Annotated in this window: 79 protein-coding genes, 2 tRNA genes and 1 pseudogene (1 of these 82 only partly in view); 51 read left to right on the top strand and 31 right to left on the bottom strand. The window is 75.8% G+C overall.

Annotated elements, in window-relative coordinates; translation table 11 throughout:
- Positions 1-327: pseudogene (locus GCU67_RS16860) on the bottom strand (hypothetical protein); the annotation flags it as partial.
- Positions 328-418: 91 nt separating this feature from the next.
- Between GCU67_RS16860 and GCU67_RS16855 the strand changes: the two are divergent.
- Entirely contained in the window at positions 419-970 is a 552-nt protein-coding gene (locus GCU67_RS16855; RefSeq protein ID WP_163612398.1) for a hypothetical protein, read from the top strand.
- Between the two features lie 26 nt (positions 971-996).
- Here the strand turns inward: GCU67_RS16855 and GCU67_RS16850 are convergent, their stop codons facing one another.
- On the bottom strand, positions 997-1242 hold the full coding sequence (locus tag GCU67_RS16850; protein ID WP_163612396.1) for a helix-turn-helix domain-containing protein: 246 nt from the start codon (positions 1240-1242) through the stop codon (positions 997-999).
- A gap of 173 nt (positions 1243-1415) precedes the next feature.
- On the opposite strand from GCU67_RS16850, the gene GCU67_RS16845 reads away from it, so the two are divergent.
- From GCU67_RS16845 to GCU67_RS16835, 3 genes are all read left to right on the top strand, one after another.
- Complete coding sequence (locus GCU67_RS16845) at positions 1416-2162, top strand: SAF domain-containing protein (protein ID WP_163612394.1); 747 nt, start codon at positions 1416-1418, stop codon at positions 2160-2162.
- Entirely contained in the window at positions 2162-3442 is a 1281-nt protein-coding gene (locus GCU67_RS16840) for a CpaE/TadZ family protein (RefSeq protein ID WP_163612393.1), read from the top strand. The genes GCU67_RS16845 and GCU67_RS16840 overlap by 1 nt, the downstream gene beginning before the upstream one ends.
- A 65-nt stretch (positions 3443-3507) precedes the next feature.
- Positions 3508-4950: a wax ester/triacylglycerol synthase family O-acyltransferase gene (locus GCU67_RS16835; RefSeq protein ID WP_163612391.1), complete on the top strand. Its 1443-nt coding sequence runs from the start codon at positions 3508-3510 to the stop codon at positions 4948-4950.
- Here the strand turns inward: GCU67_RS16835 and glsA are convergent.
- The gene (gene glsA / locus GCU67_RS16830; protein WP_211661511.1) at positions 4919-5851 is read right to left on the bottom strand and encodes a glutaminase A; all 933 of its coding nucleotides are present in this window, start codon (positions 5849-5851) and stop codon (positions 4919-4921) included. The genes GCU67_RS16835 and glsA overlap by 32 nt on opposite strands.
- Positions 5852-5986: 135 nt before the next feature.
- On the opposite strand from glsA, the gene GCU67_RS16825 reads away from it, so the two are divergent.
- Positions 5987-6490: a DUF6912 family protein gene (locus GCU67_RS16825; RefSeq protein WP_163612389.1), complete on the top strand. Its 504-nt coding sequence runs from the start codon at positions 5987-5989 to the stop codon at positions 6488-6490.
- Between the two features lie 84 nt (positions 6491-6574).
- Here GCU67_RS16825 and GCU67_RS16820 read toward each other — a convergent pair whose 3' ends face one another.
- Complete coding sequence (locus GCU67_RS16820; RefSeq protein ID WP_163612387.1) at positions 6575-10687, bottom strand: FtsK/SpoIIIE domain-containing protein; 4113 nt, start codon at positions 10685-10687, stop codon at positions 6575-6577.
- Between the two features lie 149 nt (positions 10688-10836).
- Here GCU67_RS16820 and GCU67_RS16815 point away from each other — a divergent pair, with 149 nt between their 5' ends.
- A complete protein-coding gene (locus GCU67_RS16815; RefSeq protein WP_163612385.1) occupies positions 10837-11130 on the top strand; it encodes a WXG100 family type VII secretion target in 294 nt (97 codons plus the stop codon).
- 25 nt (positions 11131-11155) lie between these two features.
- Here GCU67_RS16815 and GCU67_RS16810 read toward each other — a convergent pair whose 3' ends face one another.
- The 3 genes from GCU67_RS16810 to GCU67_RS16800 form a co-directional block, all read right to left on the bottom strand.
- Positions 11156-12031, bottom strand: a complete 876-nt coding sequence (locus tag GCU67_RS16810; RefSeq protein ID WP_246215210.1) for an MFS transporter permease — start codon at positions 12029-12031, stop codon at positions 11156-11158.
- A gap of 8 nt (positions 12032-12039) precedes the next feature.
- Positions 12040-12528, bottom strand: a complete 489-nt coding sequence (locus GCU67_RS16805; protein ID WP_163612382.1) for a hypothetical protein — start codon at positions 12526-12528, stop codon at positions 12040-12042.
- 331 nt (positions 12529-12859) lie between these two features.
- Positions 12860-13288, bottom strand: coding sequence for an NUDIX hydrolase (locus tag GCU67_RS16800; RefSeq protein ID WP_338105100.1), 429 nt, complete (start codon positions 13286-13288; stop codon positions 12860-12862).
- 102 nt (positions 13289-13390) lie between these two features.
- Here GCU67_RS16800 and GCU67_RS16795 point away from each other — a divergent pair, with 102 nt between their 5' ends.
- The 5 genes from GCU67_RS16795 to GCU67_RS16780 all read left to right on the top strand — a co-directional run bounded on the left by GCU67_RS16795 (position 13391) and on the right by GCU67_RS16780 (position 16838).
- The gene (locus GCU67_RS16795; protein ID WP_163612379.1) at positions 13391-14014 is read left to right on the top strand and encodes a DUF6758 family protein; all 624 of its coding nucleotides are present in this window, start codon (positions 13391-13393) and stop codon (positions 14012-14014) included.
- Between the two features lie 171 nt (positions 14015-14185).
- Entirely contained in the window at positions 14186-14341 is a 156-nt protein-coding gene (locus GCU67_RS21200) for a hypothetical protein (RefSeq protein ID WP_170311073.1), read from the top strand.
- 7 nt (positions 14342-14348) lie between these two features.
- Positions 14349-15041, top strand: coding sequence for a PH domain-containing protein (locus GCU67_RS16790; RefSeq protein ID WP_163612377.1), 693 nt, complete (start codon positions 14349-14351; stop codon positions 15039-15041).
- A 41-nt stretch (positions 15042-15082) separates the two neighbouring features.
- Positions 15083-15940, top strand: a complete 858-nt coding sequence (locus GCU67_RS16785; protein ID WP_163612376.1) for a PHP domain-containing protein — start codon at positions 15083-15085, stop codon at positions 15938-15940.
- Between the two features lie 31 nt (positions 15941-15971).
- Positions 15972-16838 (top strand): RecB family exonuclease, encoded by an 867-nt coding sequence (locus tag GCU67_RS16780; protein ID WP_246215209.1) that lies wholly within the window; start codon positions 15972-15974, stop codon positions 16836-16838.
- Positions 16839-16996: 158 nt separating this feature from the next.
- Here GCU67_RS16780 and GCU67_RS16775 read toward each other — a convergent pair whose 3' ends face one another.
- Complete coding sequence (locus GCU67_RS16775) at positions 16997-17626, bottom strand: LysE/ArgO family amino acid transporter (protein WP_163612374.1); 630 nt, start codon at positions 17624-17626, stop codon at positions 16997-16999.
- Positions 17627-17703: 77 nt separating this feature from the next.
- On the opposite strand from GCU67_RS16775, the gene GCU67_RS16770 reads away from it, so the two are divergent.
- Positions 17704-18579 (top strand): ArgP/LysG family DNA-binding transcriptional regulator, encoded by an 876-nt coding sequence (locus GCU67_RS16770; protein WP_163612373.1) that lies wholly within the window; start codon positions 17704-17706, stop codon positions 18577-18579.
- 114 nt (positions 18580-18693) lie between these two features.
- On the opposite strand, the gene GCU67_RS16765 is transcribed toward GCU67_RS16770, so the two are convergent.
- From GCU67_RS16765 to GCU67_RS16750, 4 genes are all read right to left on the bottom strand, one after another.
- Positions 18694-19566 (bottom strand): oxygenase MpaB family protein, encoded by an 873-nt coding sequence (locus tag GCU67_RS16765; protein ID WP_163612371.1) that lies wholly within the window; start codon positions 19564-19566, stop codon positions 18694-18696.
- Positions 19563-20516, bottom strand: coding sequence for an alpha/beta fold hydrolase (locus tag GCU67_RS16760; RefSeq protein ID WP_163612369.1), 954 nt, complete (start codon positions 20514-20516; stop codon positions 19563-19565). Before GCU67_RS16760 ends, GCU67_RS16765 begins: the two co-directional genes overlap by 4 nt.
- A 72-nt stretch (positions 20517-20588) precedes the next feature.
- On the bottom strand, positions 20589-21734 hold the full coding sequence (locus tag GCU67_RS16755) for an outer membrane protein assembly factor BamB family protein (RefSeq protein ID WP_163612367.1): 1146 nt from the start codon (positions 21732-21734) through the stop codon (positions 20589-20591).
- A complete protein-coding gene (locus tag GCU67_RS16750) occupies positions 21734-23296 on the bottom strand; it encodes a DEAD/DEAH box helicase (RefSeq protein ID WP_338105099.1) in 1563 nt (520 codons plus the stop codon). Before GCU67_RS16750 ends, GCU67_RS16755 begins: the two co-directional genes overlap by 1 nt.
- A 524-nt stretch (positions 23297-23820) precedes the next feature.
- On the opposite strand from GCU67_RS16750, the gene GCU67_RS16745 reads away from it, so the two are divergent.
- Positions 23821-24483, top strand: coding sequence for a ferritin-like fold-containing protein (locus GCU67_RS16745; RefSeq protein ID WP_163612365.1), 663 nt, complete (start codon positions 23821-23823; stop codon positions 24481-24483).
- Between the two features lie 120 nt (positions 24484-24603).
- On the opposite strand, the gene GCU67_RS16740 is transcribed toward GCU67_RS16745, so the two are convergent.
- Both GCU67_RS16740 and GCU67_RS16735 read right to left on the bottom strand, forming a co-directional pair.
- Positions 24604-24834 (bottom strand): DUF3107 family protein, encoded by a 231-nt coding sequence (locus GCU67_RS16740; protein ID WP_163612363.1) that lies wholly within the window; start codon positions 24832-24834, stop codon positions 24604-24606.
- Positions 24835-24937: 103 nt separating this feature from the next.
- Positions 24938-25582 carry a TetR/AcrR family transcriptional regulator gene (locus GCU67_RS16735; protein ID WP_163612361.1) on the bottom strand — a complete coding sequence of 215 codons (645 nt, stop codon included), beginning with the start codon at positions 25580-25582 and terminating at the stop codon, positions 24938-24940.
- Positions 25583-25654: 72 nt separating this feature from the next.
- Between GCU67_RS16735 and GCU67_RS16730 the strand changes: the two genes are divergently transcribed.
- The 9 genes from GCU67_RS16730 to GCU67_RS16690 all read left to right on the top strand — a co-directional run bounded on the left by GCU67_RS16730 (position 25655) and on the right by GCU67_RS16690 (position 37797).
- A complete protein-coding gene (locus GCU67_RS16730; protein ID WP_163612360.1) occupies positions 25655-26701 on the top strand; it encodes an alpha/beta fold hydrolase in 1047 nt (348 codons plus the stop codon).
- A 195-nt stretch (positions 26702-26896) separates the two neighbouring features.
- Entirely contained in the window at positions 26897-27781 is an 885-nt protein-coding gene (locus GCU67_RS22885) for a DUF3152 domain-containing protein (protein WP_338105098.1), read from the top strand.
- A 157-nt stretch (positions 27782-27938) separates the two neighbouring features.
- Positions 27939-29099 carry an adenylyltransferase/sulfurtransferase MoeZ gene (gene moeZ / locus GCU67_RS16720; RefSeq protein WP_163612356.1) on the top strand — a complete coding sequence of 387 codons (1161 nt, stop codon included), beginning with the start codon at positions 27939-27941 and terminating at the stop codon, positions 29097-29099.
- A gap of 137 nt (positions 29100-29236) precedes the next feature.
- On the top strand, positions 29237-29824 hold the full coding sequence (locus tag GCU67_RS16715; RefSeq protein WP_163612354.1) for a TIGR03086 family metal-binding protein: 588 nt from the start codon (positions 29237-29239) through the stop codon (positions 29822-29824).
- 76 nt (positions 29825-29900) lie between these two features.
- Entirely contained in the window at positions 29901-30212 is a 312-nt protein-coding gene (locus GCU67_RS16710) for an MGMT family protein (protein WP_163612352.1), read from the top strand.
- Between the two features lie 35 nt (positions 30213-30247).
- Positions 30248-33493 (top strand): UvrD-helicase domain-containing protein, encoded by a 3246-nt coding sequence (locus GCU67_RS16705; RefSeq protein ID WP_163612350.1) that lies wholly within the window; start codon positions 30248-30250, stop codon positions 33491-33493.
- Between the two features lie 101 nt (positions 33494-33594).
- Complete coding sequence (locus tag GCU67_RS16700) at positions 33595-36873, top strand: ATP-dependent helicase (RefSeq protein WP_163612348.1); 3279 nt, start codon at positions 33595-33597, stop codon at positions 36871-36873.
- A 76-nt stretch (positions 36874-36949) separates the two neighbouring features.
- A complete protein-coding gene (locus GCU67_RS16695) occupies positions 36950-37399 on the top strand; it encodes a GNAT family N-acetyltransferase (RefSeq protein WP_163612346.1) in 450 nt (149 codons plus the stop codon).
- A complete protein-coding gene (locus GCU67_RS16690; RefSeq protein WP_163612344.1) occupies positions 37396-37797 on the top strand; it encodes a DUF6188 family protein in 402 nt (133 codons plus the stop codon). The genes GCU67_RS16695 and GCU67_RS16690 overlap by 4 nt, the downstream gene beginning before the upstream one ends.
- 349 nt (positions 37798-38146) lie before the next feature.
- Here the strand turns inward: GCU67_RS16690 and GCU67_RS16685 are convergent, their stop codons facing one another.
- Positions 38147-38989, bottom strand: a complete 843-nt coding sequence (locus GCU67_RS16685; RefSeq protein WP_163612342.1) for an alpha/beta fold hydrolase — start codon at positions 38987-38989, stop codon at positions 38147-38149.
- A gap of 80 nt (positions 38990-39069) precedes the next feature.
- On the opposite strand from GCU67_RS16685, the gene GCU67_RS16680 reads away from it, so the two are divergent.
- From GCU67_RS16680 to nudC, 5 genes are all read left to right on the top strand, one after another.
- Positions 39070-40488, top strand: coding sequence for a dipeptidase (locus GCU67_RS16680; protein WP_163612341.1), 1419 nt, complete (start codon positions 39070-39072; stop codon positions 40486-40488).
- Positions 40489-40509: 21 nt separating this feature from the next.
- Positions 40510-41433, top strand: coding sequence for a DUF2510 domain-containing protein (locus tag GCU67_RS16675; RefSeq protein ID WP_163612339.1), 924 nt, complete (start codon positions 40510-40512; stop codon positions 41431-41433).
- 73 nt (positions 41434-41506) lie between these two features.
- Positions 41507-42817 (top strand): insulinase family protein, encoded by a 1311-nt coding sequence (locus GCU67_RS16670; protein WP_163612337.1) that lies wholly within the window; start codon positions 41507-41509, stop codon positions 42815-42817.
- 73 nt (positions 42818-42890) lie between these two features.
- The gene (locus GCU67_RS16665) at positions 42891-44261 is read left to right on the top strand and encodes an insulinase family protein (protein ID WP_163612335.1); all 1371 of its coding nucleotides are present in this window, start codon (positions 42891-42893) and stop codon (positions 44259-44261) included.
- Entirely contained in the window at positions 44258-45220 is a 963-nt protein-coding gene (gene nudC, locus GCU67_RS16660) for an NAD(+) diphosphatase (RefSeq protein ID WP_163612333.1), read from the top strand. Before GCU67_RS16665 ends, nudC begins: the two co-directional genes overlap by 4 nt.
- 60 nt (positions 45221-45280) lie before the next feature.
- Here nudC and GCU67_RS16655 read toward each other — a convergent pair whose 3' ends face one another.
- From GCU67_RS16655 to GCU67_RS16645, 3 genes are all read right to left on the bottom strand, one after another.
- Positions 45281-45883 carry a nucleoside/nucleotide kinase family protein gene (locus GCU67_RS16655; protein WP_338105097.1) on the bottom strand — a complete coding sequence of 201 codons (603 nt, stop codon included), beginning with the start codon at positions 45881-45883 and terminating at the stop codon, positions 45281-45283.
- Between the two features lie 62 nt (positions 45884-45945).
- Entirely contained in the window at positions 45946-46554 is a 609-nt protein-coding gene (locus GCU67_RS16650) for an ANTAR domain-containing protein (protein WP_338105096.1), read from the bottom strand.
- An 80-nt stretch (positions 46555-46634) separates the two neighbouring features.
- Positions 46635-46898: a mycoredoxin gene (locus tag GCU67_RS16645; RefSeq protein WP_163612331.1), complete on the bottom strand. Its 264-nt coding sequence runs from the start codon at positions 46896-46898 to the stop codon at positions 46635-46637.
- Positions 46899-47037: 139 nt separating this feature from the next.
- Between GCU67_RS16645 and GCU67_RS16640 the strand changes: the two genes are divergently transcribed.
- The 4 genes from GCU67_RS16640 (at position 47038) to GCU67_RS21195 (ending at position 50352) form a co-directional block, all read left to right on the top strand.
- The gene (locus GCU67_RS16640) at positions 47038-49062 is read left to right on the top strand and encodes an ATP-dependent helicase (protein ID WP_338105095.1); all 2025 of its coding nucleotides are present in this window, start codon (positions 47038-47040) and stop codon (positions 49060-49062) included.
- A 188-nt stretch (positions 49063-49250) separates the two neighbouring features.
- Entirely contained in the window at positions 49251-49583 is a 333-nt protein-coding gene (locus GCU67_RS16635) for a hypothetical protein (protein WP_163612329.1), read from the top strand.
- A 144-nt stretch (positions 49584-49727) separates the two neighbouring features.
- Complete coding sequence (locus GCU67_RS16630) at positions 49728-50063, top strand: WhiB family transcriptional regulator (protein WP_163612327.1); 336 nt, start codon at positions 49728-49730, stop codon at positions 50061-50063.
- 124 nt (positions 50064-50187) lie between these two features.
- Positions 50188-50352 carry a hypothetical protein gene (locus tag GCU67_RS21195; RefSeq protein ID WP_170311072.1) on the top strand — a complete coding sequence of 55 codons (165 nt, stop codon included), beginning with the start codon at positions 50188-50190 and terminating at the stop codon, positions 50350-50352.
- Positions 50353-50436: 84 nt separating this feature from the next.
- On the opposite strand, the gene GCU67_RS16625 is transcribed toward GCU67_RS21195, so the two are convergent.
- Positions 50437-51723, bottom strand: a complete 1287-nt coding sequence (locus GCU67_RS16625; RefSeq protein WP_338105094.1) for an ABC1 kinase family protein — start codon at positions 51721-51723, stop codon at positions 50437-50439.
- A 102-nt stretch (positions 51724-51825) separates the two neighbouring features.
- A complete protein-coding gene (locus tag GCU67_RS16620) occupies positions 51826-52896 on the bottom strand; it encodes a ThiF family adenylyltransferase (RefSeq protein ID WP_163612323.1) in 1071 nt (356 codons plus the stop codon).
- A 397-nt stretch (positions 52897-53293) separates the two neighbouring features.
- Here GCU67_RS16620 and GCU67_RS16615 point away from each other — a divergent pair, with 397 nt between their 5' ends.
- Positions 53294-53920, top strand: a complete 627-nt coding sequence (locus tag GCU67_RS16615; RefSeq protein ID WP_338105093.1) for a M48 metallopeptidase family protein — start codon at positions 53294-53296, stop codon at positions 53918-53920.
- Positions 53921-53989: 69 nt separating this feature from the next.
- Here the strand turns inward: GCU67_RS16615 and GCU67_RS16610 are convergent, their stop codons facing one another.
- Complete coding sequence (locus GCU67_RS16610) at positions 53990-55432, bottom strand: zinc-dependent metalloprotease (RefSeq protein WP_276508580.1); 1443 nt, start codon at positions 55430-55432, stop codon at positions 53990-53992.
- 208 nt (positions 55433-55640) lie between these two features.
- On the opposite strand from GCU67_RS16610, the gene GCU67_RS16605 reads away from it, so the two are divergent.
- From GCU67_RS16605 to GCU67_RS16565, 9 genes are all read left to right on the top strand, one after another.
- The gene (locus GCU67_RS16605) at positions 55641-56663 is read left to right on the top strand and encodes a YlbL family protein (RefSeq protein ID WP_338105092.1); all 1023 of its coding nucleotides are present in this window, start codon (positions 55641-55643) and stop codon (positions 56661-56663) included.
- Positions 56664-56853: 190 nt separating this feature from the next.
- On the top strand, positions 56854-59829 hold the full coding sequence (locus tag GCU67_RS16600) for a UPF0182 family membrane protein (RefSeq protein ID WP_211661553.1): 2976 nt from the start codon (positions 56854-56856) through the stop codon (positions 59827-59829).
- An 88-nt stretch (positions 59830-59917) separates the two neighbouring features.
- A tRNA-Met gene (locus GCU67_RS16595) sits at positions 59918-59994 on the top strand.
- Between the two features lie 64 nt (positions 59995-60058).
- The gene (locus GCU67_RS16590) at positions 60059-60640 is read left to right on the top strand and encodes a GNAT family N-acetyltransferase (RefSeq protein WP_338105091.1); all 582 of its coding nucleotides are present in this window, start codon (positions 60059-60061) and stop codon (positions 60638-60640) included.
- A 56-nt stretch (positions 60641-60696) separates the two neighbouring features.
- A tRNA-Met gene (locus tag GCU67_RS16585) sits at positions 60697-60773 on the top strand.
- Between the two features lie 114 nt (positions 60774-60887).
- Positions 60888-62045: a galactose-1-phosphate uridylyltransferase gene (galT, locus tag GCU67_RS16580; RefSeq protein ID WP_163612319.1), complete on the top strand. Its 1158-nt coding sequence runs from the start codon at positions 60888-60890 to the stop codon at positions 62043-62045.
- Positions 62042-63217: a galactokinase gene (gene galK, locus GCU67_RS16575; RefSeq protein WP_163612317.1), complete on the top strand. Its 1176-nt coding sequence runs from the start codon at positions 62042-62044 to the stop codon at positions 63215-63217. Before galT ends, galK begins: the two co-directional genes overlap by 4 nt.
- A 104-nt stretch (positions 63218-63321) precedes the next feature.
- Complete coding sequence (locus tag GCU67_RS16570; RefSeq protein ID WP_163612315.1) at positions 63322-63603, top strand: GNAT family N-acetyltransferase; 282 nt, start codon at positions 63322-63324, stop codon at positions 63601-63603.
- A gap of 37 nt (positions 63604-63640) precedes the next feature.
- Entirely contained in the window at positions 63641-64510 is an 870-nt protein-coding gene (locus tag GCU67_RS16565; RefSeq protein ID WP_163612314.1) for a polysaccharide pyruvyl transferase family protein, read from the top strand.
- Here GCU67_RS16565 and GCU67_RS16560 read toward each other — a convergent pair.
- Positions 64488-65390, bottom strand: a complete 903-nt coding sequence (locus tag GCU67_RS16560; protein WP_338105090.1) for a glycosyltransferase family 2 protein — start codon at positions 65388-65390, stop codon at positions 64488-64490. The genes GCU67_RS16565 and GCU67_RS16560 overlap by 23 nt on opposite strands.
- 83 nt (positions 65391-65473) lie before the next feature.
- Entirely contained in the window at positions 65474-65737 is a 264-nt protein-coding gene (locus GCU67_RS16555; RefSeq protein WP_163612312.1) for a helix-turn-helix domain-containing protein, read from the bottom strand.
- Positions 65738-65789: 52 nt separating this feature from the next.
- Between GCU67_RS16555 and map the strand changes: the two genes are divergently transcribed.
- Positions 65790-66560 carry a type I methionyl aminopeptidase gene (map, locus tag GCU67_RS16550; protein ID WP_163612310.1) on the top strand — a complete coding sequence of 257 codons (771 nt, stop codon included), beginning with the start codon at positions 65790-65792 and terminating at the stop codon, positions 66558-66560.
- A 102-nt stretch (positions 66561-66662) separates the two neighbouring features.
- Here the strand turns inward: map and GCU67_RS16545 are convergent, their stop codons facing one another.
- Positions 66663-67802 carry a cystathionine gamma-synthase gene (locus GCU67_RS16545; RefSeq protein WP_163612308.1) on the bottom strand — a complete coding sequence of 380 codons (1140 nt, stop codon included), beginning with the start codon at positions 67800-67802 and terminating at the stop codon, positions 66663-66665.
- Complete coding sequence (locus tag GCU67_RS16540; protein ID WP_163612306.1) at positions 67799-69193, bottom strand: cystathionine beta-synthase; 1395 nt, start codon at positions 69191-69193, stop codon at positions 67799-67801. The genes GCU67_RS16545 and GCU67_RS16540 overlap by 4 nt, the downstream gene beginning before the upstream one ends.
- 249 nt (positions 69194-69442) lie before the next feature.
- Here GCU67_RS16540 and GCU67_RS16535 point away from each other — a divergent pair, with 249 nt between their 5' ends.
- From GCU67_RS16535 to GCU67_RS16525, 3 genes are all read left to right on the top strand, one after another.
- Positions 69443-70144, top strand: a complete 702-nt coding sequence (locus GCU67_RS16535; protein WP_163612305.1) for a GAF and ANTAR domain-containing protein — start codon at positions 69443-69445, stop codon at positions 70142-70144.
- Between the two features lie 69 nt (positions 70145-70213).
- The gene (locus GCU67_RS22880; RefSeq protein ID WP_338105089.1) at positions 70214-71608 is read left to right on the top strand and encodes an FGGY family carbohydrate kinase; all 1395 of its coding nucleotides are present in this window, start codon (positions 70214-70216) and stop codon (positions 71606-71608) included.
- 94 nt (positions 71609-71702) lie between these two features.
- Complete coding sequence (locus GCU67_RS16525) at positions 71703-71885, top strand: hypothetical protein (RefSeq protein ID WP_163612303.1); 183 nt, start codon at positions 71703-71705, stop codon at positions 71883-71885.
- Between the two features lie 10 nt (positions 71886-71895).
- On the opposite strand, the gene hisN is transcribed toward GCU67_RS16525, so the two are convergent.
- Positions 71896-72714, bottom strand: a complete 819-nt coding sequence (hisN, locus tag GCU67_RS16520; protein ID WP_163612301.1) for a histidinol-phosphatase — start codon at positions 72712-72714, stop codon at positions 71896-71898.
- 119 nt (positions 72715-72833) lie between these two features.
- Positions 72834-73016, bottom strand: coding sequence for a DUF2795 domain-containing protein (locus GCU67_RS16515; protein WP_163612299.1), 183 nt, complete (start codon positions 73014-73016; stop codon positions 72834-72836).
- Between the two features lie 62 nt (positions 73017-73078).
- Between GCU67_RS16515 and GCU67_RS16510 the strand changes: the two genes are divergently transcribed.
- Together GCU67_RS16510 and GCU67_RS16505 are read left to right on the top strand one after the other, a co-directional pair.
- The gene (locus GCU67_RS16510; RefSeq protein ID WP_163612297.1) at positions 73079-73615 is read left to right on the top strand and encodes a DUF2087 domain-containing protein; all 537 of its coding nucleotides are present in this window, start codon (positions 73079-73081) and stop codon (positions 73613-73615) included.
- The gene (locus GCU67_RS16505; protein ID WP_163612295.1) at positions 73615-74346 is read left to right on the top strand and encodes a Type 1 glutamine amidotransferase-like domain-containing protein; all 732 of its coding nucleotides are present in this window, start codon (positions 73615-73617) and stop codon (positions 74344-74346) included. Before GCU67_RS16510 ends, GCU67_RS16505 begins: the two co-directional genes overlap by 1 nt.
- A gap of 85 nt (positions 74347-74431) precedes the next feature.
- Here GCU67_RS16505 and rsgA read toward each other — a convergent pair whose 3' ends face one another.
- The 3 genes from rsgA to GCU67_RS16490 are packed head-to-tail and all read right to left on the bottom strand — an operon-like array spanning position 74432 to position 77177.
- Complete coding sequence (gene rsgA, locus GCU67_RS16500) at positions 74432-75451, bottom strand: ribosome small subunit-dependent GTPase A (RefSeq protein ID WP_338105088.1); 1020 nt, start codon at positions 75449-75451, stop codon at positions 74432-74434.
- Positions 75448-76725, bottom strand: coding sequence for a 3-phosphoshikimate 1-carboxyvinyltransferase (gene aroA, locus GCU67_RS16495; RefSeq protein WP_246215208.1), 1278 nt, complete (start codon positions 76723-76725; stop codon positions 75448-75450). Before aroA ends, rsgA begins: the two co-directional genes overlap by 4 nt.
- The gene (locus GCU67_RS16490; protein WP_163612293.1) at positions 76722-77177 is read right to left on the bottom strand and encodes a YdeI/OmpD-associated family protein; all 456 of its coding nucleotides are present in this window, start codon (positions 77175-77177) and stop codon (positions 76722-76724) included. Before GCU67_RS16490 ends, aroA begins: the two co-directional genes overlap by 4 nt.
- Positions 77178-77297: 120 nt before the next feature.
- Here GCU67_RS16490 and GCU67_RS16485 point away from each other — a divergent pair, with 120 nt between their 5' ends.
- Positions 77298-78044 (top strand): SOS response-associated peptidase, encoded by a 747-nt coding sequence (locus GCU67_RS16485; protein ID WP_163612291.1) that lies wholly within the window; start codon positions 77298-77300, stop codon positions 78042-78044.
- Between the two features lie 2 nt (positions 78045-78046).
- Positions 78047-79576, top strand: a complete 1530-nt coding sequence (locus GCU67_RS16480; RefSeq protein WP_338105087.1) for a fused MFS/spermidine synthase — start codon at positions 78047-78049, stop codon at positions 79574-79576.
- A 58-nt stretch (positions 79577-79634) separates the two neighbouring features.
- On the opposite strand, the gene ybaK is transcribed toward GCU67_RS16480, so the two are convergent.
- Positions 79635-80060, bottom strand: a complete 426-nt coding sequence (ybaK, locus tag GCU67_RS16475; protein ID WP_338105086.1) for a Cys-tRNA(Pro) deacylase — start codon at positions 80058-80060, stop codon at positions 79635-79637.
- A 290-nt stretch (positions 80061-80350) separates the two neighbouring features.
- Between ybaK and GCU67_RS16470 the strand changes: the two genes are divergently transcribed.
- The gene (locus GCU67_RS16470; protein ID WP_163612288.1) at positions 80351-81052 is read left to right on the top strand and encodes a sigma-70 family RNA polymerase sigma factor; all 702 of its coding nucleotides are present in this window, start codon (positions 80351-80353) and stop codon (positions 81050-81052) included.
- Positions 81052-81350: the 5' portion of a mycothiol system anti-sigma-R factor gene (rsrA, locus tag GCU67_RS16465; protein ID WP_163612286.1), read on the top strand. It continues 52 nt past the right edge of the window; the window shows 299 of its 351 coding nt (coding positions 1-299); its start codon is at positions 81052-81054; the stop codon falls past the right edge of the window. The genes GCU67_RS16470 and rsrA overlap by 1 nt, the downstream gene beginning before the upstream one ends.

The raw sequence follows: 81350 nt of genomic DNA, 5'->3' as shown, positions 1-81350 counted from the left end.
CAGGCCCACGCCGACGGCCACCGCGGCCGCCCGACGGGCGCCGGCGGGCAGCACGCCCGCGAGCAGGACGGCGGAGAGCCGGCCGGCCCACCCGGGAGCGGTGGAGGCGGCGGTCAGCAGCAGCCCCAGTGCACCCCAGGCCCAGCACAGCCAGGCGAGCGCACCCACCGCGACGACGACGAGCGCGTCGGCCCCGGTGCTGTCCACCAGGCCCTGCGGGTCGCCGAGGGCGCGTCCGAGCTCGGCTCGATCGGGCCCCAGCTGCGCCAGCGCCCAGGCCACCAGGCCCATGACCGCGCTCGTCGCGGCCCACCGTCGTGTCGACACGGCACCTCCTCGGTCAGGGGATGACCAAACACCATCAACGCAAGCAAATGCAACCAAATGCAAGGACCTGTGGACGAGCTAGCCTGCGGACATGCGCTGGGAGCAGCTGTTCACCGACCTGGAGGCACAGTTCGCCGCGGAGGAGGCGGCCGGCGAGCGCCTGGGGGAGCCGTCCCGGGCGCGCGCCGAACAGGGCAGGGTCCGGCTGGCCGACCGGCTGCGGGGCGCGGTGGGCAGCCCGGTGTCGCTGCGCTGCCCCGGGGTCGGCGAGCTCGCCGGGCGGCTGGTCGACGTGGGCGTCGACTGGGTCCTGCTGGCCGAGACCGGCGACCGGGAGCTGCTGGTGGCGACCCGGGCCGTGGCGGCCGTCGCCGGGCTCACCGCAGCGACGGCGGCGGGGGAGGAGTCGGCGGTCGACCGGCACCTGGACCTGCGCCGGGCGCTGCGCGGTCTGGCCCGGGACCGGGCGGCGGTGCAGTGCCTGCTGGGCGACGGTGGGGTGCTCACCGGCACGATCGACCGGGTGGGTGCCGACTTCGTCGAGCTGGCCGAGCACCCGCTGGACTCACCGCGCCGCCGCAGCGCCGTGACCGGGGTGCGGGCGGTCGCGCTCCCGGCGGTCGTCGCCGTCCGGACCGGCTGACCCGGAGCCGCCCGGGCGGGGGTGGATCAGCGCGCGGAGTCGGCGTCCACGCCGTCGGCGACCTGCTCCTCGGCGGCGAGCGTGCCCCCGGCCTCGGCGTACTTCTGCTGGATGAAGCGCTCCAGCTCGTCCTTCTCCACCCGCCACTGACCGCGGCCACCGACCTGGATGGCCCGCAGTTCGCGGCGTCGCACCATCGCGTAGGCCTGCGACCACGACACGTTGAGGATCTCCGCGACGTCGTCGAGGGTGAGGAACCGCTGGGTGGCCATGGGGTCGTCTTCTCCCGTCGAAGGTGCCCCGTCAGTGTGGCAGCCGGGTGACTTCACCCCCCGGCGTGCACCCGTTGGTGTGGACAGCCGCTGCACCGGGCCCCCGGACTCGGTCATGATCGCCCTCCGCGAGCGACCGCGGGTCCGTGCGACAGGCGAGGGATGACCGATCGATGAGCGTGCCCACCGCGGCGGCAGCCGCCGTCCGCACCGATGCCGTCCCGGCCGGGCCGGCGCCGCGGCGCGTCCGCCCGCCCCGGTGGCTGGACCTGCGGCTGGTGCTCGGCGTCCTGCTCGTGCTGGGCTCGGTGCTGATCGGCGCCCGGGTGGTCAGCGCCGCGGACGCGACCGTGCCGGTCTGGTCCGCCGCCGGCGACCTGGCGGCGGGCACCGTGCTGGCCGAGGACGACCTCGTCGCGGTCTCCGTCCGGCTGGACGACGCCGCGGGCTCCTACCTGGCCACCAGCACCCGGCCCGGTGGGCGGGTCCTCGCCCGCACCGTGCGCGCCGGCGAGCTGCTGCCCCGGTCGGTGCTCGAGGAGGCGACCGGCGGAGTCCAGCTGGCCCTGCCCGTGCAGGCCGGGTACGTGCCACCCTCGCTGGCCCACGGCCAGCTGATCGACGTCTACGCCGTCGCGGACCCGGCCGTGGGCGCCGATGCCGCCACCGGCGGGGACGTCGACCTGGTCCTGTCCGCGGTACCGGTGCAGGCGGTGACCGGCCGCGGGGAGGGCGTGCTGTCGACGTCGTCCACGACGCTGCAGGTGGTGGTGGCCGTCCAGGCCGAGGAGGTCCCGCGGGTGCTGGCCGCCATCGGCGGCCGGGGCCTGGTGGTCGTCGTCCGCGGCTCCGTGGACAGCGCGACCACCGCACCGGAGGCTGCGGCCCAGGGTGCGGCGACGGCCGGGCCGACCGGCTGATGGCGCTGCAGGTCTTCACCGCCGTCACCGGGGCGGCCTGGGAGTCCGAGCTGGTCGGTGCCCTCGACCGCGACGACCACGGGGTGACCGTGGTCCGGCGCTGCGTCGACGTCGGCGACCTGCTGGCCGCTGCGACCACCGGCACCGGGCAGGCGGTGCTGCTCTCGGCCGACCTGCGCCGGCTCGACGGCGCCGCGGTCGCCCGGCTCACCGCCGCCGGGGTCGCGGTCGTCGGGCTGGTCGAGCCCGGCGACACCCGGGCCACCGAGCGGTTGCGGCAGTGGGGCGTCGGCCGGGTGCTGTCGGCCGACGCGGACGCCGAGACGATCGCCCGGGCGCTGCGCGAGGCGGTCACCGGCGAGCGCTCCGCCGGGCACCAGATCGGCGACCCGCGCGCCGCGCTGCCGGTGCTCGGTCTCCCGCCCGAGGAGTCCGACCGTCCGGTGGGCCGCGGCCGGGTGGTCGCGGTGTGGGGCCCGACCGGGGCGCCGGGCCGGACGACGGTCGCCGTCGGGATCGCCGACGAGGCCGCCCGGCTGGGGGTCTCCACGCTGCTGGTCGACGCCGACGTCTACGGCGGCGTGGTCGCCCAGGTGCTCGGCCTGCTCGACGAGTCCCCGGGTGTCGTCGCCGCCGTGCGCCAGGCCTCGGCCGGCACCCTCGACCTCGCCGCGCTGGCCCGGCTGGCCTGGGCGGTGGGCCCGCAGCTGCGGGTGCTCACCGGGCTCGCCCGCGCCGACCGGTGGCCGGAGCTGCGGCCGCAGGGCGTGGAGGTCGTGCTCGAGCAGGCCCGCCGGCTCGCCGCGCTGACCGTCGTCGACTGCGGCTTCGCCCTCGAGGAGGACGAGGAGCTGTCCTTCGACACCGCGGCCCCCCGCCGCAACGGCGCCACCCTCACCGTCCTGGCCGCCGCCGACGAGGTCCTGTGCGTCAGCGGCGCCGACCCGGTGGCCCTGCAGCGCACCGTGCGGGCACTGGGCGAGCTCCGCGACGTGCTGCCCGACGTCGAGCCGGCCGTGGTGGTGAACCAGGTGCGCCGCGGGCCGGTCCCCGGCGACCCGCAGCAGGAGGTGGCCGCCGCGCTGGAGCGCTTCGCCGGGCGGCAGGTGCGGGCCTTCCTGCCGGCCGACCGCCGGGCCACCGACGCCGCCCTCGCCGGCGGCCGGACGCTGGGGGAGGTCGCGCCCGGATCGCCGCTGCGTGCTGGGCTGCGCGCCCTGGCCGCCGAGCTGGCCGGGGTGCCGGCGTCCACCGGCCGCCGCGGACGGCGCCGGGCCTGACCCCCGGGCGGGGACCGGTGGCCGCCGCCCGTAGCGTGAGGGCCCCGACGGTGAGGAGGGTCACGGTGGTCGAACGGCTGACCGCGCTGGATGCGTCCTTCCTGTACCTGGAGGAGCCCGGCACCCCGATGCACGTCGGCGCCGTCCTGGTGCTGGACCGGCCCTCGGGCGAGTTCGACCACGAGGCGCTCGTGGAGCTGGTGCGCGCCCGGCTGCCCCTGGTGCCGCGGTACCGGCAGAAGGTGGTCGAGGTGCCCGGGCACCTGGCCAACCCCGCCTGGGTCGACGACCCGGACTTCGACCTCGGCTACCACGTGCGCCGGTCCGCGCTGCCCCGCCCGGGCACCGAGGAGCAGCTGCTGGACCTGGTCGCCCGGCTGACCGCCCGGCCGCTGGACCGCAGCCGTCCGCTGTGGGAGATGTACCTCGTCGAGGGCCTGGCCGGCGACCGCACGGCCGTGGTCACCAAGACCCACCCGGCGCTGGTCGACGGCCTGGGCGCCATCGACATCGGCCAGGTCATCCTCGACCCCGACCCCACGGCCGGCACCGCGCCGTTGCCGGCGGCCGACCCGTGGCTGCCCCGTCGTCCTCCGGGCCCGGCGGCGCTGGTCTGGGAGGCGGTCGAGGACTACCTGCGGCGCCCCTCGGACGTGCTCGAGACCGCCCGCACCGCCGTGGGCGACGTCCGGGCGACGGCGTTCCGCTGGGCGGGGGTGGCCGGTGGGCTGGCCGCCGCGCTCGCCCGGACGGCGGTCTCCCCGGCGCCGGCCAGCTCGCTGAACGCCCCGATCGGCCGTCAGCGGAGGGTCGCGGTCGCCCGGGCCACCCTCGACGACCTCCGGGTGGTGCGTGCCGCGCACGGCGGGACGGTCAACGACGTGCTGCTCAGCGTGGTGACCGGGGCGCTGCGGGAGTGGCTGCTGTCCCGGGGCGAGCCGGTCGTCAGCAGCACCTCGGTGCGGGCGCTGGTCCCGGTCTCGGTGCGCGGGGAGGACGGCGCCGCGGCCGGGGAGGTGCGCTCGTTCCTGGTCGACCTCCCCGTCGGCGAGCCCAACCCGCGCGTGCGCCTGACCCGGATCAGCTACGCCATGCGCGGCGTCGCACCCAGCGGGCAGTCGGTCGGGGCCGACACGCTCAGCGCGCTGTCGGGCTTCGCGCCGCCGACCCTGCACGCCCTGGGCGCCCGGGCGGCCAGCGGGCTGTCCCGCCGGCTGTTCAACCTCGTGGTGATCAACGTGCCCGGCCCGCAGGTGCCGCTCTACGCCGGCGGTGCCCGGATGGCCGAGGTCTTCCCGGTGGTCCCGCTGGTGCGCGGCCAGGGCCTGGCGATCGGGCTGACCAGCTACGACGGGACGGTCTACGTCGGCCTCAACGGCGACCGGGACACCGTCAGCGACGTCGACGTGCTCGCCGACCTCATCGAGCAGGAGGTCGCCTACCTGGTGGAGACGGCGACCGGCCCCGCGGGCGGTCCTACAGCAGGGACAGGCCCAGCCGCTCGCTGAGCAGGTGCAGGGCCACCCGGCCGGCCCGGGAGTTGCCCGCGGTGTCCAGCGGCGGGGACCAGGCGCACACCCCGAACCGGTTCGGCACGTCGCCCATGACCGCGCCGGCCACGCCGCTCTTGCACGGGAAGCCCACGTCGTAGGCGAACTGACCCGCTGCGTCGTAGGTGCCGCAGGTCATCATGACCGCGTTGACCCGGCGGGCCAGGGGCTCGTCCAGGACGCGGTCGCCGGTCCGCGGGTCGACCCCGTCGTTGGCCAGGAACCGGGCGGCGCGGGCCAGCTGCCGGGCCGTGACGGTGAGCGCGCACAGCTGCCCGTAGGCGTCCACCACCTCGTCCACCGGGTGGGTGAAGTTGTCGAAGGAGCGCATCAGGTGGCCCATCGCCGTGTTCAGCGCGGCGCCGGCGCGCTCCTCGGCGACGACCTCCGGATCGGGCTCGAGCCGCTCACCGACCAGGTCGGACAGCAGGTCGGTGACCGCCGCCCGTGCCGCCGCCGGTGACCCGGTGGCCTCCACCAGCACGTCGGTGACGACCACTGCGCCGGCGTTGATGAAGGGGTTGCGGGGCACACCGTGCTCCCGCTCGAGCTGGACGAGGGAGTCGAAGGGGTCACCGGAGGGCTCCCGACCCACCCGCTGGAACACGTCCTCGCCGACCAGGCGGAGCGCCGCGGTCAGCGTGAACACCTTGACCACGCTCTGGACGGGGAAGCCGACGTCGGCGTCGCCGGCGACGTGCTCGGTCCCGTCGAGAGCGCACAGCGCGAGGGCGAACCGCTCCGGACCGGCGCCGGGCTGGGCGACCTCGTCGTCCGCGGCGAGCGGGTGGGCCTCGGCGGCGACCTGCTCGAGGACGTCGGTGAGGTCGGGGATCGCGTCGGGGGAGGTCCTGGGCACTCCCGCACGTTGTCACGGAGTGCCGGGCGGGGCCCGGTGGGCGGCGTCGGCTGCGGTGCCCGGCGCAGCGACTGGGAAGATCGCCGGGTCGGTGACGTTGGAGTCGCTGTCCCATGACTGAGGAGGCGAACCCGGGTGCGCGTGTACCTGCCGGCCACGACGACCGTGCTGCAGCGGTTGCTCGACGAGGGCCGCCTGACCGGCCCGCTCACCGTCTTCACGGTCACCCCGCAGCTGCGGGAGGCCTACGAGCTGAGCGAGGACGACGAGGAGCTGGAGTACGCGGCCCTCATCGCCGCGGCACGGGCCAGTCTGCGGCTGCTCGACGTCGACCCGGTCGCGGTGCGCCGCCGCGTCGTGCTGGCCGCCGACGTCCCGGAGTCGACGATCACCCCGATCGTCGACGAGGGCGCGGACGCCGGGGCGGCGCGGACCACCGCCGACGTGACCACCGCCGACATCGCCAGTGCGCACATAGACGTCGCCGAGGCCGAGGCCGACGTGCGGGCCGCGGTGGACCTGGCGCTGGAGGCCGACCTCGGCAGCGCCGACGCCCAGTTCGTCGTCGATCAGGCCGAGGGCCACGAGCTGGCCTGGTACGCCACCCAGGAGATCGGCCCGGCGCTCGAGCTCCTCTGACGGCTCACCCGTCGCCCGGCCCGGTGCTGAGCCCTCCTGACGGCTCACCCGGCGCCCGACCGGGTGCTCGAGCTCTCCTGAGGCTCACCTGGTGTTCGGGCGGGTGCGGTGTCGGGCGACCTGGAGCCGGGTGGCGCCGCGGGCGTCCACCAGCCAGCCGGAGCCCGGCCGGTGCGGCAGCGGGGTGCGCGGCACCCGCAGCCCGAGCAGCTCGGCGTCCCCGGGGGCAGGGCACAGCAGCAGGGCGGTGCGGCTGCGGCGCAGGCCGGCCACGGGTCCACGGAACGTCGCGGCGAGCTCCGCGGCCGTGCCGGTGGCCAGCACCAGCAGCCGACCGCCCGCGGCGCCCAGCACGTCGGCGACCTCGTCGGGCAGGGCGGTCAGGTCGTCGGCGAGCACGACCGCCTGCCGACCGTCCTGGGCGGCCACCCAGGCCCGCAGCCGGGCGGGGTCGGTGCGGGGCAGTTCGCCCTCCGCCGCCGGCGGGTGCACCAGCTCGGCCACCGGGACGCCGAGCGCGCGGCAGTGCCGGCCGAGGGCGCGCAGCGTCGAGGACCGACCGCTGCCCGTCGGGCCGACGACCAGCAGACCGCCCGTGCGGGAGACGTCGAGCCCCACGGGCGTGCCGTCGTCGCCACCGGGTCCCAGCAGCAGCGTCAGCCCGGCCGGGTCGTCGGTGGTGGCCACCGGCAGCGGCAGCTCGGGGTCGGCGGGCAGCTGCACGACCCGGACGGCCGGGACCGACGCCGCCGGTCCGCTGCAGGGCTGCAGCGGCAGCCGGGGCAGAGCCAGCTGGCACTCGACCGCGTCGTCGCCGAGCAGCCCCCGGCCCGGTGGGCGGTGCCCGGGGACGGCCCGCGCAACGACGCCGGCCACGGCGTAGTCCGCGCGGTCGGGCAGCGGCAGCACCAGCCGGTTGCGGACCGCGGCGGACAGCCGGCTGCCCGGGACCGCCCGCTCGGCGGTGAGGACGACGGTCAGCCCCACCGCTGCTCCCTCGCGCACCAGCCGCAGCAGTCCGCCGGCGCCGACCGCCGGGTCGGCCTCCTCCAGCTGGGCGGTCAGGCTCTCCCAGCCGTCGACGAGGAGCAGCAGGAGCGGGTCGTCGGCGCCAGCGCCGGCCCGGCGGCGGTCGACCTCGGCGACCAGCCGGGACACCAGCCGGACACTGCGGTGCGCGTCGTCCCGGCCGACCGTCGTGCCTGCGTGCGGCAAGCCGGTGACCACGGCCGCCACCGCGCCGCCCCCGTGGTCGAGGGCGTGCACCTGCAGTCGCGCCGGCGGCAGCTGGTGCACGGCCTCGCCGACGACGCTCTGCAGCGCAGTGCTGCGTCCGCTGCGTGGGCCGCCGACGAGCAGCCAGCCGCCCCCGGCGCCCAGGTCGAGCTCCAGCGGTGGCTGCGACTGCGCGTCCGGGGAGTCCTGCCGCCCGATCCGCAGCACGGTGGCCGGCACCCCCGGGGTCGCGGGGTCGAGCGCGGCGGCCGGCAGGTGGTCGGGCAGGGGCGGCAGCCACGGCCGGTCGGGACTGCCGATCCCCTCGGTCCGCGCCCGGTCCCCGGCGGCGCGGACCAGCCGCTGCAGGTCGGTGGGGCCGGCGACCGCGTCGGCCGCCCGGTGCCGGCCGGGGGTGGGGGGCCACGGGCGCCGGGTGACCGAGACCGCGGGGGCGTCGGCGTCCGGGCCGGTCGACACCCGCGCCACCTGCAGGAGGACCGGTGCGGCGTGGCCGGTGCGCAGGTAGGCCCGGCCTGGCCGGTCGGGGGACAGGGCGGCGGGCAGCGTGCTGCCCAGCACGTCGCGGGCATCGCCCTCGTCGGTGGTGCGGAGGCAGACGCGCAGCGAGCAGTTCGCCCGGATCTCCGGGCTGACCACGCCGGCCGGGCGCTGGGTGGCCAGCACCAGGTGGACGCCGAGCGAGCGACCCCGCTGGGCGATGCCGACCAGCCCGGTGACGAAGCCGGGCAGCTCCTCGGCCAGCGTGGCGAACTCGTCCACGACGATCACCAGCCGGCCGGCGGGCACCTCGGCCGGCAGCTGGGCGAGGTCACGGGCGCCGTGCTCGGCCAGCAGCCGCTCCCGCCGGGTGAGCTCGGCTGCCAGTGAGCGCAGCGCCCGCGCGGTCGACTGGGGGTCCAGGTCGGTCAGCACGCCGACCGTGTGCGGCAGTGCCGCCGCCTCGCCGAAGGCCGCGCCGCCCTTGTAGTCGACCAGCAGGAGGCTGCAGCGGTCGGGCGGGTGGTGCAGCGCCAGGCCGGCCACCAGCGTCTGCAGCAGCTCGGACTTCCCCGACCCGGTGGTGCCGGCGACCAGGGCGTGCGGGCCGTCGGCGACCAGGTCGACGGCCAGCGGGCCCTGGTCGGTGGCGCCCAGCACCGCGGTGAGCCGGTCGCGCGCGCGGGGCCAGCTCCCGGCGGTGAGGTCGGTCGCCGGGTCGACCGACAGCCCACCCGAGGGCAGGTCCAGCAGTCGGGCGGTGTCGGGCAGCCCGCCCGCCCGGACCGGCCCGGTCAGCGCGGCGAGGTCGCGGGCGAGCCGGTCGGCGGTGCCCTCGGCCATGGTGTCCAGCGTCAGCAGGCGCTCCCGGTCGGCGCCGGGGACGCGCAGCCGTCCGGTGGTGCCGGTCTCCCCGGTCACCTGCAGCCGGGCGAGGGCGGGCAGGGCCAGACCGGCCTCGGCGTCGGCCAGGTCGAGGCGCAGCACGTCGGGTGCCGCGGCCAGCGCCGACTCGGTCTGCTGGTCGACCGGCCCGTCGAGGACCACGAGGGTGCGCGGCCCGCCCTCGCCCGCCGGGAGCAGCAGCTCGGGCGGCAGCGACGCGCCGTCCGTCGGGACCGCGGCCAGGTGCGGCAGCCAGCGGGCCCACCGCCAGTCCGGGAGCTCTCGCCGTCCGCAGGCCAGCACGATCTGCAGGTCTGCGGGCGGGTGGAGGACGGCGAGCTGGCAGACCAGCGCGCGGGCAGCGGCGACGGCGACCGGGCGCGGCCCCACGATGCCCAGCCCGCCGGTGGCGCCCAGCGGCACGGTGACCGGCAGGTGCTCGGCCCGCGCGGGGGAGCGGGTCCCGTCCGGCTCCACCCGGGTGACGCCGGTCGGTCCGGGCCCGGTGCCCAGCCGGGCGGGCAGCGTCTCCTCGCCCGCCCGGGACCACAGCGGGCTGGAGCACCGGCGGGCCGCGGCGAGCAGGCGGGCCGGGTCGGGAGCGGCCTCGTCCCGCGCGGCGAGGTCGGCGGCGACCGCCGCGTCCAGCTCGGCGTCGGCGCGGGCGAGCGCGGCCGCGTGCTCGGCGACGTCCCGCCGGCGGGCCCGGCGCCCGGACAGCCGGTCCGAGGACCAGGTGGCCACCGCGACCACGGGGCTGAGCAGGGCGAAGAAGAGGAAGTGCGGCGCCGACAGCAGCCAGGCCATGAGGACGCCGCCCACCGCGGGCAGCAGCACCGCCACCCAGCCCAGCCGTCGGCGTGGCGCCTCCGCCGGCGGGGCCGGCAGCCGTACCGAGCCGGTGCCGGGCGTGACCGGGGAGGTCCGCAGCGGGCGGACCAGGACGCGGCCGCCGGCCGCGGGCGCGCACTGCAGGGCAGCGCCCCGCGGGCCGGTCAGCCGCAGCGCGCTGGCGCCGATCCGCACGGTCGCGCCCACCGGCCAGTCGCGGAGCTCGGGGCCCAGCCGGACCGGGCGCCCGGGGCCGGCGACCAGCCACGACCCGTTGGACGACCCGAGGTCGGCCACGCTCACCCGGCCCGCCCCTACGGAGACGACGGCGTGCCGGCGGGACACGTCGGGGTCGGCCAGCGGCAGCGCACACCCGGCTCCGCGCCCCAGGACCAGGTCGCCCTGCTCGAGCGGGACCGCACGGCCGGCGTCAGGGCCACCCACCACGTGCAGCTCCAGCGCGCCGGACCCGGCGGTCGGCCCGGGGCGCGGCCCGGGCCGACCCAGCCCCAGCACCGCCCCGTGCCGGAGCGCGGCCGCGGTGAGCGGGGTGTCGGCCGGCAGCACGCCGGAACCCGACCAGAGCGCGGCGCCCGGGGTGCCCAGCTGCGCGCCGAGCGGCCCGAGCACCTCGCCGACGACGGCGTCGTCCGGTGCGCGGACCTCCACGTCGACGGCTCCCTCGACGGTGTGCACGGTCCAGCTCCGGACGGCGGGCGACCGGTCGGCCGGGGTCCCGGCCGGTGCCGTGGAGGAGGAACGCACGCAAGGATGGTGTCGAGGAGGAGCCGTCCGTGGGGCCCGTGGCGGTGATCTGTGGACGGCGGTCCGGTCTGTGGACAGCGCCGGCGGGAGGTCCGGCGCCCGCCCTACCTTCTGAGCCCACCGGGACGTGCCCGGACCGAGGAGGAGCCATGAAGGTCGACATCGCGACGCTCAACACGATGGCCGGGCAGTGCCAGGCGGAGGCCGCCGACACCACCGCGCGGCACGCCACGCTGTCCGCGGGCATCAACAGCTCGGTGTTGGAGGGCTGGACCGACAGTCAGGCCGCGGTGCAGTTCAGTGAGCTGTACGAGAAGTGGCGGCTGTCCAGTCAGGGCGTGAGCGACGCGCTCACCGGCATGGGCCAGCTGCTGAACAGTGTGGCGGCGGCCTACCAGCAGCACGAGACCGAGATGGCCGCGCGGATCGGCGCCCTGCTCTGACCTGGCCGGGCCAGGGAGGGCTCGGTCAGCCCGGGAGCGGACTCGTCGCGGGTGCTGCGTCCGCCACCCGGCGCCGTGCCCCGACGAGCCGCTCCCAGGGGAGGATCGAGGTGATCGCGATGCAGTGCGGCAGGAAGATGATCGTGACGCCGGCGAAGACCATCAGGTGGAAGCCGATCAGGAACACCACCAGCGCGACGCGGGCACGGTCGCGGCGCACCAGCAGCATCAGTGGGGTCAGCGCCTCGAACACCAGCATCAGCCACTGCGCCGCGGGCAACAGCCACGGCACGTCCAGGGTCCAGTCCGACAGTGGCGTCCCGCGGCGGATGACCGCCCAGGTCAGCGTGGCGCCGGTCGCCCAGTTCCAGCCGCCGAAGCGCATCTTGGCCCAGAAGGCGAGGAAGTAGGTGAGCACCACCGCGACCAGCACGAAGGCCATCGCCCAGCCGGCGGCCTCCGAGGAGCGGCGGTCCCGGAGGTGGGCCCGCCCGATGGTGGGCAGCACCGCCAGGGCCACCAGGAAGGCGAACCGGTCGTGGTCCACCTTCCCGTAGCTCATCGCGATGACCATCCACTCGAAGTAGAGGACGAACACGGTCAGCCCGAGCACCCGCGGCGCACGGCCGGTCGCGGCGGCCAGGGCGGTGAGCACCAGCGCCCACTGCACGACCAGCACCACGGTGTGCGTCGGGGTGGGCAGGTGCAGCAGCCGGCCGACCAGCAGTGGCTGGTACCAGGCGGTCGGTACGTCGGCGTGGGCGCGCACGAAGGTGGTGGTGAGGAAGACGTCGACCGGGATGAACAGGTAGGCGATCACCCGGAAGACCGCGATCCGGGCGAGCGGCACCGGACGGAACCACCAGCGGTCGCGGGTCGGTGCGGCCGGCGGGCTCGCCACGGCGGTGCTCACTCCGCGGGCCCGACCGGAGAGCTGACCACGACCCGGTCGGTGAACGCGCCGGTCTGCACACCGTCGCGCAGCTCGAAGTCGCGCTGGACGACGTCGACCCGGACCAGCGGCTCCGCCGACGGGTTCCGCTGCACGTACGCCTCGCCCAGCGCACCGAGGAGCTCCGGCTGCTCGATCACCCGGCCCAGCTGCCCCTCGAACTCTGCCCGGCGCAGCCCCACCTCACCGCCGGACATCCCCACCTCGGTGCCGTCGGCCGTCACGCCCACCACGCGGGTGGAGCCGACCGGGGCGTCGTTGCCGGCCCGGCCGGCGTACATCAGGAACGGGCCGACCGGGAAGTCGTCGTCGGTGCCCCAGGCGGTGCCGGCCAGCGTCAGGGCGAGCACGACCCCGGCGACGGCCAGCCGCCAGGCGCGGGCGACCGGGGGCAGCCGGACGACCTCCGCCTCCGCGGTCGGGGAGGGAGGGATTCGGAGTTGCACGCGGGCATCGTAGGTTCGCCGCCCGCCCCGGCGAGGTGACCGGCGCTGCCGCACCGGCCCACCGGCCCCACCCGCCGCACCGGGCCACCGGCCCCACCCGCCGAACCGGCCCACCGGCCGAACCGGCCCACCGGCCGAACCGGCCCACCCGCCGAACCGGCCCACCCGCCGAACCGGCCCACCCGCCGAACCGGCCCACCCGCCGAACCGGCCCACCCGCCGAACCGGCCCACCGGCCGCACCGGCCGCACCGGCCGCACCCGGTCGGCCGCACCGGCTCACCGGTCGCACGGCCAACCGGCCGCACGGGCCCGCCGCTGCGCCTTGGCGGTCAGCAGCGCGGCAGCACGCCCCAGCCCGACAGCGCGGCCACCACTCCGGGCGCCATGTCGAGCGCGGCGAGCCCTGCCGCGCCCACGAACGCCGCGTCGTCGGCGTCGTCCCCGGCGACCGGGCGCTGCCCGGGCTCGGCGGTGCACAGCCAGTCGGTGACCAGGTAGACCACGCCGGGGCCCTCGACCCGCACCGACCCCAGCCGCCGCACCGGTCTCACCACCAGCCCGGTCTCCTCGGCGAGCTCGCGGGCCACGGCCTGCTCCTGGGTCTCCCCGGCCTCCATCCGCCCACCCGGCACCGACCACAGCCCGGCGCTGGGCGCGTGCCCGCGCCGGATCAGCAGCAACCGGCCCTGCTCGTCGTGCACCACGGCCCCCACGCACGGCACCTCGGGCAGCGGCTCTCCCGGCGGGATCTGGTCCACGCCCGCAGGCTACGGCCGGCGGACGCGCCGCCCCGTGACGCGGACGGGCGCCCCGTGCCCGATGCTTGACGCAGCTCCGGCAGAACAGGACGGTGAGCGGCCATGAGCGTGTCTCCGGTGTGCCCGCGGTGCGGGGAGGTCCTGCAGGTCCGGCCAGGATCGACCGGGGAGGGCTGGTGCCACCTGCACGCCGCCGTCACCCCGCTGCACCACACCGCCGTCATCGCCCACGACGAGATCCGGGCCGTCTGCGCCGACGCCCGCGTCCCGGCTTGGGTGCCCGACCCGATGCCGGGCGGCTGGGCGGTCACCGGGCTGGCCTGGGGCGGGGAGCCCGGTGCCCGGGCGATCGTCGTCGCCTGCGCCGGCCCGGCACCGCTGGGCGGCGCGGCCGAGATGGTGCTCGTCGCCGAGGAGCCGGGCACCGGGCTGGGCTGCGGCTACGCCGGCCTGCCCGGCGTCGACCCCGGCGACCTGGTGTCCGGGCCCTCGCACGCGGAGGTCCAGGCCGCCGGCCAGCGGGCGCCACTGTGGATGGTGCCCACCGTCGACGACCGGGCCGCCTACGTGGGGGAGGCCCAGGGGGTGTGGCTGTGGCTGGTCACCTGGCCGGCGTCGGCGGCCTGGCTGCTGGCCGAGGACCTCGACCTGGTCGACCTGCGCGACCGCGTGTACCCCGACCTGCCGCTGGGCCCGCCGACCGAGCGGCTGCTGCCCGGCCGCTGAAGAGCTGGACGGCGCCCCGTCGATTCGTCGTCCTCCTCCCGGCGTGGCGGCTGGCGCTCCGGGCGGGACGGCTGTTACTCATGGGGCGCGGTCCAGCTGGCCGTCGTGGTGTCCCGCCGTCGGTCGTCCGTCGTCGTGTGCGCCTGGCCGCCTGAGGAAGGAAGCGCGCGCGTGCTGAAGAAGGTGCTCACCTGGCTGGCCGTCGCCTTCGTGGTCTTCTACGTCATCCAGCGACCCGAGGACGCCGCCGGGATCGTGCGCAGTGCGGGCTCCGCCCTCGGCGACGCCGCCGCCTCGCTGTCGGCCTTCGTGGGCTCCCTCGTCTGACGCGGTCGTGTCCGGCCCGCGCACGCGCAGGCCCCGCTGGGGCAAGGACGCCGAGAAGTACCTGCTGGCCGACGAGCCACCGGTCATCGCCACCCGCCGGCACCCGGCGGTCCTCGCCCGGCCGCTGATCCGCGGGGTCCCGGCGCTTGCCGTGGGCATCTGGGTGCTGCAGCTGGACCCGGCGAACCGGGTCTCGGCCGTCGTCGGGCTGGTGGTCGTGCTCGGCGCGCTGGGCTACCTGGCCCTGTACGTCGCCGAGTGGTGGGTGCGGCACTTCCTGGTCACCCGGCGGCGCGTGCTGCTGACCTCCGGGGTGATCATCCGCACCGTCGCCGTCATGCCGTTGCGCCGCATCACCGACCTGACCTGGAAGGAGACCTTCTGGGGGCAGGTCCTCGGCTACGGCACCTTCCGGTTCGAGTCCGCCGGTCAGTCCCAGGGCCTGGACGTCATCGACTACATGCCGCACGCCGACGCCCTCTACAAGCGGCTCTCTGAGCTCATGTTCGGCACCGACTCCTCGTCCAACCCGGTCAGCTCCGACGAGGACGCCGAGGGGTCGCTGGCCGCCGACGACCGGGGCGAGCCCGACGCGCCCGAGCAGCGGATGCCCCGCCCGCTGACCAACGGGCGCCGGCACGACACCGCGCCCATCCCGCGGCTGCGGCCCACCCGGGCCCGCGACCCGCTCGACGACTGACCGGGCGGCAGACGCTGGAGGCCGTGCGGCAGGCTGGAGGCGTGCGCATCGACCTGCACACCCACTCCTCGGTCTCCGACGGCACCGAGAGCCCCGCCCAGCTCGTCGCCACCGCGGCCGCTGCGGGGCTCGATGTCGTCGCCCTCACCGACCACGACACCACCGCCGGCTGGGCCGCCGCAGCCGCCGCCCGGCCGCCCGGGCTCACCGTCGTCCCGGGCATGGAGCTGTCCTGCAGCTGGTCGGCCGGCGCGGGCGCGCCGGTCTCACTGCACCTGCTCGCCTACCTCTTCGACCCCGGGCACCCGGCGTTCTCCGCCGAGCAGGCCCGGCTGCGCGCCGAGCGGCTGTCCCGCGCGGAGCTGATCGTGCGCGCGCTGGCCGCCGACGGGTACCCGGTGGTGTGGGCCGACGTGCTGGCCCGCAGCGAGGGCGGTGTGGTCGGCCGGCCGCACGTGGCCCGGGCGCTGGTGGACGCCGGCGTCGTCGCCTCGGTCGACGAGGCCTTCGCCACCCTGCTCCACCACGGCAGCCCCTACTACGCGGCCAAGGTCGACACCGACGTGCTCGAGGGCATCGCCCTGGTGCGCGCCGCCGGCGGGGTCCCGGTGTTCGCCCATGGACTGGCCACCTCCCGCGGGCGGGTCGTCGACGACGCCGCGATCGAGACGATGGCCGACGCCGGACTGCTCGGCCTCGAGGTCGACCACCCCGACCACACCCCCGACCAGCGGGCGCACCTGCGCACGCTGGCCGGCCGGCTCGGGCTGCTGTGCACCGGGTCCAGCGACTACCACGGCACCAACAAGCGGACGCCGATCGGGGCCTGCACCACCGAGCCCGACCAGTACGCCGCGCTGCTGGCCGCCGGCACCGGCACCTCCCTGCTGACCGACTGAGACCGTCGTACCCGCGGGCTACCGTGGCGAGATGGCGGGGAACGGCGGCGACGGGCAGCTCGAGATGCCGGGCATGCCCAAGCGGCTGTTCTCCTGCACGCCGAGCAAGCTCGCCACCTTCGCCGACTGCCCGCGCCGGTACCGCTTCGCCTACCTGACCCAGCCCCGCCCGCCCCGCGGCCCGGCCTGGGCGCACAACACGGTGGGGGCGGCGGTGCACGCGGCCCTGCGGTCGTGGTGGGACCTCCCGGTGGAGAAGCGCACGCCGTCCGGCGCCCGGCAGCTGCTGTACAGCGGCTGGTCGCGGGCCGGGTTCCGCGACGACGAGCAGGCGCAGACCTGGCGGGCCAGGGCGGCCGGCTGGCTGACCGACTACGTCGCCGAGCTCGACCCCACCGAGGAGCCGGCCGGCACCGAGCGCACCGTCGGGGCCACCACCGAGGCGCTGGCGCTGTCGGGCCGCGTCGACCGGATCGACCGGCGCGGCGAGGAGCTGGTGGTCGTCGACTACAAGACCGGCCGCTGGCCCAGCACCTCCGACGACGCCCGCAGCTCCCCGGCGCTCGCGCTGTACGTGCTCGGCGTCCGGCGCACGCTGCGCCGTGCCTGCCGCCGGGTCGAGCTGCACCACCTGCCCTCGGGCACGGTCGCGGCGTTCGAGCACACCGAGCGGTCGCTGGCCAACCACGTGCGCCGGGCCGAGGACATCGCGGTCGACATCACCGCCGCCACCGAGGCGCTCGAGGCCGGCGCCGACGCCGACGCCGCCTTCCCCCCGGTGCCCGGGCAGCAGTGCAGCTGGTGCGACTTCCGGTCCAGCTGCCCGACCGGCCAGGCCGCCGCGCCGGCCCGGGAGACGTGGAGCTTCCTCCCGACCGAGCCCGCCCCGACCGACTGAGCCGGTCAGGGCGCCGAGGCCGCCGGGACGTCGGTGCAGCGGGCGGTCAGCACGTCCAGCAGGTGACCGTCGGGTTCGCGGGAGCACGGCCGCTGCCGTCCGCGCGATCGGGCCGACGTCCTGCGGACGACGGCCGGGTGGGTCGGCGGCGGCGGGGGTCAGCCGCCGGTCGCGCCGCGGACGGCGAGGGACGCCGCCAGCGCCAGCATGACCACGGCGATCAGCGCGTCGAGCACCCGCCAGGCGGCCGGGCGGGCGAACACCGGCCGCAGCAGCCGGGCGCCGAACCCGAGGCCGGTGAACCACAGTGCGCTGGCCACCGCCGCGCCGCCACCGAAGGCCCACCGCCGGTCGCCGTAGGTGCTCGACAGCGAGCCGAGCAGCACCACGGTGTCCAGGTACACGTGCGGGTTGAGCCAGGTGAGCGCCAGCGCGGTGGTGACGGCGACCGTGTTCCGGGTGCGGCCGCCGGCGGCGTCGGTCAGCAGCGCGCTGGGCCGCAGTGCCCGGCGGGCGGCCATCAGCCCGTAGACCAGCAGGAACGCCGCACCGGCGAAGCAGACGACGGTCACCACGTCGGGTGCCCGGGTGACCAGGGCGCCGGCGCCGCCCACCCCGGCGGCGATCAGGACGACGTCGGACAGCAGGCAGACGGCGACCACCGCGGCGACGTGCTCCCCGCGCAGCCCCTGGCGGAGCACGAACGCGTTCTGCGCCCCGATCGCGACGATCAGCGACAGGCCCAGCCCCAGTCCGGCGGCGGCAGCGGTGAGCAGAGCAGGTGACATGCCGCTGACGGTAGGGCGACCACCACCATGACTGCCGCTGTCTCCCCTGATGTACCTGAAGCGCGTCTAATGACGCTGTGGACCTCGACCTGGCTCAGCTCCGTGCGCTCGACGCCACGGTCACCGCCGGCACGCTCGACGGGGCGGCCCGCGCGCTGCACGTCACGCCCAGCGCGATCAGCCAGCGGCTCCGGGCCCTGGAGGCCGCGACCGGCCGCGTGCTGCTGGTGCGCAGCAAGCCGGTCCAGGTGACCGAGTCCGGGCAGCCGGTGCTCCGGCTGGCCCGGCAGGTGGCGCTGCTGGCCGCCGACGCGAGCCGGGAGCTGGCGCCCGGGGACGGCGACCGCCCGGTGACCCTGCCGATCGCGCTGAACGCCGACTCGATGGCCACTTGGGTGCTGCCCGCGCTCGCCCCGCTGGCCGGCGAGATCGCCTTCGACCTGCACCTGCAGGACCAGGAGCACACCGCGGCACTGCTGCGCGAGGGTCGGGTGATGGCGGCGGTCACCGCGGCGGCCGACCCGGTGCCCGGCTGCACGGTCACCCGGCTCGGCGGCATGCGCTACCGACCGATGGCCACCCCCGAGTTCGCCCGCCGGTGGTTCCCCGACGGCGTCACGGCCCCGGCGCTGGCCCGGGCGCCGGCGGTGGTGTTCGACCGCACCGACGACCTGCAGCACGGCTACCTGCGCTCCCGCGGCGTGGACCCGGCGGTCCCGCCGCTGCACCACGTGCCGGCTTCGGTCGACTACGTCACCGCCGTCACCCTGGGTTTCGGCTGGGGGATGGTGCCGCGCCAGCAGGAGCCACCCGGCGGCCTGGCCGAGCTGGACCGGGACGGCGCCGTGGACGTCGTCCTGCACTGGCAGCAGTGGCGGCTGCGCTCGACGTCCCTGGACCGGGTCGCCGACGCCGTCCGCACCGCCGCCCGCCGCCACCTCGACCACCCCTGACGGCTTCGGCCCCCGTGCAGGAACCCGGCCTGAGTGGAAGGACCCCGTCCTCCTCACCCCTCGCAGGCTCGGGGCGAGCCTCGGGACGGGGCCGGGGGCGAGGGGGTCCTTCCCCTAGGCGACGAGCGGCTCGGCGTCCGCGACCCGCTCGCGGGCGGCCCGCACGATCGGGGACTCCCGCACCCGTGACGGGATGGCCAGGGTGGTCTGCCGGAAGGCCCGCAGGGCGGCCGTCGCCGCGGCGTCGGTCAGCCCGAAGCCGGGCAGGCCGTAGAGCCTCCGCGCCCACTGCGGCAGCGTGGCCGCACCCAGCGAGGCCAGGGTCGCCCACGCCGGGCGGGCCGGGGTGAGCAGCTGCACCCAGTTCGGCATCGGCGGCACCACGATGAAGCGCGAGGCGGTGCGGGCGGCCGGGGTGACCGCCAGCTGGGCCCGGATCCCGTCGAAGTAGGCGGCCAGGGCGGCCTCGGTGCGCGGCACGTCGGCCTCCTCGCAGCCCACCAGCACCGCGGCCACGACCTGCTCCTCGACGTAGCGGTCGGCCTCGGCGTCGGTGAGCGGCACCCCGGCCCGGCGCGCGGTGGACAGCAGTGAGTCGACCTCGCAGTTGTGCACCCACAGCAGCAGGTCGGCGTCGTCGACGTTGAAGTGCCGGCCGGTGGTCTCCTCGACCGCCGACTTGCCGCGGTGCAGCCCGCGGACCCGGCGCACCTGACGCAGCGCGTCCCGGCGGGTGCCGAAGGTCAGCGTGGCCACGTACTCGGCGGTGCGGGTCAGCCGCGCCCACGGCTCGGTCTCGAACGCGACCGAGAACTGGTGCACGCCGTCCATGGCCACCGGGTGCAGCGCCTGCAGCAGCAGGGCGCGGATGCCGCCGACGGAGAACGCGGGGTCGCTGTGGATCCGCCAGCTGATGCTGTCGGGCCCGAAGAACCCCAGCAGGTCCTCCTCGGGCGTGAAGTCCTTGATGGAGGGGGTCGGCCTCATGACTGTGCTCCCACGGTCTGCTCGTCGCGCGGTGCCGGAGCCGGCGTGCCCGTCCAGAAGGACAGCAGCACGTCGACGGTGGAGTCGGGGTTCTCGACGGCGGGGGAGTGCCGTGCCTGCGGGATCACCGCGTGCCGGGCGTCGAGCCGGACGGCCATGTCGGCCTGCGCGGCCGGCGTCCAGGCGTCGTCGGCGACGCCGTGCGCCACCAGCACCGGGACGCCGGTCGCGGCCAGCTCGGCCACCCGGTCCGGCTCGGTGACCAGCGCCTGGGACATGCCGCGCAGGCCGGCCGGGGTGCTGCGGCGCACCACGTCCAGCCGGAAGGCGGTGGTCTCGGCCGGGGTCACGGCGCGCACCGGGTCGGTGGCCCACAGCTCGCCCAGCGTGTGGGCCAGCAGGTCGGTGCCGCCGACGTCGAGCAGCGGCGCCAGGTGGGTGATGAGCTCGGTCGACGGACCGGTGATCTCGGCCGGGCCGCTGTCGAGCAGGGTCAGCGTGTCGAACAGCCCGGGCTCGGCCAGCACGGCCGCACGGGCGACGAGGCCGCCGAAGCTGTGGCCGAGCAGGTGCAGCGGGCCGCTGCCCTGGGCCCGCAGCGCCCGCCCGACGGCGACGAGGTCGGTGGCGAGGTCGTCGACGGAGTAGCGCGTCTCGTCGTCGGGGCCGGCGGACTCGTGCTGTCCGCGCTGGTCGACCGCCACCGCCCGCAGCCCGGCGTCGGCCAACGGGTCCAGCAGCGGGGCGAAGTCCTCCTTGCTGCCGGTGAACCCGGGCACCAGCAGGGCGGTCGGGCCGACGCCGCCGGTGTCCAGCGCGGCGAGCTCGCCCACCGCACCGGGGAGCGTCACCGTGGCGGCCGTGTGCCCGGTGAGCTGGCCGAGTGCGCCGGCGGCGGCGATGACCGGGTCGTCGGAGGGGGCTGGGGCTGAGCCGCCGGGGGAGACCATGCCCCGAGTGTGCCCCGCGGATCGGTCGTGCGCCGCCGACCTGGCAGGTGACCCCCTCGTGGGGGACGCACCTCAGCGGAGTGCGCGGACCTCGTCGGCCGTCGCCTGGACGACGACCGGGCCCACGAGCGCGGTGCGGCCACCGGCCGGCAGGGCCGCGACCCGGGAGCGGGCCCGCTCGCTGCCGTCGCGGGCCGAGCGCTGCACCAGCGCGCCGTCCTCGGCGACGGTGAGCGTGCTCTCGTCCGCGGAGACGGCGGGCAGCCCGAGCGCGGGCAGCTGCCAGCGGGGCTGGCCGGTGGTGCGGTCGAGGGCGTGCAGGATGCCGCGGGCCCACAGCAGGGCGACGTCACCGGTGCCGGTCTGCAGCAGCGGCTCGGTCAGGGGGTCGCCGCCGGCCGGCAGCGACAGCTGGGTCAGCGTGGTGCCGTCGGCGGGGGAGAGCACCAGCACCCGGTCCCCGAGGACGACGGTGACGAGCTGGTCGGCGCCGGCGATCCGTGCGGTGTCGGCCCCGGTGTCGACGTCGCGGGTCCAGACCACGTCCCCGCTGAAGCCGTCGAGCAGCTGCACCTGCAGGGAGCCGCCGCAGCGCTGCAGCACCGCCACCCCGACGGTGCCGACCGTGGACCCCACGACCTGGCAGTCCGCGGCCGGGTCGCGGTGCCAGCGCAGGGTGGTGCCGGTCGGGTCGAGGGTGTCCAGGCCGGTGGAGCTGCTGGCCAGCACGATCCGCCCGGTGCCGGTCAGCTCGAGCTCCGGTCCGAACGGGACGTTGCGGTACCAGTCGCGCACACCGGTGGCGGCGACCAGGCCCACTGCCTCGTCGCAGCGCCCGGTGCCGCGGAACACCGCGACCACGTTGCCGTCGACGGCGGTGGCGTCGCACAGCGTCGCGTCGGCACGGCGGTAGTGCCAGGCCTCCTGGCCGGTGGCCGGGTCGACCATGGCCAGCCCGTGCTCGTCGGTGACCAGCACCCGCCCGTCCTGCACCACCCGGTCGGCCGGCGGGGTGACCGCCGCCGACCAGGCCGTGGTCAGCTCGGCGGCCAGGTCCGACGCCGGGACGTCGGGTGCGGCGGCGGCGGTGGTGCTCGACGTCGCCGCGGCGTCCGACGTGCGCCACAGCAGCACGGCGACGGCGGCCACCACGAGGGTGACCGCCGTCCAGACCCAGATCCGCAGCGGCGGGAGACGCCGGGGCCGGGTGCCGTCCATCAGGCGGTGGGCTGCTCGCCGCCGGTGCTGCCGCCCTGGCCGCCGCGACCGCCGCGACGACGGCGCCGGGGACGGCCGGAGGCCTCACCGGTCGCGGCCTCGCCGGAAGCAGCGTGGCCGGCCATCGCCGGGGCGTCGGCACCGGACGCCGGGGCGCCGGGCTCGGCGGCCGCAGCTGCACCGGCGGCAGCGGCGCCGCTGCCCCGGGTGCGCTGGCGCGGACGGCTCTTGCGCGGGCCGGGAGCGGTCTCGTCCTCGCCGAGGGCGCCGTCCCGGCTGCCGGGACCGCTGTCGCGACCCGGGCCGGAGTGGTCACCGGAGGGGCGGCCGCCGGTCTTCTGCCGCTTGCCGGTCTCGCCGAGGTCCTCGAGGGTCTCGGCACCCAGGCCCTCGCGGGTGCGCTGGGCGCGGGGCAGCCGGCCGGTCGCCGTCGTCGGCACGTCGAGGTCGGTGTAGACCCACGGCGAGGTCGAGTAGGTCTCCGGCGGGTCGGCGAAGTCCAGCTCCAGCGCCTTGTTGATCAGCTGCCAGCGCGGGATGTCGTCCCAGTCGACGAGGGTGACGGCGACGCCGGTGCTGCCGGCCCGGCCGGTGCGGCCGATCCGGTGCACGTAGGTCTTCTCGTCCTCGGGGCACTGGTAGTTCACGACGTGGCTGACGCCGGTGACGTCGATGCCGCGGGCGGCGACGTCGGTGGCGACCAGGACGTCGACCTTGCCGGCGCGGAAGGCGCGCAGCGCCTGCTCGCGGGCGCCCTGGCCGAGGTCACCGTGCACGGCCGCGGCGGCGAAACCGCGCTCGACCAGGTCGTCGGCGACCTTCTGCGCGGTGCGCTTGGTGCGGCAGAAGACCATCACCAGGCCACGGTCGCGGGACTGCAGCACCCGGGACAGCAGCTCGGGCTTGTCCAGGTTGTGCGCCCGGTAGATGAACTGCGTGGTCTGCGGGACCGTGGAGCCCTCGTCGTTGCCGTGCGCCCGGATGTGGGTCGGCTGGGTCATGAACGACCGGGACAGGGTGACGATCGGGCCGGGCATCGTCGCGGAGAACAGCATCGTCTGCCGCTTGTCCGGGACCATCGTCAGCACGCGCTCGATGTCGGGCAGGAAGCCCAGGTCCAGCATCTCGTCGGCCTCGTCGAGGACCAGGACGCGCACCTTGCCCAGGACCAGGTCACCGCGCTGGGCGAGGTCGAGCAGCCGGCCGGGGGTGCCGACGACGATCTCGACACCGGCCTGCAGCGCGGCGATCTGCGGCTCGAAGGCGCGGCCACCGTAGATGGCCTGCACCCGGATGCCGCGCTTGGCGCCGGCGGCACCGAGGTCACGGGAGACCTGCACGCACAGCTCGCGGGTCGGGACGACGACCAGCGCCTGGGGGACGCCGTCGCCACCCTCGGCCGGGGGCACGACGCGCTGCAGCATGGGGATGCCGAAGCCCAGGGTCTTGCCGGTGCCGGTGCGGGCCTGGCCGATGAGGTCGTTGCCGGCCAGCGCCAGCGGGAGGGTGAGCTCCTGGATGGCGAAGGTGCGGGTGATCCCGACCTCGGCCAGCGCGGCCACGATGTCGGGGTGGACGTCGAAGTCGCTGAACAGCGGGCTGTCGGGGGCGACGGGCGCGCCGCCGAGCTCGCCGACCTGCTGCTCGAGCTCCTCGGGGGCCGGCGCGCCGGTCTCGGCGTGCTCCAGCTCGGGGGCCGGCAGCTCGGTGGCGGAGGTGGTCTCGGGGGAGTTCTCGGTGGAGGTCAGTGGTCTCGCCTCGGTCTGGTGGGGGACCAGGAGCGCTCGGCGGTGCCTGGGAGCAGGCGTTGCCCGGCGGCGCTCGCCGGTCCCGGGGTCGGTTCCGGGATGTTCGGTCCAAGCGCCGACGCGGCCAGCAGACCGGGCGTCAGGTGCGGACTGCCCGGGAGACGGCCCTCGACGGGCCGGTCTCGAGGTGAGATCCAGCGGTCATCAGCGCACAGGGGGTTGCACGTGCGGGTGCAGGCCGGGGCCTGCGGGTCCATCGTAGCCTGGAGTCGCTGCTGACCTCCGGGAACGCGGTGCCGACGGCCGGGCGGGACCCGGCGCACGACGAGGGGGAGCGCATGGCCGATGTCGAGGTGCACCCCGGACAGCGGGCCGTCGTGGAGCTGCTGGGCGTGCTCGCCTACGCCGAACTGACCGCCTTCGACCGGCTCGCCGAGGACGCCCGGCTGGCCCCGACCCTCGACGGGCGGGCGGCGCTGGCCCGGATGGCCGCCGCCGAGATCGCCCACCACGAACGGCTGACGGCGCGGCTGCACGAGCTGGGCGTGGACGTCGTCGCGGCGATGACCCCGTTCGTGGCCGCGCTCGACGCCTTCCACGACGGCACCCGCGCCAGCACCTGGCTGGAGGGGCTGGTCAAGGCCTACGTCGGCGACGGCCTGGCCACCGACTTCTACCGCGAGGTCGCGGTCTTCCTCCCCGCACCGGACCGGGCGCTGGTCGAGGAGGTGCTCGCCGACAGCGGCCACGCCGACTTCGCCCTCCGGGAGGTGCGGGCCGCGATCGCCGCCGACCCGGCCGTGACCGGGCGGCTGGCGCTGTGGGCCCGCCGGCTCGTGGGGGAGGCGCTCACCCAGTCCCAGGCGGTGATGGCCGAGCACGACGACCTCGCCGACCTGATCATCTCCGGCACCGGCGACCTCACCGGGGTGGGCGCGCTGCTCCAGCGGATCACCCGGGCGCACATGGTGCGGATGGACGCCCTCGGCCTCCCGTCCTGAGCGGGAACGCAGCACGGGGCGTCACCTGGTCGGTGACGCCCCGTGCTGCGTGTGCGTGAGGCCTCGGTGCAGGGGCCCGCGGTGCGCGGAGCGCGCCGTGGGGGGCACCGAGGTCCTTCATCAGCCGGCGATGAAGCCCACCCGGCGCGAGTCGGCCTCGGCGATCTCCACGTAGGCGATCCGGTCGGTCGGGACGACGACCCGACGGCCGCGCTCGTCGACCAGCGTGAGCAGGCCGTCCTTCGAGCCGGTCATGGCCGCGGACACCTCGGCCGCGATCTCGTCCGGCGTCTTGGGGCTGTCGATCACCAGCTCGCGCGGGGAGTGTTGGACACCGATCTTCACTTCCACTGCTGGATGCCTCCTCAGGTCGGACTGCTGGTTCCCCACGCTAGTCCAGGCCGGTGCGGGCAGCCGGTCGGAGCGGGTGCGCCGACAGCGAACGCGGATCCGCTCAGTCGGCGTCGTCGCGGCGCGGGAAGCCGGAGATGCCACGCCAGGCCAGTGCCGACATCAGCGACACCGCCTCGTCCCGGGAGACGGTGCCCTTGCCGGCCAGCCACCAGCGGGCGCTCGTCTCGGCCAGACCGGTCAGCCCCGCCGACAGCAGCAGCGCCCGCTCCCGGTCGGTGCCGGTGTCCTCGGCGATGACCTCCGCGATCGCCTCGATGCAGGCGCGGGACCCGCGGTCGGCGATCCGGCGGACCTCGGCGTCGTTGCGCAGGTCGGACTCGAAGACCAGCCGGAACGCCTCGCCGTCGGCGTCGATGAAGTCGAAGTAGGCGCCCACCGCGGCGTCGACCCGGGCCCGGTTGTCCTCGGTCGCGGCCATCGCCTGGCGCACCCGCTCGGTGAGCTCGTCGACCTGCTGCTCCAGCAGCGCCAGGTAGAGCTCCCGCTTGCCGGGGAAGTGCTGGTAGAGCACCGGCTTGCTGACCCCGGCCCGGTCGGCGATGTCGTCCATCGCCGCGGCGTGGAAGCCCTGGGCGACGAAGACGTCCTGCGCCGCACGCAGCAGCTGCAGGCGCCGGGCGTCCCGCGGGAGGCGGGCGGTGCGGCGCGGAGCCGGCGGTGCGGGCACGTCTCGGCTGGGCTGCATGGCGAGCGAGATGCTACCGGCGGGCCCTCGGTCTCGGGCCGCGCAGCGGTGAGGTGTTCTACCGTCGGCGGCGTGACCGACGCCCGGCTGTCCGACGTCCCGCTGCACCGGCCCGGCGGCCACCTCCCGCCCTGGCCCGGCGCGATGGTGCCGGTCACCGACGGCGAGGTCTTCGTCCGGCACACGCCCTGGCGCGGCCCGGTCCCGGCCGAGGGCGCCCCGGACGACGGCCCGCCGGCCGACGCCCCACGGGAACGGGCGCTGTACGTGCACGGCCTGGGCGGCGCCGCCACCAACTGGACCGACTTCGCCGGCCTGCTCGCCGTCCGCTTCGACGGCTGGGCCCTGGACCTGCCCGGCTTCGGCCAGTCCGCGCCACCGCGCCGCTACTCGGTCCAGGGGCACGTGCAGGCCGTCGTCGACGTCCTCGAGTGGATCGTCGCCCGCCCCGGACCCGGCCAGGGGGAGCCGGTGCACCTGGCGGGCAACTCCCTCGGTGGGCTGGTGACCGTGCTCGTGGCCGCACGCCGCCCCGACCTCGTCGCCACCCTCACCCTCATCTCCGCGGCGATGCCGGTCTACCGGGTGCCGGCCGCGCTGGACCGGGCGGTCGCGCTGGTCCTGCTGCCCGGCGTCCCGGCGCTGGCCTCGCGCCGGCTGGCCACGATCAGCCCCGAGCAGCGCGTGCGGGGGCTGCTGCAGACGTGCTTCGGCGACCCGACCCGGGTGCCGCCCGAGCGGGTCGCCGAGGCGGTCGAGGAGGCCCGACGCCGGGACGCGCAGCCCTGGTCGGGGCAGGCGCTGACCCGCAGCCTGCGTGGGCTGATGACCTCCTACCTGCGGGTCGGCCGGGCCAACGCCTGGCGGACGGCACGCTCGGTCCAGGCGCCCACCCTGGTCGTCTGGGGCGACCGGGACCGGCTGGTCGACCCCCGGCTCGCCCCGCGGCTGGCCGCCGTCGTACCCGACTCGCGGTTGCAGGTGCAGGCCGGCGTCGGGCACCTGGCGATGCTGGAGGCCCCCGAGCCGACCGCCCGGGCGGTCCTGGCCCTGGCCGAGGACGTCGCCGCACGGCGGGCACCGGACCACGCCGTCCGGTCGGTCGCCGGGCAGGCCTGAGCGCAGGGCACGTCCTCCCGCAGGTCTGCCGCGGGGCGGGTGACCCGTGAGAGCCTTGCGGTCGTGACCAGCTCCGGGCCGCGCGCCGACCGGGGAGCCGGCCAGCGTCCCGGCCCCGGCCCACGTCCGGCCGACGGTGCGGGCCGGCAGCCCTGGACCCCGTCGCCGGGGGACCGCCGTTGGGACGACCCGGTCGTGCGCGGGCCGCTCGTCGCCCGCCGCGACCCCGTCCGCCCGGCGCCCGCCCCGGTGCGCCGCGGGCCGGCTGGCCCCGCCGGGAGCCGGCTGCGCCGGTTCGTCCGCCGCCACGGCTGGCGCGCCTACGCCCTTCCGTTCCTGGTCGTGGCCACGGTGATCGCCCTGGTCGACGTGGTCGGCACCCGCGGTGGGGACCCGGGCGCCGCGGCACCGGCGGCCGCCCCCACGGCCGCCGCCTCGCCGTCGGCCGGGCCCGGGACCAGCGCCGAGGCCCCGGTGCCCGACGCGGAGGGGGAGGGGTCGCCGTCCGCGCTGCCGCCGCCGGCGCCGGCCGGCTACGTCGAGCAGGGCGCCGGCACCGTGAGCGTCGTCGACGGCAGCTCCGCCGTCCTCGGCACCGGCCCGCTGGAGCGCTTCGTCGTGGAGGTCGAGGACGGCATCGGCGTCGACGGCGCGGAGTTCGCCGAGGCGGTCACCGCCACGCTGGGCGACGGCCGGTCGTGGGGCGCGGGTGGGCGGCTGTCCGTGCAGCGGGTCGGTGCGGCCGAGGCGGCGTCCGGCGACTACGACTTCCGGGTCAGCCTGGTCAGCCCCGGCAGCATGGAGGTCTACTGCCCGGGCGTGGGCACCGGCGGCTACACGTCCTGCCGGTACGGCGAGCGGGCCGTCATCAACCTGGCCCGGTGGGAGACCGCCGTCCCCGACTACGACGGCGACATCGCCACCTACCGGCAGTACGTGGTCAACCACGAGGTCGGGCACGCGCTGGGCAACGACCACGAGCAGTGCCCGGGTCCCGGCCAGCTCGCCCCGGTGATGCAGCAGCAGACCCTGGGGCTGCAGGGGTGCGCGAAGAACGCCTGGCCGTACCCGCAGGGCTGACCGCGCACCGGGGGCAGGTCGAGGACGTCGGTGCGGCGATCGCCGCTGACCGTCGACGCCGGGGAATCACGGCGACGTGTCACGCTGTTGCGCAGTCCAGGACCCCGGCCTCTGGAGCCGGTCAGCCCTGTCACCGCAGCAGTGTGAGGAGCGCCCCGTGCAGTTGCCACCCCTGGTGGAGCCCGCCGCGGACCTGTCGATCGACGAGGTCCGCCGCTACAGCCGCCACCTGATCATCCCCGACGTCGGGATGGACGGGCAGAAGCGCCTGAAGAACGCGAAGGTGCTCGCCGTCGGCGCCGGCGGACTCGGTTCGCCCGTGCTCATGTACCTGGCCGCGGCCGGTGTGGGCACCCTGGGCATCGTCGAGTTCGACACCGTCGACGAGTCCAACCTGCAGCGCCAGATCATCCACGGCCAGTCCGACGTGGGCCGGTCGAAGGCCGAGAGCGCGCGGGACTCGATCAAGGAGATCAACCCCAACGTCGACGTCCGGCTGCACGAGACCCGGCTCGACAGCGAGAACGTGCTCGACATCTTCCGCGAGTACGACCTGATCGTCGACGGCACCGACAACTTCGCCACCCGCTACCTGGTCAACGACGCCGCCGTGCTGCTGAACAAGCCGTACGTGTGGGGCTCGATCTACCGGTTCGACGGCCAGGTGTCGGTCTTCTGGAACGAGCACGGGCCGAACTACCGCGACCTCTACCCGGTCCCGCCGCCGCCCGGCATGGTCCCCTCCTGCGCCGAGGGCGGTGTCCTGGGCGTGCTGTGCGCGACCGTCGGCGCGATCCAGGCCACCGAGGCGGTCAAGCTCATCACCGGCATCGGCGAGACGCTGCTCGGCCGGCTGATGGTCTACGACGCCCTCGAGATGACGTTCCGCGAGATCAAGGTGCGCCGCGACCCCGAGGGTGAGCCGATCACCGGCTTGATCGACTACGACGCGTTCTGCGGTGTCGTGTCCGAGGAGGCCCAGCTCGCCGCCGCCGGCTCGACGATCACCGTCGACGAGCTCAAGGACATGATGGACGCCGGCAAGGACTTCGAGCTGATCGACGTCCGGGAGCCCAACGAGTTCGAGATCGTCTCCATCCCGGGTGCACGGCTGATCCCCAAGGACGAGATCCTCTCCGGGCGGGCACTGTCCCAGCTGCCCAACGACCGACCGATCGTGCTGCACTGCAAGACGGGTGTGCGCTCGGCCGAGGCGCTGGCCGCGGTCAAGGCCGCCGGCTTCAAGGACGCCGTGCACGTCCAGGGCGGCGTCACCGCGTGGGCCACGCGCATCGACAAGGCACTGCCCACCTATTGACCGATCGGCCCCGTCCCAGGGCCCCGCGGCGCGCGCAGCGTGTCGTGGGGTGGGACGGGGTCCTTCGTCCCGTGACGGGTCGGTGACGAGGGCCCCACTCCAGCCGGAGTGGGGCCCTCGTGCGGTCTACTGGGCGCATGCCCGAGCTCTCCCGGACCGACCTGTTGATGCACTACCAGCGGGCGCAGGCGCAGTTCACCGACCGGGTGGACGCCGTCGAGGCGGCCGAGTGGGACGCCCTGGCGCTGCCCGAGTGGAGCGTCGCCGACCTGGTCGCGCACCTGACCAGCGAACAGCTGTGGGTCCCGCCGCTGCTGGCCGGTGAGCCGCTGGAGGACGCCGCCGCGCGGATCCCCACCGACACCGAGCAGCTGCTGGCCGGCGACCCGCTGGGCTCCTGGGAGGCCGCCGCCGACGCCGCGCTCACCGCCTGGGCCGCCGACGGGGCCCTCGACCGCACGGTGCACCTGTACTCCGGGCCGGCCGCCGCCGCGCACTACCTGGCGGAGATGACCGCCGACCTCACCGTGCACGCCTGGGACCTCGCGCACGCGATGGGCCGGGACACCCAGCTCGACCCGGAGCTGGTGGCCGCTGCCTTCCGGTACGCCGAGCGTCACCTCGGCGACGACGGCGTCCCCGGCATCTTCGAGCCCCCGGTCGACGTCCCGCCCGGTGCGGACCTGCAGACCCGCCTGCTCGCCCGCTTCGGCCGCCGCGCATGACGACGGACCCCACTGCCCCCCGGGCCTCGCCCCCTCGGCTCGGGACCCTGCAGTGGGGCCGCCGGGCCGCTCGGCCGTGACCGTGCCGTCGGCGGGCGGGCACGGTCCGGCGGACGTCGACGAGGCCGTCTACGACGTGGTCGAGGCGATCCCGCCGGGCCGGGTGAGCACCTACGGCGCGATCGGCCGGCTGGTCGGGGTGGGGCCGCGCCGGGTCGCCCGCGCGCTGTCCGGGGGTGGCGCTGCCGTGCCGTGGCACCGCGTGGTGCGGGCCGACGGGACGGCGGCCGAGCCGGTGCGTGTGCGGCAGTTGGAGCTGCTGGCCGGGGAAGGCGTGCCGCTGCGGGGACAGCGGGTCGACCTGGCCGCGGTCGGCTGGCCCGACTGAGCGGAACTGTCGGACCCGCGTGGTCTCATCGACCCGTGCGTGGGGGAGCAGGGACGGCGGAGCAGGCGCCGGTCTACCGGTTGGTGCAGCCGGAGGTCGCGCCGGTCGTGCGGCCGCGGCTCGACCCGACCCAGCAGGCCGTCGTCGACCACCACGGCGGGCCGCTGCTGGTCCTCGCCGGGCCCGGCACCGGCAAGACCACGACGATCGTCGAGGCGGTCGCCGCGCGGATCGATGCCGGCATCGACCCCGAGCGGCTGCTGGTGCTCACCTTCAGCCGCAAGGCAGCCGCCGAGCTGCGCACCCGGATCACCGCACGGGTCGGCCGCACCATCCGGGAGCCGGTCGCCCGCACCTTCCACTCCTACGCCTTCGGCGTGCTCCGCCGGGCGGCCGTGCTGCGCGGTGAGCCCGCGCCCCGGCTGCTGACCTCGGCCGAGCAGGACGCCGTCGTGGCCGACCTGCTCCGCGGGGACGTCGACCAGGAGGGCGTGGTCCGCTGGCCGGCGGAGCTGACCGAGGCGCTGGCGATGCCCGGGTTCCGCGAGGAGCTGCGCGACCTGCTGCTGCGCGCCACCGAGCGGGGCATCGACAGCGACCGCCTCGCCGCGTGGGGCCGCGAGCGCGGGCTGCCGCACTGGGAGGCCGCCGCGGCCTTCCTGCGCCAGTACCAGGACGTCTCCTACTTCACCACGATCGCCCGCGGCGGGGCCTCCGGCTACGACCCGGCCGAGCTGGTGCGCACCGCGATCGACGAGCTGCGCGAGGACCCGGAGCTGCTGCGCGTGGAGCGGGAGCGGGCGAGCTGGCTGTTCGTCGACGAGTACCAGGACACCGACCCGGCCCAGGTCGAGCTGGTCGAGCTGCTGGCCGGCGGGGGCGGCGACCTGGTCGTCGTCGGCGACCCCGACCAGGCGATCTACGCCTTCCGCGGCGCCGAGCCCCGCGGGATCATCGACTTCCCCACCCGCTTCCGGCACCGCGACGGCCGCCCGGCCCGCCGGCTGTCCCTCGGGGTCTGCCGCCGCTCGGGGCCCGAGCTGCTGGCGGTCAGCCGCCGGGTCGCCGAGGGGCTGCCCGGCCCGTGGGAGCACCGCCGGCTCGAGGCAGGCGCGGGCACCGACGCCGGCTCGGCCGAGGTGCACGTCTTCGACTCCCCGTCGATGGAGGCCGCCTTCATCGCCGACACGATGCGTCGCGCCCACCTGCTCGACGGGGTCCCCTGGTCGGAGATGGCGGTGGTGGTGCGGTCGGCCTCGGCGAGCCTGGCCCCGGTCCGCCGGGCGCTGACCCAGGCCGGGGTGCCGGTCGCGGTCTCCGCCGACGACGTCGCCCTGGCCGGGCAGCCCGCCGTCCAGCCGCTGCTGGCCGCGCTGTCGGCCCTGCTGCCGCGCGCCGGCGTCCCGGCCCCGGACGAGGACGGCGGGTTCGCCGCCGACCACCCGGCCGAGGCCGGGCTGGACGAGGCCGGCGCGGAGGCGCTGCTGGCCTCCCCGCTGGGCGGGGCCACCGTGCTGGACCTGCGGCGGCTGCGCCGGGCCGTGCGGCGGGCGATGGCGGTGCGCGGTGAGGACTCCGCGCTCCGCGGCGCCCCGCTGGCCGCGGTGCTCGACGACGCGACGCTGCTCGACGCGCTGCCCGAGCACCTGGCCCGCGCGGCGCTGCGGGTGGCCCGGGTGCTCACCGCGGGCCGGCTGTCGCTGCTGGCCGACGGCAGCGCCGAGGACGTGCTCTGGGCGATGTGGCAGGCCAGCGGACTGGCCAACCGCTGGGCGCGGGCCAGCGCGGCCGGCGGGCCCACCGGTGCCGTCGCCGACCGCGACCTCGACGCCGTCGTCTCGCTGTTCGACGCCGCGGCCGGGTTCGTCGACCGGCTGCCGCACGCCACGGTGGCCGCCTTCGTCGAGCACCTGTCGGCCCAGGAGCTGCCCGGTGACAGCGGTGCGGCGCGCGGCCAGGGCGAGCAGACCGTCCGGCTGCTGACCGCGCACGCGGCCAAGGGCCTGGAGTGGGACCTCGTCTGCGTTGCCGGGGTGCAGGAGGGCGTCTGGCCCGACCTGCGCAGCCGGGCCAGCCTGCTGGGCGCCGAGGACCTGGTCGACGCGGCGAACGGCACCGACCCGGCCACCCTCGACCACCGCACCCTGGCGCTGGCGGAGGAGCGGCGGCTGTTCTACGTCGCCTGCACCCGCGCCCGACGTCGGATGCTGGTCACCGCCGTCGACGGCTCGCTGGAGGGCGGCGACGCGGGCGCGACCGCCTCCCGGTTCCTCGACCTCATCGCCCAGCCCCCGGCCGACGCCGACGGCATCCGGCCGCACACCCCGCTGCCCCGGCAGCTGACCCTGTCCGCGCTGGTGGCCGAGCTGCGCCGCCACCTCACCGACCCGCACACCGACCCGGCCCGCCGCTCGAGCGCGGCTGCGGTGCTGCGCCGGCTGGGCGAGGAGCGGGTGCCCGGTGCCTCCCCGTCGAGCTGGTGGGGTCTGGCGCCGCTGTCCGACGACGCGCCGCTGGTCGACCCGGCCGAGGTCGTGCCGGTGCGCCCGTCGGCGATCGACACGTTCCAGCGCTGCCCGCTGCGGTGGGTGCTCGGCGCGGTCGGCGCGGAGGCCGCCCCCGAGGCCACCCGCACCGTCGGGTCGGCGGTGCACGACGTGGCCCAGCAGGTCGCCGAGGGCCTGCCGCCCGCCGACGCCCCCGCCGTCCTCGACGCAGAGCTCGACGGGCTCGACCTGGGGCCGGGCTGGTTCGACCAGCGTCAGCGCGAGCGGGCCCAGGAGATGCTCACGAAGTTCCTGGCCTGGCACGCCCGGGGCGACCGCGAGCTGGTCGCCGCCGAGGAGGACTTCGACGTCACCGTCGGCCGCACCCGGCTGCGCGGCCAGGTCGACCGGCTGGAGCGCGACGGCAACGGACGGCTGGTGGTGGTCGACCTCAAGACCGGCAAGACCGCGCCGCGGGACGTCGAGGAGCACGGACAGCTGGCCGCCTACCAGGTCGCCGTCGCCGAGGGCGCGTTCGCCGGCCACGGCCGCACCACCGGTGGCGCGGCGCTGCTGCAGGTCGGCGGCTCGCAGAAGGCGGCCAAGGAGCACGTGCAGGCGCCACTGCCCGCCGACGTCGACGCCCGGGAGACCTGGGCCGGCGAGCTCATCGCCACCGTGGGCGAGGGGATGGGCGGCGCGGAGTTCGCCGCCCGCACCGACACCGACTGCGAGCGCTGCTCCTTCCGCCGCAGCTGCCCGATGCAGGAGTCCGGCCGGCAGGTGACCAGGTGAGTCTCGGCGACGAGGGCCTCTTTCCGACTCCTCGGCCTCGTCCCGGGTTCCCTCGCGAGCTCGCGAGCGGAGGGCAGGACGAGGTCCTCCTGCTGCCGGGGATGCAGCCGGTCGCGGTGCCCCAGGCGCAGCGGCTGCTCAGCCCGGCCGAGGTCGCCCACCGCTGCGGCGTGGGCCACGAGCCGTCCCCGGAGCAGGCCGGTGTCGTGGCGGCCCCGGTCGACCGCCCGCTGGTGGTCGTCGCCGGTGCGGGCTCGGGCAAGACCGAGACGATGGCCGCCCGGGTCGCCTGGCTGGTGGCCAACCAGCTGGTCGCCCCGGAGGCGGTGCTGGGTCTGACCTTCACCCGCAAGGCCGCCAGCGAGCTCAATGCCCGGGTGCGCACGCGGCTGGCCGCGCTCGCCGAGCACCCCGACACGGACCCGGCCCTGGCCGAGCGGCTGGCCGTCGCCGCCCCCACGGTGGCGACCTACCACGGCTACGCGGCGTCCATCGTGGCCGAGCACGGGCTGCGGATCGGCGTGGAGCCCGGCTCCGGCGTGCTCGGCCCGGCCATGTGCTGGGGCCAGGCCGCCACCGCGGTCGCGAGCCACACCGGCGACATGAGCGACGTCGCCCTCGGCCTGGTCACCACCACCGAGGACGTGCTGCAGCTGGCCGCCGAGCTGGGGGAGCACGACATCACGCCGGCGGCGCTGCGGGAGTGGACCGCGCGGTTCGAGTCGCAGCTGCGCGGCTACCCCGATGCCGGGCGCAAGAAGGGCCCGTACGCCGACGTGCTCAAGATGGTCGTGCGCCAGCGGGCCCGGGTCGCGCTGCTGCCGATGGTCGAGGCGTTCGCCGCCCGCAAGCGCGCCGCCGGGGCCATCGACTACGCCGACCAGGTCTCGCTGGCCGCCCGGGTCGCGGTCACCTCCGCCGAGGTCGGCCGGCGCGAGCGGGCCCGGTGGCGGGTCGTGCTGCTCGACGAGTACCAGGACACCAGCGTCGGGCAGCTGCGCATGCTCGAGGCGCTGTTCGGCGGCCCGGGTGGGCACCCGGTGCTGGCGGTCGGCGACCCGCGACAGTCGATCTACGGCTGGCGCGGCGCCTCGGCGGGCACCATCGAGCGGTTCGACCGCACCTTCCCCGGCACGCCCGAGCGCCCGGCCGAGCGGCTGACGCTGTCCACCAGCTGGCGCAACGACCGGGCCGTGCTGACCATGGCCAACGCCGTCGCCGGGATGCTGCCCGCGCCGGTCGTGCCGCTGCCGGACCTGCAGGCCGCGCCGGTCGCCGGCCCCGGCTCGGTGCACATCGGGCTCCACGACACGGTGGCCGAGGAGACCCAGGCGCTGGCCGACCGGTTCGAGCAGGCCTGGAAGGGCACCGGCGAGGCGGCTGCGCGGCCGACGATGGCCGTCCTGGTGCGCCGCCGGGCCCAGCTGCCGGGGATCGCCGCCGCGCTGCGCGAGCGCGGCCTGCCGGTCGAGGTCGTCGGCCTGGGTGGGCTGCTCGACGTCCCCGAGGTCTCCGACGTCGTCGCCACGCTGCGGGTGCTGGTCGACCCCAGCGCCGGCGACGCGCTCGGCCGGTTGCTCACCGGCGCCCGCTGGCGGATCGGTCCGCGCGACCTCGCCGCCCTCGAGGCACGGTCCCGGGCCCTGGTCCGCGAGCGCTCGACGTCGCCCGAGCCCGTGGAGGACGCCACCCCGCCCGAGCCCGGCGCGCCGGCGGCGCCCACCCCGCCGCGCGAGCGCGGCAGCATCATCGAGGCCCTCGACGACCTGGGCCGGGCCGAGGCCTACTCCACCGAGGGGCACCGGCGGCTGCGCCGGCTGGCCAACGAGCTCACCGCACTGCGCTCCCGGCTGGGGGAGTCGCTGCCCGACCTGGTCGACGAGGTGGTGCGCAGCCTGGGCTTGGAGACCGAGCTGGCCAGCCACCCCGACGTCACCCCCGGCGGGGCGCGCACCCACCTGGACGCCCTGCACGAGGTCGCCGCCGAGTTCAGCGAGCTGGCCGAGCTGCCCTCGCTGCCGGCGTTCCTGGGCTACCTCGCCGACGCCGAGGTCCGGGAGCGCGGCCTGGAGCCCGGCGAGGTCGCGGTCAACCCGGAGGCGGTCCAGCTGCTCACCGGGCACTCGGCCAAGGGCCTGGAGTGGGACGTCGTCGCGGTGCCCGGCATGACCGTCGGGCAGTTCCCGGCCAAGGGCGACGCGTCGGACTCCTGGATCCGCGACCCCGGCGCCGTCCCGGTCGACCTGCGCGCCACCGACCGCGCCGAGCTGCCGCAGCTGCGGCTGCCAGTGCCCGGGTCCGGTGACCAGGCCGCGGTCCGTGACGCGCTGGAGGAGTACGTCGAGGAGTGGAAGGACTTCGGCCTGGCCGAGGAGATCCGGCTCGGCTACGTCGCGGTGACCCGCGCCAAGCACCTGCTGCTGTGCTCGGGGAGCTGGTGGCGGGACGGGAAGACCGCGTGCGGCCCGTCGGCGCTGCTGCTCGCGCTCAAGGACGCCTGCGACGACGGCGCCGGGGTGGTCGACGCCTGGGCACCCCCGCCCGAGGACGACGCCGAGAACCCGGCACTGGCCGAGTGGCCGGTCGGCGTCTGGCCGGTCGACCCGCTGTCCTCGGGACGCCGCCGTGCGCTCACCGCCGCCGCCGAGCTGGTCGCCGTCACCGAGCCGCACCCGCTCACCGCCGACGCCCTGGGCGCCACCGACGACCCGCTGGTCGCCGACTGGATCCGGGACGCCGACCTGCTGCTGCGGGAGCGCGCCGAGCACAGCCGCGGCACCGTCGACGTGCCGCTGCCGTCGCACCTGTCGGTGTCCGCGCTGGTCGCGCTGCGCCGGGATCCGGCCGAGCTGGCCCGCCGGCTGCGCCGCCCGATGCCCGCGGCGCCCGCCCCCCTCGCCCGGCGCGGCACGGCGTTCCACGCCTGGCTGGAGGAGCGCTTCGGCGTCTCCCGGCTCATCGACCTCGACGAGCTGCCCGGCAGCGGCGACGCCGCCGCGGCACCGGACGCGGCGCTGACCGCACTGCAGCAGGCGTTCCTGGCCAGCGAGTGGGCCGACCGGCAGCCGGTGGACGTCGAGGCCCCGTTCGAGACGCCGCTGGGGCCGCTGACCCTGCGCGGCCGGATCGACGCGGTGTACGCCACACCCGACGGCGGCTTCGAGGTCATCGACTGGAAGACCGGCCCGGTGCCCGGCGCCGCCGAGCTCGCCGCCGCCGGGGTGCAGCTGGCCGCCTACCGGCTGGGCTGGTCGCGGCTCACCGGGGTGCCGGTCGAGCGGGTCAGCGCCGGCTTCCACCACGTGGCCGCCAACCGCACGCTGCGCCCCGTCGACCTCCTCGACGAGGCCGGCATCCTCGCCCTGGTCACCGGCGCATGAGGCCGGTGCGCGACATCTGCGCCCTCGTGGGCTCCCGGCCCCAGGTGACCCCGAGATCGCAGAGGTCGGTGGTCCGGTGATCGTGCGGGACGCGCAGGAGCGGGACCTGCCGGCGATCGTGGCGCTGTACGCCGACGACGAGCTGGGCTCGACCCGCGAGCAGCCGGGCGAGCCGCTGGCCGCGGAGTACCGGCGCGCCTTCGCGGCCGTCACCGACGACCCGCGCACCCGACTGGTCGTCGCGGAGGCCGACGGCGAGGTGGTCGGGACGCTGCAGTTGTCGTTCCTGCCGCACGTGGTCCGCCGAGGTGGCGAGCGCGCGCAGGTCGAGGCGGTGCGCGTGGCGTCGTCCCACCGGGGGAGCGGACTCGGGCGCGAGCTGCTGACCTGGGCGGTCGAGCAGGCGCGGGAACGCGGCTGCGTCCTCGTGCAGCTGACCACCGACGCCGCGCGCCCGGACGCACACCGGTTCTACGAGTCCCTCGGCTTCACCGCCAGCCACGTCGGCATGAAGCTGACGCTGTGACCACCGAGCCGACGTCCACGTCCGGTGGCGTCCTGGCGCCCGAACTGCTGCAGGCCATGGTCGGCGCCTCGCTCGACCAGCTGTGCGTGGGTCCGGGCGAGCTGCAGCTGCGACTGTCGAGCGGCCACACCGTCCAGCTCGAATCGCCCGTCGACGTGGCAGCCGCGGCCGGGGTGATCGCCCACAGCATCGACGGGATCGCGCTGTTCCTGCCGCTGCTGACCGCCCCGGTCGGTGCGGTGACCGTCGATGACGCCGGTGACCTGGCGTTGACACTGGGCGGAACGACCGTCCGATGCCCGGCCGGGTCGGAGTTCGAGGCGTGGAACGTCAGCGGCCAGCGCGGCGTGCTGGTCGTCAGCACCCCCGGAGGCGGTCTGGCAATTTGGTCGGACTGAACGGCCATGATCCGACCCCGTCGCTCGTCGGATCGAGGCGGTTCCGCGGAACCGTCTCATCGCCTGGAGGGGTCAGCCCGTGACCGCGCAGCAGGTGGTCCGTCGCGGTCACGCACGATGGCAGGGGCTGATGTTCGCGGCCGCGGCGGCGTCGTGTCCCGGCGGCGGCGTGGACAGTGGCGGCTGGCTCAGGGTCACCGGGCCGTTCGAGGCCGCCCGCACACGCCGTCGAGGCCAGGGTGGTGGCCGGGATCGGTGGGTCCACCCTCCCGACTGGCACTGAACGGTGTGCGCTGAGGCGGCGTCATGGCGCCGAGGACCCGGCCCCAGCGCACACCGTCGAACCGGGTCAGCTGCCGGCGGTGGCGACCCGGTCGATGATGGCGCGGGCCAGGGCCTCGGGGGCCTGCTCAGGCACCCAGTGCGTGATGCCGGGCAGCTCGACGAAGCGGTAGTCGGCGGTCACCTGGTCCGCGCACGCCTCGGCCGCTGTCCGACCGACCGCCACGTCGCCGTCGCTCCACACGTACGTCGTCGGCACGTCCACCGGGTCGACGCGGGTGCCGTCCATCGCCCGGTACCAGTTCAACGCGGCGGTCAGCGCCCCCGGCGCGGACAGCTGCGCCACGTAGACGTCGACGGCCTCGGCCGGCACCCCGGGCGCCTCCAGCACGCGCCGCAGCCGGCGGGCGTCGTCGGCCAGCAGCACCGCCTCGGCCTCGCCCTCCTGGCGGAACAGCCGCATGTACGCCGACCGCTCCCGCTGCTCCGGGTCGGCCTTCATCGCCAGCGTCATCGCGGTCGGGTGCGGCACCGAGACCGCGGTCAGCGTGCGCACCCGGTCGGTGTGCCACGCGGCCAGCGCCCAGGCGACGTAGGCGCCCCAGTCGTGCCCGACGACGTGGGCGACGGGGACGTCGAGGGCGGTCATCAGGTCCGCGGTCACCTGCACCAGCGACGGCAGCGAGTAGGCGTCGACCTCGTCCGGGCGGGCGCCGGGGGAGTAGCCCAACTGGTCGGGGGCGTAGGTGCGCAGCCCGGCCTCGGCGAGCAGCGGCGTCACGGCCGACCAGCTCAGCGACGTCTCCGGGAAGCCGTGCAGCAGCAGCACCGGCGGGCCGTCGTCCGGTCCGTCGGTCCGTACGTCGAACGTGAGGTCCCCGACGTCCACCTGCAGCATCCCGACGGCCATGCACGCAACCTAGCCCGGCCGGGTGACCGGCGCGGGACACCGGCTCAGCGGCGTCGGCGCACCGGGATAGCGTGCGGGGCGTGAGCAGCTCCGCGGAACGCGACTTCGTCACCGCCCACCTCGACGACCTGCACGCCGACCTCGACGCCTGGCTGCGGATCCCCTCGATCTCCGCCGACCCGGCGCACGCCGGTGACGTGGCCGCGAGCGCGGAGTGGCTGGCCGAGGCGCTGCGCCGCACCGGCTTCCCGACCGTGGAGATCTGGCAGACCGACGGCGCCCCGGCGGTCTTCGCCGAGTGGCCCTCGGCCGACGCCGACGCCCCGGTCGCGCTGGTCTACGGCCACCACGACGTGCAGCCGGTCGACCCGCTGGAGCTGTGGGAGCACCCGCCGTTCGAGCCCACGCTCGTCGAGACCCCCGCCGGCCCGGAGCTGCACGCCCGCGGCGCCATCGACGACAAGGGCAACGTCGCCTTCCACCTGCTCGGCATGCGCGCCCACCTGGCTGCCACCGGCCGCGACACCCCCGCCGTCACCGTCAAGCTGATCGTCGAGGGCGAGGAGGAGTCCGGCTCGCCGTACTTCGCCGACCTGCTGCGGGCGCACGCCGACCGGCTGGCCTGCGACGTGATCGTGGTCAGCGACACCGGCATGGCCGCCGCCGACGTCCCCAGCGCCGTCACCGCGATGCGCGGGCTGGCCGACTGCGAGATCACCCTCCGTGGCCCGGCGATCGACCTGCACTCGGGCTCCTTCGGCGGCGCCGTGCCGAACCCGTTGCACGCCCTGGCCGAGCTGGTGGCGAGCCTGCACGACGAGTCCGGTCGGGTCACGCTCCCCGGCTTCTACGACAAGGTCCGCCCGCTGTCCGACCGGGAGCGCGAGCTGATGGGCCGCGTCCCGTTCGACGAGGCCGCCTGGCTGGCCGGGCCCGCCGCCTCCCGGGTGGCCACCGGCGAGGCCGGGTTCACCACCCTGGAGCGGGTCGGTGCCCGCCCGACCGCCGAGGTCAACGGCATGTGGGGCGGCTACACCGGCCCGGGCCACAAGACGATCGTCCCGGCCGAGGCGCACGCGAAGATCACCTTCCGGCTCGTCGCCGACCAGGTGCCCGCCGACCTCGCCGACCAGGTGCGGGCCTGGGTGCAGGCCAACGTGCCCGCGGGCATCGAGGCCGACGTGCACGTGCCCGGCGGCGGCGTCGCCCCGTGCGCCAGCGACCTCGACCACCCGGCGATGGACGCCCTGCTGCGCTCCATCGGCCAGGCCTTCGACACCGACGCCGACCAGGTGCTGTTCACCCGCGAGGGCGGCAGTGGCCCCGAGGCGGAGCTCGCCGGCATCCTCGGCGCCCCGCTGCTGTTCCTCGGCGCGGGGCTCCCCACCGACCGCATCCACTCGCCGAACGAGCGGGTGCTGCTGCCGATGCTGTACCGCGGCGCCGAGGCCACCGCGCACCTGTGGCGCGAGCTCGCCGGCGTCCGCTTCTCCGGCTGACCGGCCACCTACAGTGCTGGCATGACCGGACCGGGGCAGCCCAGCCCGCCCCCGGGCTGGTACCCGGACCCCGACGGCGGGTCCGGGCTGGTGCGCTGGTGGAGCGGGTCGGCGTGGTCCGACGTCACCACCCCGGCCGGCCCCGGGGTGGCCGTCGGTCGGTCGTTCGACCCGGCGGGCCAGGCGGCGACCGAGCCGACGCAGACCTGGGACTCCTGGGGCACGCCCGAGCCGGTGAGGCCGCGCCGCACGCCGTCCACCGGTCTGCTGGTCGCCCTCGGGGGGCTCGGCCTGGCGCTGGTCCTGCTGCTCGTCGCGGTGCTCATCGGCACCTCCGGCGGCAACAGCGAGGACGACGACCGCGCACCGCAGGCCGCGCCCAGCTCGCCCACCAGCACGTTCCCGCCGGGCACGGTGCGGATCTTCGACCAGGAGGCGGGCATCTCCTACCCCTACCTGGGCAACGGCTGGTTCGAGTGGGACCGCGGCGACGCGGCGGAGACGACGTCCACTGCGGGCCAGTACTTCGTCACCCAGGACGACGTCCCGCCCGCGGTGCCCGGTGGGGAGGCCGAGGACTTCATCGCCCAGTGCACCTCCGGCCCGCTGGCGGCCGGCTTCGGCGGGAGCGGCGGCACCGGCACGCTGGAGGGCACGGTGCAGTCCGTCGCCGACCGCGTGCGCGCCAGCTACTACCCGCGGCCCAACGAGCGGCAGGTGCTCCGCAGCGAGGCCCGCACCGTGGACGGCGCCGACGCCTGGCTCTACGAGTTCGACCTCAGCTGGGACGACCCCGACTACGACGCCAGCGGTGAGCGCGCGGCGCTGCTGCTCATCGACGTCGGCAAGCCCGCCCCGGCGCTGTTGTACCTGTCGATCCCGAACACCCACGCCGAGCTCTACGGCACCATCGACCGCGTCCTCGACGGCGTCGACGTCCTCTGAGCCGTCGTCCGGACGGGTGGTGGGGGCGGTCCCGGCGACCGGCGTGTCGTAGGGCGCGGTTAGGGTCGGGACCGTGACAGCAGCTGGGGCCGACCTGACCCTGCGGCACCCGGTCGAGCGGTTCACGCTCGACAACGGGCTGCGGGTGGTGCTCGCGCCGGACCGGAGCGTTCCCGTCGTCGCCGTGAGCGTCTACTACGACGTCGGCATGAGGTCCGAGCCCCCGGGTCGCACCGGGTTCGCCCACCTCTTCGAGCACATGATGTTCCAGGGGTCGGCGAACGTGCCGAAGATGGAGCACGCCCGGCTCGTGCAGGCCGCCGGTGGCACCTTCAACGGGTCGACCCACCAGGACTACACGAACTACTTCCAGGCGCTGCCCTCCGAGGCGCTGGAGCGCGCGATCTTCCTGGAGGCCGACCGGATGGCGGCCCCGGCGATCACCGAGGAGAACCTCCGCAACCAGATCGACGTGGTGAAGGAGGAGATCCGGGTCAACGTGCTGAACCGGCCCTACGGCGCCTTCCCCTGGCTGCAGCTGCCCGGCATCGCCTTCGAGAGCTTCGCCAACACCCACGACGGCTACGGCTCCTTCGTCGACCTGGAGTCCTCCACCGTCGCCGACGCGACCGACTTCTTCTCCCGGTACTACGCCCCGGCCAACGCGGTGCTGTGCATCGGCGGCGACCTGGACGTGGCCGAGGCCGAGGTGCTGGTCCGCCGCTGGTTCGACGCCGTCCCGGCCCGCCCGGCACCGCCCGCGCCGGTGGTGGGGGAGCCCTCGCCGACCACCGCACGGCGTGGCGTCGTGGAGGACCCGCTGGCCCCGCTGCCCGCGGTGGCGATCGGCTGGCGGGTGCCCGACCCGGTCAACGACCTGGACACCTACCTCGGCACCGTGCTGCTCACCGAGCTGCTCAGCGAGGGCGACGCCTCCCGGCTGGAGCGCCGGCTGCTGCACACCGACCGGATCGCGGTCGGACAGAGCAGCTACCTGGGCCTCTTCGGTGACCCCTTCGACGTCCGCGACGCCACGCTGCTGGTCACCGAGGTGCACCACTCCGCCGACGTCGGGGTCGAGCGCGTGCTGACGGCCGTGCACGAGGAGGTCGACCGGGTCGCCACCGACGGCGTCGAGCCGGCCGAGCTGGCCCGGGTGCAGGCGCGGATCGAGGCACAGCTGCTCCAACAGGCAGACTCCGTGCTCGGCCGCACGCTCGGCTTCGCCTCCGCCGAGCTGGTCCACGGCCGCGCCGAGCTGGCCGGTGAGCTGGCCGGCCGGCTGGCCCGGGTCACCCCCGACCAGGTGCGGACGGCGGCCGCCGGGCTCTCGCCCGACACCGCCGCCGTCCTGGAACTGCGTGCGACCGGAGGAAGCAAGTGAACGAGCTCGCGAGTTCACCCATGTGCACAGCAGCGCCGCGAACGCGGCCGACGAGCGCCGGCGAGGAGGCGAAGTGAGCGCTCCTGTGCTCGACATGTCGCTGGTGCCGCCGCTGGGCGAGCCCCGCCCGGCCCTGGTCCCCGAGGTCCACGAGAGCACGCTGCCCAACGGGCTGCGGCTGGTCGTCGTCCCGCGTCCGGGCGTGCCGCTGGTCGAGCTGCGCCTGCGCGTCCCCTTCGCGGCCACCGCCCGGACGGCGGCGGCGCACACCGCCCGCGCCTCGGTGCTCACCGGTGCGGTGCTGATGGGCACCGCCGCACACGACCAGCTGGAGATCGCCCAGCTGCTGCAGGCCCACGGCGGTGAGATGTCGGTGTCCGACGACGCCGACCGGCTGCTGTTCTCCACCACCATGCTGCCCACCGGCCTGGGTCCGGTGCTCGGCGTGCTGGCCGAGCTGCTCACCTCCGCGACCTACCCCGGTGGGCAGGTCCAGGCCGAGCGCGACCGGGTCGTCGAGCGGATCGAGATCGCCCGCTCCCAGCCCCGCACCATCGCCGGCACCGCGCTGGCCACCCGCCGCTACGGCGCCCACCCCTACGGCCAGCAGCTGCCCTCGGCCGCCCTGGTCGCCGGCGTCACCCCCGCCGCGCTGCGCAAGCTGCACCGGGAGCGCGTCCGCCCGGCCGGCAGCACGCTGGTGCTCGTCGGGGACGTCGACCCCGCCGCGGCGGCCGACCTGGTCGGCTCGGCGCTGGCCGGCTGGGCCACCGAGGGCACCGCCGTCACCGCCCCGCCCGTGCCGCCGACGCCGGAGCAGCCGCTGCAGCTGGTGCACCGTCCCGGCGCCGTCCAGTCCAACCTGCGCCTGGGCGGCCGGGCACCGGGCCGCACCGACCCGCAGCTGCCCGCCCTCCGGCTGGCCAGCATGGTCTTCGGCGGCTACTTCTCCTCCCGCCTGGTGGAGAACATCCGCGAGCGCCGCGGCTACACCTACAGCCCGCGCAGCGGTGTGGAGCACCTGCTCGCCGGCTCCACGTTCACCGTCGAGGCCGACGTCGCCACCGGCGTCACCGGCCCGGCGCTGATGGAGACCGTCTACGAGCTCAGCCGCATGGCGCTCACCCCGGTCACCGAGGCCGAGCTGGACTCCGCCCGCCGCTACCTGCTGGGCACCATGGCACTGGGGACGGCGACCCACGGCGGGCTGGCCAGCACCCTGTCCGCGCTGTTCGGTGCCGGGCTGTCCGCCGAGTGGCTGGCCGAGCACCAGCAGGCGCTGCTCACCGTGGGCATCGAGGAGGTCACCGAGGCCTCCCGCCGCTGGCTGGCCCCCGCGGCGCTCACCGCGGTCGTCGTCGGTGACGCCGACCAGGTCGCCGACCAGCTCCGCGTCCTGGGCCCGGTCGAGGTCAGCGCGCCCGCCGCCGAAGCCCGGCCGTGACCGTCCCCGACGGCGGCAGCACCACGGCCGACAACCCGCCGCCCACCCGCGGCGAGTGGCCCGACGACAGCCGGGCCGGCGCGGTCACCGACGTCCCGCTGCTGTCGCGCACCGCACACGACCGCGGTCACCTCGAGCGACTGCTGCCCGACCCGGCGCGCGGCCGGCCGGTGCGGGTCCTGCTGGTCGACGACCAGCGCAACGTCCCGGTGCACGAGGGGCCGCACGGTCCCGCGCTGGTCTACGACGAGCGCGCGACCTACCCCGAGGGCGCCGTCTACCTCGGTGAGGCCGACGGCGTCCCGTACGCGGCGCTGCGCGCCCCGCGCCCGGACACCGTCGGCGGGCAGCCGGTCAGCAGCTGGACCGGGCTACGCCAGGTGGGTGCCCAGCTCGACGACCTCGACGCCGGACTGCTGTCCCAGGCGATCGGCATCATCGAGTGGCACGAGCGCAACCGGTTCTCCCCGATCACCGGTGCCCCGACGACCGTCGAGCGGGCCGGCTGGGCCCAGCGCGACCCCGAGAGCGGGCGCGAGGTCTTCCCGCGCACCGACCCGGCGGTGATCATGCTGGTCCACGACGGCGGCGACCGGTGCGTGCTCGGCCGGCAGGCCGCGTGGCCCGCGGGCCGGTTCTCGATCCTGGCCGGGTTCGTCGAGCCGGGGGAGTCCGCCGAGGCCGCGGTCGCCCGCGAGGTCGCCGAGGAGGTCGGCATCGGCGTCACCGACATCCGCTACGTCTCCAGCCAGCCGTGGCCGTTCCCGCAGTCGCTGATGCTCGGCTACGTCGCCCGGGCCACCGACCTCGACCTGCAGATCGACGACGACGAGATCGAGGAGGCGCGCTGGTTCAGCCGGGACGAGCTGCGCTCGGGCACCGGCCCGCAGGCCCTCCCGCCGAACGTCTCGATCGCCCGGCACATCATCGACCGCTGGGTGGCCGGCGAGTTCTCCTGAGGAAGGACCTCGCTGCCCCCACCCCTCGCACGCTCGCGGCGGGGCCCAGCAGCGAGGCGGTCAGGACCAGCGGCCGGCCAGGACGAGGGCCGGGCGGTCGGCGTGGTCGGCCAGCACCACCGCGTCGGCCAGCGACACCGGGTCGACCTCGTCGTCGTAGCGGTCGAAGGCCGGCAGCTCCCACGCGCGGTCGGCCGGCACCCGCCGCCGGCGGGCCGCGGGGGAGACGCGCAGGTGCACGACGACGTCGAAGGCAAGCCCGAGCCCCTGCAGCAGGGACCCGGGCACCAGCAGCACCCCGCCGTCGGGCGCCGGGCGGTGCGGCAGCCGGGCGGCACGGTCCCGGGCCAGGTCCCACAGCGCCGGCAGGTACTCGCCGGACCCGCGCGGCCCGCACCGGTCCAGCACCTCGCGGGCCAGCGCGCCGGCGTCCAGCCAGTCGGAGTAGCGGGCGTCGGGGTCGGTGCGCCCGTGCTCCAGCCGCAGCGACGCGGGCCGGTAGAACCCCTCGGCCGGGACGACGACCGACGGCCGGCTGAGGCTCGGCAGCCGCTCGGCGAGGGCAGCCGCCAGCACCAGGGGCCCGGTCACCCCGGCGTTGCCCGGCAGGTCGGGGCCGTCGACGGCGACCCGGAGCGCGGCCGCACCGGGCTCGGGCGGCACGGTGGCGAGCAGGTCGGCCAGCCGGTCGGCGAGCGCGTCCGGCGAGAGCGGGAGCGGGGAGGTCAGCTCAGTGCCCCGGGCACGGCGCCGCCGTCGGTGGGGCGCTCCGGACCGGTCGGGTCCCGGCGGACCTGCTCCGGGAGGGACGCGCCCAGCGGCAGACCGTCCAGCACCTCGGCGGCCAGTTCGGTGGCCGGCCGGCCCTGCGAACGGGCCCGCCCGCGCAGGTCCTCGAACGCCGCGCGCGGGGTGGTGCGGTGCCGCTCGGCCAGCACGCCGATGGCGCGCTCGATGGACACGCGGGCGGCGAGGGCGTGCTCGAGCTGGCCCACGGTGCGACGCAGGGCCACGAGCTCGGCGTCGCGCGGATCGGGGGCGTCCACGACGTCCGGGGTGGCACCGCCGGCGGTGGCCCGGGCCGCCCGTCGGCTGGCCCGGTCCGGCTCCTGCCCGGTCCCGAGCTCGCTGGCCAGCAGGTCGGCCAGGGTCATGGCCTCCACGAGGGTCAGCTCGTCACGGACGACGTCGGCCGGTGCGGGCTCGGGGGTGGCGTGCCGGTCGCCGCTGAGCACCGCCCAGCCCCGGGTCGTGCGGACGACGACCGCGGCCGGCCCACCGGAGGGGCCGTGCAGCACCCCGGGCGGGAAGGCGACCGGGACCGGCCGGCGCACCGTCGGCTCCTCGCCGGACGGTGCGTCACCGCAGCCACCCGGAGGGCGGTCGTCGCCCCCCGAGGGCCGCGGTCCCGGGATCACGCGCGGGCTGACGCCGCGAGCTGGGCCTTGACCTGGTCGATGCTCGGGTTGGTGAGCGCGGTGCCGTCGGTGAACACCAGCGTGGGCACCGTCTGGTTGCCCCCGTTGGCGGCCATCACGACGTCGGCGGCGCCGTCGACCTCCTCGATGTTCACCTCGGCGAACTCGATGCCCTCGCGCTGCATCATCTTCTTCAACCGCATGCAGTAGCCGCACCAGTTGGTCGTGTACATCGTCACCGCGGCTGCCGGAGCGCTCATCTGGTCGATCCTCCCTCGTCGTTCCCCGGGCGGGACACCCGGGTGGGGGTGTGCCGGCGTCGGGGTGTGCCGCACGCGCAACGTCGCCGTCCTGGGGATGCTTCCCCGCGCCGGCCCGTCCGGCTGGGAGGATCGTCCCGTGGGGACGACTGAGGTGGCAGGCGCGCGGACGGGCACCGGGGGAGCGGCGGGAGCGGACGCCGTCCTGGCCGGGCTGGACGAACAGCAGCGGGCCGCCGCGGAGGCCGTGCGGGGGCCGGTGTGCATCCTCGCCGGCGCCGGGACGGGCAAGACCCGCACCATCACCCACCGGATCGCCTACGGCGTCCACCTGGGGGAGTACGTGCCCGAGCAGGTGCTCGCGGTGACCTTCACCGCGCGCGCCGCGGGGGAGCTGCGGGGTCGGCTGTCGGCGCTCGGCGTCGGCGGGGTCCAGGCCCGCACCTTCCACGCCGCGGCGATGCGCCAGCTGCGCTACTTCGCGCCCCGGGTCCTCGGCGGTCCGATGCCCGAGCTCATCGAGAACAAGCTGCGGGTCGTCGCCGGCGCGGCCACCCGCAACCGGCTCACCACCGACCGCAGCAGTCTGCGCGACCTGGCCAGCGAGATCGAGTGGGCCAAGACGACCCTGGCCACCCCGGAGGACTACCCGGCCCGCGCGGCCGCGGCCGGCCGGGACCTGCCCTTCGACGCCGCCGCCGTCGCCGCGGTCTACCAGAGCTACGAGGAGGCCAAGTCCCGCGACGGGGCCCTGGACTTCGAGGACCTGCTGCTGGTCACCGCCTACGCGATCGAGGAGCACCGGGACGTCGCCCGCGAGGTGCGCGCCCAGTACCGGCACTTCGTCGTCGACGAGTACCAGGACGTCAACCCGCTGCAGCAGCGGCTGCTCGACGCCTGGCTCGGTGGCCGCGCCGAGGTCTGCGTGGTCGGCGACCCGAACCAGACGATCTACTCCTTCACCGGGGCCGACCCGGAGTACCTGCTGGGCTTCGCGGACCGCTACGGCGACGCCGAGGTGGTCAAGCTCGAGCGCGACTACCGGTCCACGCCCCAGGTGGTCGGCCTGGCCAACAAGCTCATCGGCCAGGCCCCGCCCCGCAAGGGCCTGCCCGGGCTGCGGCTGCTGGGCCAGCGGGCCGAGGGCCCCGCGCCCCGGTTCGTCGAGCACGACGACGAGCCGACCGAGGCCGCCGCGGTGGCCCGGGCCTGCCGCGAGCTGGTCGACAGCGGGCTGCCGGCCAGTGAGATCGCCGTCCTGTTCCGGATCAACGCCCAGTCCCAGGTGTACGAGTCGGCGCTGGCGGACCTGGGCGTGCCCTACGTCCTCAAGGGCGGCGAGCGGTTCTTCGAGCGCCCCGAGGTGCGCGAGGCGGTGGTGCTGCTGCGCGGCGCCGCCGCCGGTGGCAACGAGCCCGGCGCCCTGGTGCCCGCCGTCCGCGACGTGCTGGCCTCGGTCGGCTGGGCCGAGCACCGGCCGCCGCCCGGTGGCGCCGCCCGCGACCGCTGGCAGTCGCTGGCCGCCCTCGTCGACCTGGCCGTCGACCTCGTCGCCGAGCAGCCCACCCTCGACCTCGCCGGGTTCGTCGCCCACCTGGCCGAGCGCGCCAACGCCCAGCACGCCCCCACCGTGCAGGGGGTCACCCTGGCCTCGATGCACGCCGCGAAGGGCCTGGAGTGGGACGCCGTCTTCGTCGTCGGCCTGGTCGACGGGGTCCTCCCGATCGCCCAGTCGCAGTCCCGGCCGGAGGCGGTGGAGGAGGAGCGGCGGCTGCTGTACGTCGCGGTCACCCGCGCCCGGGAGCAGCTGACGCTGTCCTGGTCGCTGGCCCGCAACCCCGGCGGACGGCGCTCGCGCCCCCGCAGCCGCTTCCTCGACGGTCTCGCCCCGGACGCCGCCGCCGCGGTCCGGCGCCCGGTGAAGCGGGCCGCGGTGGTGCTGGACGGCGAGGCGGGGGAGCTGTTCGAGCGGCTGCGGAGCTGGCGCAGCGCCGCCGCCCAGGAGGCCTCGGTGCCGGCCTACGTCGTCTTCACCGACGCCACGCTGCAGGCGATCGCCGAGGCCCGGCCGGGGACGCTCGCCGAGCTGTCCGGGTTGCCCGGAGTGGGGTCGCGCAAGCTCGACCTCTACGGCGCTGGGGTCCTGGCCGCCATCGACGCCTGACTGGTCGCTGACCAGCGGGAACATGCGTCCGGAGGAATCCGCCGTTAATCGGTTGACCCGTCTGCGGCGGGTCCCCTAGCCTTCGCTGCAGCACCTGGACGTGAGCCAGGACGCACCGCACGACGACGCACCAGCCAGCACCGGGCCCGGCCGAGAGGCCGGACCCCGTCCCCGGAAGGAGGGGCCCCGTGAACAGCACCGACACGACGACCGTCGGCACCACCGTGACCTCTCCGGCTGCCGACCTCTGCGCTGCCCCCGTGCTCCCCGCCGTCCTGGCGATGGTCACCGCCGGTGCCCCGTCCACCGCCCCTGCCCTGCCGTCGGTCGGCATGGCCGTCCGGCTCCGTGGTTCGAAGACCGGCTGGGGCGCATTCGGCACCACCGGTCTGCCGACCGGCGCCGATGCCCTGCCCGCCGTCCAGATCGGCGCCCAGCGCCTGCCCGCCGTCAACGGCGGCTACGCCGAGCGCACCAGCACCACCCCGGGTGACCTGCCTCCCGGAGTCCTCCTGAGCTGACACAGCTCAGCTGGACCTCCTCGAGGCCGCGGATCCCGGACACCGGGAACCGCGGCCTTCGTCATTCGTCCGCGGCTCCTCCGACCACACCGGTCGGCGGGTCCCCGCCACCGGACGCACAGACCGAGGAAGAGGAGGAAGACCGTGCAGACCACGATCGACCCCGCGACGTCCCACCGGCGGCCCGGGCTCGACCGCACGCACGTGTCCACCCAGGGCCCGGCGCAGGTCGTCCGCCGGGCGCTGCCCTGCCGCGTCCAGGACCCCGACCTGTGGTTCGCCGAGAGCCCCGACCAGCTCGAGCAGGCCAAGCGCCTGTGCGTGGAGTGCCCGGTGCAGGCGGCCTGCCTCGCCGGTGCCCTCGACCGGGCCGAGCCCTGGGGCGTCTGGGGTGGCGAGATCTTCGACCGCGGGGTGGTCATCGCCCGCAAGCGGCCCCGGGGCCGTCCCCGCAAGGTCCGGGTGGAGGCCGCCGCGTGAGGCGGCAGCCGCTCGCGACACCCCGCCGTCCCGCCGTCCGGCGCCCGCGCGCCGGACGGCCCGTCACCCGCTGCCAGTCCGTCTCCGCGCCGCACGACGGCGCGACCCGTCCAGAGGAACCGACATGTACCTGATCGACCAGTCCCTGATCCGCAGTCAGCAGGCCGAGCGGATGGCCGAGGCCGACCGGGCCTCCCGTGCCCGCCGTGTGGTCAGCGCGAGGCGCTGGGCCAGGCGCGCCGAGCAGGCGTCCCAGCGCGCCGCACGGGCCAGCTCCGCCGTCTGGTGACGGGGGAGCCGGTGTCCGTCCCGGCCCGGAGACCGCAGTCTCCGGGCCGGGACGACTCAGGCAGCCGGGTGGACCCGGCACAGGTCACCGCGCGAAGCCGGGGAGCCACTCCTCGCAGACACCGCGGTAGGGAGCCTCGGCGTCGAGCTGACACAGCACGCCGATCGACCCGATCGTCACCCGGTGGATGAGCAGGTACGCCGGCGGCAGGTTCAGCTGCCGGCCCAGCCGGCTGGCGTCGCTGCGCGGGTCGCCGATGCGGGTGGCCTGCTCCTGCATCCAGGCGCGGGTGAACCGGAACGACGGCGTGGACAGCGGGGCGAGGAACGGGAAGATGAAGTCCAGCACCGCCTGGGCGTCGACGTCGACGTCCTGGCGGACGAAGCCCTCCGCGCGCAGGTCGGTGAGCACGTCCTCGGCCCGGCCGGCCAGCGCCCACTGCACCAGGCGCCCGATGGGCTCGGGCAGCCCGTCGGGCAGCCGGGCGGTGGCGCCGAAGTCGATGACCCCGAGCCGGCCGTCGGGCATCAGCCGGAAGTTGCCCGGGTGCGGGTCGGCGTGCAGCAGCCCGGCGCGCTGCGGGCCGGAGAAGTGCAGCACGGCCATCAGCAGGCCGGCCCGGTCCCGCTGCTCGCGGGTGCCCTCGGCGGTGATCCGGGACAGCGGCGTGCCCTCGAGCCACTCCGAGACGATGACCTTCGGGGCGCTGGCCACGATCCGCGGGACGACGATCTGCTCGTCGTCGGCGTAGGCGGCCGCGAACGCGCGCTGCGCGTCGGCCTCCAGGCCGTAGTCCAGCTCCTCCTCGGCGCGGGCCTTCAGCTCGGCGATGAGCGGCTTGACCTCCATGCCGGGGAACATCGCGGCGAACAGGCGGGCGAAGCGGGCCAGCTGGTTGAGGTCGGCCATCAGCGCGGGGCCGGCGCCCGGGTACTGGATCTTCACCGCGACGTCGCGGCCGTCCCGCCAGGTGGCCTTGTGCACCTGGCCGATGCTGGCCGCGGCCGCGGGGGTGTCGTCGAATTCGCGGAACCGCTCGCGCCAGCGGGCGCCGAGTTGCTGGCCCAGCACCGCGTGGACGGTGCGCACCGGCATCGGGGGCGCCGCCTCCTGCAGCTTGACCAGCGCCTCGCGGTAGGGCCCGGCCATCTCCTCGGGCACCGCGGCCTCGAAGATCGACAGCTGCTGGCCCAGCTTCATCGCCCCGCCCTTGAGCTGGCCGAGGACGGCGAACAGCTGCTCGGCGGCCTTCTCCTGCAGCTCGGCGTTCACCTCGTCGGCCGGCCGGCCGGACAGGCGCTTGCCGATGCCCAGCGTGGCCCGGCCGGCGGCCCCCAGTGGCAGTGCGGCCAGGCGGGCCGTTCGGGACACCGCTCCCCGTGGGATGTCGCGCCCCGTGTCACTCACTCCCACAGTGTCCCCTGTCCGGCCCGGCCGTGCCCCGGCCCGGCCCGGCGGCACGTCCCGGCGCACTCAGGCACCGGCCGCCGCGAGCCGGGCGGCGGCCCCGCAGTCGCAGTCGGGGTGCGGGGGCCAGCGGCGCACCCGGGGGAGCAGGTCCGGTGGGCGCAGCTCCAGCGTCGCCCCGACGGCGCCCGGCTCGTCGGCGCCGTCGAGCAGGGCGAGCACCTGCACCGCGGCGGTGAGCGCGGTGAGCAGGCAGGTGACGGTGGCACCGCTGGGCCCGGGGTCGGCACCGGCGAGCTGGGCGGCCAGCCGCGGCCAGGCCGGGTCGTCGTCCCGCCGCCGGGCCTCGGCGCACCGGAGGCAGCTGCTGGTCGTCCCGGGCAGCACCAGCGGGCCGACGACGCCGGTCTCCTCGCGCACGGTGGCCACCAGGTGCGGCGTGCCCGCGCGCTGCAGCGCCACCGACAGCGGGTCGGCCGCGGCCCAGGGGTGGCAGAGCACCACCAGGTCCGGTGCCCGCTCCGGTGGCAACGGCCGCAGGTCGGTGAGCGGGCTGGCCCGCCGGACCGCGTCGGCTGCCGCCAGTGCCCGCGGCCGGCCCTCGTCGGCCGCGGTGGCCCCGCCGACGACGGCGTCCCCGGCCCGGGTGGCCCCGCGGTCGCGCACGTGCACCCGGCCGACGCCGCTGGCCGCCAACACCGCGGCCAGCGGGGTGCCCACCCGCGTCGCCCCGTCGACGACGACGGCGCTCTGCCGGCGGGACCGCCAGCGCCCGGCGGTGCCCGCGCGGGGGACGGCTGCCGGCAGCTCCAGCCCGGCCCGGGCAGCGGCCGCCGGACCCGGGTCGGTCGCCAGCAGGTCCGCGGCGGCCAGGTCGTGCAGCAGCCCGGCGCCGCGCAGGCCGGCCAGCAGGTCGTCGACCACCTCCAGGGGCAGCCCGGCCGCCACGGACTCGCTGCGCACCGTCCGCTCGCTGCGCCGGCCGTCCAGGCCCCGCAGCAGCGCGGTGACCTCGGTGCCGGCGGGGTGCAGCCGCAGACCCGCCCGGCCGTCGACGCCGCCGACCTGCACGAGGTCGTCGTCCAGCCGGAGCACCGGGGTCGCGGTGGGCAGCAGGGGGTGCGGGCTCTCGGTCATCGCAGGCAGCGTGCCAGCGCCGGCGGCCGGTCCGCAGCCGTCGTCCACAGGGTGCTCCGGCGCGTCGGCGTGGGATCGGGCCGAGCGGGTCGTAGGTTCCCGCGGGGCGCAGTGGACGAACGTTGCCCACACCCTGTGGACACAGCTGTGGACACGATGGGGACCCGTCGGGGTGTCGTTGTGCACCGACGGGGGACCCAGCGGGTGACGCGGAGCCCAACGGGGTGTGAACGCCGTCCTCACCTGCACGAACGTGTACGGGCCCCTGTGGACGCGAGGAGGGCGTTACGCCGTTCGGGGGACACCCTCGGAGCCGGTGTCCACTGTCCGTGTGCACCTGTCCACGTCCGGGTGTCCTCGGCAGGAGGCCGTCGCCGCCGACGGTTACCGTGCGTTCGTGCAACCACGACCTGACCGCCGCCCGCCGGCTGCGTCGACGGCCGCCCTCCCCGCCGTGCGCACGGCCTCCCGCCCGGACACCGAGGTGGAGGTCCGCCGCAGCGCCCGGCGCCGGCGCACCGTCACCGCCTACCGCGAGAACGGCCGCACCGTGGTGCTCATCCCTGCGGCCTTCAGCGCCGCCGAGGAGCGGCGCTGGGTCGACCAGATGGTCGCCAAGCTGCAGACCCGCGAGGAGCGCAAGCGGCGCAACCTGGCCTCCGACGAGGACCTGATGGTGCGCGCCCTCGAGCTGTCCGACGCCCACCTCGACGGCCGCGCGGTGCCGGCCAGCATCCGGTGGGTCGACAACCAGAACCGCCGCTGGGGCTCCTGCACCCCCGCCGACCGGTCCATCCGGCTGTCCAGCCGGCTGCGCGGCATGCCCGAGTTCGTCGTCGACTACGTGCTCGTGCACGAGCTCGCCCACCTGCTCGAGGCCAGCCACGACGAGCACTTCTGGGCGCTGGTCCGGGCCTACCCGCAGGCCGACCGGGCACTGGGCTTCCTGGAGGGCGTCGAGCACGGCTCCGCGGGGGCCAGCCGTCCCGACGACGACGAGCTGGAGCCCGGCGCCGTCGACTGAACGAAGGACCCCCTCGCCCCCCGACCCACGCTCCGCGCGGGGCGGGACCCTGCGAGGGGGCCGGACCGGTCAGCTCTGGGGAGTGGGGCCCTCGGTGCTGTCGCCGTCCTCGCGGTCGTCGCGGGGGTCGGAGCCCTCGGTCAGCTCGGCGAACGGGTCGGCCGCGCCCTGACGCGTCACGAAGTCCAGCGGCTCGTCCAGGTCGTCGGAGGTGGGCAGCAGGTCCGGGTGGGACCACAGCCGGTCCCGCTCGGCCGGGCCGTACTTCTGGGCCATCGCGCCCCACACCGTGCTGGCGTCGCGGGCCCGGCGCGGCCGCAGGTGCAGCCCGACCAGGGTGGCGAACGTCTGCTCGGCCGGGCCGCCGGAGGCCCGCCGCCGGCGCATCGTCTCGGCCAGCGCGGAGTGGCCGGGCAGCCGCTCGGCGGCCGCGGCGGCCACGATGGTGTCGACCCAGCCCTCAACCAGGGCCAGCAGGGTCTCCAGCCGCCGCAGCGCCATCGCCTGCTCGGGGGTCTCTTCGGGCTCGAGCACACCGCTGCCCAGCAGCCGCTGGATGCTCTCGGGGTCCTGCGGGTCCAGCCCGCCCTCCATGCCGCTCATCGCCTCGTCGAGCCCGCGCTGGATGGCCTCGGGGTCGACGTGGATGCCACGGGCGTAGGCGTGCACCGCGTCGGTGAGCTGCTGGCGCAGCCACGGCACGTGGGCGAAGAGGCGCTGGTGGGCGGCCTCGCGCAGGGCGAGGAACAGCCGGACCTCGTCCTCGGGACGGTCGAGACCGGCGCCGAAGGCGGTCACGTTCTGCGGCACGAGCACGCCGGCGCCCTTGGGGCCCAGCGGCAGGCCGACCTCGGTGCTGGTGGTGACCTCGTCGGCCAGCTTGGCCAGCGCCTGGCCGACCTGGGCGCCGAACATGACGCCGCCCATCTGGCCCATGATCCCGGCGAGGGGGCCGGCGATCTGGGCGGCCTCGGCCGGCAGCGCACTGGTCATCGCGGCGACGACGCGCTCGGCCAGCGGGTCGATGAGCGCGCTCCACGCCGGCAGGGTCTGCTCGACCCACTCCACCCGCGACCAGGCCAGCCCGCGGTCGATGCCCGAGGGCAGCTCGGTCACCTGGTCCAGCCACAGGTCGGCCAGCCGCAGGGACTCCGAGACCGCGGCGCGCTCGGCGGCCGAGGTGGGCTGGTGGCCGGGGGCGAGCTGGCTGATCGCGCCCTGGCGGGCGAGGTCCCAGTTCACCGGGCCGCCGGAGTAGTTCATCAGCTTCTGCAGCTCGGCGAACAGCGGCATCCCGCCCAGCAGCTGGGAGGGGTCGCCCCCACCGGGACCGCCGAAGCCGGTGCCGCCCATGCCGCCGAACAGTGCACCCAGGCCGAACGGGTCGTTCGCGCTGGGACCGGTACCGCCGGGCCCGACACCGCCGGGGCCGGTGCCGCCAGGCCCGTCGGACTCGCCCCGGCGCTCGGGGTCGCGGTCAGGGAGTCCGAAGCCGAAGGGCACGTCGCTCATGTCCCCACCGTAGCCGCGCGCACCCCCGCCCGACCGGGCCCGACCGGCTTCCCGGGCACCGGCCGTTCCGCCCTCGGCGAACCCGCCCGGGCCGGACGGCGGCCGCGGTCACCTACGCTCGCCGTTCGACGGGTGCGCCCGCCGCGGCCTCCGGGCCGACGGCGCCGGGCGACCAGCCGACGTCGGCCGCTGGCCGCGAGGAGGAACCGTGAGTCGTCGGAGCACCGTGCTGGTGACCGGCACCGTCCTGCTGCTGCTGTTCGGGCTGCTCGGGGCCGTGCTGCCCGTGCCCTACGTCGCGCAGGTGCCCGGTCCCACCTACAACACCCTCGGCGACATCAACGGCACCCCGATCATCACCGTGACCGGCCGCGAGCCCAACGACACCTCGGGCAACCTCAACCTCACCACGGTCGGTATCCCGCAGGGCTCGCTGAACCTGGTGCGGGCGGTGCAGGGCTGGTTCGACGACGAGGTGACCGTCGTGCCGCGCGAGCAGGTCTACCCGTCGGGCAAGTCGGTGCAGGAGACGCAGGCGGAGAACCGCCAGGCCTTCCTCACCTCCGAGCAGTCCGCCCGCGGTGCCGCGCTGGCCGAGCTCGGCTACCCGGTGCAGGTCGTCGTCCAGGGCCTGCCGGAGGGTTCGCCGTCGACCGGCCAGCTGGCGGACGGCGATGCGGTCGTGGCGGTGGACGGCACGCCGACGCCGACCCAGGACGCGCTGCTCGCCGTCCTGCAGGCCACCCCGCCGCAGACCGCGGTGCAGGTCGACTACACCCGGCTCGGCGTCGCGGGCTCCGCCACGGTCACCACCGGCGCGGCCCAGGAGGGCAGCGGCTCGGCGCTGGGGATCCAGGTGCTGGAGACCCCGTACGCGCCCTTCGACGTCTCGATCCAGGTGGACGACGTGGGCGGCCCCTCGGCCGGGCTGATGCTCTCGCTGGGGATCATCGACATGGTCGGGGACACCGACCTGACCGAGGGCGCGGTCATCGCCGGCACCGGCACCATCGACGCCGCCGGTGCGGTCGGGCCGATCGGTGGCATCCCGCTCAAGCTGGTCTCCGCCCGCGACATCGGCGCGGTGCTGTTCCTGGTGCCGGCAGCCAACTGCGCCGAGGCACTGGCGAACGCCCAGCCGGGTCTGCCGATGGCGAGGGTCGCGACGCTGGACGACGCCCTGACCGCGCTGGGTGACCTCCGCGCCGGGCGGACCCCCGCTCCCTGCTGACCGGGTGCGGGCCGGATCGTGGTGTGCTTGTGCCACGGCCGGGAACCCGACGCCGCCGGTGGCAGTTGAGGGAGCGGACCCCCGGGCCCGCCCCTCCCGCTCACGGTGGGGTGCGGGCGCCCCGTGTCCGAGTTCCGCGGCCGGGCCCCGTGCCCGCGCCCACCCCTGAGACAGGAGTCCGACCGTGGCCATGCGGCCCCCCGTGCCGGTGCCGGCGTTGTCCCGGCGCGCCAAGCTGGTCATCGGCATCGTCGCCGTCCTGCTGGTGCTCTTCAGCGTGATCGGCACGCTCACCAACGTCTACGTCGACTACCTCTGGTTCGACGAGACGAACTTCACCGAGGTGTTCTGGACCGAGCTGCAGACCCGGGCGCTGCTGTTCGCCCTCGCCGGGGTCGCCACCGGCGGACTGGTCGCGCTCGCGGTCCACCTGGCCTACCGGTTCCGCCCCACGTTCCGGCCGATGTCGCTGGAGCAGCAGAACCTCGAGCGCTACCGCCAGTCGCTGGAGCCCCGCCGCAAGGTCGCCCTGACCGCCCTCGGCGTCATCCTGGGGCTGCTGGCCGGTGCGGCCGCGCAGGGCAGCTGGCAGACCTGGCTGGCCTGGCGCAACGGCACCGACTTCCCCGGCACGGACCCGGAGTTCGGCAAGAACATCGGCTTCTTCGTCTTCGACCTGCCCTTCTACCGGCTGGCGCTCGGCTTCGGCTTCACGATCGTGCTGCTGGCACTGATCGGGTCGGTGCTGACGCACTACGTCTTCGGTGGCCTGCGGCTGCAGACCCCGGGCCAGAAGCTCACCGGTGCGGCGCGGGTGCAGCTGTCGGTGCTGCTGGGCCTGTTCGTGGCGCTCAAGGCGGTCGCCTACTGGCTCGACCGCTACAGCCTCGTGTACTCCAACCGCGGTGGGGTCTACACCGGCGCCTCCTACACCGACGTCAACGCGCTGCTGCCGGCCAAGAACATCCTGGTGGTGGTGGCCGCCATCTGCGCCATCGCCTTCTTCGTCAACATCGTGGTGCGCAACACCGTGCTCCCGGCCGCGGCTCTGGGGCTGCTGCTGGTGGCCAGCCTGCTGATCGGGTTCGCCTACCCGGCGATCGTGCAGCAGTTCGTGGTCCGGCCCTCGGCCGACCAGCGCGAGGCGGAGTTCACCTCGCGGGCGATCACCTCCACGCTGGACGCCTACAAGCTCAACGAGGCCGACGTCGAGTACGTCAACTACGCGCAGGACCAGACGCAGGGCGCCGACCGTGACGCCGCGGTCGCCGCCCTGCGCGACGACACCGAGACGATCCCCAACGCGCGGCTGCTGGACCCCAACGTCCTGTCCGCGACCTTCACCGCCCGCCAGCAGATCCGCAACGTCTACGGGTTCCCGGAGAAGCTGGACATCGACCGGTACACCGTCGACGGCGTCACCCAGGACTACGTCGTCGCCGTCCGCGAGCTCAACAGCTCCGGGCTGAGCGGCAACCAGGGCAGCTGGATCAACCGACACACCGTCTACACGCACGGCAACGGCTTCGTCGCGGCCCCGGCCAACCAGGTCGCGGCCGGGCAGCAGGCCGGTGAGCCCAACTTCACCACCGGCGACCTGCCCACCCGCGGCGACATCGAGGTCGACCGCTCGCAGATCTACTTCGGTGAGCTGCTCAACAACGACGGCGTCGACGTCTACTCGGTCGTCGGCGGCACCACCCCCCGCGAGTTCGACCAGCCCGAGGGCGGGTCCGACGAGGGGCAGATCAACTCCACCTACGACGGCACCGGTGGCGTGTCGATCGGCAGCTTCTTCCGCCGGCTGACCTACGCGATCTACTACCGGGAGCGGAACTTCCTGCTCTCCGGTGCGGTCAACGACCAGTCCAAGGTGCTCTACGTCCGCGACCCGCGGGACCGCGTGGAGAAGGCCGCCCCCTTCCTGACCGTGGACGGCGACCCCTACCCGGCGGTCGTCGACGGGAAGATCGTCTGGATCCTCGACGGCTACACGACCTCGGCGGCCTACCCGTACTCCGAGCAGATGTCGCTGCGGGACAGCACCACGGACGCGCTGACCGGCACCGGCACGACCGCCCTGCCCGACCAGCAGTTCAACTACATCCGCAACTCGGTCAAGGCCACGGTCGACGCCTACGACGGGTCGGTCACCCTCTACGCGTGGGACGAGCAGGACCCGGTCCTGCAGACCTACATGAAGGCCTTCCCGGGCCTCGTGCAGCCGCGCAGCGACGCGGGTCCGGAGCTGGAGAGCCACGTCCGGTACCCCGAGGACCTGTTCAAGCTGCAGCGGGACATCCTCACCCGGTACCACGTCGAGGACCCGATCGCGTTCTACAACCAGAACGACCGGTGGCAGGTCTCGCCGGACCCGACGCAGCAGGCAGCCACCACCACCACCGTGGAGGACGACCAGCCGCCCTACTACATCCTGGCCCAGCGGCCGGGTGACGAGCGGGCGAGCTTCCAGCTCACCAGTGCGCTGAACGCGTTCGAGCGGGACAACCTCTCGGCGTTCATCTCCGCCTCCTCCGACCCGGGCACCTACGGCGAGATCCAGGTGCTCCGGCTGCCGGGCAACACCCCCTACCGGGGTCCGCGCCAGGTGCAGAACTCGTTCAACACCAACAACCTGATCCGGCCGGACATCACGCTGTTCAACAGCGAGAGCTCCCGGGCGGTGTTCGGCAACCTGCTGACGCTGCCGATCGGGGACGCCGGCCTGCTGTACGTGCAACCGCTGTACGTGCAGGGCACGCAGGAGAACGCCTTCCCGCTGCTGCAGAAGGTGCTGGTGAACTACGCCGACCGGATCGGTTACGCCGACACCCTGGCCGAGGCGCTGGACCAGGTCTTCGGGCAGGGCGTGGGCGAGGTCGCCGTCGACGGCGGGACGCCCACCACCCCGACACCGGCACCGTCGACCGGCGGTGCGACGCCGGCCCCGGCGCCGACCGGGGGCCCGGTCGACGAGGCGGCCCGGGACCAGGCGGTCACCCGGCTCAACGACGCGATCACCGAGCTGGGTGACGCGACGCGGGCCGGGGACTTCGCCCGGATCGGTCAGGCGCAGGCCGACCTCCAGTCGGCGGTGCAGGCCTACCAGGCGGCGAACGGTCAGTCCGCCGCCGCGCCGTCCGCGGCGCCGAGCCCGACCGGCTGAGCCGGCGGTGGGTCCCCGGGGTCACCTGACCCCGGGGACCGCCCCGGTGCGGCGGCTGTCCCCGCATGGGGTATGGTCGTTCCAGCGACGCGGGGTGGAGCAGCTCGGTAGCTCGCTGGGCTCATAACCCAGAGGTCGCAGGTTCAAATCCTGCCCCCGCTACCACAGACGAAGGCCCGGTCACCTCACGGTGACCGGGCCTTCGTCGTCCCTGGCTACGCTGCCCTCCGTGCGCAGCCCCGCCCTGATCCGGTCCGCCGACACCGCGGACGCCGCGGGCATCGCCGCGGTGTACCGGCCCTGGGTCACCGGGTCGGTGGCCTCCTTCGAGACCGAGCCGCCCGACGCCGCCGAGATCGCCCGCCGGATGCTCACCGCACCCCGGCTGCCCTGGATCGCCGCCGAGCGGGACGGGGCGGTGGTCGGGTATGCCTACGCGGCGCCGCACAACGCCCGGGCCGCCTACCGCTGGTCGGTCAGCTGCTCGGTGTACCTGGCCGCCGACGAGCGCGGCGCGGGCACCGGGCGGGCGCTGTACCGGCGCCTGCGGGCCGAGCTGCCCCCGCTCGGGTACGTCACGGCCTTCGCCGGCATCGCCCTGCCCAACGAGGCCAGCGTCGGGCTGCACACCGCGCTCGGCTTCACGCCGGTGGGCGTCTACCGCGCCGCCGGCTTCAAGGCCGGCCGCTGGCACGACGTGGGCTGGTGGCAGCTCCCGCTCCGGGAGCCCCCGGCCGAGCCGGTCGAGCCGAGGGCCTGGGCGCCGGCCCCGGCGTCCGACGACGGGGCGGCGGGCACCCCGGCCGGGTGAGCGGAGAGGGGGGTCCGGGCACGCCGTCCGGAGGTGGGGTAGTGTCTGTCCTGCGACGCGGGGTGGAGCAGCTCGGTAGCTCGCTGGGCTCATAACCCAGAGGTCACAGGTTCAAATCCTGTCCCCGCTACCAACCGGAGGGCCCGGTCACCGAACACGGTGACCGGGCCCTCCGTCTGTCTGCCGTGCGCGCCCGTGCAGACTCAGTCCGTTCGGGGGAACACAGCACGACAGGAGGACGACACGCATGGACGCCGGACCCACGGTGGGGGACCCCGCCGACGGAGCGGACGAGTGGCCGGGCCAGGTCACCGAGCGGACGATGGCCGACGGCCGACCGATGTTCTACTTCGACGACGTGGCCACCGCCGGTGCTGTGCACCTGGCCGAGGACACCCGCCCGCTGCCGGAGCCCCCGCACGCCGGTGAGGTCCGCTTCGACGTGCTCACCGGGGAGTGGGTGACCATCGCCGGGCACCGGATGAACCGCACCTTCCTGCCCAGCGCCGCCGACTGCCCGCTGGACCCGACCGTCGACCCCTCGCGGCCCACGGAGGTCCCGGACAGCCGGTACGACGTCGTGGCCTTCGCCAACCGGTTCCCCAGCTTCGCCCCGCTGACCGTCGGCCCGGGCGTGGACGCCGTGCCGCCGACGATCGGACCCGCCGACCGGCCCGCGTACGGGCACTGCGACGTCGTGGTGTTCTCCAGCGACCACGAGGCCGCCGTGGTCGACCTGCCCGTGGCGCGCATGCGCACGGTCGTCGAGGCGTGGGCGCAGCGCACCGCCGCCCACTCGGCCGACCCGCAGGTGGCCGAGGTGTTCGTCTTCGAGAACAGCGGCCAGGAGATCGGGGTGACGCTGACCCACCCGCACGGGCAGGTCTACGCCTACCCGACCCTGGCGCCGCGGTCGGCCCAGCTGGTCGAGCAGGCCCGCCGGCACCGTGCGGCCACCGGGGGCAACCTGCTGGCCGACGTCCTCGCCGCCGAGCAGGCCGAGGGCACCCGGGTGGTGCTGACCGGGGAGCACTTCACCGCATACGTGCCCCGGGCGGCGCGCTGGCCGGTCGAGGTCCACCTGGCCCCGCACCGCGACGTCCCCGACCTCGCCGCGCTGCACGACGCGGAGAAGGCCGAGCTCGCGGTGGTCTACCAGGAGCTGCTGCGCCGGCTGTCCCGCTTCCACCCCGGCGTCGACCGGGTGCCCTACATCTCCGGCTGGCACCAGGCGCCCACCGGCGAGGACCGCGCGCTGGGGCGGCTGCACCTGCAGCTGTTCTCGCTGCTGCGGGCGCCGGGCAAGCTCAAGTACCTCGCCGGCTCGGAGTCGGGCATGGGTGCCTGGATCAACGACACGACGCCGGAGCGGATCGCCGACCGGCTGCGGGAGGTGGCGTCATGAGCCCGCTGGACGTCGGGACGCACGAGCAGGCCGACCGCGCCGTCGCCGAGCTGCGCTCCACCTGGGGGGCCGAGCCGGACGGCGTCTGGACTGCTCCCGGCCGGGTCAACCTGATCGGTGAGCACGTCGACTACAACGGCGGGCGCTGCCTGCCGATGGCGCTGACCCGCATCACCGCGGCCGCCGTGCGCCGCCGCGACGACGACCTGGTGCGGCTGTCGAGCACCGACCCGGACGCCGCGCCGTTCGAGGGCCGGCTGGACGACCTGGGCCCGGGCTCGGCGACCGGCTGGGCCGGCTACGCCGCGGGCACCCTGTGGGCGCTGCAGCAGGCCGGCATCGACGTCCCGGGCATGGACCTGTCGGTGAGCAGTGACGTGCCGCTGGGCGCGGGGCTGTCCAGCTCGGCGTCGCTAGAGGCCGCGGTGGCCATCGCGGCCGCGGAGCTGGCCGGCCGCGCCGACTCCGTCGAGCTGCGGCACCTGCTCGTCCAGGCCGCGATCCGGGCCGAGAACGAGGTCGTGGGCGCCGGCACCGGCGGCATGGACCAGACGGTCGCGCTGCTGGCCGAGGAGGGCTCGGCCCTGCTCATCCACACCCGGGACTTCCGCACCGAGCCGGTGCAGCTGGGGCTGGCCGAGGCCGGGCTCGAGCTGATGGTCATCGACACCCGGGTCAAGCACACCCTCGCCGACGGCCAGTACGCCCAGCGCCGGGCCGACTGCGACGAGGCGGCCCGCCAGCTCGGTCTGGAGTGGCTGTCCGACGCCACCGCGGCCGACGTCGACCGGCTGACCGACCCGCGGCTGCAGGCCCGCGCCCGGCACGTGGTCAGCGAGAACGAGCGCGTGGACACCGTCGTCGAGCTGGTGCGCGCCGGCCGGGTCGCCGAGATCGGGCCGATGCTCGACGCCTCGCACGCCTCGCTGCGCGACGACTACGAGGTCTCCGCGGTCGAGCTCGACGTGGTCGTCGAGGCGGCGCGGTCGGCCGGGGCACTCGGCGCCCGGATGGTCGGCGGCGGGTTCGGCGGTTCGGCCATCGCGCTGATCCGCTCGACCGGCGCGGCCGCGGTCGGCGAGGCCGTCGTGGCCGCCTGCCGGGAGCGCGGGCTGACCGAGCCGGTCACCCTGACCGTCACCTCCGGCCCGTCGGCCCGTCGACTGAGCTGAGGAAGGACCCCCTCGCCCCCCACCGCTCGTACCTCGCGGCGGGACCTCGCGAGGGGGTCGCCCGGGCGGGAACACGCCGCCCGGGAGGGCCGTTCGGGACGGGCATGGAGCCGACCGTCTCGAACGCCCCGCAGGACAGCCGCTACGAGATCCGGGACGGCGACCGCCTCCTGGGCGTGGCCGCCTACCTCCGCAACGGCTCGCAGGTGGTGTTCACCCACACCGAGGTCGAGAGCGAGGGCTCCGGTCTGGGCAGCACCCTGGTCCGGGCCGCACTGGACGACGTCCGGGCCGCAGGCGGCACCGTCGTCCCGCAGTGCTCGTTCGTGCGGGGCTGGATCGAGCGCCACCCCGAGTACCGCGACCTGGTGGCGCAGGAGGCCTGATCTCCTCGCCGTCCGGGGCACCTGGGAGGCTGGGGGCATGCGCGTCCTGGTCACCGGTTGGTTCAGCTTCGACGAGGTGATCGCCACCATCGGTGACGACCTGGGCGCGGAGGTGGTGGCGGGCTGGCTGCGCGAGCTGGACGTCGACCACACGGTGGCCTGGGCGCCCTTCCTCGTGCGCGGGCCGGACTGGCGGGCGCTGGACCCGGCCGACTTCACCCACCTGGTCTTCGTCAGCGGGCCGATCTCGGACACCCCGCTGCTGCGCGAGCTGACCGAGGCGTTCTCCGGCGCGCAGCGCTGGGCGGTCAACGTCTCGGTGGTCTCCGACGCCGGCCGGGCGCTGTTCCACGAGGTCTGGGAGCGCGACGCCCCGGGGGTGGCCCGCCCGGACCTGGCCATGGCCACCCGGACGCCGGACGTCCCGGTGCTGGCGGTCGCCTTCGCCCCGCCGCAGGAGGAGTACGGCGACCGGAGCCGGGCGGTCGAGGTGCGGGCCGCGATCGAGGGGTGGCTCGCGGCCCGGGCGATCCCGTGGTTCGAGCTGACCATGGACTCCTACGAGAAGCCCTACGAGCGCTTCCCGCTGCAGGTCGAGGCACTCATCCGGCGGGCCGACGCGGTGGTGAGCATGCGGCTGCACGCGCTGGTCCTCGGGCTCGCGCACGGCAAGCCGGTCATCGCCTGCGACGCGATCGTCGGCGGGGCGAAGGTCACCGCCCAGGCGGGTGCGCTGGGCTGGCCGCTGGTGGTGCCGGGCGACCAGGTCGACGCCCACACCCTCGACGCCGCCCTCGAGCACGCGCTGTCCGGCACGCTCACCGACGCGATCGCCGGGGCCCAGCAGCGGGGCGCAGCCGCCAACGCGCTGGCCCGGGAGTGGCTCAGCCGGCAGCTGCAGGGCTGACCGCCTGCTGCCCCGGGGGCGCCGGCCGCTGCGCGGTCGCGAAACGGCGCTCGACCTCGGCCGGCACCGGTCGCCGCTGACGCAGCGCGGCCGGCAGCCGGCGGACCACCCCGGCGAGCGCCGTCCGGGCCGCGGGCTCGGTGCGCGCCCGGCGCGCCAGCCGGCCGGTCGCGGCGAGCGCGACGGGGAGCGGGCGGCGCAGCCAGTCGACGAGCACGTCGTTGCGGGTCTGCAGCGCCCAGCGGGCCGCGGTCGGCCGGTCCGGACCCGCCGGGTCGTGCCAGGCGACGACGTCCTCGCTGAACACCAGGTCCCAGCCGGCGGCGGCCAGGTCCAGCGCCAGCAGGTGCTCTTCGCCGCCGAAGAACAGCAACCGGGAGAACCCGCCGACGCCGAGGTAGGCGTCCCGGCGGACCACCGCGGCGAACGCCGGGAAGCTCAGCACGCCGGGCCCGGCGGCCGACCGGCCCAGCAGGGCGAGCCGGTGCTTGCGGGTGACGGCGTCCTCGCTGCCGTCACCGGCCATCCGGACCCGACCGACGACGACGGCGACCCGGGGGTGGGCGTCCAGCAGGGCGACCGCTGCGTCCAGCGAGCCGGGCTCCCACCACGAGTCGTCGTCGGCGAACGCCACGTACCGGGTCGTCGCGGACCGGACGCCGTCGGTGCGCGCGACCGCCCCGGCGTTGGCCGCCAGCTGCACGACGTCGACGTCCGGGTGCTGCGCCCGGACCGCGGCCGCGCTGCCGTCGGTGGAGGCGTTGTCGACCACGACCACCGGCAGCCGCTGCTCGGTGTCCAGCCGGGTCAGGGAGCGCAGCAGCGACTCCCGCCGGTCGCGGGTGGCGATGACGACGCTGACCGCAGGCTCGCTGTGCACCAGGGAGTTCTACCCGGCGGGCACGGCCCCCCTGCAGGGGCCCGCCGCGAGCCTGCGAGCGGTGGGGGGCAGGGGGTCCTCCGTCAGGCCGACAGTGCGGTGCCGGTGAGGTCGAGGGCCTCGGCCAGCTGGTCGAGCGGCAGGTCGACGGCGCGGGCGAGGGCGGCGACGGTGAAGAACGCCGGCGTCGGGACCCGGCCGGACTCGATCTTGCGCAGCGCCTCCAGGCTCACCCCGGACGCCAGGGCGACCTCGCCGGGGGTGCGGGTGCCGCGGGCCGCGCGCAGCAGGGCGCCCAGCCGACGGCCGCGCTCACGTTCTTCCGGGCTCAACGGGGGTCGCACCATGGCCGTGATAGTAATACCGGGATAGCAATACCGGAACCAGGAGGACGACGACGTGATCGAACTGCGCACCCCGGGCGAGATCGAGGCCATGCGGGCCGCCGGCGCGGTGGTCGCCCAGATGCACGCGGCGGTGCGGGAGCTCGCCGCCCCCGGCGTCCGGCTGACCCAGCTCGACCAGGCCGCCCGGCAGGTGCTGGCCGACGCCGGGGCCACGTCCCCGTTCCTGGGCTACGCGCCGCTGCGCAGCACGCCGCCGTTCCCGGGCGTGGTCTGCCTGTCGGTCAACGACGTGGCGCTGCACGGCATCCCGACGTCCCAGGAGCTCGAGGACGGCGACCTGCTCAGCGTCGACGCCGGGGCCACCCTCGACGGCTGGGTGGGCGACGCCGCGATCACCTTCCCGGTCGGCACGCCCCGCGAGGAGGACCGGCGGCTGCTCGACACCACCACCCGGGCGCTGGAGGCGGGCATCGCGGCGGCCGTCGTCGGCGGCCGGCTCGGTGACGTCTCGGCGGCCATCGGCGAGGTGGGCCGCGCGGGCGGCTGCGGGATCAACACAGACCAGGGTGGCCACGGCATCGGCCGGTCGATGCACGAGGCGCCCAGCGTCCCCAACGAGGGGCGGGCCGGGCGCGGCCTGAAGCTGCGGGCCGGGCTGGTCATCGCCATCGAGCCGTGGTTCCTCGCCGGCGGTTCCGACGACTACCGGGTGGACGCCGACGGCTGGACGCTGCGCAGCGCCGACGGCAGCCGCGCCGCCCACGTAGAGCACACCGTCGCGGTCACCGACGACGGCCCCCGCATCCTCACCCTCCCGGCCTAGGGGAGTCCTGTTCGTGAGGCAGCGGATGTGCGCTGGTGGTCGCCTCCGCTGCCGCGAGACGACCACCAGCGCACAACGACGTCCGCGAGGACGGCGGGCGGCTCAGCCCAGGGCCTGGTCGAGGTCGGCCAGCAGGTCGTCGACGTCCTCGATGCCCACCGACAGCCGCACGAGGTCCGCGGGCACCTCCAGGGGCGAGCCGGCGGCGCTGGCGTGGGTCATCCGGTGCGGGTGCTCGATCAGCGACTCGACGCCGCCGAGGGACTCGGCCAGGGTGAACACCCGGGCCCGCTCGCAGACCTGCAGCGCGGCCTCCTCGCCGGCCTTGAGGCGGAACGACACCATCCCGCCGAACTGCGACATCTGCTTCGCCGCGACCTCGTGGTTGCGGTGCTCCGGCAGCCCCGGGTAGAGCACGGCGGAGACCGCTGAGTGCTCCAGCAGCCACTCGGCGATCCGGCCGGCGTTGGCGCTGTGCCGGTCCATGCGCACGCCCAGGGTCTTCAGGCTGCGCAGCAGCAGCCACGCGTCGAACGGGCCGTTGACCGCGCCGGCGGCGTTCTGCAGGTACGCCAGCCGCTCGCCGAGCTCGGCGTCGGAGACCACCAGCGCACCGCCGACGACGTCGGAGTGCCCGCCCAGGTACTTCGTCGTGGAGTGGACGACGACGTCGGCGCCCAGCGTCAGCGGCTGCTGCAGGTAGGGGCTGGCGAAGGTGTTGTCGACGACCAGCAGCGTGCCGGCGGCGTGCGCGATGTCCGCCAGCGTGGCGATGTCGGCGATGTTGAGCAGCGGGTTGCTGGGGGTCTCGCACCACAGCACCCGGGTCGTCTCCGGCGCGACCGCCGCACGGACGGCGTCCAGGTCGTCGAGGTCGACGGGGGAGTGCCCGACGCCCCAGGGCTCCAGCACCTTCGAGATCAGCCGGTACGTGCCGCCGTAGGCGTCCCCGCCCAGCACGATCTGGTCGCCGGGCCGGCAGACGGTGCGCAGCAGGACGTCCTCGGCGGCCAGGCCGGAGGAGAAGGTCATCGCGCGGGTGCCCTGCTCGAGCGAGGCCAGCGCGGTCTGCAGGGTGTCGCGGGTGGGGTTCGCGCTGCGGCTGTACTCGTAGCCGTTGCGCAGGCCGCCGACGCCGTCCTGCTTGTAGGTGGTGGTCAGGTGCATCGGCGGGATCACCGCCCCGGTCGCCGGGTCCGGCTCCTGGCCGGCGTGGATGGCGCGCGTGTTGAAACCGGTCATGAGGCGACCGTAGGCGGCAGACCGACGAGGTGCCCGAGGACGTCCTGCCGGGTGACCACGCCGGCGGGCTTGCCGTCGACGTGCACCAGCAGCGCGTCGGCGTCACCCAGCGCGGCGACGGCGGCGGTGACCGGCTCGCCGGAGCCGATGATCGGCAGCGGCGCGGACATGTGCCGCTCCACCGGGTCCGAGAGGGTGGCCCGCCCGGAGAACAGGGCGTCCAGCAGCGCCTTCTCCGCCACCGAGCCGACCACCTCGCCGGCGGTCACCGGCGGCTCGGCCTTGACCACCGGCAGTTGGCTGACGCCGTACTCGCGCAGGATGTCGATCGCGTCCCGGACGGTCTCGGTCGGGTGGGTGTGAACCAGCGTCGGGGTGGCGTCGGACTTGGTGTCCAGCAGCTCGCCGACGGTCTCCCCGCCCGACGCGGTCAGGAAGCCGTAGTCGGCCATCCACTCGTCGTTGAAGATCTTGTTCAGGTAGCCGCGGCCACCGTCGGGCAGCAGCACCACCAGGACGTCGTCCTTCGTGAGCCGCTCGGCGACCCGGAGGGCCGCGACCACGGCCATGCCGCAGGAGCCGCCGACCAGCAGGCCCTCCTCGCGGGCCAGCCGCCGGGTCATGGCGAAGGAGTCGCCGTCGGAGACCGCGATGATCTCGTCGGCGATCGACTTGTCGTAGGCCTCGGGCCAGAAGTCCTCGCCCACCCCCTCGACGAGGTAGGGCCGCCCGGTGCCACCGGAGTAGACCGAGCCCTCGGGGTCGGCGCCGGTCACGTGCACCCGGCCGCCGCTGGCCTCCTTGAGGTAGCGGCCGACGCCGGAGATCGTGCCGCCGGTGCCCGCGCCGGTCACGAAGTGGGTGACCCGGCCGTCGGTCTGCGCCCAGATCTCCGGGCCGGTGGTCTCGTAGTGCGAGCGCGGGTTGGCCGGGTTGGCGTACTGGTCGGCCTTCCAGCCGCCAGGGGTCTCCCGGGCCAGCCGGTCGGAGACCGAGTAGTAGGAGCGCGGGTCGGCCGGGTCGACGGCGGTCGGGCAGACGTGCACCTCGGCGCCGTAGGCCCGCAGCACGTTGATCTTCTCCGCACCCACCTTGTCCGGGCAGACGAAGACGCACGTGTAGCCGCGGGTCTGCGCGACCAGGGCCAGCCCGATGCCGGTGTTGCCGCTGGTCGGCTCGATGATCGTGCCGCCGGGCTGCAGGGCGCCGGAGGCCTCGGCGGCCTCGACCATGCGCACGGCGATCCGGTCCTTCACCGAGCCGCCCGGGTTGAGGTACTCGACCTTGGCCAGCACCAGGGGTGCATCCGGCCCCAGGTGGGCGGTGACCGACCGCAGCCGCACCAGGGGTGTGTCACCGATGAGCTCGATGACGGACTCGGCGTACTGCACGCGGGCCTCCTCGACACCGGGCGCAGCCGTTTACCGCTGCCCGTGTGCCCATCCCATCAGACCCGGGCCCGAGGAGGCTGCTGCCGCCCGGAGGACCGTCTCCTGAGGCAGGTCGTGTGCGATCGTGTCCAGCAGCACGGTGAGTCGCCTCCGCGCGCCGTCTATCCTTGTTGACGCCTGCAGCCCGAGCGGGCAGCCGGACGTCGACCACACGACGTCCCAGCCCGGCCGGAAGAGAGACGCACTGTCATGACCGCCACCCTCGGCGCGCTCCACGAGCGCCTCGCCGGTGTCGTCCTCGTCGGCCGCGAGCTGCCCGAGGTCCTGACCGAGATCGTGCAGATCTCCCGCGGCGTGATGCCCGGCGCCGACGCCACCTCGATAACGCTCATCCGCGACGACCGTGCGTTCACCGCGGCCTACGACGGTCAGATCGCGATGGACGCCGACGAGCTGCAGTACGAGCGCGGCTACGGCCCCTGCCTGGACGCCGGCCGCGCGGGCGAGCTCTTCGTGGTCCACGACATGGCCACCGAGCAGCGCTGGCCCGACTACGCGGTGCACGCTGCCGAGCGCGGGGTGGGCAGCTCGCTGTCGGTCCCGCTGCCCTTCCAGGGCGCCACCATCGGCGCGCTGAACAACTACGCCTTCCGGTCGCACGCCTTCGGCGACGCCGACGTCGCCCTGGGCGAGGAGGTCGCCGCCTTCGTGGCGATCGCGGTCGGCAACGCCGAGGCCGCCGCGCGGGCCAGCGACGACGTGCTGAACATGCGCCGGGCGATGGCCTCACGTGGGGTCATCGAGCAGGCCAAGGGCATCCTGATGGAGCGGTACAAGATCACCGCCGAGCAGGCGTTCACCCTGCTCACCCACGCCTCGCAGCGCCACAACGTCAAGCTGCGTGACGTCGCCGAGGAGCTGACCACCACCGGCGTGCTGGCCGGCGCCTGACCGTCTCGGCCGGCGACACGAAGGCCACCGCATGACGCCTCTCCGGTCCGCCCGCGGTGCGGGGCTGCCGTGACCGTGCCCGACGCGGTCGTGGTGGGGGCCGACCTGGGCACCAGCGGGCTCAAGCTCGCGGCCCTGGACGACGCCGGGGTGGTGGTCGCCGAGAGCGAGGCGGCCTACGACGTCGACCGGCCGCGGCCGGGCTGGGCGCAGACGCCGGTCGCGGTCTGGCTGCGCGCCCTGGACGACGCCCGGGCCGAGCTGGTCCACCGGCTCGGGGGCCGTCCGGTCGCCGCGCTCGGGCTGTCCGGCCAGATGCACGGCGCGGTGCTGGTCGACGCGGCCGGTGCCGCGCTGGCCCCGGCGCTGCTGTGGCCCGACCAGCGGGCCGCGGCGGAGCTGCAGCGGTGGCGGGAGCTGCCCGCCGCCGACCGCGCGGCGCTGGCCAACCCGCTGGCGGCCGGCATGACCGGGCCGCTGCTGGCCTGGCTCGCCGTGCACGAGCCCGGGCTGGTGGCCCGCGCGGCCACGGTGCTGCTGCCCAAGGACGCCGTCCGCGCCGCGCTGGTCCTCGGCACCGACCCGGCGGTGACCGATCGCAGCGACGCCTCGGCCACCCTGCTGTGGGACGTCCCCGCCGACGGCTGGTCGGCGGCCGCCACCGCGGCTGCGGGGGTCGACCCGGGTCTGCTGCCCGCGGTCCGGCCGGGGCACGAGGTCGTCGGCACCACCGGGCTGCTCGGCGGGGACACCCCGGTCGTCGTGGGCGGCGCCGACACCCCGCTCGCGCTGCTGGCCGCCGGCACCGGGCGCGGTGTCCAGGTCAACCTCGGGTCCGGGGCCCAGCTGCTGCGGCCCCGGGTGGCGCCCGCACCGGCCGAGGACCCCGTCGTCCACTGCTTCGCCGACGTCGAGGACGGCTGGTACGCCATGGCGGCGCTGCAGAACGCCGGCACCGCGTGGTCGTGGGTGGGCAGCGTCCTGGGCCTGGACTGGGCCGGGCTGGCCGGCAGCCTCGCGGCGTCACCCATCGGCGCCGGCGGGGTGTCCTTCGCGCCCTTCCTCACCGGGGAGCGCGGCGGGGTGGCCGGCCCGGGGGCGCGGGGGAGCTGGACCGGGCTGTCGGCCGACACGACCCGCGCCGACCTGGCCCGCGCGGCGCTGGAGGGCGTGGTCTGCGCGGTGGCCGCGGGCCTGGACCTGCTGGGGCCGGGGGACGGGCTGGTCGTGCTCACGGGGGGCGGCGCGCGGGACCCCGGCGTCCAGCAGCTGCTGGCCGACGTGCTGGGCCGGCCGGTGCAGCACGTGCAGGTGCGCAGCGCCTCGGCCGCCGGCGCCGCGGTGCTCGCCGCCCGCGGGGTGGGCCGGGAGCTGGTGCCGCAGCGGGTGGGGGACCCGGTGGTCGAGCCCCGGCAGCAGGCCGCTGCGGCCGTCGTCCGGGAGCGGTGGACCGCGCAGACCTGAGCTCACCGAGCGGAACGACTCGGCGGCTGTCACCGTTGACATCGACGAGCGGAGCCCGTCCGGGGCTCTCCGGAGCACAGGGGGTGGACGCGTCGTGGCGTCGCTGTTGAACAAGGTCATCCAGTTCGCGAACAGCCCGAAGGGCAAGCAGGTCATCCGTCAGGCGACGGACAAGGCCCAGACGTTCGCCAAGGACCCGAAGAACCGAGCCAAGATCGAGGAGGCCCGCCGGCGCTTCCAGGGCGGCCGCGGGAACGGGTCCGGCCCGGTCCGCTGACCCCGGCGGGTCACACCGACGGCGCCCGTCCCTCTCGGGGGGCGAGCGCCGTCAGCACGTCGGGGTGCAGCACGCCGTTGCTGGCCACGGCGCTGCCACCGGCAGGACCGGCCGCACCGGAGAGGTCGGTGAACGCCCCGCCGGCCTCGCGCACGATGACGTCGAGGGCGGCCAGGTCCCACAGCGAGACCTCGGGCTCGCAGGCCACGTCGACGGCGCCCTCGGCCACCATCATGTAGCTCCAGAAGTCGCCGTAGGCGCGGGTGCGCCAGACCGCGCGGGTCAGGTCCAGGAACGGGTCGAGGAGGTCGCGCTCCTCCCAGCCGGACAGCGACGAGTACGACAGGCTCGCATCGGCCAGGTCGCCCACCTCCGACACGGTGCAGCGGGTGGCGTTCTCCAGCCGGCGACCGGTCCAGGCACCGGTGCCCGCCGCGGCCCACCAGCGCCGGTTGAGCGCCGGGGCCGACACCAGTCCGACCACGGGCATGCCGCCGTCCAGCAGGGCGATCAGCGTCGCCCACACCGGCACGCCGCGGACGAAGTTCTTCGTGCCGTCGATGGGGTCGATGACCCAGCGCCGCTCGCCGCGGCCGGTGCTGCCGAACTCCTCGCCCAGCACGGCGTCCCGGGTGCGGGCGCGGGAGAGCGTGATGCGCAGCTGCTCCTCGACCCGGTGGTCGGCGTCGGTGACCGGCGTGAGGTCGGGCTTGGTGTCGACCTTGAGGTCCTGCGCGCGGAACCGCTCCAGGCTGATCGCGTCGGCCTGGTCGGCCAGCACGTGCGCCAGGCGCATGTCCTCGTTGTAACCCCGCTGGCCAGCCGTCATGGGAGCGAACCTATCGGGCGGGACCGGGACGGCCCCGCCCGACGACGGCGACGGGCTGGAACGGCCCCCTCTCAGGGGCCCACCCCGAGCTCGCGAGGGGTGGGGGGAGAGGGGGTCCTTCAGTTGAACACGGCCTTGCTGACGGCCGCGGGGGTGTCGTACTCCTGGTCGTCGATGCCCTTGAGGGCCTCGAGGACGTCGTCGCCGCCGCCGTGCGACTCGGCGTGCTTGACCACGTCGTCCCGCTTGGCGGGGTACTCGATGCCGGACAGGGCCTTCTGGATGTCGATCGGGCTCACCATGGCGGGTGCCTACCCCGGAGCGGGCCCGCCGATTCCCCGTGGTCCCCGGATACCGTCGGGGCATGGACGCCGGGACGATCGTCGGGCTGCTGGCCGATCCGGTGCGGCTGAGGGTGGTTGCGGCCCTGGCGCTGGGCGCGACCACCATCTCCGACGTCGCCGAGGCCGCGGACCTGTCGCTGAAGGACGTCGCGCTCGCCGCCCGCCGGCTGGCCCGCGCGGGGCTGGTGCACCGCGACGGGCACACGCTGCTGCTGCACACCGAGCGCTTCGGCGAGGCCGCCCGGGCCGCCGCGGCCAGCGCGCCGGCCCCCGAGCCGCTGTCGGAGGACCCCGGCCAGGACGCCGTGCTGCGCGCCTTCCTCCGCGACGGCCGGCTGGTGTCCGTGCCCGCCCAGCGGGCCAAGCGGCTGGTCGTGCTCGAGCACCTGGTGCACGTCTTCGAGCCCGGCGTCCGCTACCCCGAGCGCGAGGTCAACGCGCTGCTGGCCGCCTGGCACCCCGACGTCGCGGCGCTGCGCCGGTACCTGGTGGACGAGGGGCTGCTCAGCCGGGACGCGGGCGTCTACTGGCGCAGCGGCGGGTACGTGGCGGTGTGATGCGCCGTCAGGTGTTCGCCTTCTCCGGGGTGCTGGAGCCCCGGCCGGGGGAGCGCGGCAACCGCCCGCTGTTGGAGCACGTGCTGGCCCTCGGTGCCGCCCGCCGCCAGGAGCCCGGGCCGGTGCGGCTGTGCTACCTGCCCACCGCGGTGGGCGACGACCCGGCCGCGGTCTCGGCCTACCAGCGGGTCCTCGGCGGCCGGGACGACGTCGTCCTCAGCGTGCTGCAGCTGTTCCCGCGGCCGAGCCTGCCCGACCTGCGGACCCACCTGCTGACCCAGGACGTCGTCCTCGTCGAGGGCGGGAGCGTGGTCAACCTGCTGGCGGTGTGGCGGGCGCACGGGCTCGCCGAGCTGCTGCGCGAGTGCTGGGAGGCCGGCGTCGTGCTCGCCGGGCCGAGCGCGGGCAGTCTGTGCTGGCACGTGGGCGGCCCGACCGACGCGTGGTCGGAGCGGCTGGCGCCCTTCACCGAGGGGCTCGGGCTGATCCCGCACAGCAACGCGGTGCACGACGACCTCACCGATCTGCCCCGGCGTGCGTCCTACCGGCGGATGGTGGCCGCAGGCGAGCTCCCCGGCGGCTACGCCACCGAGGACGGCGTCGGCCTGTACTACCTGGGCACCGCGCTGGCCGAGACGGTCACCGCCCGCCCGGGTGCCCGCGCCTGGCGCGTCGACCCCGACGGTGAGGGCGGCTTCTTCGAGCGCCCCGTGGTCCCCCGCCAGCTCTGACGGCCCCTCGGGCATTGGTACCAATACGTGCGTCCTGCCGCCGGGAACGCAGGTAAAGGCACCTATGCCTGGGTCGGCGGCTGCTTCAGTGACCGGGGGTGAGCTGACCGACGGCGGTGAGCAGGCGGCGGAAGCTGGCCAGGCGCTCGCTGCGGGCCGGCGGGCCGGCGGCGGCCCACGGGTCGAGGGCGCAGCCGGGGTCCTCGGCTGTGTGCCCGCACATGGGCGGGCAGTCGGCGGAGGCCTCGGCCAGGTCGTCGAAGGCGGCGAGGACGTCACCGGCGGTGACGTGCGCCAGGCCGAAGGAGCGGATCCCCGGGGTGTCGATGAGCGTGCCGCCGCCGGGCAGGTCCAGCAGCACCGCCGAGGACGACGTGTGCCGGCCCTTGCCGATCTTGCTGACGTCGCCGGTGGCCCGGAAGGCGCCGGGCACCAGCCGGTTGAACAGGGTGGACTTGCCCACCCCGGACTGCCCGACCAGCACGCTCATCTGGTCGCGGAGGCGGGTGACGAGGTCCTCCAGCGGCGCCTCGGGGGACATCGGGACCGCGTCGACGTCCAGGCCGGTGTAGCGGTCCAGCAGCGGCTGGGCGCTGGCCAGGTCGTTCTTGGTCAGCACCAGCAGGGGGGTGAGCCCACCGGCGTACGCGGCGACCAGGCACCGGTCGAGGAAGCCCAGCGCGGGCTCCGGGTCGGCGATCGAGGTGACCACCACGAGCTGGTCGGCGTTGGCCACCACGATCCGCTCGGTCGGGTCGGTGTCGTCGGCGGTGCGGCGCAGCGAGGTGACCCGGTCGGCGATGGTGACGATCCTGGCCAGGCTGTCGGTGCGCCCGGAGGTGTCACCCACGACCCGCACCCGGTCGCCGACCACCACGCCGTGCTTGCCCAGCTCCCGGGCGCGCATGGCGGTCACCTCGACCGGTGCGCCCTCGGGGCCCTGCACGCGCACGGTCATCCGGCCGCGGTCGACGGCGACCACCAGCCCGGGCACGGCCTCCTCGTGCGCCGGCCGGGTGCGGGTGCGCGGCCGGGAACCGTGCCGGGACGCCCGGACGCGGACGTCGTCCTCGTCGGACCGGCTGTCCATCCGCCGCCCGCTCACGCGGCCGCTCCCAGCAGGCGGGCCCAGCGCTCGGTGAAGTCGGGCAACGTCTTGGCCACCGCCCCGGGGTCGCTGACCTCGACGCCGTCGATCGCCAGCCCGAGCAGTGCCGCCGCGTGCACCATCCGGTGGTCGGCGTAGGAGTCCAGCCGGGCCGCGCGCCGCGGCCCCGGGGTGACGACCAGTCCGTCGGGCAGCTGCTCGACCCGGGCGCCGACGGCGGTCAGCACCTCCTCCAGTGCCTGCAGCCGGTCGGTCTCGTGGCCGCGCAGGTGGGCGATGCCGGTCAGCCGCGAGGGGCCGTCGGCCAGGGCGCACAGCGCGGCGAGGACCGGGGTCAGCTCGCCGACCTCGCCGAGGTCGGCGTCCAGCGGGGCGATCCGGTCGCCGCCGGTGACCTGCAGGCCCACCTCGGTGCGGACGACGTCGGCGCCCATCGCGGTGAGCAGCCGGTCCAGTTGGGCGCCGGGCTGGGTGGTGTCGGTGGGCCAGTCGCGGACGGTGACCCGGCCGCCGGTGACGAGCGCCGCGCCGAGGAACGGGGCGGCGTTGGACAGGTCGGGCTCGACGACCCGGTCCAGCGGCGTCACCGACCCCGGGGCGACCCGCCAGCCGCCGTCGGTGACGGTGACCTGCACACCGTGCTCGGCCAGCGTGCGCACGGTCATCTGCACGTGGGGGAGCGAGGGGAGGCTGCCGGCCACGGTGAGCTCGATGCCCTCGTCGTAGCGGGCCGCGGCCAGCAGCAGGCCGGAGACCACCTGGCTGGACTCGCTGGCTTCGACGGTGACCGGGCCGCCGCGCACCGCCCCGGTGCCGTGCACGGTGAACGGGGCGCGCCCACGGCCGTCGTCGTCGACCCGGACGCCGAGGTCGCGCAGCCCGGCGATCAGCCCGGAGTTCGGCCGGTCCCGCAGCCGCGGGTCGCCGTCGAGCCGGACCGGACCGGTCGCCAGCGCGGCCACCGGGGGCAGGAAGCGCAGCACGGTGCCGGCCAGCCCGGCGTCGACCTCGGCCGGGCCGCGCAGCTCACCGGGGGTGACCAGCCAGTCGTCGCCGTCCTCGGTGACCCCGACGCCGAGCGCGCGGAGGCCGGCGGCCATCAGGTCGGTGTCGCGGGCCCGCAGCGGGCGGACCAGCCGGCTCGGGCCGGCGGCGACCGCCGCCAGCACGAGGGCACGGGCGGTGATCGACTTGGAGCCGGGCAGGGCGACGACCGCGTCCACCGGGGTGCGGCGCGACGGGGGTGCCCAGACCTCGACCATGGTGGTCATCCTGCCCTGCCGGGCTCGGCGAGGAGCGCGGCGACCACGGCGGCCACCCGCCGCTGCCGGGTGGCCTCGGCCTTCGCGCCCTCGACCGCCAGCACGTGTCGGCGCTGGGCGCTGTAGGAGAGCCCGGTGAACCGGGCCCGGGCGGTCGGCTCGGCGTCCAGGGCTTCGGCGAGGTCGGTGGGCACCTCGACCGCCCGCGGGGCCTCGTCGAGCTCGACGTCCACCTCCACGGCGTCGCCGGCCGCCAGTCCCGCCGCCGTCCGGTTCTCCGCGCTCAGCGGCAGCAGGAAGCGCCCGCCCATCGAGGCGATCGTGCTCCGGTAGGTGTGCCCGCCCACGGTCACCGTGACCGGCGGCTTCCTCCCCGCGCCGAGCGCCTCGACGACCTCGGTGGGGACGGCCATGCCGGTGGCGGTCTTCCCGCCCAGCTCGACGGTGGTGGAGAACCTCATGGCCGCACAGGATGGCAGCTCCCCGGCGTCCCCGGCAGCGCCCGGACCCCCGTTGTCGGTACCCGCCCCTACCCTCGGAGCCGGGCCACCTGCACCGGGGAGGCCCGGGGAGGAGCCGTCATGTGTGGTCGGTACGCCGCCAGCCGCCGTCCGGAGGACCTGGTGGTCGAGTTCGAGGCCGTCGTCGCCGAGGGGCAGACGCCGCTGCCGGCCGACCACAACGTGGCTCCCACCAAGAGCGTGTACGTCGTGCGGCACAAGGAGGAACGGGACGCCGAGGGTGCGCTGACCGGCGGCGGGCACCGTGAGCTGCGGGCCGTGCGCTGGGGCCTGGTGCCCTCCTGGGCCAAGGACGTCTCGATCGGCAACCGGATGCTCAACGCCCGGGTCGAGTCGCTGACCGAGAAGCCCGCCTTCCGCACCGCCGCCGCCAGCCGGCGCTGCCTGGTGCCCGCCGACGGCTGGTACGAGTGGGCGCCCCGGCACGACGCCCCGGGCAAGCAGCCGTACTTCGTGACGCCGCAGGACGGCAGCGGGCTGGCCTTCGCCGGCCTCTGGGAGGTCTGGGGCCGCGGGGACGACCGGCTCTACACCTGCACCGTGGTCACGGCGCCCGCCGTCGGCGCGCTGGCCGAGGTGCACCCGCGCATGCCGCTGGTCCTGCCGCCGGACCGCTGGGCGCAGTGGCTGGACCCGGCGCAGGAGGACGTCACGCAGGTGGCGGCACCGACCCCGCCGGAGTACGTCGAGCGGCTGGAGATCCGGCCGGTGGGTGTGGCCGTGGGCAACGTGGCGAACAACGGGCCGCAGCTCACCGCCCGCCAGGAGCAGATCAGCGAGCCGGCCGACCAGCCGGCTCTCTTCTGACCGTGGGGGGCACGCATGCCCCCGGGGCGCCGCTGCCCGGGTCCCGCGCGCTGCCGGACTGGATCGCCGCCGGGGTCACCTTCCTGGCCTCGGGCTCGGTGCTGGTGCTCGAGGTGGTGGGCCTGCGGCTGATCGCCCCCTACGTCGGCATCACGCTGCAGACCAACACCGCGATCATCGGCTTCGCGCTGGCCGCCATCGCGATCGGCGCCTGGGCCGGCGGGGCGGCCGCGGACCGTACCGACCCGCGCCGGCTGATCGCCCCGCTGCTGGTCGCCGGCGGGGCGCTCGTGGTCGCCGTCCTGCCGCTGGTGCGGTTCGCCGGTGAGCTGCTCACCGGAGCCGCGGCGGGCAACGTCCTGCTGCTGGCCGCGGTCGCGGTCGTCGTGCCGGCCGCGCTGCTGTCCGCCGTGCCGCCCATGGTGGTGGCCATGCAGCTGGGCAGCCTCGCCGAGACCGGGTCGGTGGTCGGCCGACTGTCCGGCATCGGCACCCTCGGCGGCATCGTGGCCACCTTCGCGACCGGCTTCCTGCTGGTCGCGGTGCTGCCCAGCAGCGTGATCCTCGTCGGCACCGGGGTCCTGGTGGTGCTGGTCGGGCTGGCCCTGGCGCTGCTGCTGCGCCGCAGCGCGCCCGGCGTCACCGCGCGACTGCCGGTCGGTCTGCTGGTGCTGGCCATGGCGACGCCGCTGCTCGCCGCGGTCGCGCCCACCCCGTGCGAGCAGGAGACCGCGTACCACTGCGCGCGGGTCGAGGCCGACCCCGAACGCGACAGCGGCCGGGTGCTGGTGCTCGACACGCTCCGCCACTCCTACGTCGACCTGGCCGACCCGACGTACCTGGAGTTCGAGTACGTGCAGGCCATCGCCTCGGTCACCGACGCGATGGCCCCAGCGGGCGCCCCGCTGTCGGCGCTGCACGTCGGGGGCGGTGGCGCGACGCTGCCGCGGTACCTGGCGGAGGTGCGCCCGGGCACGGTGAGCCGGGTGCTGGAGGTCGACCCCGGGGTCGTCGACGTCGACGAGCAGGAGCTGGGGCTGCGCACCTCACCCGAGCTCGAGGTGCGGGTCGGTGACGCGCGGGTGGCGCTGGACTCCGAGCCGGCCGGAGCGCGCGACCTGGTGGTGGGTGACGCCTTCGGAGGCCTCTCGGTGCCCTGGCAGCTGACCACCACCGAGGCGCTGGAGCTGGTCGACGGGGCCCTCGCCGACGACGGCGTCTACGCGGTCAACCTCATCGACCACCCGCCGCTGGACTTCGTGCGCGCGGAGCTCGCCACCCTGCGGTCGGTGTTCCCCGAGGTGCTGCTGCTGGCCCGGGCGCCGGTGCTGGCCGGTGAGGACGGCGGCAACGTCGTCGCCGTGGCGTCCCGGCGTCCGCTGCCGGCCGACGCGATCGCCGCGACGATGGCCGGGCGCGGGCTCGCCTGGCAGGTCGCCGCCGGGGACGAGCTCACCGGCTTCATCGGCGACGCCGGCGTCCTCACCGACGACTTCGCCCCGGTCGACCAGCTGCTCACCCCCTACGGGTGACGGCCCCCGTGCAGGGCCCCGCGGCGAGCTCGCGAGTCGTGGGGGGCACGGGGGTCCTTCAACAGCGGGCGATCGGGGCGGTGCGGGCGCGGGTCAGCCGCACCAGGTCGGTGGGGGAGAGCTCGACCTGTAGACCGCGGCGGCCGGCGCTGACCAGCACGGTGTCCAGCGTCAGCGCGCTGTCGTCGACCACGGTGGGCAGGGCCTTGCGCTGGCCGAGCGGGCTGATCCCGCCGAGCACGTAGCCGGTGGCCCGCTCGGCGTCGGGAGGGTCGGCCATCGCCGCCTTCCGACCGCCGGCCGCCGCGGCCAGCGCCTTGAGGTCCAGGGACCCGCTGACCGGCACGACGGCCACCGTGAGCGCGCCGTCGACCCGGGTGACCAGGGTCTTGAACACCCGCGCCGGGTCGACGCCCAGTGCTGCGGCAGCCACCTCCCCGTACCCGTGCCCGTCCGCGCCGTCGGCCGGGTCGTACTCGTGCACGGAGCAGGCCACCCCGGCCCTCTCCAGTGCACGTATCGCAGGTGTCGCCGCCACGGCGCCGCAGCCTAGGACCCCCGGCGGACCGGGCGGGACACCGACCGGCCGGATCGGGGAATCGACTCCGGCCGGGTGCCGTTGCACCGACCGTGAGCAGCACAGTCCCGGGAGCACCGGCGCGCACAGCGCGCGGGTCGGCACCCGCCCGCCGTCCCCCCGGCCGTCCCGGCCGCACCCGGCTAGGATCGACCGACGTGGTCGTCCGTTCCCGGGCGCCGCAGAGAGGACGGTCGGTGCCTGACGAGCGCGCAGTCGACAGCCCCGCCACCACGGCGGCGCTGACCGAGCAGACCCCCGAACCGACGCCCGAGGCGCGCGCGGACGGCAGCCGCAGCGAGCTCGCCGAGACCCGTGCCCAGCGGGACGCCCGGTTCGAGCGCGATGCGCTGCCCTTCCTGGATCAGCTCTACCCGGCGGCACTGCGGATGACCCGCAACCCCTCCGACGCCGAGGACCTGGTGCAGGAGACGTTCGTCAAGGCCTACTCCGCGTTCCACCAGTTCGCCGAGGGCACGAACCTCAAGGCCTGGCTGTACCGGATCCTGACGAACACCTACATCAACAGCTACCGCAAGAAGCAGCGTCAGCCGCAGCAGTACCCCACCGAGCAGGTGCAGGACTGGCAGCTGTACGCCGCGGAGGAGCACACCTCCAGCGGGCTGCGGTCGGCGGAGATCGAGGCGCTGGACCACCTGCCCGACTCCGACATCAAGGAAGCACTCCAGCAGCTCCCGGAGGACTTCCGTCTGGCGGTCTACCTCGCTGACGTCGAGGGGTTCGCCTACAAGGAGATCGCCGAGATCATGGGCACGCCCATCGGCACGGTGATGTCCCGCCTGCACCGCGGCCGTCGCGGTCTGCAGAAGCTGTTGGCCGACTACGCCCGGGAGCGCGGCTTCGTCCGTGCCGGGGCCGCGGAAGAGGCGACGCACTGATGAGCAACGACGCTCACGACCTGCACGCGGACAGCGAGATCACCTCGTGTGACGACGTCCTGTCCCACGTCTTCGAGTTCCTGGACAACGAGACACAGCCCGAGCGCCGCGCGGTCATCGCCGAGCACCTCGAGGACTGCTCGCCGTGCCTGCGGCAGTTCGGGATCGAGCAGGAGTTCAAGGCCCTGGTGCGGCGGCGCTGCGGCGGCGACCCGACGCCGGTGGGCCTGCGGGACCGGATCAAGGTCCAGCTGACCACCGTCTCCATCGACGAGGACGGCACCCAGGTGCGGGTCGA

Source organism: Modestobacter muralis, from assembly GCF_010682105.1.
Lineage (GTDB): Bacteria > Actinomycetota > Actinomycetes > Mycobacteriales > Geodermatophilaceae > Modestobacter > Modestobacter muralis.
Note: the sequence above shows the minus strand (reverse complement) of the source record. Positions and strands in the feature narration are given on the sequence as shown.

Coding starts and splice junctions, on each gene's coding strand:
- GCU67_RS16855 (WP_163612398.1), top strand. CDS start 419: ATGCGCTGGGAGCAGCTGTTCACCGACCTGGAGGCACAGTTCGCCGCG.
- GCU67_RS16850 (WP_163612396.1), bottom strand. CDS start 1,242: ATGGCCACCCAGCGGTTCCTCACCCTCGACGACGTCGCGGAGATCCTC.
- GCU67_RS16845 (WP_163612394.1), top strand. CDS start 1,416: ATGAGCGTGCCCACCGCGGCGGCAGCCGCCGTCCGCACCGATGCCGTC.
- GCU67_RS16840 (WP_163612393.1), top strand. CDS start 2,162: ATGGCGCTGCAGGTCTTCACCGCCGTCACCGGGGCGGCCTGGGAGTCC.
- GCU67_RS16815 (WP_163612385.1), top strand. CDS start 10,837: ATGAAGGTCGACATCGCGACGCTCAACACGATGGCCGGGCAGTGCCAG.
- GCU67_RS16795 (WP_163612379.1), top strand. CDS start 13,391: ATGAGCGTGTCTCCGGTGTGCCCGCGGTGCGGGGAGGTCCTGCAGGTC.
- GCU67_RS16780 (WP_246215209.1), top strand. CDS start 15,972: ATGGCGGGGAACGGCGGCGACGGGCAGCTCGAGATGCCGGGCATGCCC.
- GCU67_RS16775 (WP_163612374.1), bottom strand. CDS start 17,626: ATGTCACCTGCTCTGCTCACCGCTGCCGCCGCCGGACTGGGGCTGGGC.
- GCU67_RS16765 (WP_163612371.1), bottom strand. CDS start 19,566: ATGAGGCCGACCCCCTCCATCAAGGACTTCACGCCCGAGGAGGACCTG.
- GCU67_RS16760 (WP_163612369.1), bottom strand. CDS start 20,516: ATGGTCTCCCCCGGCGGCTCAGCCCCAGCCCCCTCCGACGACCCGGTC.
- GCU67_RS16755 (WP_163612367.1), bottom strand. CDS start 21,734: ATGGACGGCACCCGGCCCCGGCGTCTCCCGCCGCTGCGGATCTGGGTC.
- GCU67_RS16745 (WP_163612365.1), top strand. CDS start 23,821: ATGGCCGATGTCGAGGTGCACCCCGGACAGCGGGCCGTCGTGGAGCTG.
- GCU67_RS16735 (WP_163612361.1), bottom strand. CDS start 25,582: ATGCAGCCCAGCCGAGACGTGCCCGCACCGCCGGCTCCGCGCCGCACC.
- GCU67_RS16715 (WP_163612354.1), top strand. CDS start 29,237: ATGCCCGAGCTCTCCCGGACCGACCTGTTGATGCACTACCAGCGGGCG.
- GCU67_RS16700 (WP_163612348.1), top strand. CDS start 33,595: ATGCAGCCGGTCGCGGTGCCCCAGGCGCAGCGGCTGCTCAGCCCGGCC.
- GCU67_RS16685 (WP_163612342.1), bottom strand. CDS start 38,989: ATGGCCGTCGGGATGCTGCAGGTGGACGTCGGGGACCTCACGTTCGAC.
- GCU67_RS16675 (WP_163612339.1), top strand. CDS start 40,510: ATGACCGGACCGGGGCAGCCCAGCCCGCCCCCGGGCTGGTACCCGGAC.
- GCU67_RS16645 (WP_163612331.1), bottom strand. CDS start 46,898: ATGAGCGCTCCGGCAGCCGCGGTGACGATGTACACGACCAACTGGTGC.
- GCU67_RS21195 (WP_170311072.1), top strand. CDS start 50,188: ATGTACCTGATCGACCAGTCCCTGATCCGCAGTCAGCAGGCCGAGCGG.
- GCU67_RS16620 (WP_163612323.1), bottom strand. CDS start 52,896: ATGACCGAGAGCCCGCACCCCCTGCTGCCCACCGCGACCCCGGTGCTC.
- GCU67_RS16610 (WP_276508580.1), bottom strand. CDS start 55,432: ATGAGCGACGTGCCCTTCGGCTTCGGACTCCCTGACCGCGACCCCGAG.
- GCU67_RS16600 (WP_211661553.1), top strand. CDS start 56,854: ATGCGGCCCCCCGTGCCGGTGCCGGCGTTGTCCCGGCGCGCCAAGCTG.
- galT (WP_163612319.1), top strand. CDS start 60,888: ATGGACGCCGGACCCACGGTGGGGGACCCCGCCGACGGAGCGGACGAG.
- galK (WP_163612317.1), top strand. CDS start 62,042: ATGAGCCCGCTGGACGTCGGGACGCACGAGCAGGCCGACCGCGCCGTC.
- GCU67_RS16570 (WP_163612315.1), top strand. CDS start 63,322: ATGGAGCCGACCGTCTCGAACGCCCCGCAGGACAGCCGCTACGAGATC.
- GCU67_RS16565 (WP_163612314.1), top strand. CDS start 63,641: ATGCGCGTCCTGGTCACCGGTTGGTTCAGCTTCGACGAGGTGATCGCC.
- GCU67_RS16555 (WP_163612312.1), bottom strand. CDS start 65,737: ATGGTGCGACCCCCGTTGAGCCCGGAAGAACGTGAGCGCGGCCGTCGG.
- GCU67_RS16545 (WP_163612308.1), bottom strand. CDS start 67,802: ATGACCGGTTTCAACACGCGCGCCATCCACGCCGGCCAGGAGCCGGAC.
- GCU67_RS16535 (WP_163612305.1), top strand. CDS start 69,443: ATGACCGCCACCCTCGGCGCGCTCCACGAGCGCCTCGCCGGTGTCGTC.
- hisN (WP_163612301.1), bottom strand. CDS start 72,714: ATGACGGCTGGCCAGCGGGGTTACAACGAGGACATGCGCCTGGCGCAC.
- GCU67_RS16515 (WP_163612299.1), bottom strand. CDS start 73,016: ATGGTGAGCCCGATCGACATCCAGAAGGCCCTGTCCGGCATCGAGTAC.
- GCU67_RS16510 (WP_163612297.1), top strand. CDS start 73,079: ATGGACGCCGGGACGATCGTCGGGCTGCTGGCCGATCCGGTGCGGCTG.
- GCU67_RS16505 (WP_163612295.1), top strand. CDS start 73,615: ATGCGCCGTCAGGTGTTCGCCTTCTCCGGGGTGCTGGAGCCCCGGCCG.
- aroA (WP_246215208.1), bottom strand. CDS start 76,725: ATGACCACCATGGTCGAGGTCTGGGCACCCCCGTCGCGCCGCACCCCG.
- GCU67_RS16490 (WP_163612293.1), bottom strand. CDS start 77,177: ATGAGGTTCTCCACCACCGTCGAGCTGGGCGGGAAGACCGCCACCGGC.
- GCU67_RS16485 (WP_163612291.1), top strand. CDS start 77,298: ATGTGTGGTCGGTACGCCGCCAGCCGCCGTCCGGAGGACCTGGTGGTC.